Raw genomic sequence first — 115,343 nt, forward strand, 5'->3', positions numbered from 1 at the left:
ACGGTCCGGATTGCATGGACCGAGTAACAGCCCACATCATACAGGCTGCCGCCGCCCATTTCCTTCGCCATCCGGATATCGCCTTCCCGGTTTTGAAAATTAAACGAGTGGCTGGATTTCATCAGCTTCACTTCTCCGATTTCACCGGATTTGATAATCTCACGCACCCGTGCATGCTGCGGATGAAATTGATACATGAACGCTTCCATGAATTTCACGTTCCGCTCCCGGCAGAAATGGATCATTTCTTCGGTATCCTTCGCGTTCAGGGCTGCAGGCTTCTCGCACAGGATGTGTTTCCCCCGCTCAGCCGCCTTGAACACCCATTCTTTATGTAAGTGATTTGGCAACGGGATATAGACCGCATCAATTTCAGGGTCCTCCAGCAACTCCTCATACGTTTCGTATGCTTTTGGAATTTTTAGTTCCGCTGCCGCATCATGCGCTTTCGGCCCTCTGCTCGCTATGGCTGCGATTTCCGCATTGCCTGCTTGCTTAATGGCCGGGATCAATTGCGTTCTTGCAATATTCGCTGTGCTTAAGACACCCCATCGAATTGTTGTCATTGTGATTCCTCCTTCAAGTAACATCTGACACAAAAAGATATACCAGTCACCCGGTATATCCCTGCGATTGTGCTATGGTCCAGGTTCTACTTTTTACTGGAGATATCAATCCAGACGGCCAGGATCAAGATCAGGCCTTTCACAATATACTGCCAGTAGGCTCCGATATTCATCATGCTCATGCCGTTATCGATGCTTGCCATGATCAGCGCACCGATCAGGGCACCGACGATTTTCCCTTTACCGCCCATGAGGCTTGTTCCGCCGATGACGCAGGCTGCGATGGCATCAAGCTCATAGCTTGTGCCGGCGCTTACAGTCGCCGCGTTCAGCCGGCTTGTCAGCAAGACGCCGGCCACACCGCTTAATGCACCCATGATGACGAATACCCAAAGCGTATTGCGCTTAATGTTAATGCCGGAAAGCGCAGCTGCTTCCTGATTGCCGCCGATCGCATAAATATAGCGGCCGAACGATGTTTTGTTCGTGATAAAGATGAAGACACCGGCGATGGCCAGAACGATCAGGAACGGAACCGGCGTTCCTAAGTACCGGTTGAGCATGTAGACCGCCAGCAAAATGAACACGGCATAGGCTGCCACTTTTCCGTAATCGATTGTCGCCGGCGGAACGAGCAGGTGCATCTTTTCCCGTTTCGCCCGGTTTCTGACTGTCCATACCACTAACAGAACAATACCCACTACAGCCAGAATGTATCCCGGGATATATGGAAAATAACTATTGCCGATGACTTTGAAGCTGTCATCGAGCGGTGCGACTGTCTGCCCGTTACTGAGACCGATCAGGATGCCCCGGAAAATCAGCATGCCGCCGAGCGTAACGATGAAGGCCGGAACTGCCCGGTAAGCGACCCACCAGCCCTGCCATAATCCAAGAAGCGCACCGACCGCAATCGCTGCTGCAACCGCTGCTACGGTGTTCCAGTCATACCAGACCTGGAGAATCGCAGCAATTCCGCCCGCCAGTCCCAGAAGCGCACCGACGGACAGATCGATATGGCCCGCCACAATTACGAGCGTCATTCCGACAGCCAGCACCGCAATGACTGCCATTTGCGTAAACAGATTGGAGATATTCCTTGAGGATAGGAATTCACCGCCTGTGAAAAAACCGAAAATGAGTGCGATCAGTACGAGCGCGATGATCAACGTGTATGCCTGAAGATCAAATTTGAAGCTTAATCCGCTTCGCGGCGGCGTTGCGCCTTCAGCTGTTGTTGTCTGTCTGGTCATCGTTTTTTACCTCCTGTTGCAGATACCATGATTTTTTCCTGTGTCGCTTCTTCCCTTGAATACTCACCGGTAATGGTTCCGTCCGCCATAACCAGCACCCGGTCAGACATGCCCAGCACTTCCGGCAATTCAGAGGAAATGATGACGATGCCGACTCCTTCATGGACCAGTTCGTTGATGATTTTATAAATCTCATACTTTGCCCCGACATCGATTCCCCGGGTCGGCTCATCCAGAATCAGCACTTTCGGGTTATTCAGAAGCCATTTACTCAAGACAACTTTCTGCTGGTTGCCGCCGCTCAGTTTGCCGACCTGCACTTCCAGATTCGGCGCCTTCAGTTTCATTTTCCTGGTGACTTCCTCCGCGCGCTGTACTTCCACCGCAGCATCGATGACATTCATCTTCATCACTTTATTCAATGCGGCAAGCGTTGTATTTTTGGTGATATCCATCCCCAGCACGAGTCCGTACCGCTTCCGGTCTTCTGACACGTATGCCAGTCCGGATTGGATGGCATCGGCCGGTTTCCTGATCGTCGTTTCTTTGCCGTCTATCAGGACGGTTCCTGTCGTTTTGCCTTTAAGACCGCCAAATAAATTGATGAACAGCTCGGATCTTCCTGCCCCCATCAATCCGGAGAAGCCGAGAATCTCTCCTTTTTTCAGCACGAATGAAACGTCATCGGTGATTTTTTTGCCTTTTTCATCAAAAGCTGAATAGTTTTTGACTTCAAGGATATTCTCATCACTGATGGGATGCACTTCATAAGGAAAAAGCTCGGTCAGTTCCCGGCCCACCATTTTTGTGACGATTTTTTCTTCCGACAATTCTTCGATCGGATCCGTGGAGATTGTTTTCCCGTCTCTCAAGATGGTTACCGTATCCGCCAGCGCCATCACTTCTCCGAGTTTGTGGGAGATGTAGATACAGGTGACACCTTGTTCCCGCAATTCATGCAGAAGTTTCATGAGAATGTCAACGTCGCTTTCAGTCAGTGCAGCTGTCGGCTCGTCCAAAATCAAAACATCCGTCTTTTTAGTCAGCGCTTTTGCGATTTCAATGAGTTGCTGTTTCCCGACGGATAATGCGTTCACTTTCGTTTGCGGGTCGATATTGAGTCCGATATGGTCAAGCCATTTTTGTGACTCCACGTAAATTTTGTTCCAGTTGATCACTTTTTTTCTCATTAAATCATGATTCAGGAACAAGTTCTCAGCTACTGACATTTCTCCGACCAGCGCCAGTTCCTGGTAAATAATTGATATTCCTGCATCTTGAGATTCTTTAATGGACTTGAACTCAACGTCCTTGCCATTCACCACGATTTGTCCTTCATACGTCCCGTGCGGATAAACGCCGCTCAGAATTTTCATCAGCGTGGATTTTCCTGCACCATTTTCACCACATAAAGCGTGGATTTCTCCTTTACGCACTGAAAATGTGACATTGTCCAAAGCGCGTACGCCGGGAAACTCTTTTGTGATTCCTTTCATCTGCAGTGCAATTTCTTCCATACCGGTTTGTCACCACCTAAATTTAAAGGTTGATTTAAAGAGCAAGGGAGGAAAATCCTCCCTTGCCGCCATTGCTTTTTGTTTAACTGATTACGGACGTGCCGGACGCTCATCTTCCGGTACGTTTTCGAATACTTCATCATAGGAATGGAAATCATCCGCGATTACCGTTTCGACCAAGTTTTCCTGTCCGACTTTGATTGGATCCAGCTTGACGAACGGTACATCCATCGCTCCGTTATTCACTGTATCTTCCGCTTCGATTTCTTCACCTGCTGCTAATTCCACCGCAATTTCGGCGCTTCTTGTAGCGAGATCTTTGATCGGCTTGTAGACCGTCATTGTTTGCAGCCCTTCTGCAATCCGCTGCACGCCTGCCAAGTCAGCATCCTGTCCGGAAATGACTACTTCACCAGCCAGTCCCTGGGCATCCAATGCCTGAATGGCACCGCCTGCAGTGTTGTCATTCGATGCGACAACCGCATCAATTTCATTGTTATTGGCAGTCAGCGCATTTTCCATGATTTTCAGCGCTTCGTTTGCATCCCAGTCCGTTGCCCACTGATCGCCGACAATTGTGATGTCGCCGCTGTCAACAAGTGGCTGGATGATATTCATCTGGCCTTCACGGAACATTTTCGCATTGTTATCCGTCGGTGAACCGCCCATCAGGAAGTAATTGCCTGTCGGCTGCTCTTCAACCAGGTATTCTGCCTGCATTTCGCCAACACGTACATTATCGAATGATACATAGGCATCTACCTCAGCATTATTGATCAGGCGATCATATGCAAGAACAGGGACGCCTTCTTCTTGTGCCTGCTCTACAACAGTCGACAAGGAATCAGAGTTGATCGGGATAATTACCAGGGCGTCAATTCCCTGTGAAAGCATATTTTGAATCTGTGATAATTGCTCCGCTTCATCTCCATTGGCAGACTGGACAATCACTTCTGCTCCAAGTTCTTCCGCTCTTTCCACAAAGAAGTCGCGGTCATGCTGCCAGCGCTCAAGCGTCAGGTCGGATACAGAAAGTCCGATTGTCAGTTCTTCATCGACACCTTCATCTTCTCCGCCTTCGGTCGTGGTACCGCTTACATTGGCATCCTGACCACACGCAGCGAGAAACAGCATAAGCATCAGCACAGACAGCAGTGAAAGGAAACTTTTGCATTTCTTTTTCATCATCTTTTGCACCCCTTTTGAATTTTCAGTAATTAATACAACCTCAGCTTATCATGGGAAACTTAGTTTGTATATACAGTGAACAAAGTTTTAATGTCTTTTTTTCTTCCATCCGCTGCAGGCGTGCTTTTCTCCTGAACCGGCATACTGCCAATGCCTTTTTGCGCGGAGCAGTGTGGTAGACTATTATTAAAATAGGAAAGGAGTTCTTCTATCATGATTAATTTTACTTTTTCGGGATCCGTCGACTCAGCCTTGACGGATGAAAGGAAAAACCAGCTGACACAGATTCATGAGAATCTCTACAATAAAACCGGCAAAGGTTCAGATTTCCTCGGGTGGCTTGATTGGCCGAGCACGGTGCAGCCCGAGTTTCTGGAACGCATCGAGAAAACAGCCGCTTCCATCCGGGTAAAAGCAGATGTGCTCGTCGTAATCGGCATCGGCGGATCTTATCTGGGTGCTAAAGCGGTGTTAAGTGCTTTGTCCCCTTATTTTGAACAAGGGAAGAAGCAGACGGAAGTTCTATTTGCGGGCCATCAGGTAAGCGGTGAGTATTTAAAACAGCTGCTGGCCTACATAGAGGATAAGGAAGTGGTCGTCAACGTCATTTCAAAATCCGGCAAGACGACGGAACCAGCGCTTGCATTCCGCTTCCTGAAAAAGTTCATGGAAGCGCGCTACGGAGAAGATGCCGCATCCCGTATCATCGTGACGACCGATGAAGAAAAAGGGGCGTTGCTGAATCTGGCGAAAGACAATGGCTATGAACGCTTTGTCGTGCCGGATGATGTCGGCGGCCGCTACTCGGTATTCACTGCGGTCGGCCTGCTGCCGATCGCGGCGGCCGGCTTCTCCATTGAAAGACTGCTGGCCGGTGCAAAAGATGCCGAGGAAACTTACAAGGGCGTTGACTTTGAGAAGAACCCTGCCATCCGGTATGCCGCCGTCCGGCATCACTTGTATACGGAAGGCTTCACGAACGAAGTGAGTGCCATCTTTGAACCGAAGCTCTCATTCGTCCAGGAATGGTGGAAGCAATTATTCGGGGAAAGCGAAGGCAAGGAAGGTAAAGGCATCTTCCCTGCTTCCGTCGTCTTCACAACGGATCTGCATTCCATGGGCCAGTACATCCAGGACGGCAAGCGGAATTTGTTTGAAACGTTCCTGCTCGTGAAAGAAGCCGATGAAGACATGACCGTATTCGAAGCAGACGAAGACGGAGATGAACTGAATTACATGGCGGGCATTACACTGCAGGAATTCAATCACGTCGCCTATCGCGGCACTTCGGAAGCGCATCTGTCCGGCGGCGTGCCGCAGCTGAGCCTCTCCATTGAAAAACTGGATGAGTTCCAGCTTGGTCACCTGCTGTATTTCTATATGCTTACATGCGCCTACAGCGCCTACCTGCTCGATATCAATCCGTTCGATCAGCCAGGCGTTGAAGATTATAAGAATAATATCTTTAAATTGCTGAATAAACCTGGTTATTAATTTAAAAAGGCGGATCTCCCATTGCGGAGGCCCGCCTTTTTTATGTGCTCGGGAAAGAGGGAAGGTGTTACTTGCGAAACAACAGGAAACACTTGCGGAACGACTGCCGCTACTTGCAAATCCCCTTACTTTATTTGCGAAAGCCGCTTAATTACCAATAATGCAAAATTCATGCCATAACAAAAACGCCTCCATTTCTGAAGGCGCTCCGTCTTATCTTCCTTATTGTTCAATCACAAGCAAAGCTGCGCCCAGAATGCCGGCGTCATTGCCGAATTGGGCTTTTTTCACTTCCAGCGGATGCAACAGGAGCGGTTCAAGCTGGCTGATCAGTTCATCCCACCAATACTCTGCAGAATCCGATACGCCGCCGCCGATAACAGCCGTTTCCATATCGAATGCCGCCTGGAGCGTGCTGATCACGACTGCAAGATCGTATGTGAATTCCGTCACCAGCTGTTTCGCTGCCGGATCAGTCGCCGCTTTTTTGAACAGCTCATCCGGTGACAAGTCAACGCCGGCTTCGGCGATCCGCCGCCGAAGTCCCGTGCCTGATACATATTGCTCGAAGCAGCCATGCCGGCCACACGTGCAAAGTGCACCGCCCGGATACAGGATCATGTGCCCCACTTCCGCCGCGCCGCCATGCGGTCCGCCGCTTAAGATTTTGCCGTCCCAGATGATGCCGCCGCCAAGGCCGGTGCCGAGTGTCAGTGTGACGACCCGGTTCTTGCCTTTTGCCGCACCGAGCTTCGCTTCAACAAGTGACGCGCAATTGGCGTCATTTTCGACTTCGACGCGTTTGCCGGTCGCTTGCTCAAGCTGCTGTTTCACTTCGGTGCCGGTCCAGCCCGGCAGTGTTTCTGTCGCATAAATGATGCGGCCGTTCACCGGATCAACAAAACCGTGCGTTCCGATGCCGATCGCTTCGACTTCCGGATGCAACTTCAGAATGCGCAGCACCTGCTCTTCCAGATACGGATACAGCGGCAGCTGTGTCGGAACCCGCTCATCATAGAGCACAGTTCCTTCTTCATTGATTACACCCATGCGGATTTTCGTTCCGCCAATGTCCACACCCAATACGTTCACCAGTGGCTCCCCCTTATCTGATCAGCGCTTCATCTTCCTGTCCATTCCATTGAATAATCGTTTCCCGGCCACTCACCAGGACGAAGTCACGCCCGTGATGGGTAATCGGCAGATCTTCGCCTTCAATCAGCGTATAGATGACCCGTTCGCTTTCGACCCGCACTTTGATGAGCCGGTCCTGATAGCGGACCCGGAAACCGAGGCCGTCCCAGTTCTCCGGAAGCCACGGATTCAGTGACAGGCCGCTGTCTTTGACGCGCAGGCCGCCAAAACCGGAAACGATCGACAGCCATGTGCCGCCCATGCTCGCCATGTGGAGGCCGTCTTTTGTGTTGCCGTGGATGTTATCCAAGTCAAGTCGGGCCGTTTCCTTGAAATAACGGTAGGCTTTGTCGCGGTAGCCGAGCCGGGATGCCATGATTCCGTACACGCAATACGACAGAGACGAATCGTGTGTCGTCAGGTCTTCATAGTAATCAAACGAATTGCGGATGGTTTCCAGGCTTTCTTCGTCTTCGAGCAGGAAATGCGCCAGCACCGTATCCGCCTGCTTAAGCACCTGATAGCGGTACAGCGTAAGCGGATGGTAATGCAGCAGCAACGGGAACTTCTCTTTTGGCGTGTTTTCGAGATCCCAGCGCTTCTTCTGAAGGAAACTGTCATCCTGCGCGTTGATTTTCAGAATTTCATCATACGGCAGGAACATATGCGTCGCCGCTTCTTCCCATTCGCCCGGTTCCTTGCTGTCGAGACCGATTTTTTTCACAAGTTCGGCAAGCCGGCCGGAATGCTCCTCTTCAAGCAGCCGGTACACTTTACCGGCCCACTCAAGGTTATGCTTTGCCATGACGTTCGTGTAGTAATTATTATTGACGATACACGTATACTCATCCGGGCCTGTCACACTGTCGATGTGGAACTTCCCGTCTTTCATGTGGCCGACTTCTATCCAGAACCGGGCCGTCTCGAACAGCACTTCCGCCATTTCCTTCCGCAGGAACTCTTCATCCTGCGTCACCAGGTAATACTGGATATAGCTGTAGGCGATATCCGCTGAGATATGGTACTGGGCGGTTCCGGCCGGGAAGTATGCTGAACTCTCGGGACCGGTGATGGTGCGCCACGGGAATAATGCCCCTTTGTCGTGGCCCATCACCCGCGCCCGCATCCGCGCGTTATCAAGAATCGCATAGCGGTGCAGCAGCAGGTTTTTTGCAATGTCCGGCTGCGTCATAAGGAACGCCGGCAGCATGTAAATTTCCGTATCCCAGAAATAATGCCCTTCATAGCCTTCACCTGACAGGCCTTTCGCTGAAATATTGCTGTACGGGTCTTTCCCGACTGACTGGAGGAGCTGATACAGGCTGAAGCGGATGCCTTCCTGCAATTCCGTGTCTCCGTCGATTTCAACGTCCGAGATGCTCCAGAAATGATCAAGATAGTCTCGCTGTGCAGCAAGCAGTTCATCGAATTTTGTATCCCGCTGCAGATCCTGGATCGCAATGCCGCTTTCGACCAGCCCGTTGCCGTGACGCAGCGTATCCGTATAGACATTGAATTTGGTGAATGTCACCGGTTCTCCGCCTGCACATTCGTATGTTTCTTCGACAGCGTAATGCTTCGTATGCTGCGCGTGAATGTAGGATCCTGCTTTCACTGCGGTTGCTGTCGCGCAGGCCACTTCCAGATTCGTGATCATCGTTGTATCCCGCACAAGACTCAGTCCGTGTTCATACCGTATATCCGTCACATTGAGCCGCTTCGCATGCCCTGATGCCAGCCGCGGATCATTCACATCCACATAATTCGAGACGTCACCGTTGACGGTCGAAAAGAATACAACCTGTTCACTGTGATTGAGCGGTTCCACCCGGATGTCGATAGCGAAAAGTTCCTTCACGGTGAATGAAACAAGCCGTCTGAAATGCAGCCGGGTCTCACGTCCTTGTGGAGAACGCCAGCGGATGATGCGTTCAGCGAATCCGCGGTCCATATGCAGATTCCGTTCAAAACTGAGCACTTCCCCTTCAAACAGTGAAAAGCGTTCATCTCCAATGTACACTTCCACTGTCTGGCTGTCGATTACATTCAGCATTTTCTGCTGAGTGAGCGGGAAGCCGTGCAGCCGCTCGCCGTATTTGATCTCTGTTTCATCATGAAAGGCATTGATATACGTACCGCGGATCGATTTAAACTGTCCGTCGTACCCTTCCTCAAAATTCCCTCTCACACCGAGATATCCGTTCCCCAATGTCAGCAGGCTCTCGCTCAGCAGAAGATTCGGGTTATCCAGTTCGGTAGACTGGGCCAGTTTCCAAGTCATGCGCCATTTCCTCCTTACTTGCTTTAAATGAATACAGCCCGACTGTTTCAGTCAGCCGCTTGATGTTCCTCGTACCGCCGGATGATATCCGTAAATTCCAGTTCGTCTGTGCTGTCCACCCGGTAATCGGCATGCGGAAGGTGTTGGGCATCCCCGACACCGACAGCGAACATGCCGGCGCTCTTGATTGCGGTCACGCCGGCGTCTGCATCTTCGATTCCGACGCAGTCACTATACGCGACGCCCAGCGCATCAGCGGCCGTTGTGAACGTTTCCGGATGGGGCTTGCCGTTTTTTACGGTTGCCGCATCGACAATGTAATCGAAGTAATGGGTGAGCTCAAGTTTCTCCAGCACGAACGCCGCATTTTTGCTTGCAGAACCGAGTGCGATTTTAACGCCGCTTTCCTGGGCCGTACGCAGCAGTTCTTCAATTCCCGGCAGGATGTCTGCAGGCGTCGTTTTCGCAATAAGTTCCAGGTAGTTCGCATTTTTCTGAGCGGCCAGGCGCTCCTTCTCCGCCAGCGGCATCACCGCACGCTCCGGGTTCAGCTGCAGGATCCGCTCAAGTGAATCCATGCGCCCTACCCCTTTCAGCTGTTCATTGAATTTCCGGTCGAATATTACACCCACTTCTTCTGCGAGTTGTTTCCAGGCGAGAAAATGAAATTCTGCCGTATCGGTAATGACCCCGTCAAGGTCGAATATAAACGCTTTCGGCTGCTGTGCCATTCAGTACCTCTTCCTTTCTGTTAACAGGCTGTCCGATCAGCCGGACGCTGCCCCGCTTCACCAGCTGGTGAGGGACGTAGATATGCTGGCGTTCCGTCGTCTGGTCCATCAATTTCAGCAGCAGTTGGGCTGCTGTTTTGCCGATTTCCGCAAAATTCTGCCCGACCGTCGTCAGACCGGGCTGTATATAATTGCTGATCATGAGATCATCAAAGCCGGTAATTGACACGTCTTCCGGAATGCGCAGGCCCGCTTCCTGTGCCGCTTTCATCACGCCGAATGCCATCAGGTCACTGAAACAGAGAAACGCAGTCGGGCGATGGGTCGTCAGATGCCGTTTCGTCATTTCATATGCCAGTTGTTCAGAGAACTCCGCATAAAGAATATTCTCTTCCCGAAGAGCGGCGCCATGCTCCAAAAAGGCCATCCGAACTCCTCTCAGCCGGTCCTTATTGACATAGGTTTCTGCGGTTCCGGCCATGATGGTAATATCCCGGTGATTGCATGTCAGCAGATAAGACGCCATCTCCCGTGCGGCCTGTGCGTTATCGATTGATACACTGCCAATTAGTCCATTATCCGTCTCCTGCATGATATCGAGGACAACGCACGGAACATCCGAACTGATCAGTTCTTTATAGTAAGGATCATCCGTCCGGATTCCTTGGAGGATAGCTCCGCCGATATTGCGCTCCCGGCAATATTGGGCATAGCTCTTCTGCTGCTGTTCCTGAGAATCGGTAAGATAAATCGAAAGTTCAAATTGGCTCTTGGATATCGCTTTATATACCCCTTTCAAGGTATCGAATGCATTATTGTCTTTTTCATTATCATTCAGGATGCCTGATGAGATCAGTCCGACCGTCGTCTGTTTTTTTGAAGATAAATTTTTGGCTGAGATATTCGGCGTGTAATTCAATTCCTTGGCGACCGCGAATATTTTCTGACGGGTTGCTTCTTTCACGTCCGCATAATTATTGAATGTCTTCGATACCACGCTGACGGACACGCCCGCTTGTTTTGCCACGTCTTTTATGGTCGTCATTTGGGAAATCCTTCCTTGGTGTTCTTATATGCAGCTGCTCTTTTTTCCACTTTCAAAGTAAACCGGTAAAATGCCGAAAATGACAGAAATGCACCCAGCGAACAGGTAAACAATGGCAGCAAAAAAAGCAGCTGTGTCAAGCTTATCCATACAAGCAGCCCGTTGCTGAGCAACATGAAGAGACTCAACAGCGGGCTGCCGGCTGCAATAAGAAATGCGTTCTTCAGCCGTTCCTTTCCGCTCATGCGGTAATGGACACTGACCGACATAAAACTGATTGTATAGGCAAACAATGCCAGTCCTATTATCAATAACATCAAGGTGACAATAGTTTTTTCAGCTGGGATGGACAAAAGACTATAATACCAGACGAGCCAAAGAGCGGCAAAAAAAATTCCCGCCTTCATACTGTCCAGGTAAGCTGACTTCAAGTGACTTAGGTATGTCCGGACAACAGAAGTGTAATCCATTTCGGTCACCCAGTCCCGAACTGTTGCAAATACGGCAACGGTCGCCGGGAAGAACAGGAGAGGCATCAACAGCAATACTGTCAGTCCAAATAATACCAAGCCCCCGAGACTGCTGATGTCCACTGTCAGAAACACAATAAACAGCGGCAGGCTCAGTATGAACCATATTAAATTGACAGCCGACAATCGCATGACCCATTCACTTGCTGCATAAAGAACACCCGTGATGCCTTTGAGCTCTTGCATGCTATTACCTCCCTGCAGAAAGGAACGTTATTTAACGGCCCCTTCCCCGACTCCTTTGATGATGTATTTCTGTGCAATCATATAGAAAATAACAACCGGAATAATTGTCAGTGTCAGACCTGCCATTGCCAAATTCCATTCAATTGTAAATTCACCGAAGAAATAAAAGACAGACAGCGGAATTGTCCGCAGATCTTTATCAACCAATGTCAGAGACGGCAGAAGGAAGTCATTCCAAATTAATATAACGTTCAGGATCATAACAGTCGCCGTAATGGGTGTGAGCATTGGAAAAATGATCCGCCAAAATACTCCAAGCTTCGATGCTCCATCGATTGTTGCCGCTTCTTCAAGAGATATCGGAATGGACTTTATGAAACCATGGTACAGAAAAACAGAAAGCGCTGCATGGAAACCAATATTCATAAAGATCAATCCGCTGAGCGTATTATACAGCTGGATTCCTAAATTATTCGTGATGCCGGTAACAAGCTGCATGAGCGGCATCATGATTGTCTGGAATGGAATCAGCATTGTTGCGATCAGTACCATAAAGATGATTGTGCTGATTTTACCGCCAGTCCGCGCCAGCATCCAGGCAGTCATTGAGGACAGAATAACAATGAAGGCCACTGAAACAATTGTGACAACCATCGAGTTAATAAAGGCGTTGAAAAAATCCATCTGTTCCATCGCTTCCGTATAATACTGGAAGCTGAATGTTTCTGGAAACGCCAAAGTGTTTTCATATAATTCCCGCCGGTCTTTAAAGGAGTTGATAAAAATAATATAGACGGGAGATAAGAAGATCAGCGCCATTAAAACGAGCAGTATTTCCTTGGACCAATCCCGCAATAGCCGCATTACATTTCAACCTCCCGTTTCTTTGTGATATAGACTTGCGTCAGCGTAATGGCCGCAATGATGATAAAGAACATAATCGCTTTTGCTTGGCCATAGCCATAGTTTCCATAACCGAAAATCTCATTATAGATATTCATCGCAAATAATTCAGTGGCATTCGCAGGACCGCCCCCTGTCAGTGACAAGTTGACGTCATAAATCTTAAAGCCGTATGACAGTGTCAGGAACAAGCTGATCGTAAAGGCGGGCATCAACAGCGGGAGTGTGACCCTCGTGAGCCGTTGCCAGTTACTGGCGCCATCGATTTTAGCAGCTTCCACCACTTCACCGGGAATTCCTTGGATACCGGCAATATAGACAATCATGACATAGCCTGCCATCTGCCATGTAAATACGAACACCAGAGCGAATAACGCAAACGTTTCGTTATTCAGCCAATTGAAGAAAATACTTTCAAGGCCTGTCACTTCTCCGACAAGCGTGAAAACATCCAGAAATACAAATTGCCAGATATAACCGAGAATCAGACCGCCAATCAGATAGGGCATGAACAGCATGGTCCGGGCTAAGTTCGCCGTCCGTAATTTCGATGTTACCAGTAAGGCGAACGCGAGTCCTACCACATTAACTGACACGACCGAAAGCACTGTGAACAATACAGTCAGCCACATGGACTGCATGAATCGGTCATCTGCGAACAATGTACTGAAATTCTCCAAGCCAACGAATTCCATTGGATTGGCGGCAATACCGTCCCAGTCGAAAAATGCATAGTAAATCCCGATCAGAAACGGAACAATTACTACGATTGTAAAAATGATGAGCAGCGGGGCGGTAAACAAGAGATACCAGCCAACTTTACTTTTCCTGCTTCCCACGTCTATCCCTTCTTTCCTAAACATTGTTTGCTTTGGCCCTTTCATAGAAAAGGCAGGACACGCCGCAGCAGGCGTGTCCCGTATTCACTGATTATTGCTCTCAAGCAAGCTGAAACTTACTCGACTGCGTTCTGCCAAGCGGCATCGAGGTTCTCGATGAACTCATCGCCTGTCATGTCTTCATTTACAAAGAATTCTTCAGCCGCTGGGGCGAAATCGTTTGGAACAACGTTCGCTGGATAGTAATTGTGCGACCAAGGAATCGTCTCACCGCTATTGGAAGCTTCAAGAACTGCCTGCGACAATGGATCGAGGCCTTCTGCTTCAATATTAGTCATTGCCGGGATGAAACCGAATTCTTCAACAATAATCCGTTTGCCTTCTTCACTTGTATGGAGCCATTCAAGGAAATCGATTGCCGCTTCAATTTCTTCCGGTTCTTTTTCCGCATTGACTGCCCAGTTACTTCCTACACCGACAGCAAGCTTGTCATTTCCTTCAAGCGGGAATGGTGCCAGTCCAACTTCGAAATCCACGCCAAAGTCTTCAAGCAGTGCCCAAGACCAGTTTCCTTGGTGAATCATCGCTGTTTCACCAGCTACAAAGTCACCCACTTGCTGATCATATGAAACACTCAGCGGGCTTGGAGTGTTTGCTCTGATCGCTTCCATAAATTCTCCGAATCTCTGGAACTCTTCAGTTTCAGCCAATGTTACTTCACCAGCTGTCACTTGCTCCATGAATTCGACAGGGTCTTCCTGAAGAGAGAAAGGATAGTTACTCATATGGCCAATCAGGAAATATGCTTCCTGTGATAATCCGTATCCATTGATGCCTTGTTCGTTGAATTCTTCAAGCGTGCTGACAAACGATTCGTAATCCGCGATATCCTCGGGATCAACAAGATCTTTATTATAAACAATACCAAAGCCTTCTACCCCGTACGGAATGCCGACTAATCTGTCATCGAGCATGAGTCCCATGCCTGGTGCAATGTTTTCGGTGAATTCTTCACCGCTCAAATCATAAACATAGGATTCGAGACGTTCAGCGACTGTTGCGTTTTGAAGACTGAAAATCGAAGGACCGGTTCCGTTACTGAGACGGATCTGCAGCTGCTGGAAATAATCGTCTCCTGTTGTACCGATTACTTCCACGCCTACACCTGTTTCTTCCTCATACGTCTCGGCTGCGGCTTCAAGCTGTTCTGAAATTTCGACTTTTGTCTGGAAAATCGTAATTGTTTCCCCTGGCTCTACAGCAGCTTCTTCTTCTTCACCGCCGCCGCAAGCAGCAAGGACCGGTAACATTGCAGCGACTGTTAAACCTGCAGTGATTTTCTTATTGAACAACATGTGTGGTGCCCCCTTTGATTAATTAAAATTTATAGTAAATAAAATGACAGGGTCATTTTACGACTACCGTACCGTGGATGATGAATGCGGACGGATTTCACGGAACTGGACTTCCATCGTATCTTCCATTTCGTACGTCATCCCGCCTGTCTCAATTATCACGCTTCTGTTGTCACTCGCTGTGACTTTCAGTGCTTTTTGAGTAATTTCAATCGCCAGCGCCTGCCCTTGCCAGAAAATCGAAAATTGCATTCGATGCCAGTGCTTTGGAAGCCGCGGATTGATCCGCAGGACTCCGTCTGCAAGACGGACACCTGCAAATCCGAATACAGCCGCCTTCCAGATACCACCGATTGATGCCGCATGCACCCCGTCATCTGAAGTATCCATCTGCGGGCCCAGATCCACCTCACAGGCTTTTCTGAACAGCGAGTAAGCAAGCTCTTTTTCGCCGAGATCATTCGCTATGATGACATGTGTCGCCAAGCTCAGTGATGAATCATGCAGTGTGCGTGGTTCATAGTAATTGAAATTTGCCCGTTTCACCGCTTCAGATAAACGTTCATCATCCTGCAGAAATGTCTGTCCGAGCAGATAAAACAACAACAATGTATCTGCCTGTTTTGTCACTTGGAATCCATTGATCTGTTCTGCATTGTAGTTGCGGTAAATCGTCCGGACTTTCGTCTGATTTTTATATTTTGTGAGATCGATATCCGGAAGCTGCAAATATGTGTCATCCTGCGGAATCACATAATCTTCTTTTCTTGGCTGCGGCAGATACAGCAGATCTGCTTTTGCCCGCCATTCCCTGTACGCGTTATCCACTTCAAACTTCCGCAACAGCTCCGGATTTTCATCCTTCAGTTTTTCATAGTAGCGGACGGCCAATTTCATATTGAAATACGCCATGTAATTCGTATACGCATTATTGCTGACATGCTCTTTATACTCGTCCGGACCGATGACATCCGTGATCATGTATGTCCGTCTGTCACTGTGCCACTCCAGCCGGCTTGCCCAAAAATCAGCCGTGCTGAAAACCATCTCGTAACCGCAATGTTCCATGAAGTCCCGGTCTCCGGTAATGTTCTCGTATTGGTACACGGCAAACGCAATATCCGCTGAGATATGCTGTTCGATGAAACCGGACCAAATCTTCGTCTGATCACCTGTGACAATATCAATATCGCCCCAAACCGGAGTCACTTCCCCATCTGACGGCCATGCCATCTCCCAAGGGTACATGGCACCGGCATAGCCGTTGTCTGCCGCTTTTTGCCGGGCGCCCGGGAGCCCCCGGTACCGGTATGTCAGAAGCGACCTGGCAGCAGCCGGATTGGAGTAAATGAAGAACGGCAGGATGAAGATTTCAGTATCCCAAAACGAATGGCCCTTATAGCCTTCGCCGCTAAGTGCCTTAGCTCCGATGCCCATCCGGTCATCATGAGCAGGAGCCATGGCGGTAAGCTGATACAGGGCAAACCGCAAAGCCAATTGATCGAATCCGCTATCGCTTTCGATTTTGATGTTGCAGGCATCCCATACTTTTTCCTGCCACGCCTGTTTGTGGGAAAGGAATAGCGCATCATACCCTTCGTCTGCTCGCTGGCGCAGTTCTTTAAGTGATTGTTCCCTGAATCCCTGGAGGTCACATCCCTCCGCACTTGCATTCCCGTCACGGCTGGTGTGGACGGTTGTCAGCTTTTCCATCTCGAGTTTATCGCCTCGCCGGAGACTGAAATCATGTGTCAGCCATACTTTTCGCCGGTCCATGTCCTTGTCAGCATGTGCGGTTACTTTTTCACCGTTGATGATTATGTTATGTACCGTGTTAAGCACCACATCAATACTGGACTCATTTGTTGTCTGAACCAGTTGGATAAAGCGATTCTCTGCTATCCGGCGCTCCCCTTCAAGAAAATGCTGGGCTCCGGAATTCGTCACCTGGGCATTGATGCCACTTTCAACAGACACATCTATCGGGTCAGTAAGACTTTCAATTTCCATTTTCATCCCGATCAAATGCAGGTTATCGAGCGACACAAATCTTTTGAAGTGAAACCTTACTCCTTTTCCCTTTGGAGACACCCATTCAAACATTCTTGTGAGTTCAGCCGTCTTTAAATTCAGCTGACGAATATAGTTCTTTGTTTCTCCGAATTCAAGGCTGAACCGTTCTCCATCAATCCTGATATCGAGTTGGGTCACATCTGCCAGATTTGGAAGTTCTGTCACTTCGTTTTTCTGCGACTTGTTGAAGGTGCCATTTATGAATAGGTTTCTCTTCTCTTTAATGTACGGTTCCTCGGCAGCTGATCGCAGTCCTATGTATCCATTGCCGAGTACCATGACGGCTTCACCTTTTCCCAGGGTATCAGCAGAAAATGCTGTTTCTGACACAATCCAGTTTGCCAGCTCACCTTGGCCCTGTGAATAATCCATCATATCGGTATCCCCCCTCCCTTTTCTTTGTTTTATTCGCCTCTAAGGTTCACCCATAGCTATTGGAAACGTTTTCATCAAGTTTTCGAAAACGTTTTAGATTTTGAAGAAAAATAAAGACGTTCTGTCAGAAATATTCCACAAAACGTTTTCTTATTGGTAAAAATATAGAGCGCTTTCACTTATTAGTATAGTTCTTTCACTTTGGGTAGTCAATGGAAGCACTGAACTGTCTCTTCATGCAAACGGCAAGCAGATTCCCTCACTGTCCGGCTTGCCGGTATGTTTTAATTCTTCAATCAAACAACAGACGCAAGCCGATGATCATTAAAAGAAAAGACAGCATTTGAATGATCGCTGTTCCTGATATCTTTCTGGAGAGCCGCACGCCCAGCTGTGAACCGGCTAACACGCCGAGTCCTCCCCAGAAAACCGCTGTCCAATCAACATTTCCGAAATAAATTTGCAGAGCTGATCCTACAGCAGTATAGAGGCACAGCGAAAAAATCGAAGTGGCTGTGGCGTAGTGGGGCGCTATGTGGAAGACATACACCAGGATGGGTACCAAGAGCCAGCCACCTCCTATGCCAAGGTAGCTTGATATCACACCAATTACAGCTCCTATTAGAATCAGCCCTTTTACGCCGATTTCTTTGTCCTTCTGTTCTCCGGAGCTGTGACCGTTTGGCGTTTTTCTAAAACCGATGGACGAATTTTTAATGAAAAGAAATATGCTCAATGCCACCAATAGACCACCGAATATGGAATAGAACCAGGAGGCGGGGTTATTTTGCACCAGCCAGACACCGAGAATTGTTCCCGGCACAGCACTGATGGCCAGCAACATTCCTGTCTTATAATGGATGCGCTTTTGTCGTGCATAGCCGAAAACACCCGATAATGAATTGATCAATACGACGAGCAGGCCTGATCCTGCTGCTATCTCTGGTGGCATATCCAAAATCAGCAGAAGTGCGGGCACGAAAATAAATCCTCCGCCTGCTCCAACGATGATTCCATAACCGCCAGCTATTATTCCGATTGCCAAAAGCAAGAGTCCGGTTGTTATATCCATAATCACTCCCCCAAAGAAAATGACGTCTTAAGCGGAAGTTCCAGGCAGAGGTCACTGGAACTTCATCCGTTTAATTCTAGTGAACTTGCTTCTTTCAAGCGGGTGCATTTTGATGCTTATTAAGCCGGCTGGACAAAATAAGAGTCAAAAAGCAATTGGGCCGCCCCGACAGATACCGCTTCCTCTTTTAATCCCCCCCGACTGAAGTGCACTTCTGAATCATCAAATAACGTAAGGTGCTCTTTGGTAGAGCGTACAACCTCATCGAAGTATTCCGGATATGCATCGAAGATCGGACCGTTCATGATAACAGATTTCGGATGAAACATGTTGATCATGTTCGATAATCCGATTCCAAAATAGAGAACGGACTCCTGCACCGCTTGTTCCGCTGCAGGATCCTGCTCTTTCAGGGAATTGAGAAAATCCGAATATCCGTAATCAGTTTTCATCTCTTTTATACGGCGGGTTTCATCCAGCAATGAAACCAGCGATGTATATGCAACCCAGCAACCCCTTTTTCCGCAGCTGCATTTCTTTCCTTTCGGATCAATTACCATGTGGCCCTGTGAACTGATATTTCCGGTTCGGTTCTGCATCAAATGGCCATTCGTAATAATTCCACAGCGGAGGCCTATCCCGCTTATGCAATACAAAAGATTTTCATTGCTGATTGTATTCCTTTTATACTCAGCCAGCGCAGCTGTATTTGCTCCATTTTCCACTATAATATCCAGAGGAAAGTCCTTTTGTAATTCCCGTATGATTTCAATGCGATTCCAGCTGTCAGTACTTTGAGATCGAGAAGTTAATATTACACCTTCTTCTCTGTTTAATGGCCCGACGGCCCCGATTCCGATTCCCAGCAAGTGGTCGGCGTGAATATTGCATTCTTGCATCAGCTCTTGTATCACGTTTTTCATGGCGGAAATCGCCGCAGCCGGCTGCTGTTCGATTGTCAGCCCGAATACCTTTTGAGCGACCACACGAAACGCCATATCCACCAGCACAACTTTTGTTTGTCTTCGGGAAATATCGATTCCGACTATATAAGCTGCATTGGCCGTCGCTTTATACATAACAGGAGGCCGGCCACCGCTGGATCGGCCGAAACCCGCCTCATTAATCAGTCCCTTCGTCACCATTTCTTCAAGCAACCGGGTCAGCGTGGTCGGCGGAAGTTTTGAAAGCTTCATCACTTCCGCCTTTGGCAATGGGCCAGATTGATGAATCAGATGATAAATAAATTTTGATGTGTGATTCTTAACTGATCTATCCTGCAGAAACGTTTTAAGCATTTTTTCTCCCGCTTCCACTTTTGTTTTGCGTTACTTTCCTCTATAGACAGTTCCTTTTTTAATTTCTTCTTTCCATTCCGCAGCTTCCATGCCCGGCACTGGACCTTTCAGTAATGGATCGTTTGTTTTATGCATCCATTGTTCCACTTTACCCCGCAGGTCTTCCAGGACATGCTTATAATTTTCGTCTCCCGCCAGATTAACCTCTTCAAGCGGGTCCTGTTCAAGGTCGTACAATTCCTCTTCGGTGTTCGCTACGTAATATCCATCCCTGACAACTTGGCCGGACAGGCTCTCATGGATATCAAAAGGCAGATACACTTTCGGACCGTCCGCAAAATTCCGGATGTATTTATAATAATTAGTCCGGATGCCTCTCATCGGATGATAGCGGTCATGCCATGTAAGTTCACAGAAAAAGTGGTCCCGCGATTCATACTGTTCTTCTTTTATCAAAGGAAGAAAACTATAACCATCAATTTCGTCCGGGATTTCTCCTCCGGCAATCTCCAATATTGTTGGCATTAAGTCAATATTGCACAACAGGGCATCCGCTTTGCCACCCGCTTTCACCATTCCTTTTGGAAATTTCATGATCAGCGCTGTCTCCAAGCCGGCGTCCATTAACGTTCCTTTCGCTCTGGGAAAAGCGATTCCATGATCTGTCGTATAGATCAAAATGGTATTTTCATCCAGCCCGGTCGTTTCCAATGCTTTTTTGATCCGGCCAATCGCCCGGTCCAGTTCTTTTATAGACCCTTGGAAATGAGCAATGTCTTCTCGGATTTCTTTTGTATCCGGCAAATAAGGCGGCACTTCCACTGAATCAACCGGGTCCGGTTCAAAATGATCGAATGGCCGGTGGGTCTCTTCAAAACCAACTGAAGCATAAAACGGCGTTTCATCCCTAGAACGGGATTTTTCGTTCAGGAAATCCTCCAGTTTGTCTGTTACTTTTTCGGCCGCATTTCCTGGCACTTCAACGACACGGTCATAGCCCAACTTCTCTCCCGTGTATTCTCCATCTATTGATTCATGGAAAAAGCCGAACAGCTGCGTGCTGTAGCCCGCTTTTTTAATCTCCGAAGGGATGGTTTTAATATCGCTTTTCATTGTATGACCGAGATGCGTCAGCCCCATCAGTCCGTGGTTATGCCCATACATTCCGGTCAGGATGCTGCCCCGGCTGGGACTGCACTGCGGCTGAGAGCAGAAATAATTATCGAATTGGATACCTTCTTCTGCAATCCGATTCAGTTCAGGTGTTTCCACTTTTCTGCCGTAACTGCCCAAATGTCTTCCTGTGTCGTGTGAAATCACCATCAAGATATTCGGTTTCTTCAAAATAGACATCCTCCTTTAATCACTTTATCTGAAAATCTGAACCCTTATACTTTTAACCATATTGGTTAAAAGTGGTCATAAGATTCTTATCCAACGTAACAAAACCAGTCGATTACAGCAATTGGTCTGAGATACAGCGAAAACCGATATTCCCCGCTGAACTGTCGATTGTATTAGAAGTACGAGCCGCTACCCGGTATCTGTTACAGTAGGATTCATGACAAAGATAAGACCCTCCCCGCATTGCTCTGTTCGGCTCTTGTCCGGCAGGCAGTACAGCTTCCGGACTTGGCGTAAAGGCATTCGTACACCATTCCCACACATTTCCGGCCATATTGTATAATCCATATCCATTCGGAGGAAATGAACGGGCCGGCGCCGTCCCTGCATAGCCATCTTCCATTGTGTTAGCAGTCGGAAACTTCCCCTGCCAGATATTGCAATGATGCTTATCTTCAGGAATCAATTCGTTTCCCCACGGGTATTTAGTTTGCTCCAAACCTCCGCGAGCGGCGAATTCCCATTCCTTTTCAGTCGGCAGCCGTTTGCCTGCCCAATTGCAAAACGCCATGGCATCATTCCAGGACACGTGAATGACCGGGTGATCCATCCGATTTTCTATCGTTGAGCCGGGTCCTTCCGGTTGAAACCAGTAAGCGCCTTCGACTGCAAACCACCACGGTGTTCCTGTTACCTGCTGCATCACTGCATTTAGTGAAGGAGAGATAAATTGATAGAAGACGAAAGACCACCCAAACCCTTCCGCTTCTGTTCTATAACCGGTTTCCTGGATGAATTGCCTAAATTCTTCGTTTGTCACGACATGGCTGTCCATATAAAAAGAATTCACTCTCTCCTTTTTCACCGGACCCTCACAATCCGCTTCAACCCCTTCCTGATCGTTAGTTCCCATCAGGAACTCTCCACCTTCAATAAAAATCATCTTTTCATAAAAGCGGATTGATTTCTCCTCTGAAGCGGCAGCAATGCGTTCAATTTTGATTATGTCTTTACTGCTTATTTGTGATCTGCTTGCTGAGCAGCAAGATTTCATTTCATCGTTCAGCAAAATTCTCCTCCTTTCCACTTATTATTGTACAAACTTGATTGTATACCCTATTAATTTAAATTAAAAGTCAAATTATTAGAATATTTATTACTTGAGCCAGCTGTCCTATTGTTTTTCCCGAACCGCTAAATTAACCGAAGTTTTTGTATGAATAGCCGCTTTTGAAAAGAGTGGAAAATTTAACAAGCACTTTTCCCCATTTCAGCTTTTTACTTTTAGTCCACAGAACAACCTTGCTTAGCGGCACGCTATAGAAATATTCGCACTTCTATTTTGGTTCCTCTATAATTGTCCTTACCAGACAAGAAAACTCTGTACGGACAAAGGAGATGCTTCCCCATAATGAGTAATCAGAAACTTGCCGCAGAAGTCGGCAACTACATTTCCGGCTTGCTGCGGGAGCATTTCGGAAAAGGTCCTACATCGGCTTATGTCATCATCAAACCGCCTTTCTTCTTCGTCCACCTCCGGGGATTCCTGGCTCCTACTGAACGGATTTTGCTGAATCAGAAGGAGACCAAACGAATCTTGGAGATCCGGGATTTACTGATGGATGAACTGAAATCCAGAGTGAAAATCGATTTATGGAAACAGGCGGGACTGGATGTCCTGGACATTTACAGCGACTGGAACCTTGAAAACAAAACCGGCGTAGTCCTCGGCATTCTCGATGAAGAAACAGCAGAAGAAACGCTGGCTTGGCCGGGAGGAATCAGCAGGGAGCTCGTGCTGAAAGAAATGAACAAGGCAAGCGCTGTTGTGGAAAAAACACCGGGCGAGACAGCAATCTACTGGATGAACGACCGCATTGTTTTAATCGTCCGGGAGGATATTCTTGTGCCGATCGAAAAGGAATTGATCCGGCTCGGACATGGTGAAATACTCAAAAGCGCCAAGCGGCCGCTTGAGCGGAGCTCAGTTTTTACCGGCCGACTTAAAACAGCGCTTGACCGGCAGATCAGTGAGGTTTTTGTTGATTGGGATTTTGAAGGGGATATCAGCTATATGGTTCTCATCCTTGATGGTGAACCCGCTGATTAAAAGAGTGTCGCCCGCCAGCTGACGGCGGACGATTTTTGTTAAGTATTCAGAAATGGCGGCGATTGGCAATGCGGGCACTCGCTGTACCGCTGCTCTCCGCGGAGACTGTTTACATAGGAAGAGGAAGCCGTGAATTCACGCTGCTCGACCGGTGTCTTTAAAAAGCCGCACCGGTCTCCCGCATAGAGTTTTCGGTGGATTTTCTTTTGAACATGGTCAATGAAATAATCCATTAATCGATCCTTCCTTTCCGTTCAGAATATAAATAAAAAACGCCGAAAAGAGCCTGTTGCCAGGCTCTTTTCGGCGTTATCGACAGCGCTATTGTCTGCAATAGGACACCAGAACATAAAATTTAAATTCCCGCTTACCCGAAACAGTATAACGCATTTTGTTGAATCGATAAAGGGAAGCCCTTCCCTTCTCCTTCTTCCCGTCTTTCTTTCATCCGCAGATTCTGGTAGCCTTACCCAATACTCACACTTTATGCAGAAAGGAACTCTTTATGACTGAATCCGCTCCCCGGTTATGGACGAAAGATTTTATCATTGTTTCTTCCATTAATTTCATCCTGGCACTCATTTTCTATCTGCTCATGGTAACAATTGCTGTCTACGCAGTGGATGCTTACGGCGCTTCAACGAGTGAGGCAGGACTCATTACCGGCATTTTCATTATTGGTGCGCTGACTGGCCGGCTGCTGACCGGCCGTGTGATTGACTCATTCGGCCGGCGCCGGATTTTGTTTATCGGACTGTCCTGCTTTATCGCTGCCACTTTTCTGTATTTCATCGATTTGAATATCGCTTTTCTGCTGTTCACCCGCTTTGTTCATGGAATTTCAATCGGGATTGCAAGCACCGCAACCGGTACAATCGTGGCACAGATCATACCGGATGCCCGAAAAGGGGAAGGGATCGGTTATTTCAGCATGAGCACGACGCTGTCAACTGCCGTCGGTCCGTTCATCGGCCTGTTTATGACACAGCACTTCACGTTTCAGCTGCTGTTCGTCCTCTGCCTGCTGTTCGAAGCGATCGGCCTAGTACTGGCATTCTTCCTGAAAGTGACTGAAGCGGATCCCGCAGCTGTCATGGATGCGCCGAAAGGACTGAAGTTCTCAAGTTTTGTTGAGCCGCGCGCCGTTCCGATCGCCTGTATTACGCTTGCCGTTTCGTTTTGTTATGGCAGTGTGTTATCATTCATCAGCTTTTATGCCATTGAGCTGGACCTGGTGGAAGCGGCAGGTTTCTTTTTTCTTGTCTACGCTATTGCAGTTCTGCTGTCCCGCCCGTTCACCGGCAGGCTGATGGACCGGAAAAACGCAAATGTTGTCATGTATCCGGCACTCTTCATCCTTGCAGCCGGTATGCTCCTGCTAAGTTCGGCAGATGGCAGCGTGCTGCTGCTCTTGTCCGGGGCACTGATCGGACTCGGATTCGGCAATATACAGTCGACAACACAGGCAATCGCCGTCAAACTGACACCGCCTCACCGTTTCGGACTTGCCACGTCAACGTTTTTCATTTTCATGGATGCAGGCCTCGGGTTTGGGCCTTATCTCCAGGGTTTCCTGATTTCCCAGACGAGTTACAGCATGTTATACGCAATTTTAGGAGCCGTCGTCCTGGCCACTGTACCGCTTTACTATATGCTGCACGGACGAAAAGAAAAACCGGCAATGAGCTGAAGTGAGCTCATTGCCGGTTTTCGGCTTCAGTAACTGGAAATGACCCGGTTCTTGCCGTCATCCTTTGCCCGGTACAGTGCCATATCTGCGTTGTGAAACAGCTCATCAAACGTGGTAACCGCTCCTTCTCCATTATCCGACACCCCGATGCTTGCCGTAACAGTCGCTGTCTTCCCATTTTTTTCGATTTCCAGGTTGCGGAGTGTTTCTGCCAGCCGCTCCGCTTTTTTCATGCCCGCTTCAAATGTGGCATTATACAATATGATGATGAATTCATCACCGCCATACCTGCCAATTAAATCGTTCCGGCGAAACACAGCTACACACGCCTCGCTCACCTGCCGGATCACTTCATCTCCGAAAAGGTGACCGTGCTCGTCATTGATCTGTTTGAAATTATCGATATCGAACGCAATACATACGACGCTTGTCGATGTCTCTGCTGCATCGGCGAGCCATCGGTTCACGGCCGCCTCTAAGTACGTCCGATTATACAATCCGGTCAGGTGGTCCGTGTTCGCTTTTTTCTCAATCTCTTCCACCCGGTGCTGCAAACTGAACTTCATCGAAGCGAGTGACAGCTCCTGGCGGCTGATTTCCTCCAACAGGGAAATGTATTCTTTCTGCACTTCATAAGCCAGCCGTATATCATCCATTGCTTCGCTCAGCCGGATCCGTTCTTCTTGTATCGCTTTACGCAAATAGATATCACCATAGCTCGCTGCAAGTTCTTTTGCTTCGGTGTATGCGATAAATGCTTCAGCGTACCGCTGCTGTCGGGCATACCAAAACCCCAGCAAGTCCCGGGACTGCGCTTTTTCCCGGCTGAATGAATCCAGCAGCAGACTTGTCACCATCTCGTTGATATGCGGCCAGGCTTTTTCATACTCGCCCAGTTCGATATAGGCACGCGTAATATTCAGTTTCACCCGAATTTCCAGTATCCCGCTCCGCGGCAGATGCTTCCTGGCTGCCTCCAGCCCCGCCTGGCCCATACGGAGCGCTTCTGTAAACTCGCCTTCCGCCAGCAGGAGATGCGAAAAATTGCCATAGCTGCTGCTCAACACATCTTCTTTGCTGAGCTGTCTGGCAATTTTAATACTCTTTTTCAATGTTTCTTTTGCTTTTCCAAAATCTTTATTGTGCTCATAAAGCAGAAACAGAATGTGATACAGATCCAGAAAGTCCTCGTCTGTCCCGTATCGGGCACAGACTTCCCGATGCGCTTCAATATTACGGAATGCTTCTTTAATATCGCCGATGCTGTAGTAGGAAGCAGCGCTGACCACATAGGCCGTCATCATGGCCCGGTGGTCATGTTGGTCCATGGCAGATTCCAGAAGTTCATAACTGCCTTCAATCGCTTCTTTGTACTTCCCTTCGGCACGCAGGGAAGCAATCTTCTGCTGCAAAACTGCCAGTTCTTGTTTCTTCATCATCCGCACTCCCTACACTTCTTCTTATACAGGAAAATATACCTAACTAATGATACCCTATAATTAGTCCTTTATAAACAAGAATGTTTAAAATATTTTGAGAGAGACTGAAAAAGGGAGTATGATAGACTTGGTTAGAGACAGAAAGGAGAGATTTATCATTATGTATGTAGTAACAAACCGCATTCGGACGAAAAAAGGCTTTGCTGAGAAAATGGCTCCCCGTTTTGCAAAACCCGGCCCGCTTCAGGAAATGGATGGCTTCGTAAAAGTTGAAGTTACGGTTCGGGACAACGTGGAAGAACATGATGAATTGAATGTCAATATGTACTGGGAAACGCTTGAAAACTTCGAAGCCTGGAAAAACAGTGACACCTTTCGGGAAGCGCATAAAGGCGGACGCCCTTCCGGTGAAGGCGGCGGTGAATCCCCGATGCTCGGAAGTGAACTTGTAATCGCGAAAGTGGCGGCTGTACTTGAAGCGAAATAAATAACCGGACCTGAAAATCTCCCCCTGCACCTTCTGCAGGGGGAGATTTTTCAATTGTATAGGCCTGACTGAAGAATGGATATCCTAATCGTTGTAAAAACTCATCCTCTCGCACATGAGAGGATAGGTTCTGCGTTAAGCTATATTGAGTCCGCTGTTTTTCTGCTTCACTTTGCGGTGTCTGATGATCTGTGCTGCATACCACAGGACAACCGGGACAGTGAGTGTTGCACCAATGATGACCGACAGATTGTAATCGAGTCCGAGCCCCTCCGGCGCATAGAAGATGTACGTGCACACAACGCCGGTCATGAAACTTGCCGGAACACCTGCAATCCAGTGCTGTTTATGCAGTTTCAATAAGTACATCGCAGCGGTCCACAGCATGACCGTCGCGACGACCTGATTCGTCCAGCCGACATAGCGCCACAGGAATGTGTAGTCGATTGTCGCCATATAGAATGTCGGAACTGCCAATGGAATTGTCACGAGCAGGACCTTCATCTTGCCGTCCATATTCATGAATTTCGACAGGATATCTGTCGCAATCATACGCGATGAACGAAGCGCTGTATCGCCTGTCGTGATCGGCAGGATGATGACACCGAAGATGGCCAGGATGCCGCCGACTGTGCCGAGAAGCGATGTCGAGATTTCATTGACCACACCGGATGGCCCGCCGGCTTCGAGCGCCGCTGCGAGTCCTTCCGTTCCATTGAAGAAGGCCATCCCTGCGGCTGCCCATACAAGTGCGATAATTCCTTCAATGATCATCGCTCCGTAGAAAATTTTACGTCCGTCTGTTTCTTTCTTCATCGTACAGGCCACAATCGGACTCTGTGTGCAATGGAAGCCGGAGATGGCACCGCATGAAATGGTGACCATCAGCAGCGGCCAGAGCGGCAGGTTAGCCGGATGCAGGCTGTCGAGCGTCAGATTCGGCAGTTGCTTACCCGAAAATACAAGCGCCACTGCGACGGCAATCGCCATGATCAGCAGGATGCCGCCGAGGAGCGGATAAATCCGGCCGATGATCCGGTTCACCGGTAAAACCGTGGCCAGGATAAAATAACCGAAAATCAGGCTGAGAGCCACGATGAAGCTGATTGGGGTGATTTGTGAAATGAGCTGCGCCGGGCCTGCTGTGAAAGCAGCCGCCACCAGCAGCATGAGTACAAGTGACAGGACATTGATGAATGTCCGGATGTGTTTGCCTAAATACTTGCCGACCAGCGTCGGGAACTGCGCGCCGCCGTGGCGGAGTGACATCATGCCAGACATATAATCGTGGACGCCGCCTGCAAAGATGCAGCCGACCACGATCCAGATAAACGCGACCGGTCCGTACAGCGCTCCTGCCACTGCGCCGTAGATCGGACCGAGTCCTGCGATATTCAGTAATTGGATCAAGTTGCCTTTCCACCAATTCATCGGCACGTAATCGAGATTGTCCCGTTTTGTGTATGCCGGTGTGGGTGTATCGTCATTGACCACAAACACCCGTTCAACAAACTTCCCGTAAACCATGTAGCCGATTATCAATAATGCAATTGCACCTAAAAATGTTGCCATGTCCGTGGCCTCCTTCTGTATCTCTCGCTGAAAATAATATTAGGATAACAAAGGCGGCAGACATTGTATACACTTTTCTAACAAGTAATAAAATTCTTTTTCCTTTTTGTGAAAAGTGGCGCGAGCCCTTGGCGTTAAAGCGTTTTCATCGTATGGAAGTGGGGGCGTTTTTCAACAGAAGGCATTGGAACGGATTAATTTTCAATTTGATCAATCAACTGATTTCCGGTCTTTTCATTTTCGCAATCAAGTGAATGGCACGTACCAAGAGCGATGCAGCCAGCCCCAAATTCCACTGTCCTCCAACGGTAAACCGTTATTTGTCTCGATTTACTCTTTTTATTTGAGCAAGGCGGAAATCGATGCATTTTGCAGAAATTTTACGATTACAGCGCTGGTCAGCGGGAATGCCGTCCAAGCTGCAAAAAAGACGGAAACATCTAAACGAAAAAAAGCACGTTCGAATGAATACTTCGGACGTGCCTTTCAGTTATACCATACAGCTTCTACGGCTTCATCGTCATCCAGCTGCCGACATGATGAACCGCGATGCCGTTATAGCTTGCTGTGCCGTTGTATTGTTGCTGGACTAACGAGAGCTGTTTGTTCATATAGGCCTCTCCTTCTTCGAAGAACGAGAGGTATGCGCCTTCTGCGGTCTGTCCGGTTTCGACTCCAATAACAAGGCTCTTTCCGTGTTTTCCTGCAAATGCAACTTCATTGCGCGCAAATTCACCGATAAGCGCGGCGCTGTCCCGGTAAGCCATGATGGTGACACTGTCAGTCGCCGCAATGACCCATTCCGCCAAAATCCCAATCCCGAACTGATTTTTATAGGAAATCTCATCAAACCAGAAGGCCATATCCACTTCGATCGGCAGGCTGAGTGCTGCAGCGTTATCCGCTGCCCGGCTGAGCAAGGCCTGATAAGACTTAACAGTAGCCGCCTGGTTCGATGCCCAGTCGCTGTACAGATACGGCTCAACATCGAGATGGATGCCGGCGAATTTCTCAGCAGATGCAGAGCCGGCCTGGTAATGCTGCAGCCAGGTCATCAGCCGGTCCTGCTGGACATAGCCTTTCCGTGACACCCAATTCGGCGCCCCGTCCAGCGCATAAATCTGTATGCCTTGTACGCCGGCTTCTGCAATGAAACTGCGATAGGCATCCGCCGGCATTTCCTGATCGATCTGTACATAGACTTTATTCAGCTCCTTACTTGCCAGAAAAGCGAGCGTTCCGGATTCATCCTCCACGAACATCCACGGGTTCCAGAGCCAGGTCGCCCGGTCTTCGGCTGCTGCAGCTTCCACTTGGGCCCCTCCTGCTCCTTCCGTGATTATGCCAGTACACAAGAAAGCTAAAACACAAACCATCACGATTGTGCGCATATTCAATTTTCCTCCCTTCAAGATCCCGGACTCCTGAAGGGAACCTGGCAGCCTGACTTCCGTACGCCGACCGGCGGTTAGGTTCGCGGCTTTGCGTCCTTTCCTTTCGGAGAAGTTTGCCTTTTTCAGTTGGTTTAAAGATAATGGATCCGTGTTACCGGCCTGCAGGTAATTTATGTTTTAAGCCCGTTTTTCAGCTGTATACAAAGCCTTTATCTATCAGCAGATGAAACTCTCCTGCAGCAAGCGGCTTGCTGAACAGGTATCCCTGTGCTTCATCGCTATTATGCTGCTTCAGGAAGTGAAGCTGCTCTTCTGTCTCCACGCCTTCTGCGATAACTTTCATGCCAAGGGTATGGGCCATTGAAATAATCGTCGCTGCAATATTTTTATTGCCATTCGTCCCGGAAATTTCCCGGATGAATGTCTGGTCGATCTTTAAATGATCAATCGGGAATTCCTTCAGGCAGTTGAGCGAGCTGTATCCGGTCCCGAAATCATCCATGGAGATGTTGATGCCCATACTTTTCAATTGATACAGAATGGAACTCGCTTTCTTTACGTTCATCGTCATGCTTTCTGTAATTTCGATTGTCAGCCTGGTCGGATCAGTTTCCGTTTCCCGCAGGATTCCCTGGATGATTTTCAGCAGATTCGGCTGATAAAATTGCCGGATCGACAAATTTACAGCCAAGGTGAACCGTTCAGTATCGGCGAATTGCCATTTTTTCAGCTCTTTGCATGCCATCCGCAGAATACGCTCGCCAAGCGGAAGGATGAGACCGGTTTCTTCTGCAATCGGGATGAACTGGTCAGGCGGGATGCTGCCAAGTTCGGGATGATCCCAGCGGGTCAGCGCCTCGGCACCGACCAGCTGCCCTGAAACCAAATCGACAATCGGCTGATAGCGGAGAGAAAACTGCTCTGAATCAATGGCTTTCCGAAGCTCATTTTCAATTTGCAGCCGGTCATAGATCCGACTGTTAAGGGATTCGTCGTAGAATTGAAAATTGTTTTTACCTTCTTTTTTCGCCTGATACATCGCAAGGTCCGCTTTTCTGATCAGCTCTTCCGGACAGCTGCCATCCGGCGGGTACAGACAAATGCCGATGCTCGGTGTGATGAAAATTTCATGCCCTCCCACCTCGAAAGGGCGGGCCAGAGCATTCAGCACGCGATCAGCGACAATTGTCGCTTCTTTTTTCGATGCTCCTTCAAGAAGAATCGCAAATTCATCGCCACCTTGCCTGGAAGCCGTATCAGTTTTTCGGATGCATGCCTCCATTCGCCTGGCCACCTGATTCAGAAGGGCATCTCCTACGTTGTGGCCCAGCGTGTCATTAATCAATTTGAAACGGTCCAGATCCATATACAGCAGGACAACCGTCTCTTCCGCAGTCGCTTTACACCTGCTGATCGCTTCCGTCAGCCGCTCATTGAATAGCTGTTTATTGGGCAGACCGGTCAGTGCATCATGAAAAGCCATGAACTTAATCTGTTCTTCCGCCCGGTAATGTTGGATGGCCAAGCTTGTCAGGTGCGTCGCTTTCTCAATGATCTGCATATCCGTTGTGGTCGGTGTCCGGCTGCTTGTGTAGTAGATTGCAAAGACACCAAGCACTTTCCGCTGACTGTCCCGGACCGGCGAAGACCAGCAGGCCCGCAGCCCGTGTTTGAGCGGCACTTCTTTATATAAGGCCCAGCGGGGGTCAGAATCGATATCAGCTGAAATGACCCGGCAGTTTAAATAAGCTGCCGTTCCGCATGAAGCTGCATCCGGACCGATCGGCATGTTATCGATCATTCTCACATATTCATTCGGAAGGTTTCGTGTAGTGCCTGCGTTCAGATGGGTACCTTCTTCATTTGTCAGCAGAATGGATCCCAGTGCCCCTTCTGAAATGGTTTCCACAATGGTGATGATCCGGTCGAGCACGGCTGAAAGCGGTTCTCCCTGCGCAATCATTTCGAGCACTTTGTTTTGTCCATTCAGCAGAAGTTCGAGGTTGTTTCTCTCCGTTACATCCTTGGCTGTCCCGACGATGCCTTTCACTTCGCCGTCTATGTAAATCGGTGCAGCTGTGATGGACAATTCAATTCCGCTTCCGTCTTTTGCTTTAATGATCGTATCGAATTGCTCCCGGCTGCCCCGCAGTACCCGCTGAAAAAGCGCCATCGTTTCAGGCAGGAACTTTTCATCGATTAGTGCTGTAAATGGAAGTTGAATCACTTCCTTTTCCATGTAACCCGTTGTTTCTTCCGCCACTTCATTGAACAACTGGAACTGACCTTCCGCATTCAGAGCATAACAGGCGTCCGGGTTGTAATCGAACAGTGACTTATAGATGTCGAACAGTGAATCCGAGCGGAGTAAAGATTCCATTTTTTCACCTGTCTTTTCTGAAATTAACAATAGCGTTTGCTACGCAGTTACGTTTTATTTCCCCGAACATATTAAGTATTTTGACTATAATTTTTATCTATCTAAATTAGCTTAAAAGTACTAATTTAACCAATTATACAGAAGCGTTTACTCATTGAGAAGTGTAAATTTTAAACATATTGTTTCTTCGTGTTTTATATATTGCAAAGGACCTTAGAAAGATAACAAAAAGAACCGGCATTCGTGAATGCCGGTCTTTGTTTCAAGTTACCAGCTTAATTGCTCAGCTGATCTATTCATATTGGAGTTCGCCGGATTTAATAATCATCACATTCATCAACCGGCTTCCGCTTGTTTTGCCGGGTGCTTCCGTTTTTCAGCAACAGGAAACATCCCCCGCCACCCGATGAACACAGCTACGGCCAATACGCCGGCATATAGGTAATTGCCGAAAGGAATCATCACGAATACAAGATGAACAAGTGCAAAGCCGCCGGTTATCAGTCCGAGTCCGAACATTTTTGCGCCATTCGCTTCATGGGCAAATTCGAAGGACCTGGAAAACGGATATGTTTCATCCCGGATAAAATGATGCGTCAGCAAAACCTGCAGCACAGCGCTGAGAAAAACTGCGATCAACCCAGGGATAATCTCCGGAGAGAACAGCCAGATGAAGACGGCGCTCAACAATAAAAACACCGGCAAGTACAGCAGAACAATGAATGCCTTCAGTGCACCGCTGTATGCAGCTCCTTCATGCCGGACCGGCGCAGCCCTGAACAGCCAGCTGCCTTTATAACCCTCAGAGAATTTCAGCATCAGCAAGGCATTCGGAATAATAAAATTGCTGAAATAAACGGTCAGGTACCCATTGCCCGTCCGGTCAGCGGCAAATCCGCTGGCACCCGGATCATTCCACAGAAAGAGAAATGGAAAGACGAGCGCCATGCCCAGTGCCGGGTATACTTTCAGCTTAAATTCCCGCTCCCGCTTCATAAGAAGTGCCCCAAAGCGGAAAAACACCCGCTCCTCCTCTGTCCGGCACAGCAGGAACGCCCATGTCCGGTTAAGCCGGTTTTTCTTCGGTTTACGTTCGGCTGTGCTGCTCATCAGTTTTTCGAGATTCCGCTCAAATGACGGCATGCCTTTCAGGTAAATCCCTGCTGCCACAAGGGGTACCATGACCGACAGCACGGAGAACAGCAGGACATACCCGGCAGTATTGCCGGCAAGCAGCAACTCAAAAGGCGCCCCGTACCACAGGGGCGGCAGAAGCACGTGCCACCAGCTGAATTCATACACTGCATTCATATCCGTAAATTCAAATGATCGGGCCAGCACCTGATATCCGACGACAACAGCGACCGACAGCAGAATCTGCACATAATTGATGATATCTTTCAGCCGTTCACCGTCCAAAAAGCGCAGGACGAGCAAATACAGAAGAGAAGTTGCAACGACCGATAGCAGCATTGCCAACCCGATCTCCACGAGGAAAATCAGCAAAAATCCAATGCCATGCTGCACCAGTCCGACAATGAGCGGGACTGCCGAAAATGTACCCGTTATGAAGGAGACATACACCAGGATGTGGACAATTTTCGCAGCGCTGACCGTCCGCTGACTGACCGGCTTTGTCTGAAGAATATTCCGGTCCCGCACATCCAGCAGGACTGATGAAAAATCCGCGATCATCGCTGTTGTAAGCACAAACAGCAGAAGCGCGAACGCAATGCTCATGTTATACATATAACTGATATCCGTCGAAATGACCGGTATCAGGATGAGGCTGTATAATGCATAGATCCATAGGGACTTCAGAAACTGATTGCCCTTTTTTTCCCGGCGCGCATCATTAAAGACCGACGGCGTCCTCCGTCCGTCCATCGTAAATTTCATGCGCAGAATGATTTCCATTGCCCGGTAGTCAATCCCAAGCCTGCTGAAGAGCCAGCGCAGTTTCGCCAATAGTTTCAGCGTCTGGAATTCACCCATGGGCATCTTCTCCATGAACAATCGATACAAATGACTGGGCTTTATTCCGATGTTCAGTAAAACCGGTCAACTGATTGAAAATGCCGGTCAGCGTCCCTTCCTTGCTCATATCCTGCAATTCCTGGAATGTCCCGTCCGCAATGACTTCTCCCCCAACGAGCAGGACGATCCGGCTGCTGATCTTTTCCACGAGATCCATGATGTGCGACGAATAGAAAATCGTTTTTCCCTGCGCCGCCAGCTGGGCCAGAATTTCCTGGATCACAGCTATGCTGTTGGCATCCAGACCGCTCAGCGGTTCATCGAGAAACAGCAGATCCGGATCATGCAGCAGGCTCGCAATGATCAGCACTTTTTGTTTCATCCCTTTTGAAAACGAAGACAGCCGGGAGTTAATGACACCTTCCAGTTCAAACTCCTGCATCAGGCGCACCGCTTTTTCCTTTGCCGCATCTCTTTCCATTCCGTACAGTTCCGCTGTGAACAGCAGGTATTCGCCGGCTGTCAGGTTATCGTAAATCTCAGCGTTCTCCGGCACGTAGCCGATTCTCCGTTTGTAGAACGGATCGCCGGCAGCCACATTTACGCCGAATATCTCCACTTCGCCTTCATAGCGGTCAATCAGTCCAAGCATGATTTTGACAGTCGTGCTTTTGCCCGCGCCATTTGGTCCGATATATCCAATGATCTGGCCTTTCTGCACTTCGAGATTCACTCCGTTCAGTACCCGCTTCCCGCCGTAATTCATTTTCAAGTCTCGGATTGACAGGATTGTTTCGTGCGCAGTATCCATGCGTGCACCTCGTTTCTGGTTATGCTGCAACCATATCATAAGTTAAAATTTTCATTCTCTTCTATTATTATACCAGTTCCAGTTTCAGCAAAAAGAGGATGAAAGCTGAAAAACAGCAGACTTCCCGGCAAAAACAAAAAACACCATGAACACCAGGTTCATGGCATAACGGAAACAGCTGTTTTTTAAGTTTTTTAAGCAGGATGTCTTTGTCGGACTTTTGCCGGCAGGTTGAGGCTTACAGCCATGGTGCAATGCTTACCCGGAGGCTCGGCTGCGGTTTCATGGAAAGGCTGTCAATTGCCCGGAGCAGCCAGCCCGCAGCCAGTTTCGTTTTATCTTCCTCTGTTCGGCGTGTCAGCAGTGCCGCTCTCAGCCGGACTTTCAGTTCTTGATCCACTTCAATCATGGCACAGGCGCGTTTCAGCAGCCGTTCAGTCTGTTCGGCGTTCATCCGTTCTCCCCCAGACACTTTTTAATGATCAGCCCGATTTTTTTTACGATCCGGCCGGACTTTACCCGCAGCAGATTCTCCTGCAGCTGCAGGATGCCGGCAATTTCCTTAAAACGCATATTGGCAAAATAGCGAAGATTGTAACTACTTAGGTTCTTAAAAAGAGAAACGTCCCTGGTTCACCAAAATGAGTGATTCAAGGAGGTTCTTCCCTTGTTTTCGGACAGTGGAAATGAACCCGCGTATCCGGGCGAATTGAATAGCCCCTTTTTCCGTGCGGAAAGGGCCGGAAACCTTTGATTTGACCTTCATCATCCGCACGTCCCGTTCAGCCTGGTTGTTGTCGAAAGGAACTTGCCCATCCCGAAGAAACCGCAGGATATCGGCCTTGTACAGAACGAACCGCTCGGCAAGATTCGCTGACTTGGTCTTCTTGTGCTTTCCGCGCTCACCGGGGTTTTTCGGAGGCGGCGGCACCCGCCATTCACCGGCTCCGTTTTCCAGAATCTCATCATACCTGAATTCAATCGCGCCGGCTGATTCTTCCGGGACCGGCCTTCCGGCCTCTGTGGCCTGTTTCTTCACCGCCAGTGCTTCCCGCAGGAGAGTCTGCATCTCAGCTGCCCACCGATGCCCATCGTATTCAGTGATCCCTTCACATTCCCGGATCAGATGGGAACCGCACAGGGCATGCGCTGCCTTGTAGGCCGGATTGAAGTAGGAGGCCCAGAAATCGTGGACCACCGTCCCCTTATAAGCGGTGAGGAAACCGAAATCATCGAACGCTTCTTTCCCTCTTTTGGGATGGATGTGATAAAGCGTCCAGCATGCATTCGAAATGAGATGGAGCCAGTTCCTGCGGCCGTCGGACGACATCCCGGTCTCGTCCGCATGAACGACAGGACTGTCCAGCAGGCGAACCCGGATTGTCTGCTCATGCGGTTCCAGCCGGTCCGAGAGCTTTTCGAGGCTTGCAAGGAGAGTGCCTTCGCTCGGGCGGTGGCCCGTGAGATCATTGAACAGCTGGCAGATCCGTTCCAGCGGGAGGTGCTGGTACATATTCAGGTAAGCGGTCCAGGCCTGCACGCCATCCCCATACTGGACAGGCGCTTTCACTTCCTGCGGAAACGATCCGTACTCCTCGTGCCGGCAGTTCGGACAGCGCTTGGCAGCCGCCTGATGCTCGGTATAGATTAAGCGGGGGACCGGCAGGTCCAATACTTGTCTCTTTTTGCAGCTATGGACAGGGACTTCTCCTAGCAGATAACTGCAGTGTGTACAGATTTCCGGCTCATGGACGATCACTTCGTCCGGTGTTGCACTCATCTTCAGCGTATGCCCTTTATGTCCGTTCGGGGCTCCATGTTTGCCGCCCGGCTTCCGAAGGCTTTTCGGTTTCCGGAAACCATCGGAAGATGGCGGTTTACTGCTGTTGCGGCTGTTTGTGCCAAGCTGCCGCTCGAGATCCTGTACCCGGGTTTCCAGTTGGTCGATTTTCGTCTCCAGTTTTTCAATGTATGTACAAAGACCCGTCAGGACCTTCTCGATCTCCTCGGGCGTACTGTGACTGATTGCTTTGATCTCTTCCGGGCTGAGCTTCATGATTGGCACCCCGCTTTCAATAAGTGAAATTGGGAATCGATACCCGCTGCACAGAAAGTTAAACTTGAGGCATACCTAAGTAGTTACCGAAGATTAATGATTTCCATTTCTTCAGAGGGCAGGCACAGCAACGTTTTTTTCAGGCATTCCTGTTCATCCCATTGTTCAAGCGGATCGGAAAACGGGACGGGAACCAAGTGGAAATCCAGCTGGTCACCAATCGGAACCCCCTTTTTCTTCCGGTAATGGTCAATGGCGGTATTGCGCGCGACGGTCAGCAGCCAGGCTTTCGGATTCGGTTCCTTCTCCAGCCAATGCCTCTTTTCGTATGCTTTCCGGAATGTGTCACTGACCACGTCTTCCGCATCCCATTTGTTCCCGAGCTTCGCGTAAATATACCGGTAAACATCATCAAAGTACTCATCATACAGTGCAATGAAACGCGCCTCCACTACCAATTACCCCTCCTTTTTTTGCCGTTCACTTAATAAACGTCCAACAGCGGCATTAGATCGCATGAAAAACAGCGAAATCTGAATTATTTTTCAGAAGATGTTGCATTTTTCGTTTTCGTCCGTTTTATAGGTGTAACAAAAAAACAAAAGAGCAAAGGGGTTTATTATTGTGAACAAAACATCAAAAGCATTTTTTACCGCTGTCATTGCCGCTTCAGTCGCCTGCGGGTCCATTCCGGTTTCCGCCGCCGCAGGAAGTCAGGCAGCAGCCGTCACCCAGCAACAGGAATCCAAGGTTATCACGTATGCCAAGAGCCTGATGGGCACGCCATATAAAGCAGGCGGAACAACGGTCAAAGGATTCGATGCCTCCGGTTTCGTCCAGCACGTCTATGGAAAGTACGGCTACAAACTTCCAAGAACCAGCAAAGATATGTACAGAACCGGCATTAAAACAACGAAACCCGTGCCAGGAGATCTCGTGTTCTTCGATACGAAAAATGACGGCAAAAAAGCTGTGACATTCGTCGGCATTTATCTCGGCAACAGTAAATTCATCGCTGTGACGCTATCCAAAGGGGTATCCATCCAGAAAACGACAGATGCCTACTGGAAGTCGAAGTACATGGGTGCCCGGAAAGCGCCGGTTAAAAAATAAAAAAGAGGCCGCAGAAGAAAGATTCTGCGGCCTTTACTGTTCCATCTCTTATTTTTTCGGCAGTTCCTCAGGTCCTCCTGCCATTCCTGGCCGCGGTGAATCGGCGGCGCCATACATGTATCCAGTTGATGGATTGATCAAAATCGCCTGCACATCCCCGATTCTGGAGTCGGACGTTTTCACCTTGTAGCCAGTGTCTACTTTATAACCTATGCTGTTCAGTTTTTCCTTGGCCGCTTCAGCGATTCCGTCTTCCCACTGGACTGATAGATCTGCACTGATATAGATACGCGGTTCTGCAATCGCTTCTTTCAAGTCCATCTTGTGATCCACGACATTCAGCAGCACCTGAAGGACAGAAGCGATGATGGTGAACCCGCCCGGTGAACCGAGTGTAAAGAACGGCTTGCCATCATGAAAACCGATTGTGGGCGATTTAGAGCTGACAGGGCGTTTGCTGCCGTCCGGCTCATTAGCGCCTCCCGGTTTCGGGCTGAAATCAGTCAGGTCATTATTAAGCAGGAAGCCGTATCCCGGCACCATAATGCCGGTACCAAACATCCGTTCAATGGATGATGTGCAGGCTGCCACATTGCCCCAGCAGTCAACTGCCGTAAAATGAGTGGTTTCCATTCCTTGTTCAGCTGATTCCTGTCTGATCAGCCTGTTCGGTTTTCCGTCCTGGTATTTCCATGGGTCTCCGAACTCCATTCGCTCGCTGCGGTACTTGAAATTGATCAGGCTTTGCCGCTCTTCAAGATAATCCGGATGCAGAAGACCTTCCAGCGGAATGCTGACAAAGTCCGGATCCCCGATATAAGCCGCCAGATCCGACTGCGTTAACCGCATCGCTTCCGCCAGAAGAAAATATTTTTCCCAGGCACGCGGGTCATACTGGTCAATATTGAATGGTTCAAGCAATTTAAGAAGCTGTGCTACTGCGAATCCGCCGCCATCCGGCGGAACCGGGAAAGCAAAGTTGAATTCCCGGTAACCGCTCCATAAAGGCTCTTCGACGATTACCTGGTAATCCAGCAAATCCTTTTTCGTCATCTGTCCGCCAAGATCCTGCACCGCCGCAACAATTGCATCCGCAATCTCCCCTTCATAAACAGATTCGAATCCTTTATCCCGGATGATTTTCAACGCATTTGCCAAGTCAGGCTGCTTTACAGTATCGCCTTCTTTCAGCGGATTTCCGTTTGGCATGAAAACTTTTCTCGCTTCCTCCCCCATACGGTAGCGGAATTGCTCAATTGTCCGCTCCCAAAGTGCATTCACCCGGTATCCTTTCTCTGCCAGCTTAATAGCCGGATCTATCAGACGGTCAAGCGGCATCGTCCCATAGCGCTTATGTGCCGTTTCCATCAGTTTCATGATTCCCGGTACACCGATCGCCTGCGGGCTGGTCGAACGCTCGTCAAATGGGATCACATTTCTGTCCTCATCCAGAAACAAGTCAGACGTAACAGCAGCCGGCGCCTTGGAATGTCCGTTCATCACTTTTGTCTCACTCTGTTCGCTATCGTAATATGTCAAAAAACCGCTGGCGCCAATTCCGGTGTTGATCCCTTCGGTGGACGTCAATGCAAACTGCATGGCAATCAAGGCATCTGCTGCATTTCCGCCGTCGCGTAATACTTGTTCCCCCGCTTTTGTCGCTTCTGCAGAAGCGCTGGCTGCCATGCCATAGCTTCCGCTTGCTGTCTGCTGATGCGCTTCACGCTTACCCGATTTCTGGTTTTGAAAAATTTTATCCAGTCCCATCTATATAACCACCTCTTTCATTAAATTCAGTCCCCCACCGTCGGAACAAACTGTCCGATTTGCTGTCTTTTTTCCATACCCCAACAAGGGCGAATGTAAAATTTCAAGTACGGTTCTTAAGTTATATAGACACCAAAAAAGAGTTCTCGGGCCAAGAGCCGGAGAACTCTTTTTTATGCAGTTTCAAGATACTTCCACGGCTGCTTTTTGGTGCAGCAACAGCTGTGCTGCTGTCAGCCCCACAAGCAATGCCAGCACAATAGCCGTAAGCGATCCAACGAGTCCAACCTTTACCGTCATCAAAAACAGAATCGCCACCGTCATCATCGTCATTGTCAGCACTGAACTCCAAAGCGTCCGATCCCGGACTTGCATCGTCAATTCCGGTCCAGGGCTCAATTCATCTGATTTCTCAGCAGTTTCCAGAATCCGCTTCAGCCGCTTCAGGTTGATCACCGGACCCGCAACACTCATTCCGACCAGGAGCGCCAATGAAATATTGATCCATGCCATTTGCCAGCCCCATGTCGTAATGACGAGGTAGAGACCAGGCAACAGGATCAGCAGCGTGCTGAGTGGCAGCAGTCCATCCATCTTCACCGCCATGGCCGACCAGATCCGGAGCGTTTCTGTCTTCTCCGCTTTCAGCATCGCTGCCATGGCCGTCAAGGTGATCCCTACTGCCGTAAACATCAGCACCGTCCCGAGGATGTGAGAAAATAGCACAATTTCATACATCATTATGGGAGCCCTCCTTTCTCCTCTTCTTATTTTATCAGAATTTTTTGTTAATATTCTATTTTTTCAATTAATTCATTGTATTCTTTTGATGAAAAATGTTTTTTGGGGCAGCTCTAGCTGCAAGTAATGCATCACAAAAAACACCGCCGGGCTTCCCAGCGGTGCGTCTCTTGTCCTCTGTTTACTTGACTCTGTCCAAATGCGCCTGGATTTCCTGCGCCACGAGCAACGGATTATCCAGGTTTGAGAAGTGACCGGCTTCCGGCAATACTTTAAACGTTGAACCAGGCACCGTCTCCTGAAGTTTGAGCCCCCAATACGGCGGCAGGTAACGGTCAAACTGACCATACAGGAAAGTTGCAGTCATTTTCAGTTGCGCCAGTTTTGGCACGATGTCTTCTGTCTGATGATGGTCCAGTGCGAATGATGCTTCCTGCAGTTCCGCTAGTCCACCGGGGTGATCAAACGGTGACAGGAAGTGTTCCAGCACTTCAGGCGTCAGCAGTTCGGGATGGAACAGCCCGACCCGGAAGAATTTTTCGATGAACAGCACCGGTGACTCGAATTCCAGCGCGGTCGGGTATCGGAGCGCCACAACGCTCGGGAGCGGCCAATTATTGAATGCGACACCATCGAGGACGACAAGGCTCTTGATCTTTTCCGGGAAATTCACCGCGAGTATCTGTGCGACACCGCCGCCAAGGTCATGACCGACCACGTGCGCTTCCGGAATACCCAACGTTTCCATAAGCGCCAGAACATGCATCGCCTGAAGCGGAAGCGTCAGCGCTTCCCGGCCTGCCCGCTCGGATGCGCCGAAACCGACCATATCCGGTGCGATCACGGTATACTTCTGTGCCAATTGCGGCATCACATGAATCCATTCAAATGAGTTGGATGGGATGCCATGCATGAGAATGATTGTTTCCGGTCCGGAACCTGCCGTTCTGTACGCTATTTTATGTTCGCCTGCCTGCACTTCCTTTTGTTCGATTTTCACGGTACCACTCCTCGTTTTTTTGATAACGGGCTGTTCCGTCTTGGATATCTTTCCCTGCCGTCAGGCAAACTACTCTTTCCCAGTCAGAGCAGACTTATTTGACTTGCCCGTTCCCTTTGATGACATACTTCATCGATGTAAGCGCAGGAAGTCCCATCGGCCCGCGGGCGTGCAGTTTCTGGGTGCTGATTCCGATTTCCGCCCCGAAGCCGAATTCAAATCCGTCGGTGAAGCGCGTGGAGGCATTATGGTAAACCGCTGCGGCATCCACTTCTGCCAAGAACCGCTCCGCATGATCAGCTGCAGCTGAAATGATCGCTTCGGAATGCCGGGTCCCGTACGTATTGATGTGGGCAATTGCGCCGTCAACATCCGCCACTGTCTTCATCGCCACTTCAAGCCCCAGGTACTCTGTTTCCCAATCCTCTTCAATTGCAGGAATCACGCCGTCTGCCTGCTGCACCACCGGGTCCCCGTGGACAACGACTCCCTTCTCCTGAAGAACAGCGAGCAGCTCAGGCAGATGCCGGGCCGCCCACGTCTCCTGTATGAGAATGGTTTCGCAGGCATTGCAGACCGAGGGACGCTGGGTTTTCGCATTCACCGCGATATCGATCGCCATCTCAAGGTCTGCCGTTTCGTCAATGTAGATATGGCAATTCCCGGCGCCTGTCTCGAGCACCGGAACAGTCGCGTTTGCCACGACCGTCTGGATGAGTTTCGCCCCGCCCCGCGGGATGAGCACATCCAAATACTCGTTCAGCTTGAACATGGCTGTCGCCGTTTCTCTGCGTGTGTCTTCGATGAGCTGTACCGCTTCAGCGGGGACAGCTGTCTCACTAAGCGCCTGATGGATGACTCGGACAAGCGCTTTGTTGGAATGAATAGCTGTTGAACTTCCGCGCAATACCACGGCATTCCCGGTTTTCAAACACAGGCTCGCCGCATCGACCGTCACGTTCGGTCTTGCTTCATAAATCATTCCGATGACACCGATCGGCACCCGGATTGATGAAATGACGAGACCATTCGGCCGCTCCCATTTCTCCAGAACTTCTCCTACCGGATCCGCCAGTCCGGTCAGCTGTACCAATGCCTCTGCCATATCCTGCAGGCGGCCTTCATCCAACCGAAGGCGGTCCAGCAGGGATTCCGTCATGCCACTGTTTCTGCCGGCCACGATATCCTTATCATTTTTCGCTAGAATAAATTCCTGTTCCCGGACCAACGCTGAAGCAATTTGGTGAAGTGCCCGATTTTTTTGATCTGTTGTCAATTTCGCCATCGATGAAGCTGCCGCTTTTGCTTTTTTTGCTTTATCAATCAGCTCAGAGACCTGTTCCGTCTGAATCGCTTCCGTCATCTCTCCTGCCCCTTTCATCATTGGCGGACCCACCGCTCCCGGTGGATAACAACCCGGCGCTCGCCGGTTGTCTTTGCCATCGCCTCAACACTTGTTAACCCTTTAATCTCCGCCAGCTCATCTGAGGAATAATTCACTTGCCCTTTCCCGATGATTTTCCCTTCCGGATTCACCACTTCGACAACATCATGGACTGTAAAATGACCGATGATCTCGGTAATCCCGACAGGTAACAGGCTTTTTCCAAACTGTAGCAATGCCAGTTCCGCTCCTGGATCCACCGTTATCCGGCCGGCCGGTACGGAATGGTAAGTGAGCCACTGCTTCAGCACGGGCATACCCATTCCCTCGGTTATGTTTCCGATATACGTGCCGTCCCCATTCCCTTCCAGCACATTTGCGAGTTTGTCATTTCCGGTGCCTGTCCCGATAAAGACCGGAACACCCATCCGGAGTGCAGTCCGTGCTGCCTCCACTTTCGATTTCATCCCGCCGGTTCCGGCTTTGGATCCGGCTCCGGATGCAGCTGCAATTAATTCATCCGTAATGTCGGGAAGAAAACTATACTTATGCGCTTTCGGGTTGGTTTTCGGGTTCTCTCCGTAAATGCCATTGACGTCTGTCAGCATGATGAGGAAGTCCGCATGAATGGACCCGCTGACCAGTGCCGACAGCATATCGTTATCTCCGAATGTCAGCCCTTCAATTGAAACCGAATCGTTTTCATTGATGACAGGCAGTACGTTCCGCTTCAATAATTCCGCCAATGTTGTATGGACATTATTGTATAACTCTTTCGATACGACATTTTGACGGGTCAGCAGCAGCTGCGCTGCAACGATTCCATGTTTTTTGAACTCTTCCGTGTAACTCTGCATCAGCAACCCCTGTCCGACTGCCGCTGCCGCCTGCCTCCCAGCCACCGTAACCGGACGAGCCGGGTAACCGAGTCCCGTAAACCCGGCGGCCACTGCTCCCGAAGAAACCAAAATCACTTCATGGCCCATTTCCTTTAGCCGGGCAAGTGCCCGAACATGCTCTTGCAGCTTGGCCGTAGAGAGCCCGCCGCTTGCGTTCGTCAATGAACTGCTGCCTATTTTGACGACAATTCTCTTCTTCGCCATCCAGTTCCCACCACCCTGATCCATTCTTTAATGCCTGCAGCACATCCCTAATTCTTCAGCAACTTATTGTGTAATTATGCAATCAAAAGAATTTTTAGTCAAAGGTGAACTGGATGTTTTTCAAAAATTTTAAAAAGCTTCCTCTTGGATAGAGCAAGCTTTTGCGTTCAGAGTTATAATGCTCCGTTATGTGCCGATCCGGTAAATGCCTTTTTTATCGCGCAGCCGGCAGCCATTGCGTTCGAATATCCGGATCATGTGCCGATTGCTCTCGTCGGTACTGCCGACATACACAATTGCGTTGAACCGCTCACGCATGAGTCCGAGCGACAGCCGGTGCAGAATCGCGCCGTATCCCTTTCCCCGCTCCTCGGGCACGACGCCAAAATAAAACAGGCGTCCTTCGTCTGCGGTTCCTTGTTCGATGTGCGGGATGCTGATGCCGACGGCCTGTCCGTTCTCCCGGAAGATGAAGCAATGCACCCGCCAGTCGGCGCCGAGTTCACTGCTTAAGGATTCCATGATCTGTTCAATCGAGAACAGGTTGTTTTTGTTGGCTGAGCCGCTCCGGCAGCGGTCATACAGCACCGCAAATTCCGAATCGGTCAGAATGCTTTCCGCAAGGGATTCTGCTGTGATTCCCGGTTCTCTATCAGCGGAACCCTCTAATTCCTTCGTGTATTCGACAATCGCTGAAATCTTCCGGAAGCCCAGTCCCAGCAGCCAGTCTTTATACGCCTCGTCCATCAGCAGCGACAGGTACCCGACTTGCTGCTGTTTCCATTCCTCAAGCAATTCCGCAAATGTTTTCCGGTATGCTTCCGGCGCTGCACCTTGTTCTTTCACCTGGTCCACGAGCCAGTACTCGCGGTCTTTTTTGATCGTGCTGAATAATCGCATGCTCCCTCTCCTCCGCTTTGTTCTTCCTGAATATTTTACACCTACCGCCGGGTCTGGTTTACTTAATTTATCGTGAAAAGACAAAGAGAGGGGTTTTCAGATGAATATCATGACCATGCTTACAGGATCCAGACGAAACGGCAATTCGGAATATCTGGCAGCGCGGGCACTTCAGAACATTGACCATCGAAATGTATACTTGCTCGATCACCGGATGGAGCCGGTGGTCGATATGCGGCATGCAGAAGAAGGGTTTCCGGAAACCGGCGACGATTACGAAGCACTGCTTGAGGAATTTCTCCGGCAGGATGTCATCGTATTCGCCGTGCCGCTGTATTGGTTCGGCATGCCGGGACAGTTGAAAATCTTCTTTGACCGCTGGACCCAGTACATGCGCGACAGCCGCTTCGATTTCAACGAGCGGATTCGCGGCAAAAAAGCGTATGTAATTATCACCGGTTCCAGTCCGGATCCGAAAATCGCTTCCCTGCCGCTGATCCAGCAATTCAATTATTTGTTTGAATATGTCGGAATGGAGTTCGTCGATTACATTATCGCCAATGGGAATAAACCCGAAGAAGTGTTAAACGATCCTTTCGCGCTGGCGAAAATGGATTTATGGAACGAGCAGTTAAAAGCGGCTAAACGCGAGGATGCATGAAAAAGAGGGATGGCTGCCCGGCCGTCCCTCGAACTGTTTCCGGCTCCCACTATACTTGGCAGGCCGGATATCATGATTGTGGCAAAACCGGTTCAGATCAGCTCCCGCTTAATTGCCTGGACTGCATATAACCTGTAAACAGGTGACGAATCAGGCCTGAGATCCCGAACAGCCAGGCGGCAATCGCCACATACACCATGACATGCGGAATTGCGGTCAGGAAGGGCACTTCCAATGCCCGGGACAGCTGGAATGTACTCGTCGTGTACATGGCGAGCGGAAATGCCATCCCCCAAAACTGCGGTTCATACGAGAAAGGGTACCGGTGATACAGGTGCCGCCAAATCATGAGAAAGAGCAATAGCGGAATCCACCATGTGCCGGTGATCCAGAAAAAGAGCGTGAACCCTTTCAGGAAAGGTGTAATTTCAGTAAGCAACAACCAGTAATCCGCATGCAGAATGAGCGTAGAACCCGCCAATGTGGTGATCGCCACCGCACCCATATTGATCCAATAAGGCGGCGTGAGTGCGGCATGCTGGAATTCGAGGAACGTGAACCGGTAAAAAATCAGCGTGATGATATTTAAATAAAGCATACAGCCAAGAAAATACATGCATAGCGTAAAGAACAGCATGATTATTCGGCCTTCTGCCACATGTGGCGACAGCAATGTACCCAGAATGGATACAGATTGCGTACCGACCGCCGCAATCAGCCAGGCACCATTGATTCCTTCGGCCATCGTCGGTTTATCCCGGCGTACGGTTACAGCAAAGAAAAACGTGTACATAACAATCAGCCACAGGATGATTGCCAGCAGCCATAAGTAAAACGCGATCGCATACTCGCCGGCCACCACGACGAGCTGACTGCCAAAGACGGACGTGCCTGCAACAAGCGTGAAAAAACCCGGTCCCCGCGCATGACTCGTCGCATCATCAGCAAGGAGCGGGAAATAGCGCATCAGCCGAGTCAGCGTGAGCAGCCATAAGGCGATATAAAAAATTACATTACAATAGAACAGGAGATCTGCAATTACCGTCATGCCGAGGAGGAAACTGCCAATCGACAGAGCCCCTGTCGCCATTACGAGTGCAAAATAGCCCGGAAACAGCGTTTTTGCTCCCTGCTTAAAAAAAGAAACCATACTAGCTCGACTCCCTGGTAAATCATTTTCCTCTATTTTACCATCCGTCACATTTTTTGTATCATGGCATTTGCCGGCATGCTGAAAAGTTATCACCTTTATCCCGCAGAATCCCGTATGATGGAACGGTAACCAAAAGATAAGGAGAGATGCCAAATGGAAACAACTGCAATCCGCGGAATCGGCCAAGTCAGTGTGCCGGTCCATAATATCGAAAAGGCTGTCGCGTTCTACCGGGACGTACTGGATCTGCCTCTCTTGTACCAAGCAGAAAAGCTGGCATTTTTTGAAATCGCCGGCACCCGCCTGCTGCTGAACATTCCAGAAGATGTCCGGTTTTCCGGAGCAGGCTCCGTGCTGTATTTCGATGTTGCGGATATTCAGGAAGCGTACCAGGCCTTGCTTGATAAAGGCGTCGCATTCATTGACGAACCGCATGTCGTCGGCAAACTGGGCAATACGGAATCCTGGATGGCTTTCTTCGAAGATCCGGAGAAAAACATCCATGCGATTATGAGTGAAAAAGAAGCTTAACTGAAAAAGGGATATCCGCAGCGGCTGCGGATATCCCTTTTTGTTCAGCTTTGCTTATTTTCCCATGTGAGAGCAGCCGATCGATTTGACTCGCTACTTTACCATTGAAACTAGGAAGTAGTCCTGTTATCGCAGAGATGGCAGGCTTTGCTTGCAGGCCCTGCATCCATTACTTGCGAATGCCATGCCGTTACTTGCGAATCCAGCTGTGATACTTGCGAAATGAAGCTCTTTACTTGTGAACACGAACTGCACTACTCGAAATCGGCGGTTACTTGCGAATGCCATGCCGTTACTTGCGAATCCAGCCATGTTACTTGCGAAATGAAGCTCTTTACTTGCGAAACAAGGCCAATTACTTGTGAACACGCATTGCAGGGCCTACAGATCATAATTACTTGCGAATGCTATACCGTTACTTGCAAGTCCAGCTGCAATACTTGCGAAAAAGAACCCGATACTTGCAAACTCGGTTTGGCTCCCTGTCCTTCACTAATTAAAAAACCCGAGAGCTCAAGGCCCCCGAGTTTCACATTCTTTATTTTACTTCGACAACCCAGCCGAATGGATCTTCCAGCTTGCCGGTTTGGATGCCAGTGACGGTGTCATATAATCGCTGAGACAGTTCGCCGATCTCATGGTTATTGATGACCATTTTCCGGCCCATCCAGTTCAGCTCGCCCACTGGCGAAATAACAGCCGCTGTCCCCGTTCCGAAAATTTCTTCCACTTTGCCTTCTTCGTACAGCCGGTGCAGCTCGTCAATCGCCACGCGCCGCTCGGTGACGGGGATGTCCCAAGAACGCAGCAGCTCAATGATGGACATGCGCGTCACACCTTTCAGGATGCTGCCGTTCAGTTCAGGCGTTACAACTTCTCCATCAATTTTGAAGAAGATGTTCATGCTGCCGACTTCTTCGATGTATTTTTTCTCAATTCCATCCAGCCACAGGACGTCAGCGTTCCCTTTCTTTTTCGCGCTTGCCTGCGCCTGATAGCCCGCGGAATAGTTCCCGGCTGTTTTCGCCATCCCTGTTCCGCCTTTGACCGCACGGGTAAACTGGTCCTCCACGTGGATGATCACAGGCTTCAGTCCACCGGCAAAATAAGAGCCGACCGGCGACAGGATCACCATGAACTTATATTTTCGGGAAGGGCCGACAGCCAGGTTCGGTTCGGTTGAGATGATGAATGGCCGTATGTACAAGGACGTTCCGGGAGTGGATGGCACCCAGTCCTGCTCCAGGCTGACCAATTGCTGCAGATACGCCATTACTTCTTCTTCATCAATCGGCGGAATGCTCAGCCGGTCGCTTGATAAGTTCAGGCGCTGCAAGTTTTTATCCGGCCGGAACAACAGGATGCGGTCATCCGCTGTACGGTACGCTTTCAGTCCTTCAAATACAGATTGGCCGTAATGGAAAACCATCGCAGCCGGGTCCAATTCAAGCGGTCCGTACGGCACAATCTGCGGATTGTGCCAGCCTTGCCCTTCCTCGTAATCCATGACAAACATATGGTCTGTGAAAGTTGTCCCGAATGGAACTTGATCCGAAGCCGGTTTCGCTTTCTGGTTCTCGCTTTTTGTAAGTTGCAATGTATTTTCACTCATGGCCAGGACTCCTTCTGTGGTTGATTTGAATAGCTTCCAACTGATTCTACAAGAGTACACAGAATTTTTAAAGCTTTCTGGCTGAAAAACTACCGTAAGACCTCAATAAAATGCGTAATGATTCTTGCGGTCAGTCCCCAGATCACTTTATCTTCATAGAGATAGAAATATTCATCCATTTCCCTTGTCCGCCAGTCGTAATTCTCACCGCCCGCGATAAGATCGAACGGAAAGTCCGCTTCGGGCCGGGCCTGGAAATGAATGCGGTAAACTTTTGGATCCGTCTCCAGAAAAAAGCGGAGCGGGACAGTGAATACGTGATCCACTTCAGCGGGATTCAGCCGGAAGTCGACAGACGGCTGGACTTCACCGGCAAAGGTGTAAACGATCATGCCAAATGGCGATACAAGATAATCAAGCGGGAAGACATCGCTGATTTCCTTTGGAGAGATGCCCAGTTCCTCCTGCGTCTCCCGCAAAGCGGTATGCCGCGCATTTTCGTCCGTCCGGTCGATGCGTCCGCCCGGGAAACAGATTTCACCTGGCTGCCGCCGAAGGTCATATGATCGCACTTCGAATAACACATGCGTCTCCCCGTCTTTTCTGATCAGCGGCAGAAGCACGGCATACTTGGAAAAGTTTTCGTTTCCAAGAACGTCCGGTGTATGATTTTTGATTTTATCCATAATTTGTTGCGGATTCATCCCATCACCTGCTGTTCGATTTTGAATGAAACAAAAGACTTGACTGCTGCATCCTGCCAAGTCCTGTCCTTATCTATGGTTAATTCCTTTTCAGTTCCGTGTTCAAACGTTCCGTTTCTGCAGTGGCAGCCGGTCTTTTCACGAAAATATAATATGATAAGAGCGCAGCGAAGCACATCGTAAAGATAATGACTCCCATCGGAACGCCCGTCCCTTCACCTGCAATGCCGACGAGCGGTGCAGCGATGGCCCCCAGAAAGAACGGCAGCAGCCCGAGGAGCGCAGAAGCACTGCCCGCTGCACGGCTCTGTGACTCCATGGCAAGCGAAAATGCAGCTGTTGCGACCGTGCCGATTGATGTGAGGAAAAAGAAGATCGGCACCACAACCGCCCATAGCGGCCCATGGAATAACAGCACGGCCAGAAGCACAGTGCTGGCAGTCATAGCCGTATAGAGAGCAATCTCCAGGAACTGCTTTTCAGAAATGCGATGGGCCATTCCGCCAACCACATAACTGCCTGCCATAAGGCCGATGCCGTTGATGCCGAACAGGATGCTGAATGCCTGAGGAGATACGCCGTAAATTCCCTGATACACGAACGGTGTGCCTGCCACGTAAGCAAAGACGCCGCCGATCAGCAATCCTTGGGACAAGGCATAGCCGGTGAATTTTTTGTCCTGCATGATCGTGGAGAAACTGCCGATGGTCGCCCGCAGATTACTCGGCACCCGCTTGTCCTCCGGCAGGCTTTCAGGCAGCCGGAAAATCGTAATCAGGAGTAGGATAACACCGAGAACGGATAACGTGCCGAAAATCGCCTGCCAGTCGGCAAACAGCAGAATGCCGCCGCCTATGGACGGCGCAAGGAGCGGAACGAGGTTATTGACCAGCATCAGCAAGGCGAAAAGCCGTGTCAGTTCCGCCCCGCTGCTCACGTCCCGGACGATCGCTCGGGAAATGACCAAACCGGCTGCTGCCGCAAACCCCTGGGCGAACCGCAATGCGATGAAGACAGCAATATTAGGTGCGAATATGCAGGCAACCGACGCACCAGCATACACAGCGAGCGCTGCAATAAGCGGTTTTCGTCTGCCATGCGCATCACTGAGTGCACCAGCCACGAGCTGACCGATTGCCAGTCCGAGCAGGCACGCTGTCAGGCTGAGCTGGATACCCGAAGCATTCGCATTGAATACACCGGCAAGGCTCGGAAATGCCGGCAGATACATATCGATGGTGAAAGGGATCAGTGCTGTCAATGTGCCGAGCAGCAGCACGAACCGAACCCGTTTAGAACCTGTAAGATTTTCCACTTGAACTGCAGCCTCTCTTTCATAGCAAACAGCCCGCCGCTGAACTCCCGGCGCCAGGCTGTTTGAGCAGTAACCTGGTTATGTTCTGATACTTTTCAGATTAGCACATATGGGCTTCAGTTTCCCTTTGTTTCGCTTGCAGGCTCATTTCGTCGCTTCATAAACGCGGAGCGGAGGCACATTTCTGTAAAAAATCTTATCCTCCACAGTGGAGAAGTACCGCTCCAAATGCTCTTTCAGGTACTCGTCTTTCTGAAAAAACGTCTGGTACAGCAGGAACTTTCCGCCCGGCCGGATGATTTCACACGTCTTTTTCACGATGTTCCTTCTCAATATATTCACTCATCAATGAGAAAGGAATCCCTGAAATCACATAATCCACACTACTGTGGCCGTGCTGGTCGATCAGGTCGGCAACATTCTCTGCGCTGTCACGGTGGATTTTCAGCCGATCGGAATCAGTATTTTCCTGCAGATAACGGGCAAAGTTTTTATTACGCTCAATGGCGGTCAGCTCCGAGTCGGCTGTCATATGCTCAAGCAAATAATGCGTAAACACACCTGTAGCAGGCCCGTACTCCACGACGACGGCCTTTTTGCTGAAATCCATCTTGCCGCAGATCTCTTTCACGCCAGCCTGGGATGTCGGTGTAATTGAGGCGATGCTGCGGTCTTTCATCAGGTTTTTCATATATTCAGTTGTACTCATATCCACTCCTCCTGTCGTCCTGCATATAGGTTTACTGATTCCTTAAACAGTTGTTCTTGCCTGGCATATGAGTACTCTAAGTAAAACAAGAAAGTCCAAAAGTTTCAATTTAATTTCTGAAAAGTTAGATATTTATGTTTCTGCTGGTCAAACAGAACTGTTGATAACAAACGTATTCCCGTATTATATTAAACGGGATACAATCCGCAGCTAGCGGCAAAAGGAGCGTCCAGTATGACAGTTAAATCCACGATGTCACCTGACACAATCGTCGCAGTTTGGCCGGCGACGAAATCCGTGTTCGAACAGCATAATATCGCACTCGTTACAGAACCTCTTACTACCATCAGCTCTTCCGCAGAGCTCGATAATCTGATAGATGAGCTGAATAAAGCGGCAATGAATCCTGAAGCTGCCTGCTCACCAGGTGGCTGAAGTATCTGACAAACGAAGCAGGTTGCTTCGAAACCCTCCCTTCCGTGCTCGGCATGGAAGGGATTTTTGTTGGATAAAAAACTGTATTGCTGTACCCGCTTCTAAGCGGTGCGTTATCATCCGAATTACATTAATTTCTTTTGCAAGGAGTATTTCTTATGGCTGATTTAACACAACAGCTTTCTCATGTTTATTGGATCGGGGGTTCTCCGTGCGCAGGCAAAACATCTGTCGCCCGCCTGCTGGAAGAGGAGTGCAGCTTCACCTATTATAAAGCGGACGATAAGTATGATGAGCATGCGCTTCAAAGCAATACAGAACTGCATCCGAATATGAGCCGGATTAAACACCTGACGTGGGGCCAATACTGGTCCAAGCAGTTCTGCACAATGCCGATTTCCAGGCAAGTCCAGGAATCCATTGATATTTTCGAGGAGCAATTTTCCATGGTAGTGGAGGATCTTCTAAAATTACCGGATTCTTCCCCCATCCTAGTGGAAGGTTCCGTTGTACTGCCGCATAAAGTGGCCCCGCTGCTGGCTGACTCCAGCCAAGCTGTCTGGCTGTTCCCCACTCCGGAATTCCAGTTCCATTACTATTCCAAGCGGGAATGGATTCACCACATTCTAAGGCAGACAGAAAATCCGGAACAGGCTTTTACAGGCTGGATGAACAAAGAGATCGGCTTTGCGCAGCAGATCCGGCAGCACACAGATTCATACGGCTTTACATCCATCAATGTGGATGGCAGCCAGTCTATCCGGCAGAACGCAGACTCTATTAAAGCGCTTTTCAATTTAATATGAAGAATTTCCGGCGCAGGAATGCGTCGGTTCTTTATGTCTTTTCACTTATTTTTCCGTTGAACTTCTTAAAAACCGGAAAATGAAACCGTTACCATTTTACTGTTTTTGTAAAATTACCAACATTCTTTGTTTATTCACTAGATAAACTAACCTGATTTTGCTATACTCATCTTAGGTTGAACAGAGCGTACATAAATTTTTTTCAAGCTTGTTGAAAACGCTTTCTTCGTTTCTGTTGCCAAACACATTAAAGGAGATGACTCGATGTTTAATGTTCTACGCAAACCGCTTGTTACTGGAATGGCTTTGGCGCTTGTACTGCCTGCCGGCTTGGCAGGCGCAGCAGATGCAGATGTAAAAAGTGCGCTTGATGTCCCGGAACTCGACGAACGCTATGAGGAATCTTTTGCGATCGGTGCCGCTGTTGAGCCGTACCAATTGGAAGGCGAAAGCGCTGAAGTACTGAAGCGCCATTACAATAGCATCGTCGCTGAAAATGTCATGAAGCCAATCAACATCCAGCCGGAAGAAGGCGTTTTCAATTTTGAAGAAGCCGACAAAATCGTCGAATTCGCAAAAGAAAACGACATGGAAGTTCGCTTCCATACCCTCGTATGGCATAACCAGGTACCTGATTGGTTCTTCCTTGATAAAGAAGGAAACCCGATGGTCGATGAAACCGATCCAAAACAACGCGAGAAAAATAAACGAATTGTTCTAAAACGACTTGAAAAACATATCAAGGAAATTGTGAAACGCTATAAAGATGATATTGATTCATGGGATGTTGTAAACGAGGCAATTGATGATGGTAATCCTGCAAATGGCAAAGGACTGCGTGAGACAGTATGGTATCAGTTAACAGGTACAGATTATATCAAAGTGGCTTTTGAAACCGCTGATCGTTTCGCCGCTAAAGATGCCAAACTTTATATCAATGACTATAATACAGAAGTCGAATCAAAGCGTGATCATCTGTATAACCTTGTGAAGGAATTGCTTGCAGAAGGTGTGCCAATCGATGGTGTCGGCCATCAGGCGCACATCCAGATCGGCTGGCCTTCACTGCAGCAGATTGAGGATTCCATTAACCTTTTTGCAAGTCTTGGCTTAGACAATCAGATTACGGAACTCGATGTGAGCCTCTACGGCTGGCCGCCTGATAACGCGTATCCAACTTATGATGCAATTCCGGACAGTGAATTTGAAAGACAAGCTGTACGTTATGATCAATTGTTCGAGCTTTATGAAGGACTGGATGACAAAATCAGCAGCGTCACCTTCTGGGGCATCGCTGATAACCACACATGGCTCGATGACCGGGCAGCACATTACAGCGGCGGAGAAGGCAAAGATGCACCGTTCGTATTCGATGTTGACTACAACACAAAACCGGCCTTCTGGGCAATCATTGACGAAGAGTAAACTTTAGTTTTCCTTGGCTTGTCCCCCTTCAAGCCAAATAAAACAGGCGGCACCGAGTACCCCCGGTGCCGCCTTTAATATTTCATCGCAATTATCCCTCTGCCTTCAGAAGCTATCTTCGTAAGCATGCTCCAAAATAGCCAAATAATCTTCCGCAGAAATGGATCGTACATTGCTTGGTGTAGAGTTGTTTTGTACAGCCAGCTCTACAATCTGTGGGAAGTCCTCTTTACGCACGTTCGGCAAATCTTTCAGCCGGGGAATTTCCAGATCGCGGGTAAATCCGCGGATGCCTGTAACCAGTTTGTCGACCGCCGCGTGATCCGGGTCTGTTTCCCGTGCAAATTCCATATAGCGGGCCAGACGTGCATGCAGCTCCAAATCTTCACCCGCATTGAACTGGAGAACATACGGCAGGAATACCGCATTCGCAACGCCATGCGGAGTATCGTACAAGCCGCCGAGCGCTTCCGCCAAACAATGAACCGCAGCGACGTCGCTGGACCCGAAACACAAGCCCGCCAGCAGACTGCCTTCAAGCATGCGGGCCCGGGCCTGTTCATCTTTTCCGTCATAAAAAGCGTCCGGCAATGCCTCGACGATGACACTCATTGCACGGGCACCGAGCGCTTGTGAGATTGGGTTGGTCGCTTTGCTTGTATATCCTTCAATTGCATGAACGAGTGCGTCGACGCCTGTTGCAGCGGTAACTGCCTTCGGGACGGTCAGCGTCAGCAGCGGATCGAGAACTGCCAGTGATGGCCGAAGTGCGGCATCTTTTAACGTCAGCTTGCGATGGGTGGCAGACTCGGTGATCACTGCGGAACGGGTGACTTCCGAACCGGTTCCGGCAGTCGTCGGGATGCAAATGACGGGCGCGACATTGGTATAAGATTTTCCCCCATCTATGTAATCAGCGGGCGTTCCGCCATTCGGTCCCAAGAGCGCAATCGCTTTTCCGGTATCCATGGCGCTCCCGCCTCCAACCGCTACGACTGCCCCAGCCCCGCTCGTCCGAAAGAGTTCTGCCCCTGTCTGACATTCGGTGTCCCGGGGATTTTGTGAAAGAGCATCAAATAGATGAACCGCATAACCCGCTTCTTCAAGTGCTGTCTGGATCGGTTCTATCAACCCGGCTTTTATGACTCCAGGGTCACTGACCAGCAAAATTGGGGTATCGACGCCAATTGCCGGCAGAAAGACAGGCAATTGCTTTGATTTGTCCGGTCCCATCTCAATCCGGGTGTTGCAGAAGTAATTGTAATTCTCCATTTCTACTCTCCTTTACCGGCAATCCACCCGGTCAGTTCCATTCGCATAGCCTCTGCATTTACTTGAACGATCCCGGGAACCAGTTCTGGTCTTTGACGTAAGCCAGAAACCGGCCGTCGAGCTGTGCAAGCTTTTTGATCAATTGCTTGTCAGTCTGTGTAAAGCCCATCTCCGACCTCGTGACTTTAAACGCGTGGAGAATCGCTTCCACTTCTTTGTCACTCATCTGCACTTCATAAATCGTTTCATTTCTTTTCTCATTCATCCTGATCTCCTCCGTCCTGATCGTTACGTCTATTATAGACAGAATTAACCGAATTCCACAAAAATTATTTCTCCCGGCCATTTCCACCTGTGCAATTCATGGTACATTGAAAGAAAAGAAGCAGAGGTGTTTGCGATGGAATTTTCATTGGTTCACACAGCGGCTGTCATGACTGCCCTGTTATTTTCCGGCGTTGCTGTATTCCAGGTCCTGCTGTCGTTCGGTCTGCCATTCGGGGAGTTCACAATGGGTGGCTACCATAAGGTACTGCCAAAACGCCTGCGCATCGCCGCCGGTTTTTCCGCTGCTGTTTTACTCCTCATGGGCTTTGTCTTTCTGCAGCATGCCCGCGTTGTGGCATCAGGCATCCCGTTCTTCCTGCCTACTGCTGTACTCGTGTGGATCATCACCGCTTATATGGCCGTCAACACTGTGGTGAATCTTGCATCCAAGAGCCGGAAAGAACGACTGGTCATGTCTCCGATTTCAGGGCTCACCTGCATTCTCGGCCTGTTCATCGCCTTTTCCTGAAGAAAAGGCCGCATCTGCGGACCTCTTTCTTTAACGCCTATATCTTGGTCTTCTTCCCGGCGTCAGCCGCGACGCGACGCCTGCTGAATCGGATCCCATGTGCCATTGAAAGGCGGTGCGTATGCGAGATCCAAATCTTCCAGTTCATGGAGCCGCATGCCGGCATAGAGAGCAGTCGCCAGCACATCGATTCGCTTATCCGCCCCGTTTTCCCCGATAACCTGACCGCCCAGCAGCAATTCATCGGCAGCCCCGTACAGGAGTTTCACATGTAAAGGCTTCGGATTCGGGTAGTATCCGGCAATGTCCTTTGCCTTGATCCAAACCGTCTTGATCTCCAGTCCGATCGCCTCTGCTTCTTTTTCAGAAAGACCGGTCCGGGCAAGTGTCAGATCCATGAATTTCAGGATGGATGTACCGACGATTCCTTCAAATGTTTTAGGTATGCCAATCATATTAAGTCCTGCAATCCGTCCCTGCTTATTCGCAGTCGTGCCCAGCGGAATGTAATCGTCTTTCTTCTTTATGCGATGGTACTGCACGGCACAGTCTCCTGCCGCATAAATGTCCGGGACATTCGTCTTCATATAGCGATCGACTTGGATTGCTCCCCGAACGCTTGTCACAATCCCCGTATCGCCGATGAATTTCGTGTTCGGGTAGGCACCAACTGACAGCAGCACCAAGTCGGCCGGGTACGTTCCCTTATCTGTACGGATGGCTTCCACGCTGCCTTTTCCTGTAATCTCTTCAACGTTTTCTTCGGTGTGGACACGGATGCCATGCTTGGCCGCTTCCTCATGGATCAGTTGTGCCATATCGGCATCGAAAATTTTGGCAAGATGCTTTCCGCGTTCAATTATCCGCACGTCCTTGCCGAGCCCCCGGAATACTTCGGCCATTTCCAGCCCGATGGCGCCGCCTCCCATGATGGCGATTTGCTGTACGTCATGCTCCAGGTTCTCCATTATCCGGTGGGCGTCCGGTATTGTCTTCAGCACATGCACACCCGGCAGGTCACCGCCTTTGATCCGGGGGATGACCGGACTTGCGCCGGTGGCAATGAGCAGCTTATCGTAGGGGTACTCGAATAATTCGCCGGTCGCCGTCTGTCTGCCGGTTACTTTCTTTTCAATCGGATCAACCCTTTCAACCAAGTGACCGGTTCGTGCATCAATTTCATATTTTTCCCGGAACGTCTCCGGAGTACGGGCAATCAACCGGTCTGTGGATGGGATCTGCCCGCTGATTGTATAAGGAAGCCCACACTGTCCGTAGGAGTACGTTTCTCCTTTTTCAAGTGTCAGTACTTCTGCATCCTGACCTTTCCGTACAATTTGCATGGCGGCACTCATACCTGCCGCATCCCCGCCGATAATCACATATTTCATTCCGTATCCTCCTTTTAAAACCACTTATCTTTTTACCTTCCTTGTCCTATTCGATTCTGTTGGTGCTTTCGCCTGCATATACTCGTATATGCACTGAAATAATCAGCGCTAAACGCTCAGCTAAAGGAAAAAAACGCCCGCTGTTAAAGCAGCGGGCGCACAGATTATCGAACTTTCTTGTCATTCCGGGTTTGACTTGGTGTTCTTTGCGTAAGCCTTGATCGCATACCGGGCAGGGCTAAGCCGGATGCGTTCAGCAGCAAACCCGTTCCTGCCTGCAGCCGCCATCAACGCACCGGAGGGAATCCGCTCATCGCTCGGTGGGCCTCCCCATGTCACCGCAGCTTCCCATTCCGTCATTAGCACAATGCCGCCCGGTTTCAATAAACGCCTGACTTCCACCAGAACTTTATCTGGATCTTCAACTTCATGAATGACAAAAGCGATCAGCACCTTATCAAACGAGCGATCTCCAAACGGGATGCTTTCCAGGTCGCTTTGAACGCATTGAATATTGCCCACTTTTTCCCTCTCCGCATTTTCCTGGAGCATCGCGAGCATGCGCGGCTCTATATCGACCGCTGTGACTGTCTTGCTGACCATCTGTGCCAATGGGATGGTGAAATAGCCGTTCCCGGCACCAAGGTCCGCGACTTCATCGTTCTGCTTGACCCTTAAATACCCGATCACCCGTTCAGGCGGCAATGTGATTCGTCTCTCCTCGTTGTACAGAAGATGGGCATTCTCCGGGTTAAACCTCTTTTTTTCATCCATAGAAGCTTCCTTCCCAGGTATTCACCTTAATATATGAATATGATTGATTGCCTGAATACCAGCTATCGTCAAAGAGGTACTCACTCACCTACCAGAAAAGCTATACGAGAAATCACCAGACACTATGCCTTTGTTTTGCCTGACTTATAAAAAGAACTCTTGGTTATTAATAAATATCGAATCACTTAAACAAAGCACTTATTTGACCCGCCGGCAATATCTGTTTACTTTGCTTTCCTGTTGTGGAGGATAAGTCCCTCGGGTCAGTCGCCATCCCTCCACATAGACAGTTTGAAAACCTTTTTTAAAATTGTGCACTATTTACAGAATAAATTTGGAAAAAAAAAGAAAGAGGCATCCGAACGAGACAGCCTCCTAGAGTGTTTGCAATTTAATATTAAGCAGTTTTTTTTATAGAATGTGAATATAAAAACTGAGCAACCAACCCTATTACATAAGAAGCAGTAATGGTGGCGAGCATGTAAAGGAATTCAAAATAACTTCTATGCAAATTATCTTCTGCAGTAGGATTTATAAAAATATAATTACCTCTTATAAATCCTATAAGAAAAACAAATGCCGCTATATATTTTTTATTAGATACCGCAAAAACTAAGGGAAGCAACAAAATAAATTGTAACCCTGCGTATTCCATAATGCCCATACGATTATCAAGAGAATAAATTCCTCTACTATAAAAATAATCAAAAAAGTAAGAAGAAAAGCCGCTTAATAAGATGGCAATTGTGAGACCTGCTATATAGTTCAACAATTTTTTGTTAATACAGATCACCAACTTTTATTTATTGACAATCATTTTGCAACGTTGGGGCATTAACACTTACATAGTCTGGCATGACATCCCGATCTTTAAGCCAATTCATTATTAGCACACCAGAAACTTGATTATTATATATAGCATTATGGCCCGCCAATTCTTTTGTATCAACAACAACATATCGTCTATCGAAATCCAATGTAATCTTATCGTCGGAAAAATCGGACTCTATATTATAATTAGAACCTAACGCACTATGGAAAGATACCCAGGTATCATTCCAAAGAGTTGGCCTACTGTTCCATTCCAACCAGTTATCATGTTTATTAAGGCACTGTTGGGCTAAAGCAACGTAATTTGTACCTTGTCCTTCTCTAGTTTCCGGATACCAAACTGACATTGGATTTGAAGCAATTGCCATACTTACTCCAGCTAACGCAAAATATTTAGTATCCCCTTTGTTAGATAAAAAATCTTCATTTAATTTTTCAGTAAATGACTTTGTAGGGACAGCAATGTTTCTAATATCTCCTTGTGGACTAATCTCTTGTTCTAAAACGTAAGGTTCAGGATAAAGATCTTTATCCATGTCAAACCCCGTTAAACCAAAAGTTTCAGGAGAGTTCAGGTCTTGTCCTATAACATAGAATTCTCCACCCCAGTGAGGAGTGGCTAGTGTCATGATAGATTCTACTTGAACTTTCGAACTGCTATTTTTCACTTTTTCATTGTAGTAACGTGATACTAAGCCTCCAGCTGAGTGAGTAATGAAAATAACACCCGGTTTGACTTTACCTTCTTTATCCGGAGTTTCTAGATAGCCCTCAGTAACTAAATTGTTTAAAAATCTATCTAACATGACACCAGAGACATCTAAATGGCCGCGGTTCGGATAGTTGTAAGCAAAAAATTTATTCTCATAGGAATCAGTATTATTATTCATCAATCGATAAGTATCAGATTCGAGATTTTCTACCAAGTATCCCATCAGTTTGGTCATGTCACTGCTGCCTCTTTTAATTAATTGATTTTCAGGGTTCGTATAATAAGTATCTGTATTAGGATTATCTCCTATATCAGAAAACTCATCATCATTTTCACCGGGATTAATCGCACTTACTGCCCCAAAAGGTGCTTTTGTATTGCTTATTCTGCCGTGTACAAACACGATAGAAGGAGCATATGGTTGTTTAGGATAACGGTCATCAAAGTCTGAATAACCATCCCCATCTGTGTTTTGTTCGCTGGGATTACTACTAAAAGTCCAATATTTAACTCCATCATATCCTGTCCATTCTTTGTCTAGTTCAACTGAATCTGGGATTGTATCTCCATCAGAATCAGTCTCCAGATCCTCTTTATCAGGAACTTTTTTTAATTTAACAATGTTGCCAGTAGCTAGTCTTATCCATACATAAGAACCAACATCTTCTTCAATCTTATCGATAAGAGGAACTAAATTAGAGGCGAAATTTCCATATAAACTCGCCCAAATACCATCAGTAATGCTATATAGTTCATCATAAAATGACCGGTAATATGAATTTCCGATTACTGATACAGAAATTTCATCTTCTTTTAACAATTGAATTTCATCATGCATAGAAGTTACTTCCGCAAATCGAGTACTTGCTTTATAATTTACATCCGTAAGTAAAACGATGTACTTACCAACGTTTTGTCTGTATTCTAATCCTCTTGCTTCCTCAAGAGCATCAACAGCAGATTCTGGAGCATCACCACCACCTGAAGCACGAATTCCTGAAACTTTGGTTTTAAATTCTTCAACATCGGTAAACCATCCGAAATTTTTAGTTGAATCTAAACCATCAGCTGAAATATCCTTAAACTCAACAAGTCCTAGTCTCACATCTACTTTCTTTTCTGCCAATTGATTCACGAAAGAATTAATGTTATTCTTTACATTTGAAATGGCGCTCCCCATAGAACCTGTGGAATCAATTACGAACACGATGTCAGATGGACCTTTTTCAATAGTACTTTCCGTATTGTCTGAAACTCTATCATAATCATAAATTCCTTTGTCATAGGCAAAAACTGGACTGAAATGAGATACGATAGCTGTTAATGTATTATTTGCCGTATCAATGTCCGTTTCCAATTCAATGAACCTGGATTCCTCTTCATTAAAACTACCAATTCTGAGGTTTTCAATTTTATGTTTCTCTAAGATATCGGGCTCAATCTTCAAGGTAATCACAGCGCTTTCGAAATCACCTAGAATTTCTACATTAACTGGTTTGCCAATAATAGCTCTTATAGACTTTAGGAATACATGTTTAGAAGCATCTTGTATACCTACTCTGTGGTTAATATCCCCTTTTGTTCTAAAGGTAATAGAAGGAACTACTCCGCCTAAAGGACTTAAATGTTCAAATTTCTCACTTTCAAGATCTTGCTCTGTTATTTCTTCAGAATCGATTACGCCGTTCCCGTCAGTGTCTTGTTTAAGAGGATCAAAACCTAGTTTAATTTCACTGCCATCTAACAGTAAATCTTCATCTGTATCTTCTTTACTGGGATTAGTCTTATGGTTGTTTATTTCTTCGCTATCAGTCAAACCGTCGCCATCAGTATCGCTCTTTCCCGGATTTGTTTTGGCCTTTATTTCTTCTTTATTAGTAAGACCATCTTTATCGCTATCTTCAATGTTATCTGTCACACCATTATGATCGGTATCTTTAACTGTAGGGTTTGTAGTAGTGTATATTAATTCATGGCCGTCATTTAATCCATCTTGGTCTGAATCGGCATTTTTAGAATCTGTGCCTAATTCTTCTTCCTTATCATCTGCAACTCCATCCTGGTCTGAGTCAAGTTTAATGTTAGGATCTGTAGTTAACTCAAGAATATTGCTTTCGGCTACTAAGCTTCTACTATCACTTGCTGGTTTTGTCCAAATGACTCTTGCTTGTAAGCTTGAAGTAAGATAATCATGTAATAAAATCTCCTTATTGATTTCTACTTTTTCATTTGGCTTCAATGAATCAAGTTGATGGCGTTCCACAACTTTCTCATCCACTAAGTACTCAATGACCAAATCCTTGTTACCAGAGTAACTTGTATCATTCCTGTAAATAGTGTTCACAGAAAAAGGCTCTCCAGGAAGGACGAAGGTTGAGGCATCAATTTTGATTTCAGGCTTATTTTTTTGATTTTCTGCAAGTACTGGCGTTAACGATTGAAGTACCAGCAGTAAAGTCAACAGAATAATAAATGGCGTTTTATTCTTCATCTATTTCTCCTTTTTGTGTCCCTTTAGAACTAATTATTTTTTCTTTGCACTTCCAATCCTTTGACTTTTTTCAGTTTCTTCTAGTAGGTCTTTCCCTACTTCCTCTTTTACTTCTCTCTACACAGCTAATGATGTATCGATTTCCTTTTGATCGTCTTCGCTTTTCAATTCAGCGGGTTCTTCCCATACTTCGGCGTTTCGTTGATTTGACTCCTCCAATGATCTCTCTATATTGCCTTGTAAAACGACCATTCCTTGTGATTGCTCGGTATGCATCTCCTTACTGTTATGCTTAATTCACTTTGCACAGATAACGCCTGCTACTTTTACAGTAAATTTACGAAGAGATACTTCTATCAAGAATTTTCCACTAACGAGCCTCCTTCTTTTTAATTTATTACTCTTAATATTATTGAACTCTAGAAATATTACAAACTATTAAAACATTCTAAATAAATATTAAATTACAAATATATAAACATTTAAGAATAAATGTAAGGCTCTATTACTATGTAATGATTCATCAATCCATCATATGTGAGCAATTTTAAAAGTCTGCAAGCCAATAAGGTGATTCATTTTGAAAAAAACTGTAAACAGTGGATGGTTATAAAAATTATTGGGTTGCTGAAAAATTCAAATACCTTTGCTAATTCAAGCGCTATTATACCTTTCCTATGAGAGGCAAAAGGGATAGCGTCTTATTGACCAGCTGTGCTAATAGAACGGTGAAATAGTCATTCCCAATACTCTTTTTTTCGGTTCTACACCGATTGTATGCCGACACGTTCGTCTGCACAAGGACAGGTTTCCAGATTATTTAACCGGCAAAAGGGAAAAGAAAGGGAAAGCGATGAAGAAAGGGGGAAGCGGCAATGCGGCCGTTGGCAACAATGGAATCCGTTGAAACTTTTATTCAGCGGGAAGGATTGAATTTTCTCTATGTTCTGCGTCCCGGCTGAGGAGTCTGTCATGCACTGCTTCCTCAGGTTGAGGAAGTGATGGACGGTTACCCCCGCATCCGGACAGCGACGGTGGATGCGGAACAGATCGAAGAACTGGCTGGACTTCTGTCCCTCTTCACGGTGCCGGTTTTAATTTTATTTGTGGATGGAAAAGAAATGCTGCGGGAAGCCCGGTTTGTGCATATTGAGGAGTTTCACCGGAAAATCGGCAGACTCTATGAAGGCTATTTTTCCGAATAAAAAAAGGGGCGCCATAGCGTCCCTTTTACCTTTTATGTCTACTTGTTATTTACCAAAGTTGGGAGAGTTTCTTTCACAGCTGCTGCCGCTTCTTCAACGTTATCTGCTTTCAATACGGTCTTCTCCGCCTTGGGCAACTGGCTGCCTTTATGTTCGTACCGTGAATCGTAATACCCCTCCAGCAGCGACCGTACCGCTGAAGCGAAGTCACCGCTCCAGAGATCTTCTTCAATCTGGTTTGCGACAGGCGTATGCATGCGGGTGCGAATCCGGTTGAATGCCTGGATGCATTCCTGCTGGTACTTCTCTGGCTGATAATCTGCCAGAATGATGCCGATACGTTCATCAATCGGCAAGTCGATGATCAATTGCGGGCTTTGCTCTTTCAATTCCTGCAAAAACTGCGGCATCACAATTTTGCCGATCCGGCTGCTTTCCGCTTCGAACAGGACGTAAGGCGAGTCCTTGAGCTGGCGCAGCCGCTCAGCAAGCAGCGCGTCGAATTTTTTCTGGTTATTCGGCCGGTCTCCGATATGTCCGAAGATTGATCCTTTATGGCCGGCCATACCTTCCAGGTCAATGACCGGATACCCTTCCTGCTCCAGCATCTTCAATACTCTTGTTTTCCCGGAACCGGTCAGCCCGTTCAGTACCGCAGCCTTGAATGGCACTTTAAACTGCTCCAGTTCATTAACGACCCATTTCCGGTAAGCCCGTACGCCGCCTTCAAGCCGCTGGACACGCAAACCCATTAAGTCAAGCATTGTGGCAGCCGTCTTGCTGCGCATGCCGCCCCGCCAGCAGAACAGCGTAATGTCCCCATCCACTTCCTGGAACTGCCGGATGAATTCGGGCAGTTTAGCAGAGACAATTTCCAGGCCGCGCTGTTTTGCGGTGTCCGTACCCACTTGTGTATATAACGTGCCGACTTCCGCCCGTTCAGCATCCGTGAACAGCGGAATATTGATGCTGCCAGGCATCGAAAATTCCTGATACTCAGACGGCGACCGCACATCCACCAACACCATTTTTCCTTCTTCAACAAGTGGCATCAGTTCTTCAATTACTATATTTTTAACCATAATTTCCCTCCAACAGGATCTTGAACCCATCTTGCTATTATACACTAATTCCTGCCGCCCCCCTTATATGCCGATCGGTTCAGTTGCACCCGGACAGCCCATACGGCTTTTTCATCCAGTCCTCCGCTTCCCCTTATTTCCGTTGCCTTTTGATTGGTAACAGATTACAATTTAAATTATTCTGATAATTAAATCAAAGGAGGCGTCTGTGTTGAAAATAGGTGTATTCACCGTGCTGTTTGCAGATAAAAGCTTCGAGGAAATGCTGAAATATGTCTCGTCGAAAGGAGTGGAGGCAATCGAACTTGGAACCGGCGGCTATGGCAGCGACGCCCATTGCAACGTGGATGAATTGCTGGGTGACGAAACCGCTCTGCAGCGCTTTCAGCAAAAAGTCAGCGATCACGGGCTGATGATCAGCGCGCTGAGCTGCCATTCAAATCCGCTCCATCCACAGAAAAAGATTGCAGCGCCTGCCGATGAACTGTTCGACAAAACGCTCCGGCTTGCAGCCAAGCTGAGCGTCCCGGTCGTCAATACGTTTTCCGGCTGTCCCGGCGACCATGAAAATGCCCTCTATCCGAACTGGCCTGTTTCACCTTGGCCGCATGATTTTCAGGAAGTATTGAAATGGCAATGGGAAGAAAAATTAATTCCATACTGGAAAGAAAAAAATGCGCTGGCAGAATCGCTCAGTGTCAAAATCGGCCTGGAACTGCACGGCGGTTTCTCTGTACATACACCCGCAACGCTGCTGCGGCTTCGGGAAGCCTGCGGTCCAATGATCGGTGCCAATCTTGATCCAAGCCATATGTGGTGGCAGGGAATCGATCCGGTGGAATCCGTCAAAATACTCGGCCGGGAAGGCGCCATCCATCATTTCCATGCAAAAGATACAGCCATCGACCAGCAGAACATGAACCGCAACGGGCTGACCGACATGACCGAATACTCGGAAATGCGGGATCGGGCCTGGTATTTCAGGACAGTCGGTTTCGGGCATGATCAAAAGACCTGGGCTGATATCATTAGCGCGTTGCGCCTGTACGATTACGATTATGTTGTAAGCATTGAACATGAGGATGGTCTCATGTCTGTTGACGAAGGCTTTACCAAAGCGGTTGAAAACCTGAAGCCGCTGATCGTAAAAGAGTCCGTCGGGCAAATGTGGTGGTCATAAGCATTACGAAAAAGCCATGGACGGCTGCCTGCATCCATGGCTTTGTTTTCATTTGCTTTTGGAAGTTTTTTTTCTTGTCAGCTGTTTATTGCGCCGCCGCAGCCCCGGTTTTACCAGCCGGTCCTCAGTCGGCTCCAGATTCGACAGCACTTGCTTCAATGCTTGTTCTGTCGGCATTTCGATTTCGCTCAAATAACGCGCAATCTGTTTTTCGAACTTCGCTCTCAGGAGTTCGTCTTCAAGCATTTGCAGCAGTTTGCCGCTGACGACTTCTTTTTCTGTCAGCGGACAGATCAATTGCTCCTGCTTCAAATACTCCAAGTTTTCCCGTTCCTGTCCCGGCAGTGCATGAACAGTAAAGATCGGCAGCCCTTTGGCCAGCGCTTCGCTTACTGTAATGCCTCCGGGCTTTGTGATGATGGCATCCGCCTGGTCGTAAAGCTCATTGATTTTTTTGGTTGAGGAAATATACGGGTATACATCGATATTTTTGTAATTCTTGCTTGTCAGCAATTTATATAACTTCTCGTTTTTCCCGCAGAGCACGGTAAGTGCCATGTCTTCATGGATTTTCGAGATGAATTCTTCAATATTGCCGAGTCCGATATTGCCCCCTGCCACCAGCAGCCGTTTTCTTTCATTGCCGGATTGCTTCGTTTTCTTCGAAAATATGGGATGGATCGGAATGCCGGTGATTGTCACGCGGTTCTCTGAAATTCCGTACTCATCAACAAGCAGTTCCTTGCATGCCCGGTTCGGCACGAAATGATAATCGATATGGGTCTTTCCCCACAGGCTGCTGATGAAGAAATCGGTGTAAATATTAATGATAGGCGTTACGAGAAGCCCTTTCATCTTCAAACGGTTTAAGATGCTCGATGGAAAGGAATGGGTGCAGATAATGACATCCGGCCCCTCTTCCGCGATCAATTCAATCATTTTCCGTTCAAAATAATCGCTGATTCGTTTCATAAACGCATTGTCACTTTTATCTGATGAGGACTTTTCCATACTCTGGTTATAAATATAATGATAAGAGGCAGGAAAATGCTTAATCCATTTTACGTAACTCTTTGAAACCACTGTTTCCAGTCCAGACCCACAATAAGTGATCAAATCTCTTTTTCGGCAGTATACTTCACTGAATTCTTCTTCGATAAAATCGGCTACAGTATCCGCGACTTGGTGGTGGCCTGATGGCATCTGGAATATCGGCAGAATCAGAACTCGCTGTACCATTCAACAGCCCCCTTTTCTAAGTGCTCTGTGCCTGCTAAAGGTGTCACAGTCAAAAATCGGATGCCTTTTTCCTTCCTGTCCAAGATAAAAGGCTCCAGGGCGCGCAGCATGACAGCCGGTGCTTCCCGGTCCGCCCCGAATGTTTCCCCGCAATCATGCAGGAGGATAAAATCACCGTCCCCTCCCGCCTCGTCCAGCCGGCTATACAATTCCGCTTCTGTTATCCCTTTTTTCCAGTCCCTCGGGATATGTGACCACATGATCACTTGCAACTGTTCCCGAAAAAACAGGGAGCAGAGATTGAAATGACCCCAGGGCGGCCGGTAATAGCTTGGCCGTTCACCTGTGATTCCGCTGATCACTTGAATGCTTTTTGTCAACTGGCGTCTGTAGGCACTCGGCGACAAAAGCCAATTGCTGATATGCCGGAAATGATGGACGCCGATTTCATGGCCTTCTTCATGCATTCGTCGGATAAGGTCAGGATAGGCTGCCGCTTTTTCGCCTACAACAAAAAACGTGGCGCTGATGTCATGCATTTTCAGCAGATCCAGCAATTGCGGGGTATAGAGGGGATTGGGCCCATCGTCGAACGTGAGGGCGAGTGTGTTCGGAAGATTACCTTTTTGGCGAATGCCGATAGAAGCGGTTTTGCCGATCATGGTCGGAATAACCGTATAGAGTGCAATGGCGGCCAATCCGCCAATGAACAGTTTTTTCACATTTCCCGGTCCCTTCTGTTTTCTGTTTCTGTACGTGCTGCCGTCTTTGTCCATCGTGATAAGGTTCTGTTGTATTTATACCATTTTTTCGTATTTTTATAAAACAAGTTGAATGGCTGATATGGACCTTGGGCAAAAGACCATACAAGCCGCTGTTCTTCAAACAGCGGCCATGTTTCTGTATGAAACCTCTTTGCCGGTCACAGCCGACCCCGCAACAGTTTCGCTTCTGCTGCAATTCAGTCTGATTCCTTTAAATATACCCTAAAAAACAGCGATCATTCCTTGAAACTGTCAGGAAATCCTTTCTTTTCTTCCGGCTTCATTTGTTTCCGCGCTGTACGGCATGTTTTTGCTGCTCTTTTTTTCATTGATTACTCGGCTCTCCGGCAGCAGGTCAGCCGGATACGCCACCTTTCCGCTTTTCCTGCGTCGAATCCGCATTTCCTCTCTCTGTACAATGGTCTTTCATTGTTCTATATTGAAACGGGGTGATGGTATGAAAACAATTCTTTACTTAAACACTGAAAACCTCATTGCCGGAATGACAATGAAGGATGAGGCCGCTCCGGAAGCCAATAACATGGCACTTCATGCATGCACGGCGCCAGAACGGGTAACGGAAAATCGTCGGAAACTGGCAACTTCACTCGGCAGTGAACTGAATGATTTTGTTCTTGCCAATCAAACACACAGCGCTAATTTTCATCGGGTCACTTCACAGGATAAAGGAAAGGGTGCTATTGACACAGAGCAGGCACTTGCGGATACGGATGCGCTTTATACTTATGAGCCGGATCTGCTGCTGGGCAGTTTTACGGCTGATTGTGTACCGGTCATGTTCTACAGCAAAACGAGCAGCCTCACTGGCGTCATTCATTCCGGCTGGCAAGGCACCGTGAAAGAAATCACCTTGAAGCTCTTTGATCATTTACGGATAAATGAACAGATCGACCCTGCAGATATTCACATACAGATCGGTGCCGCGTTGAGTCAGGAGAAATTCGAAGTGGATGAAGATGTATATGTAAAATACAAAAATCTCGGCTATGCGGATGACTTCATGTACTACAACGACCAGACCGGAAAGTACCATATCGATAACCAATTGACCGTAAAGAAACAGTGTGAGCTGGCAGGAATTCCGGCCGGCCAGATTGCAGTGGACCGGACTTGCACATTCACCGACCCATCCGGCTTCTCTTACCGTCAGGATAAACAGAGCGGCAGGCATCTCTGCTTCATCAAGAGAAAAAGCACTTAATTCTTTCAGCGCACCGGTTTCTTCTTCGGCGCGTTTTTTGTTTCCGGTTTTTCATTTGCTGTCATTCGATTATTCAGCTTGCCCGTGATACGATAAATTCAACCCTTATTCAATTTGATCCGTATGTCCGGAAGAGGTGAAAAGATGGGCTTTTTCAAACGATTGTTCAATGGAGAAGATCAGGAACCGGCGAAAGTGGAAAAGCGGACCCTGCTTAACCTGCGCATCGGCGATTTTGTAACGTATGATCTGACCGATTACGAAGTGACCGGTAAAATCGAGTATGATGACGGCGGGTACCGATGGACCGCTTACCAGCTGAACGCCACCGGCCGCATCCTGTGGTTGAGCACAGAGCTGGATGATGAACTTGACGTTGGCATGTATGAACCGGTACGGATACCCGGATTCGAGGCAGGTGCCGCTGAAGTTGCTTACGATGGCCGTACCTATTACTTGGAGGAACAGGGACGCGCGCACGTTGAAGCAGCAGGCACAAGCCGCAATGTCCACGGAAAACATGTGGATTACTACGATTATGCGGATGAAACCGGCGAATCCTTTTTGTCTGTTGAAGTATGGGGCGGCGATGTGGAAGTAAGCCATGGCCATGAAATTGAAGAGTTCGAAGTCACGATCTTGGCAGGAAGTTAACCGATTGGAGGAGAAGATATGTTTCAATTTTTCAAGCGTGTTAAGACGTATATGGGATCAGAACTGAATGCGGCACTGGACAAAGCGGAAGATCCGGTCAAAATGCTGGATCAATTCATGCGGGAGATGTCCGTCGATATCCGGGAAGCGGAAACGGCGACCGCAAAACAGCTGGCCAATGAGAAAATGCTCAAGAAAAAACTCGATGAAGCTCAGAGCATGGCTGCAAAACGCCAACAGCAGGCAGCTGACGCGGTTGAGGCCGGTAATGATGATCTGGCCCGCCGAGCATTGGAAGACAAGCAGAATTACATGAAACAGGCGGATGCCCTGCAGCCGGCGCATGAACAGGCGGCCGCTGACTCGGCTGCACTGCGCGAAAAACTGGCGGAAATGAAACGCGAGTATGAAGAGATGGAACTTAAAAAGGATTCACTGAAAGCGCGTGCGGAATCGGCGAAAACCCGTACGAAAATGAACCGCACTCTCTCTTCTGTCGGGGGCGATGAATCACGTCAGGGTTTTGATCGCATGGAAGAAAAAGTGATGCAGTACGAAGCGGAAGCGGAAACATCGGAAGATTTGCGGTCAGGTTCACGAAGCCTGGACGACGAACTCGCTGCACTCAAAAAAGGCAATGCAGTCGATGACGAGTTGGCTGCACTCAAGCAACAGTTTAAAAAAGAATAGCGATAACCGGCCCTGTATACATGGGGCCGTTTTCTGTTTCACATAAAAGCAGCGGACTACCGTAATCAGCTAACGGAAAGGATATGAACATGAGATTCGGCATTATCGGCACGAACTGGATCACCGATCGCTTCATCAAAGCCGCCGCCGCACTTCCCGAATTCAGTATCGGAGCCGTCTATTCCAGAACGGAAAAGACCGGCAGGGAATTCGCAGCAAAACATGCGATAGAAAACGTCTATACAGACCTTGCCGCCATGTTTAGAAGCGGCACGATTGAGGCCGTTTATATTGCTTCACCGAACGCTTTCCATGCCCAGCAAAGTATTGAAGCAATGGCACATGGCATCCATGTGCTGTGCGAAAAGCCGGCTGTTACTTCCGTCGAGGAAATGGACCGGATCATCGCCGCTTCCCGGAAACATCAGGTAATGTTCATGGAAGCGATGAAATCCACAGTCACACCCACTTTTCTCAACCTGAAAGACAAGCTTGGCAAGATCGGCCCGCTCCGGCGCTTTGTGTTCCATTATAATCAATACTCTTCCCGCTATGACAAGTACAAGGAAGGCGTCATTGAAAACGCCTTTAAACCTGAACTCGGCAATGGCGCCGGGATGGACTTAGGCGTGTATTGTCTCGCGCCTGTCGTGCATCTGGCCGGCGAGCCGGACACCATTTTAAAAAACAATTTTTCGCTATCCACCGGTGCGGAAGGACAAGGCAGCATGATTCTAAATTACGGGGAGTTCGAAGCGGTCCTGATGTATTCCAAAATTTCCGATTCCCTCCTGCCGAGCGAAATCCAAGGCGAGAACGGCACCATCGAAATCGACCGGATCAGTGATCCGCAACAAGTTGCGATCCGCTACCGGAATGGCCGGACGGAAGATCTTTCAGTTCCGCAGGAGTTCGATACAATGTATTACGAAACGGCAGAGTTCATGAATTGTGTAATTAACGGACAAATCGAATCCGCGATCAATACACATGCTCTTTCAAGGGCCGTCATTAAGCTGCTCGTCTGATTTTCAGGCACACCCGGATTTTGTATAGCCATCTCCCGCTATGTTTAAATTGCTGAAAAAAAGGAATCCCGTAATTACAGTGATTGGAACATCCATTGCTGTTAATACGGAATCTAACGATACGTTTAATGGGGGCGGAGATTGATGTATAAAGCAAGTTTTGATTTAAGTGGAAAAACAGCGGTCGTGACAGGTGCCGGCAGAGGAATCGGCCGGGCTATGGCGGAAGGACTGGCGCATGCCGGTGCGGATGTTGTATTACTTGCCCGTTCTGCTGAAGAGATCGAGCAGGCAGCTTCCGAAATCAACACTGAAACTGGAAGAAAAACAGTAGCCATCGTCTGTGACGTCACTGACAGTGCATCTGTGAACAGCGCTGTCAATCAGGCGATCGAGCAGTTCGGAAAAATCGATATTTTGATCAATAATGCCGGCACAAGCGTCAGGGAGACGGCTTTCGATTTAGCGGAAGAAGACTGGGATAAAGTCATGGATGTTAATCTGAAGTCCGTCTTTCTCCTGTCAAAAGCGGTCGGTAAACACATGACAGAGCGACAGTATGGCCGCGTTGTCAATATCGGATCCGTCGCTTCCCGGCTGAGCCTTGCGTCCGGCACCCCCTATGGCCCCAGCAAAGCTGCAGTCGTTCAATTGACACGGCAGCTGGCCAATGAATGGGCGACGCAAGGTGTGACCGTCAATGCCATCAGCCCATGGTTTTTCAAGACATCACTTAATGCACAGGCATTGGATGACGAGGAATTCCGGACGCTGCTGGAAAACCGGACACCGATGAAGCGATTGGGTCAGCTTGACGAATTGATCGCACCGGTTTTGATGTTCTGTTCAGATGGTGCCGGATATATCACTGGCCAAAACCTGTTTGTCGATGGCGGCGTCACAAATTACGGATTTTAGAGGAGGAAGATCAATGGCGAAATTTATTGTGCTTTACGAGGAACCGAACGACAAGGATGGATTTGAAAAACATTACATGGACGTTCACATTCCGCTCGTGAATGAACTGCCGGATATCAAACGTACATCCTTGGACCGCGTTGTCAACGCTGACAATGCCAAAAGTGCTTTTTACCTGCATGTGGAAATTGAATATGAGGACCTGGCTACTCTGAATGCATCCCTGTCTTCACCGGCCGGGCAGAAAGTGAAAGAGGATGCAGTCAATCTGGCGCCTTTCCTGCAGGCCCCGCCCCAAATACTGATTACCGACTGAATTGCTGATCGAATTAAAAAAAGGCTTCCTGAGAATAACCTCTCAGGAAGCCTTTTCAAAGTAACTGCCTTACGCTTTCTTCTGATGGCCCCTCGCCCGCTCAGCGGCAGCCAGCACTTCATATACATCCTTGCCGGTCCCGGCTTCCAGACAGGCAACATAGGCACCTTCCACGAATGGCGCATCTGCGATTTTCACCCGGTCTTCCGAGCCGGATAACTCGATTGCAAGTTCCGCATTCATCATGGCGCTCCCGATATCGAAAAAGACGACAACACCATCTCCCTGATCCGCTTCGTCGATCGCCTGCTGGATTTTTTCCAGGCTTGTGCCGATTTCATTATCATCAGTTCCGCCAGCTGCCACGACTGCTGTTTCTTTGAATACCTGCGTCACCAGATCCTTTACGCCTTCTGCTATTTTATGGCTATGGGAAACGAGCACGATACCGACTTGGCTCACAGCTGAACACCTTCTTCTTTAATGACTTGCGCTAATGATGAAAACAGGTAGTAAGACGAAACCGAACCCGGATCGAGATGACCGATGGAGCGGTCACCTAAATAGGAAGCTCTGCCTTTTTTAGCTTTCAAGTTTTTCGTATTTTCCATTGCAGCCTTTGCCGCTTCCTCAAAATCGTCTGCATCCAGCGCTTCCCGTCCCTTCAAGTACGTCAGCAGTGGTGACCAGACATCGACCATCGTCTTATCGCCTTCCTCGGCCTTCCCTCTTAATATAAGTCCGTTCAGGCCGGCTTCTACACCTTCTACAAATGAACCATAATCGATTTCCTCTTTCCCTTGCACAGCGCCGGAAAACTTGAGCAATGCCGTTCCAAATAGCGGACCGGCTGCACCGCCCACTTTCGATAACAGCGTCATTGACCAGTCTTTAATCAGATCGGCAACCGCTGTGTATTCCGTTGACGAGATTTTATTGACCGTTTCCTGGAATCCCCGGGAAATGTTCGTTCCGTGATCCCCGTCGCCGATTGCCTGGTCCAGTTCCGATAGATACTCCTTATTTTGCTGGATCTGCTCGTTCGTTTTCATGATCCAAGCCTTTACGTCCTCAACTTTCAATCCCATTCCGCCTCTTCCTTTCGTGATGAAATGAGGAGAAACCTGAATCGGATCCTCCCCTGCTGTTCACTTAAAATCCGAGCGTATTCGTTGGTGCAGCCAGCAGCTCTTTCAGTTCATCATCCAATTTGAGCAATGTGACCGACAAGCCGGCCATATCGATCGCCGTCATGTATTCGCCGACAAACGTTTTATGGACAGTGAATCCTTTTTCTTTCAGGAGATCATTCACTTTGCCGTTCAGGACATACAGCTCCATCAATGGCGTGCCGCCCAATCCGTTGATCATCACGGCTACTTCATCACCGCTTTGGTGTACACCATCATCCAATATTTTCTGCACGAGCGTTTCCGCGATTTCATCGGCTGATTTTATTTTATCGCGCGAAATTCCTGGTTCCCCATGAATGCCCATCCCGATTTCCATTTCATCTTCAGCAATCTGGAAACCGGCTTTCCCGGTCGAAGGGATCGTGGCAGCTGTCAATGCCATCCCCATGGATCGCACGTTAGCGACTGTTTTTTCTGCCGTCGCTTTCACTTCGGCCAAACTCGCTCCGCTTTCCGCTTTGGCACCCGCCAGTTTATGAACGAATAATGTTCCGGCAATTCCTCTTCTGCCTGTTGTGTATGTACTGTCTTCCACTGCCACATCGTCATTCACGATCACCTTATCGACCCGGATTTCTTCCATTTCCGCCAGTTCCGCTGCCATTTCGAAATTCATGACATCACCGGTATAGTTCTTGATGATCAGCAAGACGCCTTCTCCGCCATCCACAGCTTTAATCGCTTCCAACACCTGATCCGGCGTCGGGGATGTGAAGACTTCACCTGATACCGCAGCATCCAACACGCCTTTTCCGACGAATCCGGCATGTGCCGGTTCATGCCCGCTTCCGCCTCCACTTACGAGCGCCACTTTCCCTTGAACTGGTGCGTCTGCCCGTGCAATGACCGTTGTTCCTTCCACTCGCTTCAGTAAATCGCCATGTGCAGCCACCATGCCCTTCAGCATTTCCTCTACAATTTGGTTCGGGTCGTTAATCACTTTTTTCATCGATGTTCCCTCCCGTTTTTTACTGATGGACCTATTGAAACATTCTTATTAGTTCAAATATATCCATTCAAGTTCCTGAATGCAATTTCTTTACAGTAAAGATGAATACACTCTTTTCTATCCGAAAAACTGATTTCCAGTAGCTGATTGTTTGTATCATAAATTGAAAAATATGCTCTGAAGATGTATTCCGGCTATTTTTCTATAACAAAAAACAAAAGCTGCCTTATCAGCCAATCCTCGCGACTTAAGACAACTTTTTGTGCATTCTTATTAACTTCATTTTTCCCTGCCTTCTTCTCTGAATGCCGCTGCAATTCCTTTCCAGGACACCATCAGTAATGGCCAGTCAAATCCGACTGCCAGGAAGGACATCCCCTGCTCTGCCCATCGGCGCGCCGCCTCAATATCCCGGCTGAAGATACCGGCAGCCCGGCCATTTTGCGTAACCGTCTGAACAGCACCAGCAATCAATTCCGTAACGGCAGGGTTATTGACTTCGCCGGTCACGCCAAGATCCGCTGACAGATCGTAGGGACCGAAAAACACACCATCGAGTCCATCGAGCTGTGAAATTCGGTCGATTCGCTTAACAAGATTCACTTTCTCTGCCATGATCCATACGCTCGTCCGGGTATTTTCCTCTTTCATAAACGTTGCTGCATCAAGAGTGCCATAACCTGTTCCGGGTACGAACGGATTCAGGCCTCTCGTCCCGAGCGGCGCAAATTTCAGAGTCCGGATTACATTGCGCACATCTTCCGGCGTCTCAGCGCCGGCAACAATCGCCCCATCCAGCCCCCGGTCAAACAGGCTTCCCAGAAACGGAAGATCTTCCATTGAACAGCGAACAAACACACGGAGCGCCAGATTCTGGGCGGTATCCACGAACCTGCCCACAAGTTCCTGTGTCGGCGTGCCATGCTCAATATCAATGATAAGAAAATCCAGCCCTGCCGCCGCTGCCACCCGTACCACTTCCGGATCGTGGCCTAATATAAAAGAGCCGACTGCTATACTTCCTTGTTTAGCTTCATGTTGCCTGTCTTTGTCTGAAGAATTTGCCACGATGTCCGACTCCTTCTTTTCAGCATTGGGTTATGAATAAAATTGCGGGTATTTCTTCCATTCCTTCCCCTGTTCCTGATCATGTCCGAAGAAAACCGCAGCCCGCTCTGCTTCCGCGATCTTTTGAAGGCGGGCAATGGACCGGGCTGCTTCCTTCTCGTCTTTCACGGCAAAAGGAATGCCTTCCTCATAATTTGCCCGGACATACACCGCATCAATCGTCAGGAGGATAGCCCCCGAGTTTCTTGTGCGGACCAGCACCGACTGATGCCCCGGTGTATGGCCCGGTGTGTGAATCAGTGAGACACCGGGCACCAGTTCCGTGTCTCCTTCAATGATCCGGTAATTCAAATGCGGCGAACGGCAGACAGCCGGATAAGCGCCCTGCTCCATGGCTACATCATATTCAGCCCGCTGCACAATGATTTCCGTGTCAGGAAACAGCGTATTGCCGCCCGCATGATCAAAATGCCAGTGCGTGCTGATGATGCCGGCGAGGTCATCCGGTTCATACCCAGCCAGTGCCAGAACTTGATCGGCCCGGTCGGCTTTACTCATTTCGGGTATGATGAGCCCTTCATCTTCCGTTCCCGCAAACATGCCATTCGGATCCGTAATGCAGGAATCCGGCATACCGGTATCCACCAGAAAAAGACCGTCTGTCGTTTCGATTAAGTACATCCAGATCGGAAACAGCACCTTCTCGCCCGGCGACAGCCGCGTGTTAAAGACCGACCGATCCACATGGCAAAAACCGGCCGGAAGCAATGTCAGCTTCTCAACGCTCATTTTATCGTTCCCCTTCCGCCACCTATTCTTGCCGGCTCACATCGACTGCACAACTCCGCCATCAGCCAGAACCGTCTGGCCCGTCATATATGAATTTGCCGGTGACAGCAGAAACGCGGCCAGCCTGCCGAACTCTTCCGGGGTTCCGTACCGACCCATCGGCACTTTTTCCTGTTCCGCCGCCTGGACTTCTTCAAGCGGCCGTCCTTCCCGTTCCGCCCGGGCGCCGTCCAGTGAATCCAAACGGGCAGTCTTGATACGGCCGGGTGCAAGATTCACCACTTGGATATTGTCTTTCGCCACTTCCGCCGCCAATGTCTTCAACATCGCTGCTGTGCCGGTGCGGATGGTATTCGACAGAATCAGATTCGGGATCGGCTGCTTCACGGACATCGATGATACATTCAGAATCTTACCCCCTCCGCTCCGCTTCATGATCGGCAGTGTTTCCCGGACCAGCCGGACGACGCTCATAAGATTGAGATTAACCGCTGCCAGCCAGTCCTCATCTGAGAATTGTTCAAATTGACCGGCCGGCGGACCGCCCGCATTTGTGACGAGCAGATCGAGGCCGCCGAGCTGCTGTTCCGCTTTCTTTATCAGTTGCTGGATGTCTCCATTCTTTGTGACATCCGCCGCAATAGGGATGACTGTCCCTTTCTGCACGTTGCAGGTCCGGGAAATTTCATCTGCAACTTCTTCTAAGCGTTCCTGCCGGCGGCTCGAGATGACCACTTGGCACCCTTCGCTGACGAGCGCTTCTGCAATGGCTCTGCCGAGACCTTGCGAGGCAGCTGTAACCAATGCACGCTTTCCTTTTAAACCAATGTCCACTTCATTCCCTCCTTCAAAGATCGTTCTATTGGCCGCTGATCGGAAACGCCAGCGGCTGCCAGGCCCGCACATTTACTGTACGGGCACCTGATGTGACGGCCGGATCCTCATTCGCCAGGTGAAGCGCTTCTTCTTCTGAATCACAATTATATATGACGAGACCGCCTGTCTTATCCAAAAACGGTCCCGCTTCAAAAACGCTGCCAGCTTCGTACAGATCGCTGATGTACTGCAGATGCGCCGGCCGGGATGCCGTGTTTTTCTCCTGATCGACTATGATAAGTTCGGCAAGGTACATCATTGCCCTTTCTCCTTGTTCATAAGTTCCTTGAACGCTTCTCTTGGCGGTGCGAAGGTGTCGATGCAGACCGCCCCTTCTTCAAGCGCCACAGCACCATGAGGCACATTGCGCGGGATGGTGACGGCATCGCCTTCACCGATCACTTGTTTTTTATCTCCCACTTCAAATTCGAGCCGGCCTTTGATGACATAGGTAATCTGCTCCTGCGGGTGCTGATGCAGCGGCGCCACTGCGTTCGGCGCAAATGTGACATAACTGATCATCACCTGCTGTCCAAAAAACGGATGGAGTGTAACGCCATCCGCCGCTTCAAGCGACTGCATATCCGGCATGTGTTCGAATGTCGGTTCATAGTCGGCTACATAATCATGTGATACTCCTTCTCGGAAATAATCCCGGTTAACGCCCATGGTCATCTTCCCCTTTCGGTGTTTCCGGCTGTTCGAATTCCAGCTTCAATCCGCTGGAAAAAGCGTTCGTGCCGGAGAAAAAATCAATAATTGAGATCATTTCCATCAGCTGGTCCTCTGTCATGCCAAGTTTTCTGGCGGCAAAAGAATGGCTGTCGATGCAATAGCTGCAGCCATTGACCATCGAAGTCGTCAGCGCAATGATCTCTTTTGTAAGCGGATCGAGCGTGCCATCAAGCATGATGGTCTTATACCGTTCCCAGTTCACCCGGAGATAATCCGGCCGAAGCGCCATCGTGCGCCAGATGAGCGGGACTTGTTGCCACCCCCTGATCCACTTCATTTCTTCATAAATTTCTTTCACCAGTCCCGTGGCTTCGCTTTCAGGCACTTCATTCACTAAGGCCATTTCATCCACGCCTTTCGGTATTTAGTCTGCTAGAGGTACTTGGCCATGCCGCCATCGACATCGATTGCTGTTCCTGTGATATAGGAAGAACGCGCGGAGACGAGGAATGCGACAGCCGCTGCAACTTCAGCTCCATCTCCGAACCGGCCGAGCGGCACATCAAACGTGCCGATGAGTTCATCAAAAAAGCTTTGCGGCTTCCCTTCCCATTGACCGGAATTAACAAATCCGATATTTACAGCATTGACCAGGATGCCGTCCGCTGCGAGTTCCTTCGCCAGCGTTTTCGTTAATGAAATACAGGCCGCCCGGTTTACGCTTGAAGCGAAAAACCGCTTCTCCGGCTGTTTGCCGAATACCGCTGCCATATTGACAATCCGGCCGCCTGCCGGCATAAACGGCAGAACAGCTCGGGAGAAACGGATATAAGACAATTGCTTCACCTGGAAATCCGCTTCCCAGTCTTCATCTGTCAGTGTTTTAAATGTTCCCGGATACGCCTTTCCTGCGTTGTTGACGAGCACGTCAATACTGCCGAACCGTTCACCGACCGCTTCCACAAAAGCGGTGACTGCCTCAGGATCCGTTACATCGACTGACTCCGCATAAAACCGATCCGGCCCCGCCTGCTCCTGCAGGCCGGTAAAGTCTTCGACGTGACGGCTGCAGCTTGCCACGATGCAGCCTTCGGCAAGTAATTCCTCGCAGACCGCCCGGCCGATCCCCCGGGAACCGCCGGTTACAAGCGCCACTTTCCCTTTCAAACCCAATTCCATTGTTCTGCTCCTCTCATTCCGCCCGGTCTGTTCCTGCGGATGTCCGTAGATTCATTGAAAACAAAGAGACCTCATCAGGGACCGGCTGACCGCCAGTCCCTTCCCGAGGCTCTTCGTGGAATTATTTATAGACAGGTGTCAGCCAGTCTGCATACCGTTCATCCAGTCCGCGTACCGCTTTATAATATACAGTCTGCAGTTGCGCTGTAATCGATCCGAGTTCACCGCTGCCGACTTTCCGTCGGTCGACGGATGATACCGACGCAATCTGAACACCCGTCCCAGCTAGGAAAATCTCATCTGCAACGTACAGTTCGGTCCGGTCAACGGCGCGCACTTCGTAAGCGATACCAAGATCTTCCGCCACCTGCAGCACGGCCCGGCGCGTGATGCCTTCCAGAATATCTGCGGTGACGGGTGTTGTAATAATCGTATTGTCCCGTACGATGAACAGGTTGGAAGAACTGGCTTCTGACAGCTGACCATCGGCTGACAGCATGATCGCTTCGTCATAGCCGTCGGCCGATGCCGCATCATTCGCCAGCGCGGCATTAATATAGGCACCGGTCACTTTGGCCCGTGATGGAATCGTATTATCAGAAATGCGCTGCCAGCTTGAGACGACGAGCGCCAAGTCTTCCGTTTTCACATAATCCCCCATGGGCACCGTGAAAATCGCCAGTTCATCCCGCAGTCCGCCGAGTGTGACTTTAATGACCCGGGAGGCTTTAAAAGCCATCGGCCGGATATAGACATTCCCTTGGTACTCGTTTTTCTCGAGCACTTTCACCGTCCACTCCACCAGTTCTTCCGCTGTATAAGGACACTCGATTTTCAGGATGCGGCATGATTTGATCAGCCGCTGGAAATGCTCCAGCGCTTTCAGCATATACAGCTGCCCCTGCTCGGCATTCCAGTAGGCCCGGATTCCTTCAAAGCAGCCGGTCCCGTAGTTTAGTGCATGTGTCGATATGTTGATATTCGCGTTATCCAGCGGCATGATTTCCCCTTTGAAGAAACAGTACCCGCCGGTGATTTCTGCTGTTGGTGATGGTCCTTGCGCTGCTGTCTCCCGTGCTGTCATTTCTCTCCCTCTTCCTCCTCCATTTTACGGAGGGCTTCATCCATCATCTTTTTATAGCCCGTCCGCGGCGGGGAAAAGATATCAAGCGCTACGCATCCTTTTTCGTATGTAACTGCACCGTGCGGAACGTTCGGCGGCACCACATAGACGTCGCCTTTACGGATCATTTTCTTCACGCCATTGAGTTCAAACTCATACTCGCCTTCAATCATCGTCCCGATCTGCTCTTCCGGATGTGAATGGACAGGGGCTACACTGTTCGGCTCCATATAAACAAAACTGAGCTGAACATTTTCCCCGAATACCGGTTTCAGTCCGAGCCCTTCCACCACTTTCAGCAGCGGGATATCGTCCGTGTTCAAATGCCGGGGCTGAAAATCACCGGCCACTTCAACAACATTTTCTTCAGGCGGCGCAAAATAACCGCCTGTCCCGATACCTTCTTTCTTTTCCTTGCTCATCCCATCCACTCCTTTTGATTTCTCGGCTGTGCATGGCCCTAAAACAGGTCTGCATATTCCTCGATTTCCCAATCTGTCACATGATCATTAAAACGGCTGATTTCATTTTCCTTCAGCGCGATATAAGCATTCACCGCATCCGCCCCTAAATACTTCGTCAGCGCTTCATCGGCTTTTAACGCCGCTAGAGCTTCCGGCAGGCTGCCGGGAAGACTCCCCGACCCTTCCACACTGTATGCATCTTCATTATGCACAGGATCCGTGAGCGGCAGTTTCCGTCTGATGCCGTCAAGCCCGGCTGCGTACATGGCCGCCATCATCAAATACGGATTGCAGTCGGCGCCCGGCATCCGGTTTTCAAGACGCGTCCCCTGCCCGCGGGCTTCCGGCACCCGGATCAGGCACATGCGGTTCTCGAACCCCCATGTGATGTTCGATGGTGCAAATGTATACGGCCGCAGCCGCCGGTAGCTGTTGATCGACGGGTTGGCAAATGCACAGATGGCGGCACTGTGTTCAAGCTGGCCGGCGATGAAATGCTTGAATAATTCACTCATTCCATTTTCATCTGCCGCGTCATAAAAAGCATTATCCCCCGACGCCAATTCATATAGCGAATGATGGAAATGCGCCCCGCTTCCGCTCAAGCCGGTCAGCGGCTTGGTCATGAACGTTGCAAGCAGGCCGCGTCTGTGCATCAATTCCTTCGCCGAGGTTTTGTAATAGAAAGCGGCATCCGCCTGGCCGAGTCCCTTATGCGGCTTCATCGAAATCTCATACTGGCCCGGCCCGTACTCCGTGTTGATGGCTTCCACTTCAATTCCTACGGATTCCATCGGCACTGATAAATCATAAAGGATTTCATCGACCTGGGACTGCTTCACTTCGGAATAGCATTGCAGGCCTGTCCATGTCGGTTCATATCCGTCCTTGGCATACTTCTCAAAGACATAGAACTCAAGTTCCGCTGCGCCGAAAGTGGAATATCCTTCCGCTTCGAACTCTTTCAGCACGTTATGGAGAATACCGCGCGGGTATACGCTGACCGGTTCTCCTTCCAGAGTGAACACATCGGCGATCACACGGGCCGTCTGTTTCGCCCACGGCACGACCGTAAAAGTCGCGGGATCCACTTTCAGCATCCAGCTGCCGTATCCGCCGGCAAATCCGGCACCCGCCGGCAATACGAAATTAGCTGCCGTATCGACCGAGAACATGGCTGATGGATACTGCATTCCCTGCTCAAGTACTTCATCCGTGAATTTCTTCACCGGGATATTCCGGGCTCTTGCCACATTCACCAAATCATTAAAAACGACACGGACTATTTTGATGTCTTCATCCCTGATGATTTTTCTGATGTCATCATTGTTCAAGTTTTTCATCAAATCCCTCCTTTTGAATGGCGAAAGCTGTGGCGACTCTATCTTTATGTACCTTTTGCAAGATGAAATCGTCTAGTTAAAATTATATGGACAGACGCCTCCGTAAGTCAATTTTAACTTTTTAAAAGATTCTTTCTAATTGAACAATCCGCTTACAGCCAATGATAGAATAAAGGCAGCAGGACTTGATAACTGAAAACTATGATCGACACAGGAGGAATTGCTACTATGACTGAAAAAGCGACAGGACCTTATGGCAGCTGGAAGTCGCCTGTCACAACCGATCTGATCGTCCAGGGAACCACACCGCTTGTCAGCACAGGCCTTCTTGGCCAGGATCTGTATTGGGTGGAAGCCCGCCCGAAAGAAGCCGGACGGAACACCGTCATGCGGCAGGCACAGGACGGCACCGTAACAGAATTGACTCCGGCTCCCTATAATGTGCGGACGCGTGTGCATGAATATGGAGGGATCTCTTACTGCTTTCTCGGCGGCGCACTGTATTTCTCGAATTTCGATGATAACTTCCTGTATGTCCGCAGTGAAGATGGTGACATTGAACGCATAACGACCGATTCGAATCTTCGCTATGCGGACCCGGCAGTGGATGTCCGGAAGCAGCGGACGTACTGGGTGCGTGAAGATCATACAGAATCGGCGATTGCTGCTGAAACAACGATCGTCGTCATGGACACGGACGGGGGTAATGAACGCATCGTCGTCTCGGGCAGCGACTTCTATTCAAGCCCGCGTCTCAGTCCTGATGGCAGTCAGCTCGCCTATCTTACGTGGCAGCATCCTAATATGCCATGGGATGAGTCCGAGCTGTGGGTAGCCGATCTGGCTGAAGATGGAACGCTGCTGAACGCCAAGCGGGTTGCAGGCGGTTCCGGTGAATCCGTCACACAGCCTGTCTGGTCGCCGGACGGAATGCTCTACTTTGCATCGGACCGCTCGAATTGGTGGAATATCATGCGGATCAATGGCGGCAATGCAGAAACGGTCTATGCAAAAGATGCGGAGTTTGCATCGCCCGGCTGGATGTTCGGTATTTCGGATTACGCCTTCATTGATGACACGGTCATCATATGCACATACACCGATAAAGGAGTCAAACATTTGGCGAAAATCGATGTCGTAACCGGGGCATTGATCCCAATGGAAACAGCGTACACATTTTTCTCTTCCATTCATTCGAATGGCAGTGATGCTGTATTCATCGCGGCTTCACCGACAGAGTTTCCGCGCATCGTCCGGATGAACACCAAAGACCAGCTTGCTGTAATTAAGGCTTCAGCGGAATTGTCAGTGGATAAATCCTACATTTCACAGCCTGAAACCATCGAGTACCCGACAGCAGACGGCAAGACGGCATATGCTTTCTACTATCGCCCGCACAATCCGGAATATGCAGCCCCGGCGGACGAGAAACCGCCCCTCCTTGTGCATGTGCATGGCGGGCCAACCGGCATGACGACTGCCATTTTGAACTTAGTGAAGCAGTACTGGACGAGTCGCGGCTTTGCACTTGTTGATGTGAACTACGGCGGCTCTGCCGGCTTCGGCCGGGAATACCGTGAGCGGCTGAAAGGCAATTGGGGAATCACTGATGTCGAGGACAGCGCGAACGCTGTACGTTATTTGATCGAAAAAGGGGAAGTTGACGGCAGCCGGGTCGCCATTTCAGGCGGCAGTGCCGGCGGCTATACGACGCTCGCGTCACTTGTGTTTACGGACGTGTACAGCGCGGGTGCCAGTCATTTCGGACTGAGTGAACTTGAAGTATTCGTAAAAGAAACCCATAAGTTTGAGTCCCGGTACTTGCACGGGCTGATTGGCCCCTACCCGGAAGCCAAGGATGTATATGCTGAGCGTTCACCGATCAATTTCACAGACCGGCTGTCGTGCCCGGTCATCTTCTTTCAGGGCCTTGAAGACAAAATTGTCCTGCCGAATCAGGCGGAAGGGATGGTTGAGGCGTTAAAGGAAAAAGGGCTGCCGGTTGCTTATTTGGCATTTGAAGGCGAAGGACACGGGTTCAGGAAATCCACGAACATTAAACGCGCCATTGAAGGGGAATTTTATTTCTACAGCCGGATCTTCGGTTTTGAACCGGCTCAAGCAATTGAACCGGTGGAAATTCTGAATGCCTGACAATGAACCGAAGGCCTCCGGCACAGGCGGACGGACCGGCATCTGATCCATCCGACTCTGCCGATTCTTTCGGATTTCCTGCATCATTTTCCCTCCCTATGCATGGATACAGGGATAACTGGGAATACACGTATTGTATGCCTGATTTCTTCAGGCCATCTTGTCATGTTAATTTTTGCAGGATAAACCGGAAAACTGATACACTATTCAGTGAACGGCTTTCCTTGCATTTAATTTTTAGAAAAAATTACTGAAGGAGCTGAAACCATGAATCAGAAGCAATTCGATGTCATTAAAAACGGAAAAGGTTTTATCGCCGCATTGGACCAAAGCGGCGGCAGTACACCGAAAGCACTGGCACTTTATGGCGTTTCCGAGGCCTCGTATCAGACCGATGAAGAGATGTTCGACCTTGTCCACAAAATGCGTTCACGGATCGTCACATCGCCCGCTTTTACATCCGACCACATTCTTGGCGCCATCCTGTTTGAACAGACGATGGACCGCAAAGTTGAGGGCAAGTATACTCCTGACTACCTGTGGGAAGAAAAAGGAGTCGTGCCCTTCCTGAAAGTCGATAAAGGGCTCGCCGATGAATCCGATGGCGTTCAGCTTATGAAACCGAATCCGGGTCTTGATGACCTGCTGAAACGGGCGAACGAGCGCAATATTTTCGGAACGAAAATGCGTTCCGTCGTCAAAGCGGCCAACCGTGAAGGCATCAGACAAGTTGTCGACCAGCAATTCGAAGTCGGCAAGCAGATCCTGGCGGCCGGTCTGGTACCGATCATTGAACCTGAAGTCGATATCAACATCAATGATAAAGCGGAAGCGGAAGCGATTCTGAAAGAAGAAATCCTCCGCGAACTTGACCAGCTCAGTGAAGATCAGAATGTCATGCTGAAACTGTCAATACCGACAGAAGACAATTTCTATAAAGAGCTTATCGAGCATCCGCGCGTTGTGCGGGTTGTCGCCCTGTCCGGCGGTTATCCCCGTGCAGAAGCGAACGACCGGCTCAGAGCCAATAACGGCCTGATCGCCAGCTTCTCCCGTGCGCTGTCTGAAGGCTTGAATGACCATCAGTCCGACGAGGAGTTCAACAAGACACTGAAAGATTCCGTGCAGCAGATCTACGATGCGTCGGTATCCTGATGACCAATAAATAAGAAAAGGCGTGCAGCAAGGTTACTCTTGCCTGCACGCTTTTTTGACGGGTTTTTATGTATGCTTACAGCGCCTGTCCCTTCTCCGGAGGTTTTATCGATTCAACGACAAAAAACACGTTACCTTTGGGTAACGTGTTTTTTCATACTTTGCGGCGTCCAAGCCATGTTCACAGCATGTTCCCCCGAAGGAGTGCTTGTCCGTCTTACGCAAACGAGCTCATCGCGTCCTTAACACTACAGCATGCCGGCAGGTGTGTCAATGCTGCTGTTCGGAAAGCCTCTTTTTCGCCAATTATTACGTGATGAATCAGGAATGTTTCTTGGCATACAGTCTCGCGCTTTCCGCCTTTTTTCAAGCGCTTGTCACATAATGTTCACTTACGAAAAAATTTTCATACCGATAGACTTAAGCTTATCTTTAATGAAAAGGAGAGAGATAATTTGCCCACAAATAAAAAAGAAGGCCTTTTATTCGGCTTGATGATGGTGTTCGGCATGGTGCTGTTCATGTACACCTATAATTTGGTGATGGAAGGATTATGGAAGGAATTGTCCATTGCAGCAATCGCTCTGCAGTTCCTGATTACCCTAATGGTCGCTTTCATTGTTGAGTCGTTCCTGATCGGTCCATTGGCTGGCGGATTTGTATCCAAGCTCCGCTACGATAAATCGAAAAAATGGAAGAACATTCTCGCCATGTCCGGGTGCATGGTTACCGGTATGGTTCTGACCATGTCCGTGTTCGGGTTGGCCGTGAAATTCATGATCAGCGGAATCGACGGTTCACTGCTGTCTGACTACGTGCAGCTAGTCGGCCAGAACTTCATCATGGCTCTCCCGGTCCAATTACTGATCGTCGGACCGATCGCCAGATGGGTTCTTACAGCATTCATACAGAATGGAGCTCATCCTGAGACTGTCATCAGCTGAACAGGTGCTCACAAAGAACACCCAATATTCTTCGCTTTTCCGATTGGATAGGTGGATGAACAGATTGAACATTTATGAATCACTTCGGTTTATCAGCCTGACCCCTAAGTTTTATCTAAAACTGATCCTTTTAAACAGTCCAGTGCTTTGCTAAAGTTAGCGGTACAATCAATGACTGATTTGAAAGGAAGGATAGAATCATGCAAAAAGCAACAACGTATTCAAATGCACGCACTTTTAATCTGATTTTGACATCCATGTCAATCGCTCTTGTATTTGTGGCAACACTCCTGCTGAATATCCGGCTGCCAATTGCAGCAAATGGCGGGCTCGTTCACCTTGGCACGGCGATGCTCTTCATTATCTCCATGCTGCTCGGTCCGAAAAAAGGCGCCGTTGCCGGTGCTGTCGGAATGGGGTTATTCGACTTAGTCTCCGGCTGGACCCTGTGGGCACCGATTACATTTATTGCCCGTGGCCTGCAGGGATATGTCGTCGGGAAGATCGCCTGGATGAACGGCCGCAATGGCAACAGTGTTGGTTTTAACATAGTTGCTGCAATCATATCGATTCCTCTCATGCTGGCAATCTATTATGTCGGTGAAGCTATTATCTACAGCAGCTGGATCATACCGGCCGCATCGATTCCCGGTAATATCGTCCAAAACGCCGTAGGGCTTGCCATTGCGATTCCTGTGGTAATCGCACTTAAAAAAGTTCCATTTTTTAAATAAGCTCAGTTAAGCGGTCAATAATCATAAAAGCGTTCCTGTCATCTTCCGGACGACGGGAACGCTTTTATTTCAGAGAAAGTCCTCTCCCGTACTTTTATGTCGATACCGGTGCCAATCAAGGAGAAAGGTTTCTCAAAACCCGCTGATGGGAAAAAAGATATAACAAGTAACCACAGGAAACGGAGTGACAGTATGCAAAAAATCACCCAGGCCTATCTCGAAGATGTGTTGCAGAAGAGCCGGCCTTATTCCCAAAAAGGTAAAGTGGCCAGTTATATTCCGGAACTGAGTGAAGCAGATCCAACTACGCTCGGCGTTACGCTGATAGAGTGCGGGGGTGAAAGCTATTCAGCCGGTGATCATGAACAAACATTCACTCTCCAAAGCATTTCAAAAGTGCTGAGCCTGCTCTTGGCCCTTGAAGATCAAGGCAAGGACAAGGTTTTTTCCATCGTAGGCCAAGAGCCGACCGGCGACCCGTTCAATACAGTGGAGTATTTGGAGACCGAAGCAAAGGACAAGCCCTTCAATCCGATGGTCAATTCCGGTGCAATCGCCGTCAGTTCGATGATCAAAGGCCGGAATGTCGATGAGCGGTTTGGGCGGATCCTGGATTTCATCCGGCAGATTTCCGGCAATCCAAACCTGACGCTGAATGAAGAGGTTTACCAGTCTGAGAAAAAGACAGGGGCCCATAACCGCTCGCTCGCCTATTTCATGCAGAGCATCGGGATTCTCGGACCGGAAGTTGAAGATATACTGGATTTGTATTTTCGGTTCAATTCAATTGATGTGACCGTTCATGACTTGGCGAATATCGGCTGTCTCCTGGCGAACCGCGGAAAACGACCGGGCAGGAACGACTGGCTCGTATCCGAAAAGTATGTTGAAACTGCTGTAACGATCATGTTCATGGCTGGCATGTATAATGCATCCGGTGAATTTGCCATCGAAGTCGGCTTTCCGAGCAAGAGCGGTGTCAGCGGCGGTATCATGAGTCTTGTTCCGGGTCAGATGGGCATCGGTGTGATCGGACCCGCCATCGGCAACCGGGGCAATAGCACAGCCGGCGTCCAGGTGCTCAAGACATTATCCGATGATCTTCAGCTGCATCTGTTCCGGGACCGGCTGCTGTGATCCCTTACTGATAGATGTATACCTGAAAAATGAGTTATTCCGTGCACTCTTATCACAACGAGGCGATCCAAAACGCCACTTAAATCAAAGACAGGGAAGAATAACCGATTGGTTTTCTCTCCCTGTCTTTTTAGCACACGGTTTTTCTGAAAGTGACGGGCCATGGCAATGTCGTATTGCTTGCAATGAGTCTGGGCAGGCGAAAAGAAAACGAATTTCTCAGCGAATCCATTACAGAAAAAACCCTCCCGAAATAAGTTCGGGAGAGCCGGCAATTCAGTTGCTCATTTTCAGTTTGTTCAGCTCAGTTTATAAACCGGTTCTCTTTTAGCCAATCCGAGTGTCTCGGCCGTTTCGGCGTGGACTTCCCGGAAAAGTTCCGGATTGTCATTCAGTGACACACCGTAGGAAGGAATCATTTCCTTGATTTTCGGTTCCCATGCTTCCAAATGCTGCGGGAAGCATTTCTTGAAGATCTCGAGCATTGCATGGACAGCTGTCGAAGCGCCTGGAGAAGCACCAAGCAGTGCAGCGATGGAGCCGTCTTCAGCTGTGACAATCTCCGTGCCGAACTGAAGCGTCCCTTTTCCTCCGGCTTCCGTATCTTTGATCACCTGCACCCGCTGCCCCGCTGTCACCGTCCGCCAGTCTTCGCTTTTTGCATCGGGAACAAACGCACGTAATTCATCCATCCGTTTTTCATCCGACAGCAGCACTTGCTGGATCAGATATTTCGTCAACGGTATTTCTTTTGCGCCTGCAGACAGCATCGTCAGCAGGTTTGCCGGTTTGACAGAACCGATCAAATCCAAGTAAGAACCTGTTTTCAGGAACTTCGGCGAGAAGCCGGCATACGGACCGAACAGCAATGTCTTTTTATGATCGATAAATCGCGTATCAAGATGCGGCACAGACATCGGCGGCGCGCCGACCTGGGCTTTGCCGTAAACTTTCGCATGATGCCGTTCCACGACTTCCGGGTTATCACAGACAAGGAACAGCCCGCTCACCGGGAATCCGCCGATTTTCTTCGACTCCGGGATACCGGTTTTCTGCAATAGCGGCAAACTTCCGCCTCCGCCGCCGATAAATACGAATTTTGCTGTATGGTACTCGATTTTATTGTTCGCGATGTCATGGACTTTCACTTCCCACGAGCCATCAGCCGTGCGTTTGATATCCTGGACACTATGCTCATAATGGACGGCGATGTTTTCACCGGCTAAGTGATTGAACAGCATACGGGTCAGTTCACCGAAATTGACGTCCGTTCCGGAGTCGATTTTCGTTGCCGCAATCGGTTCATCCGCTGAACGCCCTTCCATAATCAGCGGAATCCATTCTTTCAATTTGGCGGGATCCTCGGAAAACTCCATTCCTTGGAACAACGGACTGGCTGAAAGCGCTTCAAAACGCTTTTTCAGGAACGTCACATTTTCCTCTCCGCGCACCATGCTCATATGCGGCAGCGACATGATAAAATCCTCTGGATTGCTGATCCGCTTGTTATTGACGAGGAACGACCAGAACTGTCGCGACAGCTGGAACTGCTCATTCACTTTGATCGCTTTTGTGATATCGATGGAGCCATCCGGCTTTTCCGGTGTGTAGTTCAACTCACACAATGCAGCATGGCCTGTACCCGCGTTATTCCATTCATTCGAGCTTTCTGCTCCCGGGCCTGAGAGTTTTTCAAATACATTGATTTCCCACTCCGGCGCTAATTCTTTCAGCAAGGATCCCAGAGTCGCACTCATGACTCCGGCACCAATCATAATAACGTCTGTTTTTTTCGGCATGTCACTCATTATACCCTTCCTTATCCCCTATAGTGGCAAAAAAGAATAGCATTCCAGACAACGCCGCCATAAGCAGGCCCGCATCCGGAAGGCTCACCTTTTCCGTCTTTCGTATAACCATATCATAAGCTGTGTCCATTCTTCACTGATTGCATTCTGTTCATGGTACTCACTGGCTGGGCAAGCATCGAAAGGTTCAGACCAATGCCCCTTCTCTGCTGTAAAAACTCAATCTTATTATTAAATAATTATAGACTTTCCCGCGAACATTCACAAGACCCCGCCATATCCGGAAGGAAAAACATCCAGTGCGGGTGGAATAATCCACAGCACTGGCGTTCATTTACGGAGCAGCCTGTCAATTTCATCTCCCACTGCTGATAAAAAAACATCTCCTGCAGCCGGCAATGCCCGCGCGGGAGATGCTTTCCTTTTTCCTCCTGATGCCGCTTTAACTTATTTCGTTTTCAGCAACTCATACTGGCGTATAATTTCTTCAGTGATTTCACTGTCTTCAGGCAATCCGCTCACGCTGTTCAGGACGCTTGTCAATCCGTCGCGCTGAACCATCTCCTGCAGCTGTACAGCTTCTTCATCTTCCGGATTGTCGAATAATAAAGCGGCGGCGATGGCTTTTGCCATATTCATATAAGACAGCCCCGCTTTTTGCGCCTGTGTCGCGGGACGGATGAGCCGGTCTTCAGGTCCCAGTTTCCGGATCGGCGCCCGTCCCACCCGTGTGACGCCATCATTCAAGTATGGATTTTTGAAGCGTTCGATATTCTTGTTGATATATTCAAGATGTTCCGCTTCATCCAGACCGTATTCCTTTACCAGGTAAGCGCCTGTCTCTTTCAGCGTTTCTCTGACCTGCTGCTCGATGTCCGGGTCGGCCAGTGTCTGGTCGATGGTCTCTTTTCCTTCCAGGTAGCCGAGATAAGCAATGACAGCATGACCTGTATTTACTGTAAATAGTTTCCGTTCAATGAAAGGCGCCAGCTCGGCTACAAGCTTCATCCCTTCCACATGCGGAATCTCTTCTGTTGTTTCGACGACCCATTCATAATAAGGCTCGACAAGCACATCGAGTGACTCCTGGTCTTGGATCGGAACGATGCGGTCCACAGCAGAATTAAAGAAGTAGACCTTTTCTTCCAGCCCCGCTTTTACTTCGTCATCGAGGTGTTCCATAACATGCGCTTTCAGAATATCGGTCGCACCGATCTGATTTTCACACGCAATAATATACAATTTATCGTCGGTCGCATTTACACGCGCGGTGATCCCCCGGGCAATCAAAGGAGCGATTCGCGGTAAAATAGTCGGACCGATTGCAGTCGTCACATAGGCGGCGCTTTGGATTGCGCCAATAACCGCATCTTCCTGATGCATGTTATTTAATCCGGATACATTTTCAATCGTCATCGTTTCTTCTTCCGGCTGGGCGAGCCTGACTTCATACGTGCCCAGATCATTCAGCTTGCCGATGACCTGTTCTGCAATATCAACGAACGTGACGTGATAGCCTGACTGGGCGAAGAGTGCGCCGATAAAGCCCCGGCCGATATTTCCGGCACCAAAGTGAACAGTTTGTTTCATTATCATCATTCCTTTATCAGATTATGTTGAAGATAGTCCAAAAACAGATCTTCGAGTTTCTTTCGGATCATGTTCTCATTGGAAGAAGAAAAAATCATCATCGCTACGTCACTCTCGATCAGGCTCGAGCTGATGAGACTGAGGATCTCTTGCTCTCTGACACTCATGCTCACCGGAGCCAGCATCAGCAGCAGATTATTCATGTGTACGGTCTCGCCATCCATCCCTTTGATCGGGCACGGTTTATCGAGATGCGCCACTTGGAAGATCAGTTCCCGGATACTTTCGTCCCGGCAGTGGAAAAGACCGATATTCGTATCCGGAATTCCGAGACCGCCTTTCTTTTCGCGCTCTTCCAGTTCACGCTGCACGCTTTCCGGATTGGTGATCAGTCCGTCCCGCGTGCTTTGTTCGACCATTTCCTGCAGCACGAGCCGATGATCTGCGACTTGCTGTTTTCTGTAGACTTTTAAATTAGTCAGAATCGATTCCATACTGGAATGGACATCCTTTATCTCCTGCAGGAGTGTCTGCACGTTCGGCTGGTTCGGCTGGGCAGGCTCTTCAAACTGATTTCCGGCGTTCAAATACCGTTTTCTGCTGATGATCTTCTCCAAATGATCCTGCAGATAATTTTCGATATCCCGGATGTCCCTGTCACTCAACAATGGACTCACCATAATATAATCCACGTCTGTAACCGGAAGGCGAATAGTGGAAATCACAATGTCATAATCATGGAAGTTGCCGGATTGAAAATCATTGATCGACGAAATGGCGACAGAATCGATTTCAACCAATTCCTTTTGGATCCGGCTTGCCAGCATTTTCGATGTGCCGATGCCTGTCGGACAAACAACAATAGCGTTGAGCTTGATCCGCTCTTCATTCATCAGCAGCGCTGATCCGAAATGCAGGACGATGAACGCGATCTCATCCGCCGGGAAATCGATATCCGGAAACTCGGTTTCCAGGCTTTTCTTGACCGCCATGAACAGCATCGGATATTTTCTTTTAATCTCTTCCGTCAGCGGATTAAACAGTTCCAATTTTTGTTTCAGCCGGAAAATGGACGGTCCCATATGCGCCAGCAGTCCCTGGTACAGAGAGAAATCGTCAGCGAGATTCACATGCAGGCTGGATGAAACGTCGAGAATCATATTCTTGATCAATTTGCCCAGCAATACATTATCGTAATAAACCAAATCAGCCGCTTGAACTTTTGATCCCCGCAGGATGATTGATAGAAAATGAATATCGCTGCCCGTCAGCGCGATGGAGAGAGCTGATTCCAGCTCATCGGCTACTCCGTTTATCAATTCATATTCACTTGTGTATTCATTTGCCGTTTCATCTTCCTGCTGCAGCAAAAACCCCTGCTCTGTCCGCTGGATCGTCAGGCAGGTATGGATAACCAGCCCGATATAATCGCTGTCCGCCAGTCTTCCCTGCTCTTTGTTGATCTTTTCATTCACCAGTCCATCGACCAGCGTCAGATACCGGGGAGAAAAATAACCGAGTACGTTTCCTTCCATCGGTTTCCCCAGTTGAAGCTGGTACAGGTTTTCAATGATTTCTTCATAAAAGTGAATGAGAAAATAGTTTGCAAGTGCGTGCCGCTTATTGGCTTCTTCTCCACCCACTTCCACGCCGACACCTCTTTTGCGGGTCAACGTAATGGAGAATTTACCGATCCATTCGGCCAGATCATTCAAATAAGCCGACAGCGTAGCTGTGCTGACACCGAGCTGGTTTGCCAGCACCTGCTTTTTGAAGGACGGACCGTCATGCAGCAGGGTGATGAGCAGATTCAGCTTCCGTTCTTCCGGCGTTTCATCGGTGGGCCGGACACTCGTCAAATTTTGGATGAGCCGGTAAATCTGTTCGTTTTTCCCGTCAATGAAGAGGCCGTCGTTCGCCGTCCGCTTCAGCACCAGATCAAATTGCATCAACAGCTTCTCCACGGATTTCAAATCCCGCTGGATTGTCCGGACACTCACATTCAAATACGTCGACAGCGAATGGACTGTATGTTTGCCGGATGTCCGTACAATCAATTCAATAATGGATTTTTCCCTAAATGTGATAAATATGCCTCTCCCTCATTTCGCTTTGAATTTTCCTTCCCTGTAAGATCTTAATCGCGGATTCCGAAAATCAGAATAGCACAAAAAGGCAGGAAATCCCGCCTTTCTGCGCTGATGCTATTAGCTTCTGTTGATGATCTCTTTCACTTCTTTTGCTGTTTTGGCTTGGACCAGTTCATCCACGTTCTCCTGCTCGGCACAAATTACTGCAATGCCGGACAGGATTTCCAGATGGGTACCGTCCTTGCCGGCAATCCCGAAGATCAGTTTTGCGGACTCTCCATCAAAGTCTACCCCGTTCGGAACCTGGACAACCGTAAAACCGGATTTGATGACCGCTTTTTTCGCCGCTTCGGTTCCGTGTGGAATCGCTACGTTATTGCCCATATAGGTAGTGGTGATTTCTTCCCGTTTGAGCATTTCCTCCACGTAGGATTCTTCCACGTAACCGCCCCGGACAAGCGCTTCACCGGCAAACCGGATCGCTTCTTCTTTTGTGGCGAATTCCTGGTTGATGAAGATGTTTTCTTCCAGCAAGAGGCTGTCCTCTTCCTCTTCTGCCATATGTGGTGTGGTGCCCACTGCGTCTGTCTCAGACTCTTCAACGAGTTCCACTTGCGGTTCTGCAACACCGCTATCGCTTTTCAGATTTTCGATCAATCTATCATATTCCGGGCTCGACAGGAAATTATCCACGGAAATGTGATACGCATCCGGTGCTTTGTTTTCAGCCCGCGGCGTCAGTTTCTCTTGGGTGATAATGATTTGTGCGTCAGAAGGGATGTTGCTGATGGCGGTATTGGTAACTGTGATATCCATATCCGCTTCTTTCACCTTTTTCTTCAGGAGCGACGCACCCATGGCACTGGAACCCATACCGGCATCACAGGCGAATACAATCTTGTGTACGTTGCTTGGCATTACCCCGCTGCCCGATGCAGTTCCTGCTGCTCCGGCAGTGGGCGCAACGCCACCAGCCGTAAGGCCAGCAACCGAACTTTTCTTGCCTTTCATCTGTTCCATTTTCGCTGTTGCCGCACTGATATCTTCGTCTGTTTCTTTGCTCGCTTTCAATACGGTTGCTGAAATCAGGAACGACACCGTTGCTGCAACCAGTACCGCCGCGTAATTGGCAAGGAGGACCAGGAATTCCGGTGTGACTGCAGTGATTGCAATTATGCTGCCCGGAGATGCAGGTGCAACCAATCCGCCATTAAGCAATACGAGGGTAAAGACACCGCTCATACCGCCTGCGATGACAGATAAGAGCAGCATCGGCTTCATCAGCACGTATGGGAAGTAGATTTCGTGAATCCCGCCGATGAAATGGATGATCGCCGCCCCTGGTGCCGACTGTTTCGCCACGCCTTTTCCGAACAGCATGAATGCGAGCAGGACACCAAGACCCGGTCCTGGATTGGCTTCCAGCAGGAATAAGACCGATTTTCCCGTCTCCTGAACTTGCTCCAGTCCGATCGGTGTCAGGATTCCGTGGTTGATGGCATTGTTCAGGAACAGGATTTTTCCGGGTTCAATCAGGATGCTCGTCAATGGCAGCAATCCCGTATCGACCAGCCAGTCAACTCCCAAAGTCAGTAACTCTGTGACAGCTGCCACAATCGGGCCGATGATCCAGTAAGCAAAAAGGGCGAGGGCCGCCCCCAGGATACCGGCAGAGAAGTTATTGACGAGCATCTCAAAGCCCGTCCGGATTTTCCCTTCAATCAGCTGGTCAAACTTCTTGATGACAAATCCGCCAGTCGGTCCCATCAGCATAGCTCCTAAAAACATCGGGGTATCCGGAGCTCCGACGATTACGCCCATCGTCGCAATTGCACCAACGACACCACCGCGCTGATCATAGATGAGTCTGCCTCCTGTATACCCGATAAGCAGCGGCAGCAAGTACGTGATCATCGGACCGACCAGTTCGGCCAGACGTTCATTCGGGAAGAACCCGGTTGGTATGAATAATGCAGTGATCAATCCCCAGGCGATGAACGCGCCGATGTTCGGCAGTACCATTGAGCTTAAGAAATTGCCGAATTTCTGCACTGCAACTTTTGCGTTTCCGCGACCGTTTGGACGATCCGCTGTGCGAGTCATATGATCCTTCCTTTCGTAAAGGCAATTTTTTTGCTGTTGTCTCCACTTCATCATAGAGTAGAGATGAAGGCGTTTTCAATGTTTAAGAAAGTCAACTTTGTCGTGCTCTTGATGACAAAGCTGGTGTTTCTGTTTCCTCTTATTCCCTAAGTCATATGACAATAATTTCTCACAGGAACAGGACTAGAAAGCAGAAGCATTTACATACATTCCTGCTGCAATTCAATATAGTATGAAAACAAAATTTAAAAAACCTCCACCCGATCCGGGCAGAGGTTCAATCACTAAAAAATTATATTTTCGCAAATTCGCCTGCGACTTTCTTTTCTGTTTTCTTTTTTTCTTCCGTATCTTCCATTTTCGTCATCGTCAGTCCTGTAACACCATAGAACAGTGAAACGAGCGGTGTAATCATCGCCAGGAAGCAGAATGGAAGATAGACGCTAACCGGTACACCGAGCGTAGCTGCTGTGAAAATGCCGGCTCCCGTCCATGGGATGAGTGCGCCGCCCTGTGTGCCTGTGTCTTCAAGCACTCTTGACAGGTTCTCCGGCCTCAAATTCAATCGCTCATAAACCGGTCGCATGATCGTTCCGCCCATGACGATTGAGAAGTAGATAGAACCACCGATCGCCAATGCCACATAGCTTATAATAATCGTAACAAAGGTGAGGACACCTGTGCTTTCAATTTTATGGATAAACGGTGCAACGAGTGCTTCCAATACGCCTGCTTGCGCCATCATGCCGCCCAAGCCAAGAGCAAATAAGAACAAAGCGACAAGTGCGAACATGCTGCTTAATCCGCCCCGCACCAATAAGCTGTCGACAATTTCAATTCCGGATTCCACTGAATAGCCGCCATAGAAGAAATCAACAGTTTGAGTGAACGAGAACCCCTGATAGAAAATGGCAACCAGGCCGCCGACTGCCGTTCCGATAAAAATTGACGGAAGCGCCGGTTTTTTCAGCATGAGCAGTCCGACCAGCACAATGATTGGAATCATCGGGACAAGCCCGAGGCTGAAATTGTCTGCGAGGAACGCTGTCAGCTGTGTAACACTTTGTTCGTTCACAGTAGCGGCCGTATATTTCAGCCCCATGAATGTGAAGATGATCGCTGAAATGATAAAAGCCGGTACAGTTGTCCAAAGCATATGTCTAATGTGTGTGAATAAATCGGTTTCCACAACGGTCGGTGTTAAATTCGTTGTGTCTGACAACGGTGACATCTTGTCTCCGAAATAGGCGCCGCTTATAATCGCCCCTGCGGTAAGCCCGACCGGCACGCCCAGCGTGGCACCAACACCCATCAGCGCAATCCCTGCTGTCCCGATGGTTCCCCATGAAGTGCCTGTCGCCAGTGATACCAATGAACAAAAAACCAAAGCTGTCACCAGAAAGAATTGAGGCGAAATCGTTTCAATTCCATAGTAAATCAGTGTAGGTACGGTTCCGGATGCAATCCATGCACCGATTAAAATACCGACGGTCAGTAAAATCAGCGCGGGCTGTAACGCCTTGCTCATCGATGTGGTCATCGATTGCTCTACTTGTTTGTAGGTGAATCCCAGTCCCATCATGAATGGAACCAGCACAAGTACGCCGATAAACATCAGAATTTGAATCGGTGCATCAAATGCGAGAATTCCAATGGCGATGATTGCAGCCACTGTTCCCAGCATAGCCAATGCATACAAAAATGATGGTTTCTTAATATTATTTTCTTCAATATCCGTTTCCAACAAACCACTCCTTAGTTTTTTTATCTGGGATTGGTCTGCAATTCATCTTACGGGGAGAAACCCTGAATATGTTGTAAAATGAAGGATTGGGGGATCCAGGCAGAATCCCATAACCGTTGTCACAATGGTAATTACATGAGACCTTCAGGGCGAAAGGAATCATCGGAAATTCTTATGTAAGATACCTTGTCATCGACCACTGTATAAACGGTATATGCACATTTTACCAAAGAACTGAATGCTTTGCAAACCACCCTCCTACAGCCGCAAGGACCAAGCATATCATGTCATTTCCCAACCCGGATATCTTATTCAAATTAATGTATTAATATGCTTTCCGGCACAACGGAGTGTTAGCGTTTTTTAAATTTGGACAGCGTTTTATCAGCATCTATACTTCCCGGGAATTTATCATATTTTTTGTTTTTGGGCATTAAAAAGGGGCTGTCCAAAAAGCCCTTAGGCGTATCTTGCTCAGATGTTCTTCCATAATGGAACGGCTTCTGCTGCACAAACACCCGCTTGCTCCTGCGCAAGCGAGTCGCAGATAAAATCGTTTGCCGCGGACGAACGGCCAAGCCTCCTCTGCCGGCTCCGCCGGCATGCGGAGTCTTGATCCGTCCGTTTTTCCGCAGGCAAGCTGAGGGCTCTTGAAGAGCCCTCAGCTTTGCGACGAAGCTAGCGAAGCGATGCAGGAGCAGTCTGGGTTTTCGCATTTCTGCTGGCTTCTGCCGTTCCAAGCTAGTTAAAGGAGACAACCATGTAGAATGCATAAAGGCGGGAAGACCGGCGGCGACTCCTGCGGGACTAGCACGAGCTGAAGACCCTGGACCGAGCATAGCGAGGGAAGCGGCTAAAGCCGTGCCCGCGGAAAGCGTCCGCCGGGCCGAACCCCAGCTACTTCTTTACGAATAGAAAAAAGGGCTGCCCCGGAGGTCGTTTTTCATGACCTTTTCGGACAGCCCCTAATAGGTTGAGCTGTAGTTATTGGTTCCGTTCCAGCTCCTGGTACTCTTTCATATACGGGCCTTCCTCAGCCACTGCCGAGTGATAGAGCGCTTTGATCGCCAAGTTCTTTTCCAGGCCCATGTCTTTTTTGATGCGCTTCAGTTCATCATGCAATTCCCGGTGCTCGTTGATCAGCTTCGTCATTGCCGTTTTATTGTATTTCATGCTGTCACCTCCTAGTTCATTATCTTGATGAACACTACTTTTAAATAATTGAATTCCGGATAGTTATGCGGAACCTTGAAATCCTCCGGCAACTGGTGCTCTTCCAAAATTTTATAACGGGTATTCGTTTCAGTGAATGCTTTATCGATAAAGGATTTGAATTTTTTCATGTTGAAGCTGGCATTATTGGTCGATGCAATAATCATCCCGCGGTCACTGGTGATTTTCAGCGTATCCTTAAGCAATTTCGGATAGTCTTTTGCAGTGCTGAACGTCTTTTTCTTCGTGCGCGCGAAGCTCGGCGGATCGAGTACGACGACATCGAATTTCAGCCCGTGACGCGCGGCATAGCTGAAGTAATCGAAGACATCCATCACCTTGATATCCTGGGCTTCAAAATCAATGCCGTTTACAGCGAACTGCTCAATCGTTTTCGGCCGGCTGCGTTTTGCGAGGTCCACGCTTGTCGTCTCCGTCGCACCGCCAAGGACGGCAGCAATTGAAAATGCACCTGTATAGGAAAATGTATTTAGCACTGTTTTTCCGTCTGCGTACTTGTCCCGCAACGCTTTCCGGACTTCCCGCTGATCGAGGAAAATTCCGGTCATGGCACCATCGTTTAAATCGACGGCAAAACTCATTCCGTTCTCTTGGACAATCAGCGGGAACTCCCCCCGCTCCCCGGACACATAATCATCCTGTTCCACATACTGGCCGTTGGTATCGAAGCGCAGTTTCTCGTATATTCCGCGCGGTGCCGCTACTTCTTTTAACGCTTCGTACACTTCTTTACGGAATGAATAAATGCCTTCACTGTACCAGTTCACAACATAAAAATCGGCATAGAAATCGATGATCAGCCCGCCGATGCCATCGCCTTCACCATTAAACATACGGAATGCTGTCGTATCCTCAGCTGCGTAAAGATGATGTCGTTCAGCTATTGCTTTCCTGATCTTTCCGGCGAAGAACCGGCTGTCGATTTCCTCTTTTTCACTGCGGGTCAGCACCCAACCGATTCCTTTGTTCTGCAGGCCATAATAACCTGTTGCGACATAATTACCTGTTGAATCGGTCAGACGCAGTAAGTTCCCCTCTTTTGGCAGCACCCCCGGTTTCTCCAGTGCATCTTTTAAAACCAACGGATAGCCATTTTTAATCGCTTTAGCCGAAGCCGGTTTTAATTGAAGTTCTGCTGACTGTCTCATTACGTCACCCTTACTGTCATATTAGTCTCTTCATTATGGCATTTTTACCGCCAAAATGAAAAAAAGCCGACGATTCATCCACAGATAAATCGCCAGCTCTTCATTTTGCATTGAATGTCAGAATGTTTTCCTGCTTTTATGTCGCGGCTGAAGAAGCTGCTGCCTGATCCGCCTTTACACAATCAATCGCGACAGTGAGGGCAATGAGTACAGTCTCCCATTCCTCATTTACAACTTGAACCCTGTAACTGTCTCCCCACGAAAACCATTCCTTGCTCACATTGCCGACCGCCTGTCCATGCTGAAGCACTTCAAAATCCATATCCCACCAATTGCCCTGCACTTCCATGCCAGCCGTATCAATCACATAGCGGGCCTTGAAAAAAGAAAATTCCTTCTTGATCGTCAGCACTTCCTGCCCGTTCACTTCCACAAAGAATTTCGGCAGAAAACTGAACGTCTTTTTCGTAATGACCGCCACTTCATCTCTTTCAGTGTTCAGGATAGCGAATGTCTTTGGAATTCGCAGAAAGCTCCCTTCCACATAATAGGCATCCTTTCCCTGCTGGTCCTTTACTGTGAACTTGCCGCTTAAACTAAGGACTTTTTGCTTGATGTAGAGCTGTCTCATGAATGTGCTCCTTTCTGCAACGTCTCTATTGTTTTAAAACAACCATGTTAGTCAAAGAGGAAAGTCAGGCTGTCCGTATGTATGCTTTTTCAGTACCGGATACTAAGCAGCAGCATCATTCATTATTCATGAAGTTCTGCTTCGCCAAGTAATTCAGCACCGTCTGTGAAAACCGGGTATGGGTTTCCTTCGTATATTTAGCGATCGTATAGATTTGCGCAAGATTTTTCAATTCCAGCTCTTCAGTCATCTCTTTCAGTTTCGGAACAGCCATATAGCGCTCCCAGCCCTTTTCATTTCGCTCTTTATAGATTTCGGTTATTTCTTCATCTGTGTAATCCTGGTACTGGTCGTAATGAACAAGGCCATGCCGTGGAAGCCGGTCCCGCGGTGCAGGATTTTCTGCTGGATACCCAAGTGAATATCCCACAATCGGCACAACGTTTTCCGGCAGGTTCAGGATTTCACCGATCTGATCACAATTGGCGAGCGTCGAACCCATGTAACAGACGCCGAGGCCGGCATTTTCCGCTGCCAGCGCGCAATTCTGCGCAGCCAATGTCGCGTCAATGGCTCCGATCATCAGGCTCATAAAATTGTCGAAATGCACAGGCGCGTCATTGAGGGCAAGCCATTTCCGCATCCGGTTAAAATCTGCGCAGAATGTTACCAGTACCGGTGCATCCACTACCATGGACTGCTCCATGTGCGGTTCATACAATTTTTTCTTAAGTTCTTTATCTCTCGTTACAATTATCGAGTAGGTTTGCATGTTCCCGCTTGAAGAAGCCCGAATTCCCGCTTCCAATATTTCATCCAGCAGGTCCTGGCTGACTTCCCTGTCTTCGTATTCCCGTATGGATCGGTGTCCATGGATTACATCGGTCAATTCCAAATTCATCACTCCTTGTTAAAACTATAGCATTATAAGTGTTCTGAAATTAAAGTTTTTTAGAATACTGTAAGAATTCATGATCACCCTTTTCCATGACAAGTCAGAACGGAATTCCAATGTCAGAAACTGCATTAAAGGATTATCCAATACCTTCTCCTATTCCAGCAGCTCTTCCGGAAGCAGTTTGAAGCCTTCAATCATCGTATCTTCTTCCACTTCGATCAGCAGACAGCGCTTGCCGTTGTAATTGACCTCTTTGACATACCGCAAATCCTGCGGGCTGATTTTAATATCAGCTACTTTCGTGCTGATCTTGATCGACTTGGACGCATAGCTTGGGATGACATGACTCGCCTTCATTTCATAACTCGTATCTTCGACCACTTGCTGAAAAGCCATTTCCACTTTTTCCGCGCTTACATCTTTTACACCGCTCGCCTTCAGCACGCGTGCGACTTCTTTCGTATCCAAAACTGGTGCGCTCTGTTCTTCGTCCTCTGCTTCCGCCATTAAGGCGCTGTTGATTTCATCGTATATACCGGCGAGTGTTTTCGAATTTACTTCCTCGCCAATGACGGTTTTGACGATTTCTTCAAACACTGCTTTATCTTCCTCAGCTGTCATGATTTCATTGCCGTTCAGCACATTCTCGATAAACTGGAAGTCCGGTTTATTCACTTTGCTTGCCGAATAAAGGATGTGATTGACGTCTGCGGCATTGTCCGTGAAGCACGGGAACAGAAACCCGCCGATCGGAGAAGCCAGCTTAATGATGGGATCTGTCAGCAGATTCGACTTGAACTCCCGCCCGGCAAAGTCAAATACCAATGAGTTCTTTGGCAGTTCGGTCTGGTTCATGCTGCTGAGGATGAAAGGCGTAGTATACATTTCATCCCGCATGTCGACTTCCGTTTCATCCGGCGCGCGTTTCGTCGTTTTAAAGTAATTTCCGCGGATGAACGTAATGACCATGTCTTTCTCATACTGTCTGTCCTGAATCACCTTCAAAGCGATTCCTTGCATCTCCGCTTTCCATTCATCGGCATCATCCGCATGGAGCCCATCATATAACAGCCGCTGCGTGTGGTCCGTCTGCCCTTCTTCCTGCGGCTGAAACCTCACTTCAAACAGCTTCTCATCCAGCTTCCCGCCCAATACCTTTTTAAAATTGGCAAGGAACAGTTCTTGCTGCTCCCGGTCCAATAAGGAAAATGAGCGGCTCTCCTCATGGAAGATCTCGTCGCTCTCCTGCTTGATATAAACATTATAAATATCGGTGATTGTCAGTAAATCCGTATCCAATTTAAATCGTTTGCGAATATCCGCTATGTCCTTCTTATTCATCTCAAATTCCAACTCCCTGGCCAATTAAGTTCATGCTGTGTACAAAAAAAGAGCATCCAAGGCGGTTTTCAGCCTCCGATACTCTTTCATTATAACAAGATTCGTGATCAAAACAGGCCCGTGATACGAAACTTATACTTTATCAAATTCATCCGGATCAGCGAACATGCGCTGGTCTTTATTCAAGGTATTGATTTTGTCCATATCCTCTTGAGAAAGCTCGAAATCGAATACATCGGCATTTTCAGCAATGCGGTGAGGCTTCGTTGATTTTGGAATCGTCACTACCCCCGTTTGGATATCCCAGCGGATGATAATTTGGGCGGGTGATTTATCGTATTTTTTGGCGATTTCGACTAACGCCGGTTCATCGAGCAGCCCGCCTTGCATCAGTGGTGACCATGCTTCAAGCTGGATGCTGTGCTTTTTACAGAAATCATGCAATTCCCGCTGATTGAATCGCGGATGGTATTCCACTTGATTGACCATTGGCACGACTTCACTATTCGCAATTACTTCTTCAAGGTGATGCACTTTAAAGTTACTTACCCCAATCGCACGGACCCGGCCATCCTTATAAAGCTGCTCCAATGCTTTCCAGGTCTCGACGAACTTGCCTTGTGAAGGAAGCGGCCAGTGGATCAAATAAAGATCCAGATAATCCAACCCCAGTTTCTCCATACTTTTATCAAAAGCTGCAAGGGTCGCTTCGTAGCCTTGATTGGAATTCCAGACTTTTGTCGTGATAAATAATTCTTCTCTCGGTACAGCGGACTCAGCAATCGCTTGGCCGACTCCTTCTTCATTGCCATAAATGGCGGCCGTATCAATGCTTCTGTAGCCCGCTTCAAGAGCCGCTTTAACTGAATTGACTACTTCCGCTCCATCTTCCACCTTAAAGACGCCTAAGCCCAGCCAAGGCATCTTTACACCGTTATGTAAGGTGGTTGTACTTTGGATGTTATTCGACATGTGTGTCACTCCTTCTGTAAAATATCCTGTTATATGTGCTAATTTCATAAATCATCTGTTTCAAAAAGTGCAGACTGCTTTCCTATCCGCTATTCCTCTAAAAAATCAATTTGTAAATGCATCAAAAAGTTGGACGGACGGGAACCCGTTCGCTTTCCGCAGACTGACCGGCAAGCCTCACCGCCCGTTCCGTGCGGCGGGATCTTGCCTGCCAGTTATTCCGCAGGAGTCTCACAAGTTCCCGTTCCTTCTAAAATGAAAAAGAACGGTTTCTATAGATAGATAGAATTACAGATTTACGTAGTTTCTCCACTTATGCACCGGTTCCCAGTTCAGAAGGTTCTTCGCCTTCTCATTGTTTAACAGCGGTTCGAATCCTGTCAGTTCTTTTTTGAAATCGGTTACACTCGGGAAGCATCTTTCCATTAACTCTTTGCTCTCGATATCCATGCTCGTTTCATCAGCGCCAATATTAAGAGCAACAGAACCAAGTCCATCCGTCTCGACGGCCAGCCGGTAAGCGGTCGCCGCATCGCGGGTATCGATATAACTCCATAAAATCGGTTTTCGCTGTTCAGGATCATGGATGAACCCAGGGAAATTCTCATACATTTCAGGTGAAATGACATTTCCCAGTCGGAATGATACGACTTGCATTCCCGTTCTGCGATAAATCGTATCAGCAGTTTTTTCGTTTACAATCTTGGATAAGCCATAGCTTTCTTCCGGCAATTGCGGATGCTCTTCATCTATCGGCACGTATTGCGGCTGTAAATCCTGCTTCGAAAAACAAATGCCATATGATGATTCACTTGATGAAATCACGGCTTTTTTGATTCCTAAACTTCCTGCAGCTTCTAAAATATTATATGTGGACATGACGTTATTCTGGAAAGTCACTTCGTTTGGATGGGAATAAGCAACCGGGATCGCCGCCAAATGGACGACTGCATCCGCACCAGCCAATGCCCCATATACTTCACCCAGATTCGTTAAATCCGTTATGACCGTTCTGCAAAGAGCTTCTTTTGGGTGCTTAATATCCGCGTTAACAACCTCATATCCCTGCTCCAGAAATTCTTTTATAACATCTCGGCCAAGCAAACCACTTCCGCCTGTTACAACTACCTTTGGCATTTTCATCCCTCCACTTTCTTAGACCATTAAGACACGGTGTACCCGGCTTCCTGAATTGCGAAAGTAAAAGTAAAATCGCATCTCACTTTGTTTACCCTTTGTCCAAACTAAATATACGCATAAGTTTCTTTATTTTCAAGTAACTCTTATTTTGGCCTGACCAGTTTAAAGATAGATCGGTTGCTGAATTCAAGCTTAAATAAAAAACAATTCCTATGGATTTTTTAGGAATCGCCTTTCTCAAAACTTTGTTTATTAGCAACAGGACCCAACGTATTATTTAGTCTCTGAAAAACCAAGCCGCTTAATAAATATGCCAATTTTTAGTGACATACATCACAGTTCGATTTTATTAAGGATGCTACCATTATTAATATGGTTAGATAATAATCTTCTGACCGTATCAGGTTTTTCCTCACTGTTTTTTTATACTATTACATTCTTCTTAATAAAGGGAGATTGCATAAAGGAGAGGTAGAAATGTCTGAAGGTAAATTGTCAGAATTAATTAGTCCTGAAGCTATCGTCAATTTCGAAACAGGTGCAATCAAAGCAAGCACTTTGGATTCGATTATCAACCTGTTACCATTCGAAATGGGTTTTTGCGATGCGGATGACATTTTCCGTTGGTATTCAAACAATCCAGACCGCGTCCATGGTCGCCGTAAAGAAGCGATTGGTTGTCATGTGCTTGAGCTTCACCCGAGAGTAGCTCACCACGTTGAAAAGCTGTTGAATGATTTCCGCTCGGGAGCACGCGACGACTGGGAGTTCTGGTTCCCAAAACGCTCTGGCGAAGAGGCCGGCCAAATTTACCAAAAATTCATGGCGGTCCGTGACGAAAACGGAAAATACCTTGGATGTATGGATGTAACCGTAAATATCGACCTTTTCCAAGGAAAAGAAGGGAAAAACACCCCTGAGACTATTGATGAATTTATAGCTGTTAATCCTAAATGAAAAACATCTTTTCAATTTGAAAAGCCGTAAAAAACGCACTGGATTCCCCAATCCAGTGCGTTTTCTTTATACAAGCTCTTCCAAGTCTTGGATTCTTTCGAGAATTGAAGTAATAAATTAAGCCGTAGGTTCTTTTACAAAACTATCCCTAATTGTGATATTCTCCAATAAAACCCATTGATACGTAAAAATTTAAAGCAGGGTTTGCCTCCCTCGCCCTTCATTCATTAATAACCATTTGTGCTATCCTTACAATCTGCAACTCCTCCTGAACATCGTTTATTGACGTAATCGTGTCCCTGGATTGTTGTGCTATTTCATCAGGCAGAGCCTGAATCTGTTCTTTAGAAGTTGTCAACTCCTTTTCCAAGTCTGCATGTACAATTGCCCCGTTTTTAGAATCCCCTTCATTGTCTTTCCAAAACTGAATTGCATTTAATGCAGTTTCTCCGGTTTCTTCTATTGAATCAAGAGAGGATTTGACTGTATTTACTGCTATTAAAATAGTTGAAGACAGTTCAAAAACTTCATGGGCTTCTATAGTCAAATCTCTTAAATCTTCAATTTGATAAACCAAGTTTGAGTTCAACTCTTGTTCAATTCGAAGCAGCTGTTCAATGCTTTTTTCCTTTTGATATTCTTCGTACAATGAATTCAATTTCTGATGAGAATCGCTCATCTCTTGCTGGATGACGGTTAAATTCTCCATACCGAGTAAGATGCCATCAATTTCAGCAATTCCATTCTGCGCAAAAGCTAATTCATCACTTATTTTACTTACGACTGGTACATTGACGAAGCTACTGACTTCTATAGTAGCGGTAATGACAGTATCAAATTCCCTTGTTGCATCTCTGATGGGGGCTATGTTTCCATCCAGCCACTTAATATTTTCACTGATTAAGTTTAAATCTTTATTATATTTTTCCAGGTCTTTAATTATTTTTGGTATCTCTGTTTCGATTACTTTTAACGAACTCTCCCTTGCTTCAATCATTTGGTTCTTCATAGCATTTACTTCTGTTGAATCACTGGTATCATTATCGGTAGCCATTCGACTGGCTGCATAGCCGATCAACCCTGAAACGAACATTGAAGAAATTATTGTAAGGGGAAACAAATACTTTCGAAACCTCTTTTTTGATTCAGGCTTTACCCTTTTCTTTTCCAGTTCCATTTGTCGCTCTCTCCCTGTTTCTTACTGATATCCTCTAGTGATAGACTCTCAATATGTAATGTGTATTTCTTACTTCCCCGAACTTTCAGTCCCTCTTCAACCTCCATGTCCAGAGCTAATTTTTCATTTCTTCGACCGCCTCCATTGCCAGTTCCGCCTATCAAACACCGATGCCGCTACTTGCCGCATATCAACCAATGAACGGTTCTTTTGTTATTTCTCGATGAAGGTTGAATATTCCTTCTAAATTTTACCTTCTCCTCTTGGCGCTTGGTATGAGAAATTTACTATTAGGAAATTGAGGAAACATAGCACGAAAGAAATTTATAAGAATAAGAGAACATAAAAAAGACAAGTCGTCACACAACCTGTCTCTTTCATCTTTTGGCTTCAAAGCTACCTTATTCTTTTTTTTACTCTGTTTCTTTTCCCCTCACTTATGATACGGTTCTCCGCAGCCAGACTAAATGAGGTTTATTTCATGCCTCTTTCTTCTACTCCAATTCCTCTTCCGCAATCAGCTTGAACCCTTCGATGATCGTGTCTTCTTCCACTTCAATCAGCAAACAGCGCTTGCCGTTGTAATTGACTTCTTTGACGTAACGTAAGTCTTGCGGGCTGATCTTGATATCCGCGACTTTCGGGCTGATTTTAATCGATTTCGAAGCGTAGCTTGGCACAATGTGGCTCGCTTTCATCTCATAATTGCGGTCTTCCACAACCTGCTGGAATGCCCGCTCCACTTTTTCCGTGCTCAAACCCTTCACGCCGCTCGCTTTCAGCACACGCTCCATTTCTTTCGCATCCAGTACCAGCGTCTCTTCGTCTTCGTCGTCGTACTCTTCATCCACCACCAGCATGGCGTTGATTTCGTCGTAGACGTTGGCCAGCGTTTTTGAATTCACTTCATCCCCGATGACCGCTTTGACGATTTCATCGCCGTTCAGCACGTTCTCGATAAACTGGAAATCCGGTTTATTCACCTTGCTCGTCGCGTAAAGAACGTGATGGATGTCCGCCACATTATCTGTAAAGCTCGGGAACAAGACTCCGCCGATTGGCGAAGTCAGTTTGATGACCGGATCCGTCACCAGATTCGACTTGAATTCCTTCTCGACGAAATCAAACACTAGTGAACTTTTCGGCAGTTCGGTCGTGTTCATGCTGCACAGGATAAACGGCGTCGTGAATACTTCATCGCGCATATCGATCTCCGTTTCATCCGCTTCGCGCTTCGTCGTCTTAAAATAAGTCCCGCGAATGAAAGTGACCACCATGTCCTTTTCATACTGTTTGTCCTGCACCATCTTCACAGCAAGCTGCTGCATATTCTCTAGCCACTCAGCCTTATCATCTGCCTCAAGCACTTCGTAGAGAAGATGCTGCGTGTGGTCCGTCTGCCATTCTTCCTGCGGCTGGAACTTCACTTCAAACAACTTCTGATCCAACTTTCCGCCCAATACCTTTTGAAGTTAGCAAGAAACAGTTCCTGCTGCTCCCGGTCCAACAAAGAAAAGGAACGGCTTTCTTCGTGAAAGATTTCACTGCTTTCCTTTTGGATATATACATTATAAATTTCAGCGATTTTCAATAAATCCGTATCCAGCTTAAATCGCTTGCGGATATCGGCTATGTCTTTCTTATTCATCTCTAATTCCAACTCCCTGGCTAGTAAAATCTGTGTTGCGCACAAAAAAAGAGCATCCAAAGGCTGGGTCAGCTTTTGGCGCTCTTGCATTATAACAACTATTGGGGGAAATGATGGTGGGTAGACAGCACTTAAATTAAAAGAATACGGCTGTTCCGTTTCGTCTCATGCAACCGCCGATGGAGCTGGTGAACCATTTCCGCGAGTTCCGGAACAGGGCCGTCGATTACCGGATCTTTTATTACATCGTCAATAGCCAGATTCCGGACAGGGGACGGCGGAACGCCAATATCGCTCAACCAGCCGCTTAATTGTTCCGATGAACTTGCGTAAACAATCCTGCCGAGGCCGACCCAGCCGTGAGCCGCCGCACACATCGGACAATATTCGCCAGACGTATAAACCGTCGCCTTGCTTCGTTCTTCAAGAGATATATTATTTGCCGCCCACCTGGCAATCGCAAATTCGGGATGTTGCGTATGGTCGCCTCCCGCCACGTGATTATGGTCTTCAAAAAGCACTTCACCATCAGCTGAAACCAGCACGGATCCGAATGGCTCGTCACCTTTCTCCAAAGCCGTTTCCGCCAATTCCACACAACGGTGCAAATGCTTTAAGTCGGTTTCGGTGATCATTTTAGGTTCTCCTTTGGGCTTGTCATCTTACATTTCACTTTTCAGATTAATACTTTTTTCTACTTGTAATCATTTTTTGGTCCCGCATCCATTACAACTTCTACCATATTTGATGACCCAAGCTTAAGTTTAGGCCGGTATTCTGAATTTGGCTTACTATAAAGCTCTATTGGACTTATAATAACGCCATCTTGTGTATTCTGAAGTATTCCCGGCACACACGTGTAAATTCTATCATTATTATTTGCATTTTTGGAAGATATGGTAACGGAAGTTCCGCTGTGATTATCTATACTCATGGATACCTTGTATCTGTAGAATGAGCCTGTTCCATTTGATTGAGCAGAATAAACCACAGGAACCACTGCAAGAATATCATTCGTTAGCCTTATTTTAATAACTTCTGTCTTCACTGATCCACTGTTTCTCGCAACATCCCCCATATGCTCTACCGCCCCGTTGCCAAACCGACTGAGAGGAGGGGTCCCCGTCGCCCCAAACATAGCTATATCTACCTGCTTACCATTCTTTGTGTAGACTAAAGCATATATATCATAATCTGTTCCAGTCTTCCAGGATACTGTAGCCGTGATTTCTGGTGTTTTATCAATTATTATAGGCTTTTGACCTTTACTGAGATTTATATTACCCTTTACTTTTTCAAGGTTTACGGATGACAGAGCATTTTGGCTGCTTTTATTTTCTGGTACTGGTGGGATTTTCTTAGGTTCTTTTGGTGCCTGTTCAGCAACAGCTTTAGGTGAAGAAGGTTTTTGTTCCTCGTCAGAATTAATCTCAACACCGTAATTTTTACATAGACCTTCAAGACCAGAATCAAATCCACGCCAGATTGATTTTGCCTTTGTTTGGCCATTCCTTAAATATAATTCTAAGACTACTATCCCATTTTCCTTCGTGAAGTCAGAGGGGGTTAACTGGATACTGATATCATCGGTACGTATCTCTGCCTTTAAATTTTTTACATTTGAAAAACCGGTATTATTATCTTCTGTAAGCGTAATAGCTATTTTAGTAATACCTTGAGGGACTTTACTTAAGTCAAAATCAATTTTATGTACTCTTGTATTCCCTACTTTCGCAGCTGGCATAAGAGTGGCAGCTCCAGAAGAACTCTTTGGTTGATTATAAAATATAATTCCACTATCTCCTTGTACCTTCTCTAAATCCGTTAAGAGGAAAGCTGTTAAGGAAATATCTATTGTATTTGAAATTTCGTAGCTCACAGTAACATTACCTTTTGGAGAATTTAAAACTGTGTTTGCCCCCATTTGAAGCAATTGATTCATTTAAATCACTCCTTCTTCATTTATACATAGATTGCCTAACTGTTTTAAAGAATTTTTATTCTTCTTGATAACGACTAACAATAATTTTTTCTTAATAGATTTCTGTTTATTAGACCATTCATCAACTCTGCTTTATTGTATCAAAAATTTACATTTCGATGAAATATATCTAATTGTATTTAATCAGAAAAATTTAACAAAAAGAGGCATTAATTTTCTTTAATGCCTCTTTCTACTTCATTATATTTTCTAAAACTAACCCGATTAACATAAATTTAAAATTCTCATCTATTTGTGATAAGGCTCCCCCTTCATAATCCTGAACGCCCGGTACACCTGCTCCACAAGAATCAGCCGCATGAGCTGATGCGGGAATGTCATCGGGCTGAAGGATAGTTTTTCATTAGAACGGCGAAGCACATCATCATGCAGACCAAGTGATCCACCAATCACAAAGTAGATTTTACTTTTACCGTAGGTCATGAGCTTTTCGATGTCTTCTGCCAGTTGCTCCGATGTCTTCATTTTTCCTTCGATGGCCAGCGCGATGACATGAGCGTCCGCCGGGATTTTTGCCAGGATTCGTTCCCCTTCTTTTTTCTTCACGATTTCCATGTCAGCCTCACTGAGTGTCTCCGGTGCTTTTTCATCCGCGATCTCCACCTCAGAAATTCTGGCATAGGCACCGAGCCGTTTGACATATTCGGCAATTCCTTGCTTTAGGTATTTTTCCTTTAACTTGCCAACTGATACAATGACGATATTCACAGGTTATCCACCTTTATCGGTTATTTATAAACAAGTTATCCACAGAAGTTACACACATATCCACAGAATTCCGCAAGATGTTGTGCTTAATTATCGGTCAGCCACAACATAAATCGCTGGCTGTTCACAATACGCGCAAACTGTGGATAACTTTTCTTCTTCAGACAATTCTGTAAGAATAGGATAACTTTCCGTTTGTGCGACCATGTCATCAAGTGCCCGTTCTATATGGGTTTTGCAGCTATTTATCTTCATTTTTCTCCATCCTTTCGATATCCGAATAATCCCCAGAGTTATACACAGTTTATTAAGATTTATCCACAGCCTATTGTAACAGACACAAATGCCCACTGAAAAGCCGCATCCTCTATGCCTTTAGTTATCAACAGTTTTGAAAAGTTATCCACAATTCCCGATTCTGCTTTTTCCGAACAATTGCAGCTTCATTTGCCTGCTCTTCTATTTTTCAACTATTATCCTATCCTTTCGAAATACGACCTTTTTCTTCTTAATCAGAAACAGTGATTTCCATAGCCAAAAAATAAAAAAACCTGGAATAGCTCTTGATCGGCCATTCCAGGAAAATGCATATCTTACTTCTATTCCAACCACTTATCCACAATACCCCCGACTGTTCTTCTTCTACATATCTGCACTATCTGTCAGCACAAGCTCAAATTCCATCAATTCACCATTCCGGTATGCAGAAACCATGAGCGTATCGCCGATTTGGGTCTCGTTATACAGATGCTGGCGAAGTTCAAGCATGTTATCCACAGCTTCTCCATCCATTTCAACGATGACATCGGACGGCTGAAGGCCGGCAGCTGCTGCAGGTGTGCCTTCAATCACCGATTCAATTACGACACCACTCTTCACATCGGCCGGCAGACCAAACTCTGATGCCCGGTATGATTGCGGCACTTCCATCAGATCAACCAGTGTTACACCCATCGCCGGCCGTTCAACTGTGCCTGTCGCTTCCAATGACTCGATGATGGGGATAACTGAATTAATCGGAATCGCAAATCCAATCCCTTCCACGGTTGAAGTCGCAACTTTCATCGAGTTGATGCCGACCAGCTTGCCGTCCAGATTGATCAGGGCGCCGCCGCTGTTTCCCGGATTGATCGCAGCGTCTGTCTGAAGGACTTCCGCCTGCCAATCGGTTACTTGGTCTGCATTCAAATCTACTGGTACCACCCGTTCCAAGCCTGAAATGACGCCGGTTGTAATCGAGCCAAAGAAGCTGAGGCCAAGCGGGCTGCCAATGGCGATAACCGGCTCTCCAAGATTAAGTGTGGATGAATCCCCTAATTCGGCTACCGTTCCGACCCGCTCTGCATCCATCGATAACACGGCGAGGTCTGTCCAGATATCACTGCCTAAAATTTCCGCTGCCACTTTCGAACCGTCCGTCAGCGTCACTTCCACTTCGGAAGCGCCATCGATAACATGATGATTCGTAATGACATAAGCCGTCCCATTTTCCACTTTATAAATAACACCGGAGCCTGTTCCGGCTGCCTGGGCCTCTTCAGAATCAGACCAGAAGTTCCCTGCGGTCTGCAGATTGGTCACGCCTACAACGGCTTCAGCTGCGACATCCACGGCCTCTGTTACGTCGGTCGTAATTGTTGTTGCTGTCTGTACAAGCGGCTCTGCTTCCCCGGTAACGGCGGTCGCAGCCGCTCCGCTGTCCTGACCCGGAATAAGGCCCGGAGCAGCAATGAACAGTCCCCAAACGAGACCGGCACCTGCCAGTACGCCGCCCATTCCAGCAAAGAATACACTTGCCCGGTTCGGCTTTTTTTGCCTGCGCCGCCCTGGCGGAAACGGATCATAATAATCCATTCTATCTCATCCTTCCGTTACTTTTCGTCATAATTTTATCACAAGCGCCGGCTTTTTTGATTGCATGAAGCCTGGCCTGTCTTCCTGTATTCCCACTCCCGCTTAAAATTATCCACATTTTTATACACAAAAAGCCCGGCATTAAGCCGGGCTTGAAGGTACAGATAAAAGTGACAGAATTAGTAGAATAAGTTGAGCCTTCTCTCACTCTAACGGGATTTCTCTCTTCACCAAGAAACGCACTTGAATCTTTTCATCATTGAAGAATGAAGTAATTCATCACTGATGACAGAAAGAAAAAACTGGAATTGACTGCTGGAAGAAAGAGTGGCAGGCGGCGACTCCAGCTACAGGCCGCTGCCTGAAAGCAAATTCATGTCCAAGAATTGGGGGTCACTGCACAGCTGCATGACCCCCTTCCTGTGGACCCGAAAGCGAGCGGATTGGCGCCATTGACCTGGTTCTAATCCTGCGCTGGTCCGGTCTTTTTCCTTCTACACATCGACTAATTCTGTCGGCAGATTGGCGTCTGTATCGAATAAGATGATCTGTTCACCAATCGCGATGTCCTTCGACTCGAGCGTCTGTTCGACACTCATCCGCGCAAGATCTTTCATGTTATTGTCACGGCTCAAGTGGGATAAATACATTCTGGCCGGTTTGTCTCCCAGCACTTCACTCATCGCCACCGCTGCATCTTCATTGGATACGTGGCCGACATCGCTTAAGATCCGCCGCTTCACCGACCAGGGATAACGCCCCATCTGCAGCATGCCGACATCGTGATTGCTCTCAAAGACAAATGCATCCGAGGCTTTAATAATGCCTTTCATTCTATCGCTCACGTAGCCGGTGTCCGTGATAAGGGCAAGCTTTCGTCCACTTTCATGAAAGACATAGAACATCGGATCTGCCGCATCATGCGAAACGGCGAATGATTCAATATCAAGCGATCCGAACGATTTCACTGTTTCCATATCAAAGTGAAAACGCTGATCGGTCGGTATGGCTCCGACGAGTCCATCCATCGCCGACCATGTTTTTTCATTGGCATAAATCGGTAATCCGTACTTGCGTGCAATGATGCCGAGCCCTTTGATATGGTCGGAATGTTCATGGGTCACCAGTACACCATCCAAATCCCGCATATTCTTTCCGATTGCCTGAAAGAGGGTTTCCATCTTACGGCCGCTCAGACCGGCATCCACCAGAAACGAGCGGCCGCCGCTTTCCACATAGATGGCATTTCCGCTCGACCCGCTTGCGAGTACACTAAAGCGCATATCTCTCTATCTCCTAACTATTGTCCTGCTGGCTGTGGCGGCGGCAGCTGGATCACGCCGCCTCCCACTGCATTTACAAAATATTCTTCAGTTGTTCCGTCTGCCAGTTCAGCTTGGATCCGCCATGTCGGCACGAACGTGTAAATATCTCCCTGGGCCTGCGTCAGCACCGAGTAGGATGAATACCCCAACTCCACGGAAGTGATCTC

Annotated in this window: 107 protein-coding genes, 1 pseudogene and 1 riboswitch (2 of these 109 only partly in view); of the genes and pseudogenes, 25 read left to right on the plus strand and 83 right to left on the minus strand. The window is 48.2% G+C overall.

All coding sequences use genetic code 11. The annotated features are described in order from the left end of the window. From B0X71_RS17975 to xylF, 4 genes are all read right to left on the minus strand, one after another. Positions 1-566, minus strand: partial view of a Gfo/Idh/MocA family protein gene (locus B0X71_RS17975; RefSeq protein ID WP_077590713.1) — the 5' portion only. 448 nt of this gene lie to the left of the window's left edge; only the first 566 of its 1,014 coding nucleotides appear in the window; it begins with the start codon at positions 564-566; its stop codon lies off the left edge, out of view. Positions 567-652: 86 nt separating this feature from the next. Next, the gene (locus B0X71_RS17980) at positions 653-1,819 is read right to left on the minus strand and encodes a sugar ABC transporter permease (RefSeq protein ID WP_077590714.1); all 1,167 of its coding nucleotides are present in this window, start codon (positions 1,817-1,819) and stop codon (positions 653-655) included. After that, a complete protein-coding gene (locus B0X71_RS17985) occupies positions 1,816-3,336 on the minus strand; it encodes a xylose ABC transporter ATP-binding protein (protein WP_077590715.1) in 1,521 nt (506 codons plus the stop codon). The genes B0X71_RS17980 and B0X71_RS17985 overlap by 4 nt, the downstream gene beginning before the upstream one ends. A gap of 90 nt (positions 3,337-3,426) precedes the next feature. Then, on the minus strand, positions 3,427-4,521 hold the full coding sequence (gene xylF / locus B0X71_RS17990; RefSeq protein ID WP_198038753.1) for a D-xylose ABC transporter substrate-binding protein: 1,095 nt from the start codon (positions 4,519-4,521) through the stop codon (positions 3,427-3,429). 216 nt (positions 4,522-4,737) lie between these two features. Here xylF and B0X71_RS17995 point away from each other — a divergent pair, with 216 nt between their 5' ends. Further along, positions 4,738-6,018, plus strand: a complete 1,281-nt coding sequence (locus B0X71_RS17995; protein ID WP_077590717.1) for a glucose-6-phosphate isomerase — start codon at positions 4,738-4,740, stop codon at positions 6,016-6,018. A gap of 222 nt (positions 6,019-6,240) precedes the next feature. Here the strand turns inward: B0X71_RS17995 and B0X71_RS18000 are convergent, their stop codons facing one another. The 13 genes from B0X71_RS18000 to B0X71_RS18060 all read right to left on the minus strand — a co-directional run bounded on the left by B0X71_RS18000 (position 6,241) and on the right by B0X71_RS18060 (position 22,238). Continuing rightward, the gene (locus tag B0X71_RS18000) at positions 6,241-7,113 is read right to left on the minus strand and encodes an ROK family protein (protein WP_156889919.1); all 873 of its coding nucleotides are present in this window, start codon (positions 7,111-7,113) and stop codon (positions 6,241-6,243) included. 10 nt (positions 7,114-7,123) lie between these two features. Next, a complete protein-coding gene (locus tag B0X71_RS18005) occupies positions 7,124-9,433 on the minus strand; it encodes a glycoside hydrolase family 65 protein (protein WP_077590719.1) in 2,310 nt (769 codons plus the stop codon). A 47-nt stretch (positions 9,434-9,480) separates the two neighbouring features. Further along, positions 9,481-10,164: a beta-phosphoglucomutase gene (gene pgmB / locus B0X71_RS18010; protein ID WP_077590720.1), complete on the minus strand. Its 684-nt coding sequence runs from the start codon at positions 10,162-10,164 to the stop codon at positions 9,481-9,483. After that, on the minus strand, positions 10,127-11,209 hold the full coding sequence (locus B0X71_RS18015; RefSeq protein WP_077590721.1) for a LacI family DNA-binding transcriptional regulator: 1,083 nt from the start codon (positions 11,207-11,209) through the stop codon (positions 10,127-10,129). Before B0X71_RS18015 ends, pgmB begins: the two co-directional genes overlap by 38 nt. Further along, the gene (locus B0X71_RS18020) at positions 11,206-11,925 is read right to left on the minus strand and encodes a YesL family protein (RefSeq protein WP_077590722.1); all 720 of its coding nucleotides are present in this window, start codon (positions 11,923-11,925) and stop codon (positions 11,206-11,208) included. Before B0X71_RS18020 ends, B0X71_RS18015 begins: the two co-directional genes overlap by 4 nt. A 27-nt stretch (positions 11,926-11,952) precedes the next feature. Then, on the minus strand, positions 11,953-12,789 hold the full coding sequence (locus tag B0X71_RS18025) for a carbohydrate ABC transporter permease (protein WP_077590723.1): 837 nt from the start codon (positions 12,787-12,789) through the stop codon (positions 11,953-11,955). After that, positions 12,789-13,667 (minus strand): carbohydrate ABC transporter permease, encoded by an 879-nt coding sequence (locus tag B0X71_RS18030; RefSeq protein ID WP_156889920.1) that lies wholly within the window; start codon positions 13,665-13,667, stop codon positions 12,789-12,791. Before B0X71_RS18030 ends, B0X71_RS18025 begins: the two co-directional genes overlap by 1 nt. A 116-nt stretch (positions 13,668-13,783) precedes the next feature. Further along, positions 13,784-15,022, minus strand: coding sequence for a sugar ABC transporter substrate-binding protein (locus B0X71_RS18035; protein ID WP_077590725.1), 1,239 nt, complete (start codon positions 15,020-15,022; stop codon positions 13,784-13,786). Between the two features lie 63 nt (positions 15,023-15,085). Next, positions 15,086-17,470, minus strand: coding sequence for a glycoside hydrolase family 65 protein (locus B0X71_RS18040; protein WP_077590726.1), 2,385 nt, complete (start codon positions 17,468-17,470; stop codon positions 15,086-15,088). Positions 17,471-17,762: 292 nt separating this feature from the next. Continuing rightward, the gene (locus tag B0X71_RS18045) at positions 17,763-18,542 is read right to left on the minus strand and encodes a sulfite exporter TauE/SafE family protein (RefSeq protein ID WP_077590727.1); all 780 of its coding nucleotides are present in this window, start codon (positions 18,540-18,542) and stop codon (positions 17,763-17,765) included. A gap of 119 nt (positions 18,543-18,661) precedes the next feature. Beyond that, entirely contained in the window at positions 18,662-19,738 is a 1,077-nt protein-coding gene (locus B0X71_RS18050; RefSeq protein ID WP_198038656.1) for an ROK family protein, read from the minus strand. A 132-nt stretch (positions 19,739-19,870) separates the two neighbouring features. After that, the gene (locus B0X71_RS18055) at positions 19,871-21,193 is read right to left on the minus strand and encodes a sulfatase family protein (protein WP_077590729.1); all 1,323 of its coding nucleotides are present in this window, start codon (positions 21,191-21,193) and stop codon (positions 19,871-19,873) included. 103 nt (positions 21,194-21,296) lie between these two features. Beyond that, a complete protein-coding gene (locus tag B0X71_RS18060) occupies positions 21,297-22,238 on the minus strand; it encodes a formylglycine-generating enzyme family protein (RefSeq protein WP_077591074.1) in 942 nt (313 codons plus the stop codon). Positions 22,239-22,595: 357 nt separating this feature from the next. Between B0X71_RS18060 and B0X71_RS18065 the strand changes: the two genes are divergently transcribed. Continuing rightward, the gene (locus B0X71_RS18065) at positions 22,596-23,294 is read left to right on the plus strand and encodes a Na-translocating system protein MpsC family protein (protein ID WP_077590730.1); all 699 of its coding nucleotides are present in this window, start codon (positions 22,596-22,598) and stop codon (positions 23,292-23,294) included. 38 nt (positions 23,295-23,332) lie between these two features. Here B0X71_RS18065 and B0X71_RS18070 read toward each other — a convergent pair whose 3' ends face one another. Beyond that, a complete protein-coding gene (locus B0X71_RS18070) occupies positions 23,333-23,527 on the minus strand; it encodes a hypothetical protein (RefSeq protein WP_077590731.1) in 195 nt (64 codons plus the stop codon). A gap of 272 nt (positions 23,528-23,799) precedes the next feature. Here B0X71_RS18070 and B0X71_RS18075 point away from each other — a divergent pair, with 272 nt between their 5' ends. Continuing rightward, positions 23,800-24,984, plus strand: a complete 1,185-nt coding sequence (locus B0X71_RS18075) for an MFS transporter (RefSeq protein ID WP_077590732.1) — start codon at positions 23,800-23,802, stop codon at positions 24,982-24,984. 26 nt (positions 24,985-25,010) lie between these two features. Here the strand turns inward: B0X71_RS18075 and B0X71_RS18080 are convergent, their stop codons facing one another. Then, positions 25,011-26,420 (minus strand): tetratricopeptide repeat-containing diguanylate cyclase, encoded by a 1,410-nt coding sequence (locus B0X71_RS18080; RefSeq protein WP_077590733.1) that lies wholly within the window; start codon positions 26,418-26,420, stop codon positions 25,011-25,013. A 163-nt stretch (positions 26,421-26,583) separates the two neighbouring features. On the opposite strand from B0X71_RS18080, the gene B0X71_RS18085 reads away from it, so the two are divergent. After that, positions 26,584-26,910: a heme oxygenase gene (locus B0X71_RS18085; protein WP_077590734.1), complete on the plus strand. Its 327-nt coding sequence runs from the start codon at positions 26,584-26,586 to the stop codon at positions 26,908-26,910. A 135-nt stretch (positions 26,911-27,045) separates the two neighbouring features. On the opposite strand, the gene B0X71_RS18090 is transcribed toward B0X71_RS18085, so the two are convergent. From B0X71_RS18090 to B0X71_RS18125, 8 genes are all read right to left on the minus strand, one after another. Then, entirely contained in the window at positions 27,046-28,482 is a 1,437-nt protein-coding gene (locus B0X71_RS18090) for a carbon starvation CstA family protein (RefSeq protein ID WP_077590735.1), read from the minus strand. 506 nt (positions 28,483-28,988) lie between these two features. Next, complete coding sequence (locus B0X71_RS18095) at positions 28,989-29,795, minus strand: amidase (protein WP_232336738.1); 807 nt, start codon at positions 29,793-29,795, stop codon at positions 28,989-28,991. A 121-nt stretch (positions 29,796-29,916) separates the two neighbouring features. Further along, a riboswitch (cyclic di-GMP riboswitch) is annotated at positions 29,917-30,004 on the minus strand. A 62-nt stretch (positions 30,005-30,066) separates the two neighbouring features. Then, positions 30,067-32,256 (minus strand): sensor domain-containing protein, encoded by a 2,190-nt coding sequence (locus B0X71_RS18100; RefSeq protein ID WP_077590736.1) that lies wholly within the window; start codon positions 32,254-32,256, stop codon positions 30,067-30,069. A gap of 336 nt (positions 32,257-32,592) precedes the next feature. Beyond that, entirely contained in the window at positions 32,593-34,251 is a 1,659-nt protein-coding gene (locus B0X71_RS18105; RefSeq protein ID WP_077590737.1) for a hypothetical protein, read from the minus strand. Continuing rightward, on the minus strand, positions 34,244-35,044 hold the full coding sequence (locus tag B0X71_RS18110; protein ID WP_077590738.1) for an ABC transporter ATP-binding protein: 801 nt from the start codon (positions 35,042-35,044) through the stop codon (positions 34,244-34,246). The genes B0X71_RS18105 and B0X71_RS18110 overlap by 8 nt, the downstream gene beginning before the upstream one ends. A 238-nt stretch (positions 35,045-35,282) precedes the next feature. After that, positions 35,283-35,498: a hypothetical protein gene (locus B0X71_RS18115; RefSeq protein ID WP_077590739.1), complete on the minus strand. Its 216-nt coding sequence runs from the start codon at positions 35,496-35,498 to the stop codon at positions 35,283-35,285. A 156-nt stretch (positions 35,499-35,654) separates the two neighbouring features. Further along, complete coding sequence (gene tnpC / locus B0X71_RS18120; protein WP_077590740.1) at positions 35,655-37,100, minus strand: IS66 family transposase; 1,446 nt, start codon at positions 37,098-37,100, stop codon at positions 35,655-35,657. A gap of 83 nt (positions 37,101-37,183) precedes the next feature. Next, positions 37,184-37,552 carry an RNA polymerase sigma factor gene (locus B0X71_RS18125; protein ID WP_077590741.1) on the minus strand — a complete coding sequence of 123 codons (369 nt, stop codon included), beginning with the start codon at positions 37,550-37,552 and terminating at the stop codon, positions 37,184-37,186. A 172-nt stretch (positions 37,553-37,724) separates the two neighbouring features. Between B0X71_RS18125 and B0X71_RS18130 the strand changes: the two genes are divergently transcribed. Continuing rightward, on the plus strand, positions 37,725-38,213 hold the full coding sequence (locus B0X71_RS18130; protein ID WP_232336739.1) for a C40 family peptidase: 489 nt from the start codon (positions 37,725-37,727) through the stop codon (positions 38,211-38,213). 48 nt (positions 38,214-38,261) lie between these two features. Here the strand turns inward: B0X71_RS18130 and ggt are convergent, their stop codons facing one another. The 6 genes from ggt to B0X71_RS18160 form a co-directional block, all read right to left on the minus strand. Further along, positions 38,262-39,980 carry a gamma-glutamyltransferase gene (ggt, locus tag B0X71_RS18135; protein ID WP_077590743.1) on the minus strand — a complete coding sequence of 573 codons (1,719 nt, stop codon included), beginning with the start codon at positions 39,978-39,980 and terminating at the stop codon, positions 38,262-38,264. 183 nt (positions 39,981-40,163) lie between these two features. Next, positions 40,164-40,721 (minus strand): hypothetical protein, encoded by a 558-nt coding sequence (locus B0X71_RS18140; protein ID WP_077590744.1) that lies wholly within the window; start codon positions 40,719-40,721, stop codon positions 40,164-40,166. A 181-nt stretch (positions 40,722-40,902) separates the two neighbouring features. Next, entirely contained in the window at positions 40,903-41,721 is an 819-nt protein-coding gene (locus B0X71_RS18145; RefSeq protein WP_077590745.1) for an alpha/beta fold hydrolase, read from the minus strand. Positions 41,722-41,815: 94 nt separating this feature from the next. After that, the gene (locus tag B0X71_RS18150; RefSeq protein WP_077591076.1) at positions 41,816-43,084 is read right to left on the minus strand and encodes a glutamate-5-semialdehyde dehydrogenase; all 1,269 of its coding nucleotides are present in this window, start codon (positions 43,082-43,084) and stop codon (positions 41,816-41,818) included. Between the two features lie 17 nt (positions 43,085-43,101). Beyond that, positions 43,102-44,208: a glutamate 5-kinase gene (gene proB, locus B0X71_RS18155; protein WP_077590746.1), complete on the minus strand. Its 1,107-nt coding sequence runs from the start codon at positions 44,206-44,208 to the stop codon at positions 43,102-43,104. Positions 44,209-44,394: 186 nt separating this feature from the next. After that, on the minus strand, positions 44,395-45,108 hold the full coding sequence (locus B0X71_RS18160; RefSeq protein ID WP_077590747.1) for a GNAT family N-acetyltransferase: 714 nt from the start codon (positions 45,106-45,108) through the stop codon (positions 44,395-44,397). 100 nt (positions 45,109-45,208) lie between these two features. On the opposite strand from B0X71_RS18160, the gene B0X71_RS18165 reads away from it, so the two are divergent. Continuing rightward, positions 45,209-45,769 carry a flavodoxin family protein gene (locus B0X71_RS18165; protein ID WP_077590748.1) on the plus strand — a complete coding sequence of 187 codons (561 nt, stop codon included), beginning with the start codon at positions 45,209-45,211 and terminating at the stop codon, positions 45,767-45,769. 97 nt (positions 45,770-45,866) lie between these two features. On the opposite strand, the gene B0X71_RS18170 is transcribed toward B0X71_RS18165, so the two are convergent. Further along, positions 45,867-46,919: a tellurite resistance/C4-dicarboxylate transporter family protein gene (locus tag B0X71_RS18170; RefSeq protein WP_077590749.1), complete on the minus strand. Its 1,053-nt coding sequence runs from the start codon at positions 46,917-46,919 to the stop codon at positions 45,867-45,869. Positions 46,920-47,075: 156 nt separating this feature from the next. Between B0X71_RS18170 and B0X71_RS18175 the strand changes: the two genes are divergently transcribed. Then, positions 47,076-47,453, plus strand: coding sequence for a VOC family protein (locus B0X71_RS18175; RefSeq protein ID WP_077590750.1), 378 nt, complete (start codon positions 47,076-47,078; stop codon positions 47,451-47,453). Between the two features lie 538 nt (positions 47,454-47,991). Here the strand turns inward: B0X71_RS18175 and B0X71_RS18180 are convergent. From B0X71_RS18180 to B0X71_RS18195, 5 genes are all read right to left on the minus strand, one after another. Continuing rightward, complete coding sequence (locus B0X71_RS18180; RefSeq protein WP_077590751.1) at positions 47,992-49,065, minus strand: branched-chain amino acid aminotransferase; 1,074 nt, start codon at positions 49,063-49,065, stop codon at positions 47,992-47,994. Between the two features lie 89 nt (positions 49,066-49,154). Further along, positions 49,155-49,769, minus strand: a complete 615-nt coding sequence (locus B0X71_RS18185; protein WP_077590752.1) for an NUDIX hydrolase — start codon at positions 49,767-49,769, stop codon at positions 49,155-49,157. Positions 49,770-49,848: 79 nt separating this feature from the next. Then, on the minus strand, positions 49,849-51,084 hold the full coding sequence (locus tag B0X71_RS18190) for a multidrug effflux MFS transporter (RefSeq protein ID WP_077590753.1): 1,236 nt from the start codon (positions 51,082-51,084) through the stop codon (positions 49,849-49,851). Positions 51,085-51,228: 144 nt separating this feature from the next. Further along, a complete protein-coding gene (locus B0X71_RS21095) occupies positions 51,229-51,402 on the minus strand; it encodes a hypothetical protein (protein ID WP_156889923.1) in 174 nt (57 codons plus the stop codon). Further along, the gene (locus B0X71_RS18195) at positions 51,386-51,793 is read right to left on the minus strand and encodes a class I SAM-dependent methyltransferase (protein ID WP_077590754.1); all 408 of its coding nucleotides are present in this window, start codon (positions 51,791-51,793) and stop codon (positions 51,386-51,388) included. The genes B0X71_RS21095 and B0X71_RS18195 overlap by 17 nt, the downstream gene beginning before the upstream one ends. Before the next feature lie 234 nt (positions 51,794-52,027). Between B0X71_RS18195 and B0X71_RS18200 the strand changes: the two genes are divergently transcribed. From B0X71_RS18200 to B0X71_RS18210, 3 genes are all read left to right on the plus strand, one after another. Beyond that, a complete protein-coding gene (locus tag B0X71_RS18200) occupies positions 52,028-52,228 on the plus strand; it encodes a hypothetical protein (RefSeq protein ID WP_077590755.1) in 201 nt (66 codons plus the stop codon). Between the two features lie 158 nt (positions 52,229-52,386). Then, positions 52,387-53,034, plus strand: a complete 648-nt coding sequence (locus tag B0X71_RS18205) for a hypothetical protein (RefSeq protein WP_077590756.1) — start codon at positions 52,387-52,389, stop codon at positions 53,032-53,034. Between the two features lie 264 nt (positions 53,035-53,298). Further along, positions 53,299-54,459, plus strand: a complete 1,161-nt coding sequence (locus tag B0X71_RS18210; protein WP_077590757.1) for an endo-1,4-beta-xylanase — start codon at positions 53,299-53,301, stop codon at positions 54,457-54,459. A 105-nt stretch (positions 54,460-54,564) separates the two neighbouring features. Here B0X71_RS18210 and B0X71_RS18215 read toward each other — a convergent pair whose 3' ends face one another. Then, positions 54,565-55,731: an iron-containing alcohol dehydrogenase gene (locus tag B0X71_RS18215; RefSeq protein WP_077590758.1), complete on the minus strand. Its 1,167-nt coding sequence runs from the start codon at positions 55,729-55,731 to the stop codon at positions 54,565-54,567. A gap of 58 nt (positions 55,732-55,789) precedes the next feature. Further along, positions 55,790-55,996 (minus strand): hypothetical protein, encoded by a 207-nt coding sequence (locus tag B0X71_RS18220; RefSeq protein ID WP_077590759.1) that lies wholly within the window; start codon positions 55,994-55,996, stop codon positions 55,790-55,792. A 135-nt stretch (positions 55,997-56,131) separates the two neighbouring features. On the opposite strand from B0X71_RS18220, the gene B0X71_RS18225 reads away from it, so the two are divergent. Beyond that, positions 56,132-56,527: a hypothetical protein gene (locus tag B0X71_RS18225; RefSeq protein WP_077590760.1), complete on the plus strand. Its 396-nt coding sequence runs from the start codon at positions 56,132-56,134 to the stop codon at positions 56,525-56,527. Positions 56,528-56,589: 62 nt separating this feature from the next. Here the strand turns inward: B0X71_RS18225 and B0X71_RS18230 are convergent, their stop codons facing one another. The 4 genes from B0X71_RS18230 to B0X71_RS18245 all read right to left on the minus strand — a co-directional run bounded on the left by B0X71_RS18230 (position 56,590) and on the right by B0X71_RS18245 (position 62,726). Next, positions 56,590-57,918 (minus strand): CoA-disulfide reductase, encoded by a 1,329-nt coding sequence (locus tag B0X71_RS18230; RefSeq protein WP_077590761.1) that lies wholly within the window; start codon positions 57,916-57,918, stop codon positions 56,590-56,592. Between the two features lie 180 nt (positions 57,919-58,098). Beyond that, positions 58,099-58,692, minus strand: coding sequence for a class I SAM-dependent methyltransferase (locus tag B0X71_RS18235; protein ID WP_077590762.1), 594 nt, complete (start codon positions 58,690-58,692; stop codon positions 58,099-58,101). 397 nt (positions 58,693-59,089) lie between these two features. Beyond that, complete coding sequence (locus B0X71_RS18240; protein WP_156889924.1) at positions 59,090-59,461, minus strand: hypothetical protein; 372 nt, start codon at positions 59,459-59,461, stop codon at positions 59,090-59,092. A 34-nt stretch (positions 59,462-59,495) separates the two neighbouring features. Further along, positions 59,496-62,726, minus strand: a complete 3,231-nt coding sequence (locus B0X71_RS18245) for a VWA domain-containing protein (RefSeq protein WP_077590764.1) — start codon at positions 62,724-62,726, stop codon at positions 59,496-59,498. Positions 62,727-63,727: 1,001 nt separating this feature from the next. On the opposite strand from B0X71_RS18245, the gene B0X71_RS21465 reads away from it, so the two are divergent. Then, entirely contained in the window at positions 63,728-63,931 is a 204-nt protein-coding gene (locus tag B0X71_RS21465; protein ID WP_232336740.1) for a YbbN family protein, read from the plus strand. A gap of 38 nt (positions 63,932-63,969) precedes the next feature. Here the strand turns inward: B0X71_RS21465 and mnmH are convergent, their stop codons facing one another. Continuing rightward, on the minus strand, positions 63,970-65,013 hold the full coding sequence (gene mnmH, locus B0X71_RS18255) for a tRNA 2-selenouridine(34) synthase MnmH (protein ID WP_077590765.1): 1,044 nt from the start codon (positions 65,011-65,013) through the stop codon (positions 63,970-63,972). 211 nt (positions 65,014-65,224) lie between these two features. Between mnmH and B0X71_RS18260 the strand changes: the two genes are divergently transcribed. Then, complete coding sequence (locus B0X71_RS18260) at positions 65,225-66,193, plus strand: sugar phosphate isomerase/epimerase family protein (RefSeq protein ID WP_077590766.1); 969 nt, start codon at positions 65,225-65,227, stop codon at positions 66,191-66,193. A gap of 48 nt (positions 66,194-66,241) precedes the next feature. Here the strand turns inward: B0X71_RS18260 and B0X71_RS18265 are convergent, their stop codons facing one another. Both B0X71_RS18265 and B0X71_RS18270 read right to left on the minus strand, forming a co-directional pair. Then, entirely contained in the window at positions 66,242-67,432 is a 1,191-nt protein-coding gene (locus B0X71_RS18265) for an MGDG synthase family glycosyltransferase (RefSeq protein WP_077590767.1), read from the minus strand. Next, a complete protein-coding gene (locus B0X71_RS18270; protein ID WP_232336741.1) occupies positions 67,414-68,154 on the minus strand; it encodes a polysaccharide deacetylase family protein in 741 nt (246 codons plus the stop codon). The genes B0X71_RS18265 and B0X71_RS18270 overlap by 19 nt, the downstream gene beginning before the upstream one ends. A gap of 499 nt (positions 68,155-68,653) precedes the next feature. Between B0X71_RS18270 and pgeF the strand changes: the two genes are divergently transcribed. The 6 genes from pgeF (at position 68,654) to B0X71_RS18300 (ending at position 73,024) form a co-directional block, all read left to right on the plus strand. Beyond that, positions 68,654-69,418, plus strand: a complete 765-nt coding sequence (pgeF, locus tag B0X71_RS18275) for a peptidoglycan editing factor PgeF (protein WP_077590769.1) — start codon at positions 68,654-68,656, stop codon at positions 69,416-69,418. Between the two features lie 144 nt (positions 69,419-69,562). After that, entirely contained in the window at positions 69,563-70,072 is a 510-nt protein-coding gene (locus B0X71_RS18280) for a DUF4178 domain-containing protein (RefSeq protein ID WP_077590770.1), read from the plus strand. 18 nt (positions 70,073-70,090) lie between these two features. Continuing rightward, positions 70,091-70,762 carry a PspA/IM30 family protein gene (locus tag B0X71_RS18285; RefSeq protein WP_077590771.1) on the plus strand — a complete coding sequence of 224 codons (672 nt, stop codon included), beginning with the start codon at positions 70,091-70,093 and terminating at the stop codon, positions 70,760-70,762. Positions 70,763-70,851: 89 nt separating this feature from the next. Beyond that, positions 70,852-71,790 carry a Gfo/Idh/MocA family protein gene (locus B0X71_RS18290; protein WP_077590772.1) on the plus strand — a complete coding sequence of 313 codons (939 nt, stop codon included), beginning with the start codon at positions 70,852-70,854 and terminating at the stop codon, positions 71,788-71,790. Between the two features lie 144 nt (positions 71,791-71,934). Beyond that, a complete protein-coding gene (locus B0X71_RS18295; protein WP_077590773.1) occupies positions 71,935-72,708 on the plus strand; it encodes an SDR family NAD(P)-dependent oxidoreductase in 774 nt (257 codons plus the stop codon). Between the two features lie 13 nt (positions 72,709-72,721). Next, positions 72,722-73,024, plus strand: a complete 303-nt coding sequence (locus B0X71_RS18300) for an EthD family reductase (RefSeq protein ID WP_198038657.1) — start codon at positions 72,722-72,724, stop codon at positions 73,022-73,024. A 69-nt stretch (positions 73,025-73,093) separates the two neighbouring features. On the opposite strand, the gene dhaM is transcribed toward B0X71_RS18300, so the two are convergent. From dhaM to B0X71_RS18365, 13 genes are all read right to left on the minus strand, one after another. Next, the gene (dhaM, locus tag B0X71_RS18305) at positions 73,094-73,486 is read right to left on the minus strand and encodes a dihydroxyacetone kinase phosphoryl donor subunit DhaM (RefSeq protein ID WP_077590775.1); all 393 of its coding nucleotides are present in this window, start codon (positions 73,484-73,486) and stop codon (positions 73,094-73,096) included. Then, positions 73,483-74,112, minus strand: coding sequence for a dihydroxyacetone kinase subunit DhaL (gene dhaL / locus B0X71_RS18310; RefSeq protein ID WP_077590776.1), 630 nt, complete (start codon positions 74,110-74,112; stop codon positions 73,483-73,485). The genes dhaM and dhaL overlap by 4 nt, the downstream gene beginning before the upstream one ends. A gap of 64 nt (positions 74,113-74,176) precedes the next feature. Beyond that, a complete protein-coding gene (gene dhaK, locus B0X71_RS18315) occupies positions 74,177-75,166 on the minus strand; it encodes a dihydroxyacetone kinase subunit DhaK (RefSeq protein ID WP_077590777.1) in 990 nt (329 codons plus the stop codon). A gap of 279 nt (positions 75,167-75,445) precedes the next feature. Beyond that, on the minus strand, positions 75,446-76,234 hold the full coding sequence (locus B0X71_RS18320) for an HpcH/HpaI aldolase family protein (RefSeq protein WP_198038658.1): 789 nt from the start codon (positions 76,232-76,234) through the stop codon (positions 75,446-75,448). A 30-nt stretch (positions 76,235-76,264) separates the two neighbouring features. Then, positions 76,265-77,023: a quorum-quenching N-acyl homoserine lactonase AiiA gene (gene aiiA / locus B0X71_RS18325; protein ID WP_077590779.1), complete on the minus strand. Its 759-nt coding sequence runs from the start codon at positions 77,021-77,023 to the stop codon at positions 76,265-76,267. Positions 77,024-77,059: 36 nt separating this feature from the next. Next, positions 77,060-77,857, minus strand: a complete 798-nt coding sequence (locus B0X71_RS18330; protein ID WP_077590780.1) for an SDR family oxidoreductase — start codon at positions 77,855-77,857, stop codon at positions 77,060-77,062. A gap of 25 nt (positions 77,858-77,882) precedes the next feature. Next, the gene (locus B0X71_RS18335) at positions 77,883-78,158 is read right to left on the minus strand and encodes a YciI family protein (protein ID WP_077590781.1); all 276 of its coding nucleotides are present in this window, start codon (positions 78,156-78,158) and stop codon (positions 77,883-77,885) included. After that, on the minus strand, positions 78,155-78,568 hold the full coding sequence (locus B0X71_RS18340; RefSeq protein ID WP_198038659.1) for a cupin domain-containing protein: 414 nt from the start codon (positions 78,566-78,568) through the stop codon (positions 78,155-78,157). The genes B0X71_RS18335 and B0X71_RS18340 overlap by 4 nt, the downstream gene beginning before the upstream one ends. Further along, positions 78,558-78,977: a carboxymuconolactone decarboxylase family protein gene (locus B0X71_RS18345; protein WP_077590783.1), complete on the minus strand. Its 420-nt coding sequence runs from the start codon at positions 78,975-78,977 to the stop codon at positions 78,558-78,560. Before B0X71_RS18345 ends, B0X71_RS18340 begins: the two co-directional genes overlap by 11 nt. 29 nt (positions 78,978-79,006) lie before the next feature. After that, complete coding sequence (locus B0X71_RS18350) at positions 79,007-79,753, minus strand: SDR family oxidoreductase (protein ID WP_077590784.1); 747 nt, start codon at positions 79,751-79,753, stop codon at positions 79,007-79,009. A 121-nt stretch (positions 79,754-79,874) separates the two neighbouring features. After that, positions 79,875-80,837: a branched-chain amino acid transaminase gene (locus B0X71_RS18355; protein WP_077590785.1), complete on the minus strand. Its 963-nt coding sequence runs from the start codon at positions 80,835-80,837 to the stop codon at positions 79,875-79,877. Further along, positions 80,834-81,298, minus strand: coding sequence for a cupin domain-containing protein (locus B0X71_RS18360; protein ID WP_077590786.1), 465 nt, complete (start codon positions 81,296-81,298; stop codon positions 80,834-80,836). The genes B0X71_RS18355 and B0X71_RS18360 overlap by 4 nt, the downstream gene beginning before the upstream one ends. Positions 81,299-81,336: 38 nt before the next feature. Beyond that, the gene (locus B0X71_RS18365) at positions 81,337-82,683 is read right to left on the minus strand and encodes a glutamine synthetase family protein (RefSeq protein ID WP_077590787.1); all 1,347 of its coding nucleotides are present in this window, start codon (positions 82,681-82,683) and stop codon (positions 81,337-81,339) included. A 228-nt stretch (positions 82,684-82,911) separates the two neighbouring features. Between B0X71_RS18365 and B0X71_RS18370 the strand changes: the two genes are divergently transcribed. The 5 genes from B0X71_RS18370 to glsA all read left to right on the plus strand — a co-directional run bounded on the left by B0X71_RS18370 (position 82,912) and on the right by glsA (position 88,807). After that, positions 82,912-84,837 (plus strand): S9 family peptidase, encoded by a 1,926-nt coding sequence (locus B0X71_RS18370; protein ID WP_077590788.1) that lies wholly within the window; start codon positions 82,912-82,914, stop codon positions 84,835-84,837. Between the two features lie 267 nt (positions 84,838-85,104). Next, complete coding sequence (locus tag B0X71_RS18375; protein ID WP_077590789.1) at positions 85,105-85,992, plus strand: fructose bisphosphate aldolase; 888 nt, start codon at positions 85,105-85,107, stop codon at positions 85,990-85,992. Positions 85,993-86,447: 455 nt separating this feature from the next. Further along, the gene (locus B0X71_RS18380) at positions 86,448-86,936 is read left to right on the plus strand and encodes a DUF2798 domain-containing protein (protein WP_077590790.1); all 489 of its coding nucleotides are present in this window, start codon (positions 86,448-86,450) and stop codon (positions 86,934-86,936) included. Between the two features lie 200 nt (positions 86,937-87,136). Then, a complete protein-coding gene (locus tag B0X71_RS18385) occupies positions 87,137-87,670 on the plus strand; it encodes an ECF transporter S component (RefSeq protein ID WP_077590791.1) in 534 nt (177 codons plus the stop codon). 192 nt (positions 87,671-87,862) lie between these two features. Next, the gene (glsA, locus tag B0X71_RS18390; RefSeq protein ID WP_077590792.1) at positions 87,863-88,807 is read left to right on the plus strand and encodes a glutaminase A; all 945 of its coding nucleotides are present in this window, start codon (positions 87,863-87,865) and stop codon (positions 88,805-88,807) included. Positions 88,808-89,106: 299 nt separating this feature from the next. On the opposite strand, the gene B0X71_RS18395 is transcribed toward glsA, so the two are convergent. The 13 genes from B0X71_RS18395 to B0X71_RS18460 all read right to left on the minus strand — a co-directional run bounded on the left by B0X71_RS18395 (position 89,107) and on the right by B0X71_RS18460 (position 105,502). Next, positions 89,107-90,615: a malate:quinone oxidoreductase gene (locus tag B0X71_RS18395; RefSeq protein WP_077590793.1), complete on the minus strand. Its 1,509-nt coding sequence runs from the start codon at positions 90,613-90,615 to the stop codon at positions 89,107-89,109. 447 nt (positions 90,616-91,062) lie between these two features. Further along, entirely contained in the window at positions 91,063-92,205 is a 1,143-nt protein-coding gene (locus B0X71_RS18400) for a mannitol-1-phosphate 5-dehydrogenase (RefSeq protein ID WP_077590794.1), read from the minus strand. Positions 92,206-92,210: 5 nt separating this feature from the next. Then, positions 92,211-94,298: a BglG family transcription antiterminator gene (locus tag B0X71_RS18405; RefSeq protein WP_077590795.1), complete on the minus strand. Its 2,088-nt coding sequence runs from the start codon at positions 94,296-94,298 to the stop codon at positions 92,211-92,213. 114 nt (positions 94,299-94,412) lie between these two features. Continuing rightward, entirely contained in the window at positions 94,413-96,398 is a 1,986-nt protein-coding gene (locus tag B0X71_RS18410) for a PTS mannitol transporter subunit IICBA (RefSeq protein WP_077590796.1), read from the minus strand. A 292-nt stretch (positions 96,399-96,690) separates the two neighbouring features. Beyond that, positions 96,691-98,142 (minus strand): Na+/H+ antiporter NhaC, encoded by a 1,452-nt coding sequence (gene nhaC / locus B0X71_RS18415; RefSeq protein WP_232336742.1) that lies wholly within the window; start codon positions 98,140-98,142, stop codon positions 96,691-96,693. 353 nt (positions 98,143-98,495) lie between these two features. Next, positions 98,496-98,660: a hypothetical protein gene (locus tag B0X71_RS21100; RefSeq protein ID WP_156889925.1), complete on the minus strand. Its 165-nt coding sequence runs from the start codon at positions 98,658-98,660 to the stop codon at positions 98,496-98,498. 466 nt (positions 98,661-99,126) lie between these two features. Then, positions 99,127-99,315 carry a hypothetical protein gene (locus B0X71_RS18425; RefSeq protein ID WP_077590798.1) on the minus strand — a complete coding sequence of 63 codons (189 nt, stop codon included), beginning with the start codon at positions 99,313-99,315 and terminating at the stop codon, positions 99,127-99,129. Between the two features lie 11 nt (positions 99,316-99,326). Then, positions 99,327-100,523 (minus strand): class I SAM-dependent rRNA methyltransferase, encoded by a 1,197-nt coding sequence (locus B0X71_RS18430; protein ID WP_077590799.1) that lies wholly within the window; start codon positions 100,521-100,523, stop codon positions 99,327-99,329. A 136-nt stretch (positions 100,524-100,659) separates the two neighbouring features. Beyond that, entirely contained in the window at positions 100,660-101,154 is a 495-nt protein-coding gene (locus B0X71_RS18435) for an LURP-one-related/scramblase family protein (RefSeq protein WP_077590800.1), read from the minus strand. 115 nt (positions 101,155-101,269) lie between these two features. Continuing rightward, positions 101,270-102,049: a nitroreductase family protein gene (locus B0X71_RS18440; RefSeq protein WP_077590801.1), complete on the minus strand. Its 780-nt coding sequence runs from the start codon at positions 102,047-102,049 to the stop codon at positions 101,270-101,272. A gap of 156 nt (positions 102,050-102,205) precedes the next feature. Then, on the minus strand, positions 102,206-103,393 hold the full coding sequence (locus B0X71_RS18445) for a DUF4317 domain-containing protein (protein ID WP_077590802.1): 1,188 nt from the start codon (positions 103,391-103,393) through the stop codon (positions 102,206-102,208). Between the two features lie 132 nt (positions 103,394-103,525). Beyond that, on the minus strand, positions 103,526-104,365 hold the full coding sequence (locus tag B0X71_RS18450; RefSeq protein WP_077590803.1) for an aldo/keto reductase: 840 nt from the start codon (positions 104,363-104,365) through the stop codon (positions 103,526-103,528). A 288-nt stretch (positions 104,366-104,653) separates the two neighbouring features. Further along, complete coding sequence (locus tag B0X71_RS18460; protein WP_077590805.1) at positions 104,654-105,502, minus strand: NAD-dependent epimerase/dehydratase family protein; 849 nt, start codon at positions 105,500-105,502, stop codon at positions 104,654-104,656. A gap of 480 nt (positions 105,503-105,982) precedes the next feature. On the opposite strand from B0X71_RS18460, the gene B0X71_RS18465 reads away from it, so the two are divergent. Continuing rightward, positions 105,983-106,462 carry a PAS domain-containing protein gene (locus B0X71_RS18465; protein WP_077590806.1) on the plus strand — a complete coding sequence of 160 codons (480 nt, stop codon included), beginning with the start codon at positions 105,983-105,985 and terminating at the stop codon, positions 106,460-106,462. Between the two features lie 220 nt (positions 106,463-106,682). On the opposite strand, the gene B0X71_RS18470 is transcribed toward B0X71_RS18465, so the two are convergent. From B0X71_RS18470 to B0X71_RS18510, 9 genes and pseudogenes are all read right to left on the minus strand, one after another. After that, positions 106,683-107,639 carry a hypothetical protein gene (locus tag B0X71_RS18470; RefSeq protein ID WP_077590807.1) on the minus strand — a complete coding sequence of 319 codons (957 nt, stop codon included), beginning with the start codon at positions 107,637-107,639 and terminating at the stop codon, positions 106,683-106,685. Between the two features lie 494 nt (positions 107,640-108,133). After that, positions 108,134-109,287: pseudogene (locus B0X71_RS18475) on the minus strand (DUF4317 family protein). Between the two features lie 131 nt (positions 109,288-109,418). Then, the gene (locus B0X71_RS18480) at positions 109,419-109,922 is read right to left on the minus strand and encodes a nucleoside deaminase (protein WP_077590808.1); all 504 of its coding nucleotides are present in this window, start codon (positions 109,920-109,922) and stop codon (positions 109,419-109,421) included. A 59-nt stretch (positions 109,923-109,981) separates the two neighbouring features. Further along, positions 109,982-111,229: a TerD family protein gene (locus B0X71_RS18485; protein ID WP_077590809.1), complete on the minus strand. Its 1,248-nt coding sequence runs from the start codon at positions 111,227-111,229 to the stop codon at positions 109,982-109,984. A 288-nt stretch (positions 111,230-111,517) separates the two neighbouring features. Continuing rightward, entirely contained in the window at positions 111,518-111,997 is a 480-nt protein-coding gene (gene rlmH, locus B0X71_RS18490) for a 23S rRNA (pseudouridine(1915)-N(3))-methyltransferase RlmH (RefSeq protein WP_077590810.1), read from the minus strand. 90 nt (positions 111,998-112,087) lie between these two features. Then, positions 112,088-112,252 carry a CxxH/CxxC protein gene (locus tag B0X71_RS18495; RefSeq protein ID WP_077590811.1) on the minus strand — a complete coding sequence of 55 codons (165 nt, stop codon included), beginning with the start codon at positions 112,250-112,252 and terminating at the stop codon, positions 112,088-112,090. Between the two features lie 387 nt (positions 112,253-112,639). Continuing rightward, a complete protein-coding gene (locus B0X71_RS18500) occupies positions 112,640-113,851 on the minus strand; it encodes a S1C family serine protease (RefSeq protein ID WP_077590812.1) in 1,212 nt (403 codons plus the stop codon). 494 nt (positions 113,852-114,345) lie between these two features. After that, the gene (locus B0X71_RS18505) at positions 114,346-115,134 is read right to left on the minus strand and encodes an MBL fold metallo-hydrolase (RefSeq protein WP_077590813.1); all 789 of its coding nucleotides are present in this window, start codon (positions 115,132-115,134) and stop codon (positions 114,346-114,348) included. Positions 115,135-115,151: 17 nt separating this feature from the next. Continuing rightward, positions 115,152-115,343, minus strand: the final stretch of a protein-coding gene (locus B0X71_RS18510) for a two-component system regulatory protein YycI (RefSeq protein WP_077590814.1). It continues 639 nt past the right edge of the window; the window shows 192 of its 831 coding nt (coding positions 640-831); the start codon falls outside the window, past its right edge; it ends in the stop codon at positions 115,152-115,154.

This window comes from Planococcus lenghuensis (assembly GCF_001999905.1).
In the GTDB taxonomy this organism is placed as follows: Bacteria; Bacillota; Bacilli; order Bacillales_A; family Planococcaceae; genus Indiicoccus; species Indiicoccus lenghuensis.

Coding starts and splice junctions, on each gene's coding strand:
- B0X71_RS17980 (WP_077590714.1), bottom strand. CDS start 1,819: ATGACCAGACAGACAACAACAGCTGAAGGCGCAACGCCGCCGCGAAGC.
- B0X71_RS17985 (WP_077590715.1), bottom strand. CDS start 3,336: ATGGAAGAAATTGCACTGCAGATGAAAGGAATCACAAAAGAGTTTCCC.
- xylF (WP_198038753.1), bottom strand. CDS start 4,521: ATGAAAAAGAAATGCAAAAGTTTCCTTTCACTGCTGTCTGTGCTGATG.
- B0X71_RS17995 (WP_077590717.1), top strand. CDS start 4,738: ATGATTAATTTTACTTTTTCGGGATCCGTCGACTCAGCCTTGACGGAT.
- B0X71_RS18005 (WP_077590719.1), bottom strand. CDS start 9,433: ATGACTTGGAAACTGGCCCAGTCTACCGAACTGGATAACCCGAATCTT.
- pgmB (WP_077590720.1), bottom strand. CDS start 10,164: ATGGCACAGCAGCCGAAAGCGTTTATATTCGACCTTGACGGGGTCATT.
- B0X71_RS18015 (WP_077590721.1), bottom strand. CDS start 11,209: ATGACGACCATAAAAGACGTGGCAAAACAAGCGGGCGTGTCCGTCAGC.
- B0X71_RS18020 (WP_077590722.1), bottom strand. CDS start 11,925: ATGCAAGAGCTCAAAGGCATCACGGGTGTTCTTTATGCAGCAAGTGAA.
- B0X71_RS18025 (WP_077590723.1), bottom strand. CDS start 12,789: ATGCGGCTATTGCGGGATTGGTCCAAGGAAATACTGCTCGTTTTAATG.
- B0X71_RS18035 (WP_077590725.1), bottom strand. CDS start 15,022: ATGTTGTTCAATAAGAAAATCACTGCAGGTTTAACAGTCGCTGCAATG.
- B0X71_RS18040 (WP_077590726.1), bottom strand. CDS start 17,470: ATGATGGATTATTCACAGGGCCAAGGTGAGCTGGCAAACTGGATTGTG.
- B0X71_RS18045 (WP_077590727.1), bottom strand. CDS start 18,542: ATGGATATAACAACCGGACTCTTGCTTTTGGCAATCGGAATAATAGCT.
- B0X71_RS18050 (WP_198038656.1), bottom strand. CDS start 19,738: ATGAAGCTTTCAAAACTTCCGCCGACCACGCTGACCCGGTTGCTTGAA.
- B0X71_RS18055 (WP_077590729.1), bottom strand. CDS start 21,193: ATGTCTATTTTGAAGAAACCGAATATCTTGATGGTGATTTCACACGAC.
- B0X71_RS18060 (WP_077591074.1), bottom strand. CDS start 22,238: ATGAAATCTTGCTGCTCAGCAAGCAGATCACAAATAAGCAGTAAAGAC.
- B0X71_RS18065 (WP_077590730.1), top strand. CDS start 22,596: ATGAGTAATCAGAAACTTGCCGCAGAAGTCGGCAACTACATTTCCGGC.
- B0X71_RS18070 (WP_077590731.1), bottom strand. CDS start 23,527: ATGGATTATTTCATTGACCATGTTCAAAAGAAAATCCACCGAAAACTC.
- B0X71_RS18075 (WP_077590732.1), top strand. CDS start 23,800: ATGACTGAATCCGCTCCCCGGTTATGGACGAAAGATTTTATCATTGTT.
- B0X71_RS18080 (WP_077590733.1), bottom strand. CDS start 26,420: ATGAAGAAACAAGAACTGGCAGTTTTGCAGCAGAAGATTGCTTCCCTG.
- B0X71_RS18085 (WP_077590734.1), top strand. CDS start 26,584: ATGTATGTAGTAACAAACCGCATTCGGACGAAAAAAGGCTTTGCTGAG.
- B0X71_RS18090 (WP_077590735.1), bottom strand. CDS start 28,482: ATGGCAACATTTTTAGGTGCAATTGCATTATTGATAATCGGCTACATG.
- B0X71_RS18100 (WP_077590736.1), bottom strand. CDS start 32,256: ATGGAATCTTTACTCCGCTCGGATTCACTGTTCGACATCTATAAGTCA.
- B0X71_RS18105 (WP_077590737.1), bottom strand. CDS start 34,251: ATGGGTGAATTCCAGACGCTGAAACTATTGGCGAAACTGCGCTGGCTC.
- B0X71_RS18110 (WP_077590738.1), bottom strand. CDS start 35,044: ATGGATACTGCGCACGAAACAATCCTGTCAATCCGAGACTTGAAAATG.
- B0X71_RS18115 (WP_077590739.1), bottom strand. CDS start 35,498: ATGAACGCCGAACAGACTGAACGGCTGCTGAAACGCGCCTGTGCCATG.
- tnpC (WP_077590740.1), bottom strand. CDS start 37,100: ATGAAGCTCAGCCCGGAAGAGATCAAAGCAATCAGTCACAGTACGCCC.
- ggt (WP_077590743.1), bottom strand. CDS start 39,980: ATGGGACTGGATAAAATTTTTCAAAACCAGAAATCGGGTAAGCGTGAA.
- B0X71_RS18140 (WP_077590744.1), bottom strand. CDS start 40,721: ATGATGTATGAAATTGTGCTATTTTCTCACATCCTCGGGACGGTGCTG.
- B0X71_RS18150 (WP_077591076.1), bottom strand. CDS start 43,084: ATGACGGAAGCGATTCAGACGGAACAGGTCTCTGAGCTGATTGATAAA.
- proB (WP_077590746.1), bottom strand. CDS start 44,208: ATGGCGAAGAAGAGAATTGTCGTCAAAATAGGCAGCAGTTCATTGACG.
- B0X71_RS18160 (WP_077590747.1), bottom strand. CDS start 45,108: ATGCGATTATTCAGCACGATCAAAAAAGACCGCGAGTACTGGCTCGTG.
- B0X71_RS18165 (WP_077590748.1), top strand. CDS start 45,209: ATGAATATCATGACCATGCTTACAGGATCCAGACGAAACGGCAATTCG.
- B0X71_RS18170 (WP_077590749.1), bottom strand. CDS start 46,919: ATGGTTTCTTTTTTTAAGCAGGGAGCAAAAACGCTGTTTCCGGGCTAT.
- B0X71_RS18175 (WP_077590750.1), top strand. CDS start 47,076: ATGGAAACAACTGCAATCCGCGGAATCGGCCAAGTCAGTGTGCCGGTC.
- B0X71_RS18180 (WP_077590751.1), bottom strand. CDS start 49,065: ATGAGTGAAAATACATTGCAACTTACAAAAAGCGAGAACCAGAAAGCG.
- B0X71_RS18185 (WP_077590752.1), bottom strand. CDS start 49,769: ATGAATCCGCAACAAATTATGGATAAAATCAAAAATCATACACCGGAC.
- B0X71_RS18195 (WP_077590754.1), bottom strand. CDS start 51,793: ATGAGTACAACTGAATATATGAAAAACCTGATGAAAGACCGCAGCATC.
- B0X71_RS18200 (WP_077590755.1), top strand. CDS start 52,028: ATGACAGTTAAATCCACGATGTCACCTGACACAATCGTCGCAGTTTGG.
- B0X71_RS18205 (WP_077590756.1), top strand. CDS start 52,387: ATGGCTGATTTAACACAACAGCTTTCTCATGTTTATTGGATCGGGGGT.
- B0X71_RS18210 (WP_077590757.1), top strand. CDS start 53,299: ATGTTTAATGTTCTACGCAAACCGCTTGTTACTGGAATGGCTTTGGCG.
- B0X71_RS18215 (WP_077590758.1), bottom strand. CDS start 55,731: ATGGAGAATTACAATTACTTCTGCAACACCCGGATTGAGATGGGACCG.
- B0X71_RS18220 (WP_077590759.1), bottom strand. CDS start 55,996: ATGAATGAGAAAAGAAATGAAACGATTTATGAAGTGCAGATGAGTGAC.
- B0X71_RS18225 (WP_077590760.1), top strand. CDS start 56,132: ATGGAATTTTCATTGGTTCACACAGCGGCTGTCATGACTGCCCTGTTA.
- B0X71_RS18230 (WP_077590761.1), bottom strand. CDS start 57,918: ATGAAATATGTGATTATCGGCGGGGATGCGGCAGGTATGAGTGCCGCC.
- B0X71_RS18235 (WP_077590762.1), bottom strand. CDS start 58,692: ATGGATGAAAAAAAGAGGTTTAACCCGGAGAATGCCCATCTTCTGTAC.
- B0X71_RS18245 (WP_077590764.1), bottom strand. CDS start 62,726: ATGAAGAATAAAACGCCATTTATTATTCTGTTGACTTTACTGCTGGTA.
- B0X71_RS21465 (WP_232336740.1), top strand. CDS start 63,728: ATGGACGGTTACCCCCGCATCCGGACAGCGACGGTGGATGCGGAACAG.
- mnmH (WP_077590765.1), bottom strand. CDS start 65,013: ATGGTTAAAAATATAGTAATTGAAGAACTGATGCCACTTGTTGAAGAA.
- B0X71_RS18265 (WP_077590767.1), bottom strand. CDS start 67,432: ATGGTACAGCGAGTTCTGATTCTGCCGATATTCCAGATGCCATCAGGC.
- pgeF (WP_077590769.1), top strand. CDS start 68,654: ATGAAAACAATTCTTTACTTAAACACTGAAAACCTCATTGCCGGAATG.
- B0X71_RS18280 (WP_077590770.1), top strand. CDS start 69,563: ATGGGCTTTTTCAAACGATTGTTCAATGGAGAAGATCAGGAACCGGCG.
- B0X71_RS18285 (WP_077590771.1), top strand. CDS start 70,091: ATGTTTCAATTTTTCAAGCGTGTTAAGACGTATATGGGATCAGAACTG.
- B0X71_RS18290 (WP_077590772.1), top strand. CDS start 70,852: ATGAGATTCGGCATTATCGGCACGAACTGGATCACCGATCGCTTCATC.
- B0X71_RS18295 (WP_077590773.1), top strand. CDS start 71,935: ATGTATAAAGCAAGTTTTGATTTAAGTGGAAAAACAGCGGTCGTGACA.
- B0X71_RS18300 (WP_198038657.1), top strand. CDS start 72,722: ATGGCGAAATTTATTGTGCTTTACGAGGAACCGAACGACAAGGATGGA.
- dhaL (WP_077590776.1), bottom strand. CDS start 74,112: ATGGGATTGAAAGTTGAGGACGTAAAGGCTTGGATCATGAAAACGAAC.
- dhaK (WP_077590777.1), bottom strand. CDS start 75,166: ATGAAAAAAGTGATTAACGACCCGAACCAAATTGTAGAGGAAATGCTG.
- aiiA (WP_077590779.1), bottom strand. CDS start 77,023: ATGAGCGTTGAGAAGCTGACATTGCTTCCGGCCGGTTTTTGCCATGTG.
- B0X71_RS18335 (WP_077590781.1), bottom strand. CDS start 78,158: ATGATGTACCTTGCCGAACTTATCATAGTCGATCAGGAGAAAAACACG.
- B0X71_RS18340 (WP_198038659.1), bottom strand. CDS start 78,568: ATGGGCGTTAACCGGGATTATTTCCGAGAAGGAGTATCACATGATTAT.
- B0X71_RS18345 (WP_077590783.1), bottom strand. CDS start 78,977: ATGGCCTTAGTGAATGAAGTGCCTGAAAGCGAAGCCACGGGACTGGTG.
- B0X71_RS18350 (WP_077590784.1), bottom strand. CDS start 79,753: ATGGAATTGGGTTTGAAAGGGAAAGTGGCGCTTGTAACCGGCGGTTCC.
- B0X71_RS18355 (WP_077590785.1), bottom strand. CDS start 80,837: ATGACAGCACGGGAGACAGCAGCGCAAGGACCATCACCAACAGCAGAA.
- B0X71_RS18360 (WP_077590786.1), bottom strand. CDS start 81,298: ATGAGCAAGGAAAAGAAAGAAGGTATCGGGACAGGCGGTTATTTTGCG.
- B0X71_RS18365 (WP_077590787.1), bottom strand. CDS start 82,683: ATGAAAAACTTGAACAATGATGACATCAGAAAAATCATCAGGGATGAA.
- B0X71_RS18370 (WP_077590788.1), top strand. CDS start 82,912: ATGACTGAAAAAGCGACAGGACCTTATGGCAGCTGGAAGTCGCCTGTC.
- B0X71_RS18375 (WP_077590789.1), top strand. CDS start 85,105: ATGAATCAGAAGCAATTCGATGTCATTAAAAACGGAAAAGGTTTTATC.
- B0X71_RS18385 (WP_077590791.1), top strand. CDS start 87,137: ATGCAAAAAGCAACAACGTATTCAAATGCACGCACTTTTAATCTGATT.
- glsA (WP_077590792.1), top strand. CDS start 87,863: ATGCAAAAAATCACCCAGGCCTATCTCGAAGATGTGTTGCAGAAGAGC.
- B0X71_RS18395 (WP_077590793.1), bottom strand. CDS start 90,615: ATGAGTGACATGCCGAAAAAAACAGACGTTATTATGATTGGTGCCGGA.
- B0X71_RS18400 (WP_077590794.1), bottom strand. CDS start 92,205: ATGAAACAAACTGTTCACTTTGGTGCCGGAAATATCGGCCGGGGCTTT.
- B0X71_RS18410 (WP_077590796.1), bottom strand. CDS start 96,398: ATGACTCGCACAGCGGATCGTCCAAACGGTCGCGGAAACGCAAAAGTT.
- B0X71_RS18425 (WP_077590798.1), bottom strand. CDS start 99,315: ATGAAATACAATAAAACGGCAATGACGAAGCTGATCAACGAGCACCGG.
- B0X71_RS18430 (WP_077590799.1), bottom strand. CDS start 100,523: ATGAGACAGTCAGCAGAACTTCAATTAAAACCGGCTTCGGCTAAAGCG.
- B0X71_RS18435 (WP_077590800.1), bottom strand. CDS start 101,154: ATGAGACAGCTCTACATCAAGCAAAAAGTCCTTAGTTTAAGCGGCAAG.
- B0X71_RS18445 (WP_077590802.1), bottom strand. CDS start 103,393: ATGAATAAGAAGGACATAGCGGATATTCGCAAACGATTTAAATTGGAT.
- B0X71_RS18450 (WP_077590803.1), bottom strand. CDS start 104,365: ATGTCGAATAACATCCAAAGTACAACCACCTTACATAACGGTGTAAAG.
- B0X71_RS18460 (WP_077590805.1), bottom strand. CDS start 105,502: ATGCCAAAGGTAGTTGTAACAGGCGGAAGTGGTTTGCTTGGCCGAGAT.
- B0X71_RS18465 (WP_077590806.1), top strand. CDS start 105,983: ATGTCTGAAGGTAAATTGTCAGAATTAATTAGTCCTGAAGCTATCGTC.
- B0X71_RS18470 (WP_077590807.1), bottom strand. CDS start 107,639: ATGGAACTGGAAAAGAAAAGGGTAAAGCCTGAATCAAAAAAGAGGTTT.
- B0X71_RS18480 (WP_077590808.1), bottom strand. CDS start 109,922: ATGATCACCGAAACCGACTTAAAGCATTTGCACCGTTGTGTGGAATTG.
- B0X71_RS18485 (WP_077590809.1), bottom strand. CDS start 111,229: ATGAATCAATTGCTTCAAATGGGGGCAAACACAGTTTTAAATTCTCCA.
- B0X71_RS18495 (WP_077590811.1), bottom strand. CDS start 112,252: ATGAAGATAAATAGCTGCAAAACCCATATAGAACGGGCACTTGATGAC.
- B0X71_RS18500 (WP_077590812.1), bottom strand. CDS start 113,851: ATGGATTATTATGATCCGTTTCCGCCAGGGCGGCGCAGGCAAAAAAAG.
- B0X71_RS18505 (WP_077590813.1), bottom strand. CDS start 115,134: ATGCGCTTTAGTGTACTCGCAAGCGGGTCGAGCGGAAATGCCATCTAT.